The sequence below is a fragment of the Peribacillus kribbensis DSM 17871 genome (genome assembly GCF_000430765.1).
Taxonomy (GTDB): Bacteria; Bacillota; Bacilli; order Bacillales; family DSM-1321; genus Paraperibacillus; species Paraperibacillus kribbensis.
Genome location: NZ_KE387245.1, coordinates 1 through 114,906 on the forward strand (window position 1 = coordinate 1; position 114,906 = coordinate 114,906).

Consider the following 114,906-nt stretch of genomic DNA (forward strand, 5'->3'; position numbering starts at 1 on the left):
ATCCTCCTGTGAATGTTTCTCGTGGTTGAAAACATTGTAACATGGAGGGCTGATGTGGCCCTTTTTCTTTTTACACAATTATATAGACTTAATCCAAATCAAGGCATCAATATAAAAGATTCGTCCATGATAAGCAATCTAATGGACAAAACAGGATTAAGGCAGCAAAGATCTGTCCGTGAATCGCCTTCTAAAGGACAAAACAGGATGAAGGCAGCAAAGATCTGTCCTTGATAGGCCTTCTAAAGGACAAATCACAGTCACGGTATCGACGATTCGTCCATGACCAGCGATTTAAAGGACAAAACAGGACCGAGGCGGCAAAGATAGGTCCATGATAGGCATCCTAAAGGACAAAATCCCAGTCGTGGTACCGACGATCTGTCCGTGACCAGCGATCTAAAGGACAAAACAGAACCAAGGCGGTAAGGATTTGTCCGTGAAACGCCTTCTAAAGGACAAAACAGGATGAAGGCAGCAAAGATCTGTCCTTGATAGGCCTTCTAAAGGACAAATCACAGTCACGGTATCGACGATTCGTCCATGACCAGCGATTTAAAGGACAAAACAGGACCGAGGCGGCAAAGATAGGTCCATGATAGGCATCCTAAAGGACAAAATCCCAGTCGTGGTACCGACGATTTGTCCGTGACAAGTGATCTAAAGGACAAAACAGAATCGAGGCGGTGAAGATATGTCCATGACAAAACCCCCTAAAGTACAAATCCTCTTTGTCTGCAAAAAAACAGATCCTGTCCTTCGACAAAATCTGTTTAAACTATAAAAAATTCACTTTCCTGCCGGCAGCCGAACTGTAAAGGTGCTTCCAGCGCCTGGAGTGCTTTCTACTTCTATACTGCCTTTATGCATTTCCACAATCCATTTTGCTATGGCCAGACCGAGTCCGTGGCTTCCCATTTCTCTTGATCTGGCTTTGTCTGCCCTGTAGAAACGGCTGAAGATCTGCTTTTGGTCCTCTGGGCTTATCCCGATTCCATTGTCCTGTACTTTGATCATCAGCTCGTTTGGAGTTTTCTCAAGCTTTAAGGCTGCTTCTCCGTGATGGTCTGTGTATTTAATGGCGTTATCAAGCAAGATATAAATCAGCTGCGTAATCCTGTCACGGTCGCCGTTTATTAGTATGGAAGGCGGAGATTCAAGCTTCAGGTTTATGTCTTTATCAGCAGCCAGCGAGGCCAGGGAATCGATGGCTTTCTCTGAAATCTCCCTTAGCTCCAGTGATTCATTCCTTAGCTGAAGGCCAACAGAATCAGACCGGGCAAGAGTAAGCAGGTCGCCAACCAGGCAGGTCATCCTTTTTACTTCATCTTTCATGCTGAATAAAAGTTTATAGGAAAAATCGTCCCTTTGAGTATCCATCGTCATTTCCATGGCATCCAGAGAGGACTGCATAACACTCAGGGGTGTCCGCAATTCATGGGAAGCATCCGCGACAAATTCCCGCTGTCTGCTGAAAGCCTTTGATATGGGGACCATCGCCTTTTTGGACATGATGTAGCTGATATAGTAAGCAACTCCTGAGAAAAGTACCGCCAGTGCTCCGAGAATAATCAGGATCCATGTTAAAAGCTGGTGGACAACCGTAATATCCCTTCCTACAAATAAAGTGCCGATATTCTGTCCTTCATATTGAATCGGTCTTGAGGCGATCATGAGATGGACCTTTTGTTTTTCGTGAGGCACTTTCAAGTCAGGACCGTCCATATTATAGTCATCCTGTACATTCCAATCATTTTCGTCTACCTGGATCGATTTCTTTTCAATATCTTTTTTTGCATCCCAATTATCCAGGAGCCGTAGAAATTTTGACCGAAGGCCAGGGAAGCTTTCGGCTCCCATTACTACCTCCCCGCTGGCATCAACCACATAGTAGAAGAACTGGTCCCGGCCTGTAAGCCCGGCATTTTCATGTCCTCCCCGTCCCATGCCGCCTACCCGTGTTTTATGCAGATAGGATTCAATCACCTTCCCTTCCTGCTCACGCAATTCACGTTCTTGATCTTCGTTGATGACAACATATAGAATGCCGTACACGATGAACACAAAAAGAAGCAAAAAAACCATCAGCATGCCGCTGTATGCCAAGGTCAATCTTCCCTGAGTACGGTTAAATAGGTCTGGCTTGCCCTTCTGCTTCCCCTTTTCTAAGAAGGGAAAAATTGTTTTACCCAATTTTATAACCTACTCCCCTAATGCTCTGCAGAATTTCGTGTTTGCCAAGACTGTCTAATTTTTTCCGCAGCAGCTTAACGGTTGCATCGATGGTCTTCATGGATACATCCGCGTCATATCCCCAAATGCGATCCATGATGAGATCCCGAGGCAAAACCTGTCCTTTATTCTGCATCAAAAGATCAATCAATTGGAATTCCCTCGGACTCAGGCTGATTTCCGTTCCACCTGAGCTGATCGTCTGGCTGGAGCGATTCAATACCAGATCATGCAAGTTCACTTCTTCCTCGACAATCGGTGCATAATTCCTTCGGGAAAGAGCTCTGATTCTTGCGAGAAGCTCATCGATTTCAAATGGCTTAACCAAATAATCATCTGCTCCTGAATCGAGGCCTGTGATACGGTCCTCTACCGAATCCCTCGCAGTGAGCATTAAAATGGCCCCGGAATATCTCTCCCTGCGCAATCTCTTGCAGACATCGACACCGCTTCCGTTCGGCATCATCCAATCCAGGATCAGCACATCATAATGAGAGGAAATGCTGTAATAGTACGCTTCCTCTCCCTCCTTCACCCATTCCACTTTATATCCGGATTTCTTTTTTAACATAAATTCAATCAATTCACCGAGCTTTATATCGTCCTCTGCCAATAAGATATTCATCGTTTATTGCTCCTTTTGGTATTGCTCTAATGAGATCTTGGATCGTTTAAGGTATTCGTACTGCGGAAAATAAATATCGTCATTCAGCTATTCTGAAATTATGGCTGCTACAATCGTTAAAATCTTTTTCATTATATCAATAATAAAACATGAAAGTGAAAAGTTGGTGAAGTATATCAGAGCAGGTCTGAAAGCTTTGCAGGTTGGAAAAAATGATGAAAAAAAGTAAAAAGGAATGATGGTATGATTTCGCAGAATGTAATACAAATTGCCTTGATGCAGATTCCTATTCCAGGCAGCGAAAGCCGTCCCATCTGGGACCTGGTGAAAAAATTGTCGATATCCGGACTGGATGCGGAACTTCAACTGATTCCCCCTTCCTCCGATCCAATGGTCCGCTCTGTTCTTCATGATTTGGTGACTAAGGCTCTCAAAGCAGAAGGCGCCGGGAATGTCAGGGTTATCTTTCATAATCCAAATGAGGGAGTCCCAGAGTTGTTAAGAGAACATTCAGGTACCACTTTTATTGCCATAACCAGCGGGAAAGGCGGCGTTGGAAAATCCACCGTAACCATTAATCTGGCTGCCGCACTTGCTAGGACTGGAAAAAAAGTAGGAGTCCTCGATGCAGATATCTATGGCTTCAGCGTACCTTCCATGATGGATATTGAAGAAAAGCCATTTATTACAGACCAGATGGCCTTTCCTGTTGAGCGGGATGGTGTAAAGATCATGTCCATGGGTCTTTTTGTCAAAGACAACAGTCCCGTAGTCTGGAGGGGGCCTATGCTCCAAAAGAGGATTGTCCAGTTTTTAGCGAATACAAATTGGGGTGAGTTGGATTATCTCCTGATTGATATGCCTCCAGGAACTGGAGATGCTGCTATGGATATTGCCGCAATACTGCCTCAGGCAAAGGAAATCATTGTCACGACTCCCCACAGTGTGGCATCCGCGGTTGCCTCCAGAGCCGGTTACATGGCGAGGCATACAGAGCATGAAATACTGGGTGTGATCGAAAACATGGCATATTTTGAGGAAAAGGACGGCACCAGAAGCTATCTGTTTGGCAGAGGGGGCGGAGAGCTCCTGGCATCAAAGCTTCAAACCAACGTGATTGCCCGGCTGCCTTTAACTAGTTTTGAAACCTATAATGGATCCTCTCTGTATGATGAGGATTCAGTGGTCGGTGAATTATTCAGTACCTTAGCTGAGGATCTTTTATTTTTGGATGCTTCCTCTTAAAAAAGATGAAAGGCTGCAGATCATGTCTGCAGCCTTTGTTTCTTCCTATACCAAAAAGGTGCCTCCTTTTTTCCGGGAGGCACCTTTTTTATATTCTACAACTCAAAATAGTTAACACTCTGATCCTGCTGGCAGGTTTCACAAACGTGAAGCATGCGGGACTGGATTCGATCCTCGGATTCAGTTTCTTCTTCTTTTCCGCAAAGCTCGCAGACAAGCATTTAGTCATCCTCCTTCATTTTGGCAGGTCATTGTTTGAGGTGGCGATATCATAGCCTGCATCTCGGATGGCCTGTTGAAAATCATGGCAGGAAGCGGCGTTTTTATCGTAGCCGATCCTGGCTTCACTGCTTAGGATATTAACATCTGCCCGTAAGACTCCCCACACATCGTTCAGGGCCAGGACAATTTTATTTTTGTCTTCATTGGTCAGTGTGCTGTTGATTTTAATGACACTCTGTTCTTCCATGCTTTCTCGATCCTCCTAAATTTAATGGAGTTCCTGTTCAGGATGCTGGGAAAAGGATTCCCCCATTCCATGAAGGAATCCCATCATGGTGGTCATAGCGGCACGGATTTCCGGGTCTCTGATGCTTTTGCCCAGCTGCCAGAGGCTGTGCTGCTCATGATTTTTAATGCTTTCGCCCATCCGCTCAAGGCCCTTTGTCACTCCCCCGAGCATTGATTGAAGCTGCTCGGGTTTCATGGTCCCCATAAAATTGAACAGGTAAATGGCGTTTCGTATAGTATTATGCATCCCTGGCTGGTTGACCTGCTGCATGGCGATCACTCCTACATCTGTCCTTTTTTCAAGGATTGCGTGCAGGGCATCTAATATGCCAATCTCCTGCAGATTCTTTAGGATGGCCATAAAGGACAGGATGCCTTCACGGTTATCGGCGAGCGTTTTTATAATATCTGCCAGCGCCTGACTCTGTTCCTCCAGCGGATTGGGTGCAGTCTTATTAATTTGCCGGATTGCTTTGGCCATATTCTTCTCCTCCACTTCCAAACAATTCTTGGATGGCAGTGAAATCTGGGCGCTGCCACTTGTCTTCTACTCTTACACTAATCTGTGGAACACGGTTTCCAAATCGGTGATTATGCTTCGGAAGCGGTGGTTCTCCATCGGTTTCGAGTACTTCCATTTTGACACTCATTTCCTTATAGGCAGGAGTATGTGTGACGGCATCATGGTAGCTGCTGGTAAGGTAGTTGACACCGCCGTCATCCTCCCTTGAGTTCATGGACAGATAAATTTCCTTTCCTTTTACCCTGTCGGTAACAATCGTCCGCACTTTAACCATGCCGTATGGAGAAGTCAGACGAACAAGCGACCCATCCTTAAGATTTCTTTCCTCGGCAAGCTCAAGGGAGACCTCCAACCAATGCTTAGGAACCTTATGCGTAAGTCCTTCTGACTTGTATGTCATATTGCCTTCATGAAAATGCTCCAGCAATCTTCCATTATTTAAATGCAGATCATATTCCTCGCTCGGTACATATGGCGGTGTCCAGTCAACCGGGAACAGTCTCGCCTTACCCTCTGGCAGGGCAAATTTATCCATATAAAGAAGTGGTGTATCAGTTCCGTCTTTATGAACAGGCCATACCAGACTGTTAAAGCCTTCCAGACGTTCATAGCTGACGCCTGCGAATAAAACTGCCAGGCTTGCTGCTTCATCCATAATTTCTCCTGGGTGCTTATAATCCCATTCTGCTCCCATCCGATTGGCAAGATCCACGAATATTTCCCAATCCGGCTTTGAATCACCCAGCGGATCGAACACTTTATAAAAGCGCTGAATTCTTCTTTCTGTGTTTACAAAAGTTCCATCCTTTTCAAGGCTTGGAGAAGCTGGAAGGACTACATCTGCAAATTGCGCGGTTTTAGAGAAAAAGATATCCTGGACCACGAAGAAATCCAAATCATCAAACGCATGCTGGACATAATTTGAATTGGCATCCACCAAGGCCATTTCCTCACCGAACAGGTACAAAGCCTTCAGTTTTCCCTTTTCGATTGCCTCTACCATATGGTGATTATCCATTCCAGGATCTGTGGGAAGAGATACTCCCCAAGCTTTTTCGTATCTTTCACGGACTTCCAAGTTTGCAACCGGTTCGTATCCCGGGAAGAAGGATGGCATGGTTCCGAAATCACAGGCTCCCTGTACATTATTATGTCCCCTGAGAGGATAGGCGCCTGTACCAGGGCGGCCGTAATTTCCAGTAATGAGCAGCAGATTGGATATCGCCGTACTTGAATCGGTTGCCCCTTTATGCTGAGTGATTCCCATAGCCCAGAGGATACATACCGAATTTGCCTCATGAATCATGGTCGCAGTCTTGATTAAGTCTTCCTGGGAAATCCCGGTCATCTCTTCGGCATAGCTTAATGTGAACTTATCCAAAGTTTTAATATAATCGTCGACTCCAGCCACTCTCTTATCGAGGAACTCCTGGTCGTGCCAGCCCTGGTCTATGATATATTTCGTGACCGCTGAGATCCAGATCAAGTCTGTGCTCGGTACTGGATGAAGGCGGAAATCTGCGCGCTGTGCCAGCTCGTGCTCACGGATATCGGCAACAATCAGTTTTTGTCCATGAAGCTTATGTGCCCTTTTAACCCGTGTAGCAAGGACAGGATGCGATTCGGCAGGGTTTGCGCCGATGACAAACACCAGGTCTGATATCTGGATATCCGCCATCGTTCCAGAGTCTCCCCCGAGCCCCACAGTCCTAAGCAGTCCGGCTGTGGCGGGTGATTGGCAGTAACGGGAACAGTTATCCACGTTATTTGTGCCGATTACAGCGCGGGCGAATTTTTGGGCGAGATAATTCTCTTCATTCGAGCATTTAGAGGAGGCAATCACGCCGATTGAATCTGCACCATGCTCTTCTTTTATGGAAGTCAGCTTGGTTGCAATCAGGTTCAATGCCTCATCCCAGGTCGCTTCTTCAAACACGCCGTTTCTCCTGATCAATGGTTTGGTCAGGCGCTCTTCACTGTTCACATAGTCCCAGCCCCATTTCCCCTTCACGCAGGTAGAGACACCGTTGACAGGTGCATCAGCTGTAGGCTGGATTTTTAATATCTGCCTGTCCTTAGTCCAGACCTCGAAGCTGCAGCCCACGCCGCAATAGGTGCATACTGTTTTCGTGCGTTCGATCCTTGCCGTTCTCATGGCAGCCTCTACTTCTGAAATCGCGAAGATTTCTTTATAGCCTGGCTCCACTTCTTTAATGAGGTCAATCATCGGCTCTAATATTGGAGCGGGAAGCTTGGTCAGGAATCCAGCTTCCCCAAGCATTGATTTTTCCATCAAGGCGTTACATGGACAAACATTAACACAGTGTCCGCAGGAAACACAGGAAGATTCATCGATCGGGACATCGTTATCCCAGATGACCCTCGGCCTCTCCCTGCTCCAGTCGATTGTCAAAGTTTCATTCACCTGAAGATCCTGGCAGGCTTCCACACAGCGGCCGCACAGAATACATTGATCAGGTTCATACCGGTAGAATGGATGGGAATGATCAGGAGGATAAGGCTTTGCCCTGAATTGATATTTCTGATGTTCAATCTCCAAATACTCTGCGGTATTATGTACGGTACAGTTCCCATTGTTGTTATCACAAACCGTACAGTAGAGCTCATGATTTTCAAGAATTCTGGACATAGCCTCGTATTGTGCATCCTTAACAGTCCCTGACAGGGTGTCGACTTCCATTCCTGGAGCAGCCTTTGTCGCACAGGCCCGGACTAATTCCCCGTTGCTTTGCACAAAACAGGTATCACAGGTTTGGATGGTTCCAAGATTAGGATGGTAACAGACACTTGGAATGTACAAATCATGGGACAGTGCAACCTGCAAGATGGTCTGGCCCGGCAGTGCTGTTAATTCTTTTTCATTGATTTTTATTGAAAAAGAAGATTCTGACATCGCATTCCCTCCATTTGAATTTCATTGGGTTTAAATTTCAAAGAATATTCCAGCCCAACTCATAGAATAAAATTTACCTACTAAGATTATTTACCAATTTTTATGTATCAATTCTTTTTTTTTCGGCAAAGTAATTATAAATGGCTATGAATGCGGCCGAGACAGCGGCTGCAGCCTTAAAATTAAGTAGATAAGAGGAGTGCAGCTTCCCATGGAAAAGGAATTACTCTATCAGCTCGTTCAATCAATGATTATGTCCTCATCAAAAAAACCAAAATACATGGCTATCTCAACTGTAAAAGTGGCGGATATCTTGGAATTGCCTGTAAGGGATATTGAGAAGTATCTCGAGGAGATTGTGGAGGAAGGACGACTTCAAAGATCCGTCCTTGAAGATCCGCCGCACAGCAATATTTATTTACTCCCATAATGGCTTGCAGATAAAAACACTGCCTCATAGGAATCTGACCACCCACTGAAGCAATTCGGAAAGTGGTATGACTCTTTGGAGGCAGTGTTTTTATTTATCTTGATTTAGGGATTTTCGTTCGTATACGCAAAAATAATAATCATAGGGATTTTTTTCATCCTTGGGGCCTTTTTCTCTGGAAACAAGGGTCCACCCCTTCTCATCCATTTCCGGAAAATAGGTATCCCCTCGGAATTCGTCCTCTATTTCTGTGATATACAGCCGGTCTGCTTCTGGAAACAGAAGTGAAAAAATTTCTGCCCCGCCAATCACGAAATGCTCCTCGGGCACATTCCTTAACTTCTTTACATCTGCCGCATCGTGAATGATTCTACATCCCTCTGCCTGATAATCTCTCTGTCTGGTAAGGACGATATTCTCTCTCCCCGGCAGAGGCTTCCCGATCGAATCATGAGTTTTTCTTCCCATAATAATGGCATGTCCCATCGTCACTTCCTTAAAGTACTTCAAATCGGCTGGAAGATGCCACGGAAGCTGATTTTCTGCACCTATTACCCTGTTTTTATCCATTGCAACTAAAAATGAAATCATTATCATCCAGTCCTTTCCAGGTTTACGAAACTCATAATTACTACAATGATACACTGAGTTTCTTTTTATAGCTACCAGGGATAGGGACCAGCGCCAAATCCAAAACCAGGAATAACTGTCCTATGATTGGGTAAAGAATCCTATATACAGGAAGGGAGAGACACTGAGTGAAGAGACTGCCAATCCTTCTTTTGATCATTTTTGCGCTGGCGATCCCGGACATGGCCGGAGCGAAGAGCTTCAGTGGAGGAAAATCATCCAGCCGGAGCTATTCAGGGCACAGCCCGTCAGTAACGTATCCATCCAGAAGCCGTACTCCATATAACGGAAATTACAACTCGGGTTATAAAAGTCCATCGAATCACATAACCCGAGGAAATACTTCCAGGTCTCAGACCCAGCAGTCATCTAGGACCGGAGGGTTATTTTCACATGCTGCCGCTTTTGGAGCAGGAGCATTATTTGGACATATGCTGCATCCTTTCGGAGGAAGCTATTATGGAATGAATGGATTCGGATCCTATGGGTTTTCTTTCTGGGGACTCATAATTGATTTCGTACTTATTTTTGTGGTTATTCGATTAATCAGGGGAATTTTCTCAAGAAACAGAAGGTACTAAGGAGAATGGTATGATACTGCTATTAAGTGAACAAGACATCGCAGACAGTATATGTGTATATGTTTCCATGCAGGAGGCAATTGGCCCGGAGAGCGTTCGGGTCAATCTGCAATATCAGGAGGGGTTTGGTTTTTCAGCGATGGTGACAACTCCTGGCGGGAGCCGTTCAATCTCCGAACAGGAAATGATTGATTCCATTGCTGTCTATCTCCAGGAATATCATAGTTTTATTCCGGAACGACTTTTCATCGATCTGTCCTTTACAGAAAAGGATGGAATCGGAGCATCCGTGCAGGTAACCGGATAGTATGCTTAAGGGGCTGCCTATATGAAGGAACCAGTCAACCACTATACAGCGCGGTTAGCGGGGGCCCAATTTTAGAGGCAGCCTTTTCTTCTTTATTCGCTTTCGGACCAGTCAGAAAATAGTCCTGTGCCGTTACAGCCGGGGCATTCGTACATATTTGCATAGTAAAACTCGTGGGCACCATACGGGTTAAAGCCTCTGCCCCTGCAGTCCGGGCAGGTACCGTTTTCTTCCATCGAAGAGAGAAATTTTGCCTGCCTTGCTGTTGTCCATGCGGATATCGCGCTGAATAGACCCATCGCACTCACCTCTTTTTACTTATTATTGGTAAAAGAACGAGGATTTATTACTGACATTTTATTTCTCAGGCAGTATTTTAGTGCAAATCGATTTTCATCGATCATGGAGACAGAGGAAAAGCGGTTTTATTTTTTCTTTTTTAGCTCTTTTCGATTAAAGGCAAAATAAATGAGAAATGGACTGCTTAGGATCAATAGGATTTCTATAGCAGTTAAAAGTTCTTCTAGAATGCCTTTGATTAATTCGTTCATGGTTTTTCACCTGTGTGTTGTGACATTTTATAGGAAGTAAACTCTTTATATTTTTATACTTCTCTTTTTTAATGTGAAGCAAATAGGGCAGGATGTAAAGAATTTACTTGCTGGCAAAAACGGGAAGTGGGCTGTTCTTTCTGTGCGCCGCTCATTTAAAAGCCGCCTGGATACCAGACATGTTATGGAACATACTTTTTTTCACATTAGAGAGGTGCTTCCTATTTTAAACGATCCAGCCTTTTTGTAACTGCAGCTCCCTGCACATACTTCTTATCGCTTCTATTATATTCTGATTTTAAGGAAAGTAGGTAATTTTATTATCAGGGGAAGTATGTTTTATTTCTGAGTAGTCATTTAAGAAGAGAGAGACCCAATTCAGTGCCTTTCTCAAAAATGTTACGTTCTTTTGGCTGCCCGTCTTATTCTATAAATGACAAATCCACTTTCCGGTAGTGTCGGCATACGTTTCAGGCTGAAAGTTAAGTCCTGGTTCGGGGCAGGTGAGTACCCTCATACTCATTCACTCTCCCCCTCTTCGGCCAAATTCTCTTCTTATGCTATTTACCCAAACTTCGATACTCCTAGCACAAATTTAAAAGAATTCATAAGAGAGTATGAATACCTTTTTTTACAAAGCCCCTTCTCTAATATCGGCTACTGTGACGGTTCCACCGGTTTCAACTGATTGTGCGGCCTCCTTTATGATTTGCATGGCCGCAATGCCATCGTTTAAACCGGCTCCCCCTTGGAGGAACCCGCTCTTCCTTTGAAGAATCGGTACGTTCCAAAAAAGGCATTATGTAATTTAAAATTGAAACTCCTGACTCCTTCATCAGGGCTTTCGAATAATTTGTGAAATTTTTTAAATAAAAAAACTGTCTCATATAAAGGAATTCAGACCCTCCTGCAGATATATTCTGCAGGAAGAGTATGATTTCCTTGAGACAGCTTTTTTACCAATGTATTATACGAACTCAAGAACTCGAGCCTGCTGGGAGTGCAGGTCTTTTAATTCCCGGTCATCGAGGTTATATAAATCTTCTTCCATAAACCTATTAGAACTTTCAAGGATTTCCCTTTCCATGTTGAAGCGCTCTATATCCGACAAGAAATAATATTTTAAAACTAGCATTCCTTTATCCCCTTTTACATGTGATTCTATTATAATATCGTCCAATGGCCCGAAATATTTAGCATAAAAGCCAATTTTATATTAAAATACCTTTTGATGTCAAATCATTCAGGGGTATTTTTTTGAGGAAAAGGTGTGTGGTTAGGTGTTTGCGATATTCCCTGACTGCTGGAAGGGCTTTTAGGAAGGAACCTGAATCGAATGGAGGAATCTGATGGAAAATGCTAAACCTTTAGGACAAAATATATCTAAAAAATGTAAAGGCGTACAGAAAAAAATCTGAACGCCTTTCTTCCATAACGTATTATCTTGTGATAATGATCGGACCGTTTTTTGAGACAATGATGGTATGTTCACATTGTGCGACATAACTGCGTTTCGTAACAAAGGTCCAGTCGTCTCCTTCAGGATTGAACACTTCTTCCTCTTCGGATGAGATGAAAGGTTCAAATGCAATGACCATTCCTTCTTTTAAAAGCTCATCATCCACAAGTTCATTATAATTATAGATGTGGGAAGGCTCTTCATGAATGGTTCTGCCAATTCCATGACCTGTTAAATTCATGATGACGGTAAGCCCATTTTTTCTGGCAGTCTGATATACAGCCTTGCCAAGCCGGCTTTTTTTTGAGCCAGGCTTTATATTCTTCAGGCCAGCTTCAAAAGCTTCTACCGCGGTTTGGCAGACTTTTTTCTTTAATTCTTCCCCCTCTCCAACGACAATGGATATGCCTGTGTCAGCAAAGTAGCCGTTTTTAGAGCCGGATACATCAATATTGACAAGGTCGCCCTCCTGGATCACCCTGCTGCCAGGAATCCCGTGAGCCACCTCTTCATTCACACTGATGCAGGAATAACCTGGGAAATCATATTCTCCCATCGGGGCTGAAACCGCACCTTCTTCGCTGAACATTTTTCCGGCTATCTCATCGAGTTCCTTGGTTGTAATTCCAGGGACTGTTCTGTTGACAAGTTCCTCCCTGATAGAAGCGACAATCCGGCCTATTTCTTTTAATGCATTAATATCTGCCTCTGTTTTTGCGATCATCTTATATCACCTGCATGCTGTAAATTTTCTTCTTTTAGAAGTATATACTAACTCTTGTAAAAACACTCATCTCCTGTCTGGATGCCAGCAGGAGATGAGGTTTTATTTATTATTCACCTAAATCGACATTGTGATAAACCTGGCGGACATCCTCCAGATCTTCAATCGCATCAATCATTTTTTCGAATTGTGCCTGTGCATCCTCTGGAAGTGTAATATCGTTCTGGGCAAGCATGGTTAATTCCGCAACTGTAAATTCAGTCACACCTGCATTTTTAAAAGCTTCCTGTACTGCGTGGAACTGATCAGGTTCAGCGTAGACGATCACTGAATCATCTTCATCTATAATATCTCTGACATCTACATCTGCTTCCATAAGAAGTTCTAATGCTTCTTCAGCATTTTTATCGGCCACACCGATAACAGCTGTAGCATCAAACATATAAGAAACAGAACCTGAGACACCCATGTTCCCGCCATTTTTACCGAATGCCGCACGTACATCGGATGCTGTGCGGTTTACATTGTTGGTCAGGGCATCGACAATCACCATTGATCCATTTGGACCGAAGCCTTCATAGCGAAGTTCATCATAACTTTCCTCGGATCCGCCCTTTGCTTTTTCGATGGCACGGTCAATGATGGTTTTAGGCACACTGTACGTTTTAGCGCGTTCCAGCACGATCCTTAAAGCCTGATTTGATTCAGGATTTGGCTCGCCCTGCTTGGCAGCCACATAGATTTCCCGGCCAAACTTCGCATAAACCCTGCTTGTATTTGCATCTTTGGATGCTTTTTTTTCTTTGATATTATTCCATTTGCGGCCCATATTTTTTCCACTCTCTTTCAATCTTTAAATAAACATAATGTATAAAAAGAATACACCGTTCTCTGGTCTGTCCCCATAAAAGCGACAGTTTTACAGATAATATTATACCTCAATTGAACGATTTGTTAAGTATTTATGCTGAATCACAAAAAAACTTACAAAGTTCTCCTCTGTAAGTTTTTTTATTTAAACGATACTTTTTCCCATTTGGCCTAGTGCATAGTAGATTCCATGCTGGAGGGTCTGGAAGCATTCGAATTTGGAGAGCTGTATATCGGTCTGTGAAATGATCATTCCCAGCTCTGCGGAGATGCCAACAAGGATGGTTTCCGTTCCAATCAATCTTGCGGCTGATCCCAGCTTTTCAATAAGGCTTGCGGTATGATGGGTGATATCTCTATCAAGACCTGTTAGATCCAGTACAAGGTATTTCGCTTGATAAGGCGGGAGATTATTCAGTGTTTTAACAATCAGTTCCTCTGATCGCTCCTCATCATATTGTCCAAGAAGAGGTACGACTACAACTCCATCGAGTACAGGTATAATTGGAGAGGATAATTTTTTGACCAGATCATTCAGTTCCCTTGTCTTCTCATCCACAAGAATTTCGAGCTGTCTGATGTGTTCCGATTCTCTTTTTCTTGACAGTTCATGAATGTTTTGCGATACGGTAACTTCTGAAGGAAAATACTCTACAATTGTGCAGTCATGGCCCTCAATCTGATGCTGGATGACTTTATACCAAATGTTCGTGTCAAATAGTCCGGTAAAGATTCCGGCGTAATGGGCTGGGAGAAAGTTTCCCCCAAGTTTTTTATTTTGAGCCAGGTTAATTTTATGCTCCCAGCTGTCAGTCAGCTCAACAAGCAGTGTTTTAGCTTCCGTATTCAACTCTTTAACGATTGTTTTTCCCCATCCGGCAGAAGCATATGTGTTCGTGATTAAATCGGCCGCTTGGGATATATTTACGTTTTTTATCCCTCTGAAGTATTCACCCACTACCAGTCCTTGACGGAAACCAGTTGCTTCAAAAACTAATGTCGAAGCTTCCTCGCCTGAAATTTCTTCAATCGTATCAAAAAAGGTTTTCATGGCCGTATCGATCCAAAAAAGCACGGCATCCTGCCCTTCAAATAAAAACTGTCCCTTCTTGGTATTCCATTCAAATTGAAGTCCATCTACATTGATTTTTGGTTTTTGATCCATGTAATTGTTCCTTTCGTTCTGTCCAATAATTTTCCCACCCCATTATATAAAAATTAAATAAGGGAAGTCCAATAAAGAACATTAGTACTACACTTACAGTCCGTGATATCATTCGGAAAATCCCTGATCAGTACTGGAAGATCATACGCTTCTCCTGATCACTGAGCTAATTCAAAACCTCAGATGAAGGATTTCAAGGTTTGAACGGCCTGCTCGATATCCTGCTGGTCCATGGTTCTCACATCCATCAGCAGCTTATCCTGTTTTATCCTGGCAATAATAGGAGGATCGCTCAGCCTTAACTTTAAATGGAGTTCATCGGCAGAATGCGATGGGTGTCTTATCGCAGCTGCAAATGTCTCGATTTCAACTCCCGGCATTGTCCCTCCTCCAATAGCACTGGCTTCCTTGAGGATCACACAGCTATACCCGGCTTCTTGTAAACGGCTTGTCAGATTATCTGCTCTTTTCCTTAATTCTTCCCCTTCTGTCAATAAATCCGTCAGCAGAGGATTTTTTTTATCTGCGTTTCCCTTTAAGTAATCCACCAGGGTCGCTTCCAATGCGGCAAGAGTCATTTTATCCAGTCTCAATACCCGCGCCAGCTGATGCTTTTTTAACTGATCAATATACATTTTTTTGCCTGCAATGATTCCTGCCTGCGGTCCTCCCAGAAGCTTATCTCCGCTGAAGGAAACCAGATCGGCTCCATCTTCCAGCACTTTTGTGACAAGAGGCTCATCCCCTATTCCCTGCTGTTCAAGATCAAAAAGGACTCCGCTTCCCAGATCTTCGTAGAAAATGATCTCTTTCTTTCTGGCAAGACCAGCCAGCTCTTTGGTGGACACAGACTCTGTGAATCCGATGATTTTAAAATTTGATGTATGTACCTTCATGATGAGAGCTGTTTGTTCGGAAACAGCATGTTCATAATCGGACAGCCGGGTCTTATTTGTAGTCCCAACCTCGACAAGGTCCGCCCCGCTTTCCTCCATAATCGAAGATACCCGGAAGGACCCTCCTATTTCAACAAGCTGGCCCCTTGAGACAATAACCTCTTGTTCCCTCCCGAGTGCTCTCAGGATCAAAAATACGGCTGCAGCATTATTATTGACAGCCATCGCGGCCTCTGCCCCTGTAAGGTCACAGATCCACTTTTCAATATGTTCATGGCGCGAACCTCTCTTTCCGGTTTCCAGATTATACTCCAGATTCGAATAAGAGCCGGCGATTCTGATCATGTGGTCCAATGCAGCAGAGCTTAATCTGGCCCTTCCCAAATTGGTGTGCAGAAGGGTTCCTGTTGCATTTATCACACGTTTTAAACGGTAGTCATATTGTTTTGTTATCCTTTGTTCTGTTCTCCTGAAAATTTCCTGAATAAAAGCCGGTGATTCAGGTGCATGCCCGGTCCAGCTTCCGCTTATAAGCTGTCCTCGGATTTCCTGCAGTACTTCTTTTATGTATGCTGTGAGAGTTGCGGTACTTAGTCCACTCTCACTCATCAGTCTTGTAAATTTCCCATGCTTCTGCAGTTCATGCACAGGCGGGATGGATCGTACGTGCGAATTCACGAGATGCCTCCGTTTCATAAAATTTTATTCATTATAGCATAGATGCTTTAAATGGAATAACGTGTATAAATTCATGAAAAAGGAGTGATCGTATGAAAGTTGACCGTTCCTTTGAATCCTGGCTTGAAATGAGAACTTTCGATCCCTTTACGAATTACCTGGATTTCTCGGCTTTCCGCATAGATCTTTACAAGACCACAGATGGATATTTAGTGGAAGCGGTACTGGAAGAAGCGGATATCAAAGAATATAAGCTGACGGTAAAAGATGCGGAACTTTCTATTCAGTTTCTTAGGGAGGATGAAATTCTCGAACGAAAAGTATACTTCCCTGAATCGATCTTATTCAAACCTATTCAGGCATCTTTAAAAAATAGTATTATTGAAGTGAGGATATTCACTTAGGAAGGGAAGTACTAAAGAATGCTCCATCATATCGAATTGAATGTTTCCAGTTTATCAGCTTCCAAGCAGTTCTGGGGCTGGCTTTTGGAGGAGCTGGGGTATGAATGGTATCAGGAATGGGATGCAGGAGTAAGTTTACGATATGGGTCTACGTATATTGTATTTGTTCAAACGAGACAGGAACATCTTGATCCTTCTTTCCACAGAGCCAAAACCGGGCTGAATCATCTGGCATTCTCTGCAAAGTCCCGGGAACAAATTGACTTCATAACCAATCAGCTTAAGCAAAAAGGATATACCATTTTGTACGAAGACAGACATCCACATGCCGGCGGTCCGGGTCACTATGCAGTCTTTTGTGAGGATCCCGACAGGATAAAAGTTGAGGTAGTCGCCCCTGTTGGATCTTGAAGGCTGCTTGTCTTGTATAGACTGCACGGTAAGACTTTTTCTATAATGAAGGACAGGATGAAACGATCACCCGTCCTTTATTATCATGATTATCAAAATCAGCTCTTTAGTTCTTCTAACACGCTGATCATTTCATCAGAGCTTGGAAAGCGGCCTGTTTCTTTTTTGGAATAAAGAAGCTGTCCGTTGACCGTGACTTCAAAGATTCCTCCTGAACTTGGCACTAACTCTAACTTTGTAATATTACCCCTGAAATGGCTAAAAAGGTCTTCTGCGAGACTCGCAGCTTTTGGTGAGTAATTTCACATCATGCAGAATTCTACTTTTACCTCAAATGCCATCTGCTTGCACCCCCGTTTTTACTTCTGTATTTCACTATCATACCCAATTTCACGATAAGTTGACAATTAAAAAACAAGGCAGCACGATCGGTACGGTTTGCAGCTAGAATTTTTAAAAAGAAAGAAATAGATAACCAGGCGATTATAAAAATATGGCCTTCATTCTAAGTATGGAGGCCTATAATTTGAGATAGAAAGAAGACATGCTATTTTTTTGGTATTTGTCTTCGTACATAGTATAATCTATAAGAAATGTTTGAATTGGAGGTGCAATGGATGTCAGAGCATGAAAAAATCAGGCTTACAGCCCTTTCTACAAAAGCTGGCTGAGGCTGCAAAATTGGTCCAGAGGACCTGGCGCAAGTTTTGCGCCGTTTACCAAAGCAGGAACGTATTCCGGAAGTGCTTGTCGGCCATGAGACATCAGATGATGCCGGCGTTTACAAGATAACAGATGAAATTGCGCTGATCCAGACGGTGGATTATTTTACACCGATCGTGGATGACCCATACATGTTTGGCCAGATTGCCGCTGCCAATTCATTGAGTGATGTATACGCAATGGGCGGTGTGCCGAAGACGGTCATGAATATCGTCGGCTACCCGATCAAAAAGCTTGGCGGTGATATGCTGTCAGATATATTGCGCGGAGCTGCCGATAAAGTGAAAGAAGCGGGAGCTACCACGATTGGCGGGCATTCCATTGATGACCAGGAGCCGAAATTCGGGCTTTCTGTGACAGGATTTGTCCATCCCGAAAAATTCTGGAAGAACGTTGGGGCGAAGGCTGGTGATGTTCTTGTACTCACCAAGCCTATCGGTGTCGGGATCATGACCACTGGTATTAAGAGAAATGCCGTATCCCGGGAACAGGAAAAGACAGTCACAGAAATCATGGCTGAGCTGAATAAAACGGCTGCTGAACTCCTCATGAATTATGAGCCCCATGCAGTTACAGATGTAACAGGATTCGGGCTGATGGGACATGCCAGTGAAATTGCGAGAGGCAGCGGAGTCAGCTTTGAAATCAGCCTTAGCCAGGTGCCCGTGCTGCAAGGTACAGAAGAGCTTGCAGAGGCAGGGGTTGTTCCTGGAGGATCAAAATCCAATCACAGCTGGCTTCAGAATGATGTCGAATACGGAAATGAACTTTCCGGCACGGATCAGCTGATCCTTTGTGATGCTGTCACTTCAGGAGGCCTTCTTATCAGTATGAGTGAAGATGAAGCTGTCAGGTATGTGGATGACATGCAAGAGGCAGGCAATTCTTTTGCCGCCATCATCGGAAAAGTCGTGGAACAGAAAGAAAAACTGATCTACGCTCGCAAATAAAAGGGGCTGTCCAATAAGCCCCTAAAATAAGCAGGCGGAGAAAACAATATGTTTATCTCCGCCTGCTTTATTTTGCCCTATTGCTCTGGTCAGTTTACAACCAGCGCCTTTTGAATTTTCGGGGTCTTGTCTTATTCAGGAACCAAAATAAGGGGAGATTTTCCCGTTATATCAAAAATGGATCTCGTTTCGAGAAGAATAAAGGGAGTTTTTACCGTTAAGGGAATAAAATTAGCCTATTTTTGGATTTTTTAATTCACTAAAGGGAATTTCTCCCTCTATCTAAGCCCTTTTTCCCCATCTTGATGAATTAAGGGGAATTTTTCCCTCTATATCCGATCGGATGCATCCTGCATGAAAAAGTCAGCCGAACCAGAACATGGAAGAATTTGTTTGCTTAACCGGAAAACTTCCCAAAAGACCTCGATTTATATCTGTCCGGAAAATCACCTCTTATTTTATTTTTGCTGATTACTCCATTAAGGACCATTCTCTTATTTAAAAGGAGCTATACAGAAAGCCGGTTTCCTGTCTTTCTGTATAGTTCCCTTTTTATTATTTCGTTTTTTGCAGCTGCATAAACCGGCTGCCAGAATCTAAATCAACAAACCCAAATCGCGAATACAAGGTCTGGGCATCTTTCGTTGCCAGCAGGATCCTTCTGACACTGCTGAAATCCTTATGAGTGACAATGGTTTTTACAAGAAATTTTGAAAGCCCATTACCGCGGTCTTCAGGGAGCACAAAAAGATCACAAAGATAGGCAAAAGTTGCAGAATCGGTGATGACCCTGGCGAATCCGGCCAATCTGTCTGTTCCCTTCTCATAGACTCCAAAGCATATAGAGTTCTCAATGGAGACTGCCACTCTTTCCCTTGTCACATCCGCGGCCCAATACGATTCATTCTTTAGGAATTTGTAGACCTTATCAAAATCAATAAGCTTTTTGTCTGTAGATATATAATAATGACTTACAGGTTTAGTAAACATGAAGGATCCTCCTTTTCAGCCTGTCCCTTTCTTTCTATGTATGAATATAGATTTTTAACACATTTTCTTGATTGTCAGATATAAATTATCAATATCTTATCATACTAGTTTTTTTGAAGCCTGCTTTTTATACTGAGCGGCTCAGGCATTCCCCCTTCTATCAAAGTGAGAAAACATCACGCAAAATGGGAATGCTCAAATGAACAATAGCAACAGCCTATATCCGGAAGAAATGTTGTTCTTTTCCGAGATGAAGGACAAAACAAAGCCGGGTTCCAGAAGAGAAGTCCTTCATCCCCTTCATGAAGGACAAAATAAAGCCTGGATCCAGAAGAAATGTCCTTCATCCCCTATATGAAGGACAAATCAAGGCATCGCTCCAGAAAAATTGTCGTTCACCGAATCCCAGCCAGCCCATAGCAGCCTGCACCATCTACTATTAAGAAAACCATTCTCCCCCGTTCACATGGATGGTCTGGCCTGTGATATAGCGCGAGTCATCGGAAGCTAAAAAAACGAATGCGGGCGCCAGCTCGAAAGGCTGTGCCTGCCTCTCCATAAGATTGTCTACTAGCGGGACGGTATCAGCTGAAAAGCTGGAAGGAATGAGAGGCGTCCACACCCTTCCAGGGGCAATGGCGTTGACCCGGATTCCTTTGTCAGCAAGATTTCTGGCAAGGGCTCTTGTGAAGCCTATATTGGCGCCTTTGGTTGCTGTATAGTCGATCAGTTCTTTGTTCCCTGCGAAGGTAACGACAGACGCTGTATTGATGATGGAACTGCCGGCCTTCAAGTGCGGCAGTGCGGCCCTTGTTGTATAAAAATGGGAATAGATATTTACTTTAAAGGTATTATCGAATTGTTCATCACTGATATCCAGTAAGCTTAGCTGCTGAAACTGAATGCCGACATGATTGCAAAGGACATCCAGGGCTCCAAAGGTTTCAATGGTTTTTTCGACAATGAGGATGCATTGTTGTTTTTCTCTTAAATCACCAGGCAATAACAAGCAGCGCCGGCCAAGTTCTTCAATCCTTTTTTTGGTCCGTTCTGCATCTTCATGTTCATCCAGATATGCGATCGCAGTATCCGCTCCCTCTTTAGCGAAGGCTATGGCTGCTGCGGCGCCCATTCCACTGTCCCCACCGGTGATTAAGACTGTTTTTCCTTTTAGCTTACCAGTCCCTTGGTAGTTTGGATTTTCGATGATTGGCTGGGGCACCATCAGCTTTTCTTGGCCTGGCTGACGGAACTGCCTCTGCTCGGGAACTGTAAGCGGCACATCCTTGAATTCTGTGATTTTTCCGTAATTTGGGTAGCGGGGATATCCCTGCTGATCATTATTCTGCACCATTTATGCATACCTCCTGAATAGATGTATAAGGTACCATATGAGAATTGGGCTTAGAGGTGCCTAGTTTAAGGATAAAGATTGGGCACATGCTCCTGAATGCAGGAATAAAATATATAAGTTTTAAGATTGGAGGCTGACTATGAAGGAGCTTTATTTTTCACAGGATGTGAAATATCTGCTGTTAAACTCTTCCAGCGAAAAGGTGGATGTAATATACGATAAAAACCCGCAGCCATTCCGGCTTCCCCTAATCGGTACCCGGCCGCCTTTTTACAGCAATCCCCGTTACCAGGCGTATTATCCTCCCATTTAGAATGGTACTGGGGTATAAGAATGAAGAGAAAGGCTGTCCGTTTTGGACAGCCTTTCATATGGCCTCTTAGAACTGTTGAAGTCCTCCGTTTTAAAAGGTTTGCAGATATGTTAATGGTACGGGAACTATTTGCTTAAAGCGGTACATACTTGTCTGAGAAGATATAACGGGGAACAAAATAACCCTCCAAGTCAAAATGGAGGGTTACTTGTGGGCCTATAAAAAAGGCTATTATCTTTTCATAAAGGCTTCTATTTCCTCGATGGAGCGGAAGATATCCTTAGACAGGATCTCATGCCCGTTTTCAGTGACCAGAACATCATCTTCAATTCGAATGCCGATATTTTCTTCTTCAATGTATAGACCAGGCTCAACTGTGATGACCATCCCAGGCTCCAGGACTAAATCTGTATAATCTCCCACATCGTGGGTGTCAAGTCCGAGGAAATGGCTGACGCTGTGATAATAATACCGGCTTATTTCACTTTCGTCCTCAATCAATCCTTCTCTTTTGCATCCTTCAGCCAGTACTTTCTTCGTATGTTCATTGAGTCTGGCAAAAGGAACACCAGGTTTTATCAGCTCTGTGGTTTCCTTTAAAGCTTTCAGGACAATATTGTAAAAGGTTTTCTGTTTCTCTGAGAACGTTCCGCTGACCGGGAAAGTATAGCTGATGTCTCCGTTGTAATATTGATATTGTGCGCCAAGGTCTAAAAGGACCAGAGAGCCATCTTCGACTTCCGAGTTGTTTAGGTCATAATGCAGGATCGTCCCATTTTTTCCGCTTGCCGCAATGGTGCGGAAGGCGTGATGCCTGACTCCGGAGGATTTTAGGACAAAATCGAAGTGAGCTTCCAGCTGATATTCTTTCATGCCAGCCTTCGCATTCGTCATCACCTGCTGAATTCCTTCCCAGGTAATCCGGATTGCTTCTTTAATTTTTTCCACTTCTTCAGGCTTTTTATAAACCCTCAGCCTGCTGATCTCCGGATACACATTCTTAATAGCGATATGCGGATAATTCGATTGCATTTTTGCAGCAAAGCTTTGAGCCTTTGTTGTAATGGTATCCAATTCTCTTCTTTCCATGTCCAGATAGAAAGTTGAAATATTGGCGGCAAACAATGTCCGGGAAAGGAAGGCTTCAAATTGCTCCAGATATTGGACGCTTTCTACACCTGATACTTGTTCTGCTTCTTCTCTTGAAATGGTTTTGCCTACCCACTTCTCTAAAACAGGATCTGATTTTTCAATGAAAAGGGACTCTACTACTTTGTCTTTCGTTTTTCTGGCTGTAAAGATTATGCCCGGCTCATCAATCCCGGTGAGATAATAGAAATGCCGGTTCGGTACAAATAAATAATCCTCATCCGCCGATTTCTGGGGAGCTTTGCCTGCAAATAGAATCAGTAAAGAATCTGCCTGCAGATTTTTGTATAGTTCCTGTCTATTATGTATGAAAAACTCTTTATGCATCTAATCTCTCCTTCTTCCTTCATCTAATAAATTATACTATATTCTTAATATGTTCGAAATATGAAGAAGGGAAATTCATAGGATCATAGATGTTCAGGCTTCTTAAATAAAGCAGCCCAGAGGGAGGAAGAACCAAATTGGCCGGTTCCCTGGCAGTCTTTCATTTTTCTAATCTCTATACATTTGAAATCATGGAAGATTTCAAGAATCCTTTCAGAAGAAAATCCAAGGCCTCCTTGTAAGCTGCGGTTCCGGTATACGTCCCAATCAGACTGCGGCGATCCTCCCAGCTCTCCGCCTGTGACAAAGCAGGTTAAGGCAAAATATCCTCCAGGCTTCACTGCCCTATTAACAAGCTGGAGATAATCCAATCTCCTGTGAGGCGGAATATGGTGAAAACAGCCTGAATCATAGACAAGATCAAATGAATGAGGGTCCACTTCCACATGGAAAATATTCTGGTTAACAAAGTTGACCGCAAGTCCGCGCTCCTGCGCCCTTTCCCTTCCCCACTCCAGAGCTTTCACCGAAGTATCCGCCGCTGTAACCTGCCACCCTGCTTCAGCGAGGAACACAGCGTTTCTGCCTGGTCCGCAGCCAAGATCAAGCGCATGGCCAGGGCTGAGCTTAAAATCATTACAATAAGATACCAGATTTTCATCAGGATGGTTCAGGAAAAAGGGGACATTCCTGTTCCGGTCAGAATAGAAATCCTCCCAGTTAAACTTTTTTTCTTCCAATATCAGCTGATCCAGCATCAGCAAAATATCGTTCATATCAGCAATGGTTTCCTTCATAATTACCCTCTTTCCACCGTGTTGATGTGATGTATTGCAACTATAATTTTACCGGTTTCTTCCACTTCTGTTGTTACAATCCTTTTAAGAAAGCGTTAAATGTCCCTGATTGCAAACCCTCCGCACAGGGTTCTATTCATATGTCCAGGGTGTAAGAAAGACTGACTCATGGCTGGAATTTCATTTTAAATAGTAAGATATGACAAGGACCCCGGCAAGCAGGAATAGCCTTCTGGAAGTGTTATACAATGTGGTCTGTAATCAGCAAACAACTCTTTTGTAATATTAGTAACCATTTTGTAATATAACTCTTCCTTTATCTCTCCTTATCTAAAAATAGAAAAAGCCCACGAGGTGGACTTAATCATTCAATAATCTGAAGACAAGATCTTTAGCCTCCTGTCTTTCATATCCATTATAAATTCCGGTCGATATCCTGACAGGATCGCCGAAAAAGAATCGCTCATAGACGGTCTGTCTTCCGCCGAATGCACTTGTACTGATGTCCCAGGCTAAACGGAATAGCCCGATTTTTGTCTTGGCGTCACAGTCCGTTCCCTTCAGATAATGATTTAAATCTGGGCCTACTTCTGAATCGAAGTCCTCTTCAGCTGGAATGGTGATCAAACCGCTGGCTCCGAGAAGCTGAAGGATTTCCATCAGTCTTGCATGCAGCTTTGGATAAGTGGAAATCGCTGCATAAAGTGAATTGGAAGAAGGAATCATCCTTCCCCTTGAATCCGGTGCTGCTTCCATCTCTGATGCGAGAAGAAGAGATTTCATGATTTCATAGCCGACAATGATTTCGCTTACTTTTTCTTTAACATGCTGATAGGAGTCGATTTGGATGGTATCAACGAGCAGCTGGGCAATTCCCAGAATAAATTCGGTTTTCACCGCCTGCCTTGCGACCGTTTGATGCAGGAGGAAGGAATAAAAACTTGAGTCATTATACATGTTAAAGAGCACTTCCATATCCTTATGCAAAAAGACTCGTTCCCATGGGACTTCCACTGAATCGAATACAACAATCGTATCCATTTCCTCAAATCGCGAGCCAAGCGGATGATTATAATGGGAGGAGCTGTAGCTGAAGGACTCCCTGCAGATAAATTTCAGATTTTTGGTGCTGCTGGGAATCGAAAAGGCATATACAGAGGAATCTTCAATGAAATTTCCCATAACAGGCAGTACAACCAATTCATCTGTCAGCCCTCCCTGTGTCGCCAAAAGCCTTGCTCCTTTAATAATGAGGCCATCACTGGTTGTTTTGATGACTTTAGCAGCCAAAGGTTCTTCCCCATTATTCTCAAAATAACCCAGTGAACGATTCACTTGAGGAGTAACAAAGGTATGGGAAAACGATAGATCATTCTCCCTTCCGCGCTCATAAAGAGATTTGATGGCAGAGCCCCAGCTTTCGTTGCCATCAAAGATATCCCACGCAGTGCCAAGAGCCATGATCCCTGTATTCATATAATCCGGCGACCGGCCCATCAGCCCCCCTGAAGCTTTTGCCCACTCTTGTGCGGCCTTTCGCCTTTTTTCTAAATCCTCCTTAGATCTCGGCTCCAGATAAGAAGTCCCTACCCTTCGGCCTGAAAGCGGCGAGACATAAGTCATCAGCTCCCTGAATTCAGGAGCAAGCTGCAGATCATACAGAGCCGCTTTACTCGTTAAAATCCCTTTGAATGCTTGATGCTCACAGATGTTTCCTGTAATTCTCTGTCCATTTATCCATATTTCCGGCTGGCGTTCTCTAAGCCTGCCAAGATAAGCAGAACCGTCTATTGCTCCCATCAAAACCCCACCTTGTGACAGCTCCTTTTTAGAATGTTTTCCTAACGAGGGCTGATGTTACCACTACTATATTCACGGACGAGCATGACAGACACATACAGAAAAGGAAATGGGCCACTCTATAGAAAGCAGCCCGGACATGGGAAAAATTTAAATACCTGCATAGAACACGCTGATTAGCAAAAAATAGGAATATGATTTTTAAAGTGCGGGTTTGAGAGGAAGGCAGGACAAATTCCATGTTTAACTGGTTTAAGGCAAGGAATACCGGAGCGGAAACGAATCAAAGAGATCAGATGTCCCTGATAGATCTGCATGAGCTTTGTAAAAAATCAGGAGACTTCGTCAGTTTTCAGCCGATTAATTCAGAGATATGTGTTTCGTATTATAATACGCTGGTTAATAAAAAGGTCATCAACAAGGATATCCTTGCCTATCTGGATTTGCACAAAGGACTTACTCTTGAACAGCTGATAGAAAAGATACCGATTGAAAGACCTGTCCTTACAGAGGACGTCCAAAGCATGAAAGAAAAGCTGCTGATCGGCTATGTTATGATTTTCTACCCGGAGCAGCCTTCTAAAGCAATTCTGCTGCCAGCCTCAGAAAAGAAACAGCGCCAGATTTCATTCCCGGAAGCTGAATACACGGTTGTCGGGCCTAAGGAAGGCTTTGTGGAATCTATTGAAACGAATATTAATTTAATTCGGAAGCGCCTGCCGATACCAGAGTTAATCATAGAGGAGACCACTGCCGGGACTTTCACCAAAACAAAAATAGCGGTTGTTTATATTGATGGAGTGGCGAATGAGGAAAATGTGAATACCGTTACCCAGCGTATTAAAGGAATCAGCTATGACCAGATCATAGATATTTCTTATATAGCGCAGATGATCGAGGATAATAATAATTCCGTTTTTCCGCAAATGATTGATACGGAACGGCCTGACAGGGTGGCTGCCATTCTCTCGGAAGGGAAAATCGCTATCCTGTGTGACGGCTCCCCCTATGCGCTGACGGGACCCACCACTTTGATTGAGTTCTTTGCTTCCTTTGAGGATTACTTTCTCTCCTGGCATATCGCGTCTGTATTTCGACTAATCCGGTTATTCGCAGTTACGTTTTCCGTTTTTTCCACGCCCTTATACGTCGCTGTGCTTACCTTTCATTATGAGATGATACCTGAGAATCTGCTGTATACCTTGATTTCCTCAAGAAGCGGAATACCTTTTCCTCCCATTATGGAAGCAATCATTTTGGAATTGACGATCGAGCTTCTGCGGGAAGCAGGATCCAGGCTTCCGTCAAAGGTTGGCCAGACGATCGGTATTGTTGGCGGTATCGTAATCGGGACTGCGGCTGTTGATGCAGGGCTCACCAGCAATGTTCTCCTGATCATTGTTGCACTTGCAGCACTTTCTTCATTTACTACTCCCGTCTATAAGATGAGTAATACCATCAGGCTGCTCCGTTTTCCTTTTTTGTTAATGGCACAGCTGCTTGGGATGCTGGGGATCGCTGTTTGCTTCTGCTTTATTTTGATCCATCTTCTTAAGCTAACATCGCTTGGCAGGCCGTATATAGGGCCGATTTATCCCCTGAGGGTAAGGGATCTAAAGGATGCATTATTCAGGCTTCCCTTTGATACTCAAAATTTAAGGCCGTTCGAAGTAAGATCGCCCCATCCTTCACGGCCGCCTATTAAAAAAGAAAAAGATATCGACGAGTAATACTAGGAAAGGATGATGAACTTGTTAACCCAGCCAGATGAATCGAAACAGGTTTCCCCTTTCTTTGTTGCTTATATTGTGCACAGCATGCAGATTGGTATTGGGATATTGGGGTTTGAACGGTATATCGCCAAGGATGCAGGCTATGATGCCTGGATCGGTATTATTCTCTCTGGGTTCACGATTCACATTTTGATCTGGATGGTTTATAAAATTCTGGGGAATGGCCAGAATGACATCGTAGGCGTCCATAGCAGCTTGTTTGGAAAGTGGATCGGAGGATTATTCAGCATTTGTTTTATTGTCTATTTTTGTTTATTTTCCATTACGATTGTTCGAAGTTATACCGAAGTCATACAAGTGTGGATGTTTCCCGGTTTGAATACCTGGTACCTGAGCTTCATCCTCCTCCTCCTTGTTTATTTTGCGGTTACCGGCGGTTTCCGGGTCATAGTGGGTCTTTGTTTTTTAGGAATCGTCTATACCATCCCGCTCCTGCTTCTTAAGTGGTTTCCTTTAAAGGAAGCTGACTTTACCAATCTGCTTCCTATCATGAATCATCGGCTGATGGATCTATTCAAGTCATCAAAAATTATGACCTTGAACTACCTTGGATTTGAAGTTTTGCTTTTCTGCTATCCATTTATCAAACGCGGAAAGAGTTCTCAAAAGTGGGCACATGCCGGTTTAATTCTAAGTATTTTAGTCTATTTGTTCACGGCTGTAGTTTCATTTGCGTACTTTACTCAGCGGCATCTCAATCATATTATCTGGCCGACATTAAGCTTGTGGCAGACCGTGGACCTGCCCTTTATCCAGCGTTTTGAATATGTGGGCATTACCCTTTGGCTGTTCCAGATTCTTCCGAACATCTGTATGTTTGTATGGGCCGGCAGCCGTGGATTGAAACGACTGTTCGGCGGTAAGCAGAAGCACATGCTGATGTTTATCCTCTTGTTGATATTTTTAGCGTCCATCCGGATGACAAACCGGGGGGAGATCGACTTTTTTACAACGATTGTTGGACGTGTTGGCTTTTATACATTGTATTTTTATATTCCTTGTCTGTTTGCTGCCCAAATTGTCATGAAACGTGTGAGGAAAAAAGCATGAAAAAAATAATGATCTGGATTGTCATTCTCGGAATAGTGGTTGGAGGGGCTACGGTCAAGACGAAAGTTTTGGAGGATCTTCAGCTTGTCACGATTTATGGGTACGATTATGCAGGGAAAAATAAAATCCGGGGTATCGTCAGCACACCAGTTATTCCTACAACTGAAAATACCCCTCCAGGCAGCAAGATTTTGGGTGTTGATGCACACACAAGTAAAAATTCCCGCCAGCTGCTTCAGTCGGTATCTCCGAAACCCCTTGTCATCGGAAGGCTGAATACGGCTTTGTACAGTGATAAAATAGCCAAAAAAGGGTTATTCCGGCTGCTTGACACCCTGATCAGGGACCCCTCCCTTGGCCGAAGCTTAATGCTTGCCGTAGTAAAAGGCAGTGTTGAAGATTTACTATCAGAAAAGTATACGATGACAGAAACTTCTTCTATGTATGTTTCGGAGTTAATGAAAAATAATAATCAAAGCGTGATCCCTAAGACAAGCCTGCATTCTTTTTTAAACGATTATTTTGAGAAAGGGAGAGATCCCTTCCTCCCGCTGCTGGAAAAAGGGACGGATTTAATCCGGATGAAGGGCATCGCTTTTTTTAAGCAGGACAGGTATATCTGGGAGCTTCCATATGCCGAATGCTTTGTCTTTAAAATGCTTTACGAGAATTTTAAAAATGGTATGTACGAATATAAGGCGGATGGAGACTACGTAACCCTAGAAAATCTTCAGTCAAAGGTCCATTATCATATAAGTGCCGACAACAAACAAGTAACCATCCATGTAAGTCTGAAAGGAAAACTTCTGGATGCATCAGGCCACCAGCTGGCAAGCTCAAAAAGTATTCCAGACTTGGAAAAAACATTGAGCAGGGTACTTATCAAAAAAGCTGCCCGATTGGAAAATAAATTCAAAAAACTGAATATAGATCCACTTGGGATAGGTGATAAAGCCAGAAGCAAAGAGAGGCACTTTAATTTTGAAGAATGGAACAAACAATATAAGAACATAACTTTCAAAAATGATGTGAAAGTGGAAATTACTCAATCAGGTGCAGTGGACTGAAGGTACTAATCTGATTCCCAGGGTGAAAAGCATGGATAATATAACTTACAATGATGTCAAAGAAGCAAGGGAAACCTATATGCATCTGAACAAAGAGTACTGGCAAACCCATGAAGTTTGGCATGGTCATTGGTGGTTCTTGGTTTTGTCATCCCTTGCCACCCTTGTTATCTGGTGGATTTTTGCGGATAAGGATAAAAGCCGGTTTCCCCATATATTCTGTTATGGGCTGTTATGCAGCCTGGCTTCTTTCTCTCTGGATACAACGGGAGTCCTTATGAACTTTTGGGCATATCCTCACAAGGTATTGTTTATGATTCCCTCATCCGTTCCGGCAGATCTGGTCGTCATTCCAGTCTCAGGAATGCTGATTTTTCAATACTTTCCCCGCTGGAAAGCCTTTATCCCAGCCGCAATAGCTCTTTCTGCGATCTTTTCATTCATCATAGAACCTTCTTTCATTAAATTTGATTTATTCATGCTGATCAAGTGGCGCCATACATACTCCTTCATAGGATTTATCCTTCTATTCACAGCATTAAAAGGGATCCTTCAGCTCATATGGCGCCAATTGCGAAATGGGGACAGTAAAAAAAGCGATGTGCCGAGATTATAAAACACGGTAAATGGGGACTGTCCCTTTATTTCTTTTCCATGCATAGTTTTTTGTATTCTTCTTCCAGTTCTGTAAGGGTTCTGATAGTGGAGAGATATTCTCTGTCTGTGTAGTTTCCATTCTTTATTAAGTAGGAAATGAGATATTCTTTCCTTCTTTTTAGGGCTCTTCTCAGTAAATAACTCATAGGCTTCAAACTCGGCTTTCTATAGGACTGGATGCAGCGGTAAGCTCCCCTTTGGTATGGAATAGGTCTGTTGATGAAGTGTTCTTGAAGGGAAGAAGCGGAGAAAGCAGCTCCGCGGTCCGGTAGGCTTCCTCTAAATGCGGATAGCCTGATAGAATAAAGGTTTCAATCCCTATTTCAGCGTATTCCTTGATTCTTTCTGCAACCTGTTCAGGACTGCCAACAAGGGCTGTTCCTGCCCCCGTCCTCACTAACCCGATCCCTGCCCATAAATTCGGGCTGATTTCCAATGCCTCCCTGCCCTTCTGAAGCCCAGCCATTCTGGACTGCCCGATCGAATCCATCTGAGAAAATGCTTTTTTGGCTCTTTCTATGGTTTGATGATCAACATACTGGATGAGCTGGTCAGCCGCTGCCCAGGCTTCATTTTCGGTTTCCCTCACAATGATATGAAGGCGTATGCCGAATCGGACGCTTCTCCCTTCAAAGGCTGCCAGCCGTCTCACCTCTTCTATTTTTTTGGCCGCTTGAGGAAGGGGTTCTCCCCATGTTAAGTAAACATCGGAATGCTTTGCTGCCACTCTCTGACCAGCAGGTGAAGAACCGCCAAAATAGATTGGCGGATAGGGCTTCTGATAGGAAGGAAATAGGAGTTTGCCCCCTTTTATCTGGACATACTCCCCATGGAAGTCCACTTCTTTTCCTTCTAACAGAGATTTCCAAACGGACAGAAACTCATCTGCTGCTCCATATCTATCGTCATGCTTTAAAAATAGGCCGTCTCCCGCTAATTCTGCTGGATTTCCTCCTGCCACAAGATTCACAAGAAGCCTGCCTTCAGATATCCGGTCTGCGGTCGCTGCCATTCTCGCCGCTACACTTGGACTCATCAACCCTGGACGGACTGCCACCAGAAACTTCAGCCTTTGGGTTAAAGGCATGAGAGCGGAGGCAAGCATCCAGGGATCCTCGCAAGTCCTCCCTGTCGGAATCAAGACACCGGTATATCCCAGTGTATCTGCAGCCTGTGCGATTTGCTTGAAATAAGAAAAGTCTGCCTTTCTTCCTCCGCGGTACGTACCCAGATATCTTCCGTCCCCATGTGACGGGATAAACCAAAAAAACTCCATTTAGATCTCTCCTTTTTCTCCTTTAAAATGATCACGCCATTTTAACAGCTTTGCCTCTAACAGCCTGACAAGGGAATCGGTAATTTTTCCTGCGGCCGCAAAAATGATGATTCCTGCAAAAACGACTTCTGTATTGGAAAACTGTCTTGCATCCATGATCATGTACCCTATGCCTTCGCTCGATCCCATCATTTCCGCCACGACTAAACCGAGCCAGGCTATGCCAAGCGACAGCCGGATTCCCAATAAAATATTTGGCATGGCAGCAGGCAGAATCAGTTTTGTGAATAATTTTCTTTTATTGAACTCCAATACCCGCGCTACATCAAAAAGCTTGGAATCTACTCCCCTGATTCCTAAGAAGGTGTTCACATAGACTGGGAAAAAGGCTCCTTTTGCTATCAAAAGGATTTTGGAAAGCTCACCAAACCCAAACCAAAGGATGAACAATGGTGCTACTGCGAGATGAGGAATGGTCCTCAGCATCTGGAAGGAGGGGTCCATCAGTTCTTCGCTTTTATTTGAAAATCCAACAACTCCCCCCAGCAGCAAGCCAAGCCCCGCTCCTAAGATAAAGCCAGCTCCTGCTCTTATTGAGCTGATTTGGAGGTTATTCCATAGTTCACCGGTTGATGCCAGTTCTTTAAAGGCTTGGAAAATGGATGTCGGTACCGGCAGTAGATTCTCTGAAATTATTCCAAGACTCCCTGCTGCCTGCCAAACAGCCAGTATAATAAGTGGAAGGATCAATCCTTTGAGGATCCTTGATAATCCTACATTTAAACGCTGGAAGGCCTCTTTTTCAGCTGAATGATGGATGCTGTCAGGCAAAATCCCGGCCGTTATTTCTGCTTTTGTTTTACTCATATCTGCTGCCTCACCCCTTAACCATTTTTTCGGAAAATAGTCCTGCAGATTCTAGTTCAATCATTACCTTCTGCCGGATCTGCTGAAAAGGAAGCTCTGATTTCTTTCGCGGATAAGGCAGGTCCACAGGAATACTGCGGCTGATCGTCCCCGGCCTCTGAGTCATGATTAAAATCCGGTTTCCTAAATAAATTGATTCATCAATATCATGGGTGACAAGGATCATGGTCGTCCGTTTCTTTTCCCAGATCGTTAACAATACATCCTGAAGATGGGTCCGTGTAAAAGCATCCAATGCACCGAATGGCTCATCGAGAAGAAGGACGTCCGGCTCTCTGAGGAGTGCCCTTGCTATGGCTGTACGCTGGGCCATGCCGCCTGAAAGCTCACTCGGATAAGCTTTTTCAAATCCCTTAAGCCTGACGGTTTCCAGCAGATCATCGACCTTCTTTCTGACTTCCCTATCACTAAGCGGGAGGTCGGCTGCTATATTTTTTTCGACATTCAGCCAGGGAAACAAACGGTGCTCCTGGAAGATGAACCCTTGTTTTATGCCCGGACCATGTAATGGCCGGCCCCCTATTTGAACAGAACCTTCATATTGCCGGTCCAGCCCGGCCAGTATTTTAAGGAGTGTGCTCTTCCCGCAGCCGCTGGGTCCGATGATGGTTACAAAATCTCCCTGTTTTATTTCTAGATTAATATTCTCAAGCGCTTTAACTTCTTCTTGCCTGCCCTTGATAAAAGTTTTGCTGACGGATCTAATTGAAACACTCATCCTTTTTCCTCTTTTCTAAACAAATCATTTATATTTTCTTGCGGGTTCTTAGAAATGAAAATTCCATGGATAATCAAAAAAGACTGCTATTCCTTAATAAAAGAGGAAAGCAGCCTTCAGTTGTCTGATAAGCCGGGTTTTGGTTGGTTTTTGTTTTTTCGTACAAAAATATAATTGTTTCGCTGCCCGCTTGTGAAGTGCATCAGCCCATTTCTTTAATTACCGGGCTTGTAGTCCTTTAATGCCTTCTCTATGTATGAATTGTCGACTACTTTAGAAACGTCGATCTGGCTTTTTAAACCTTTTTGATCTACAAGAAGGTCGGCTGTTTTTTGCTGCCCGCTGATTAAATCCTTGGTGATCGGTTTGTTTTCTGGTGTCGAATTTTTTAGTACCGACTGGATAATGGCTTTATCTGTCTTCTTTAATTTTGAATACAGCTCGGCAGCCTCCTCTGGATGCTCATTCTGCCACCTTGTCGCTTTTTCCGTAACCTTTAAGTAAAGGACTACGAGTTCAGGATGTTCTTTAGCAAACTTTGTCCGCACAAGCTGAAAACCAGGGCTTGATGATTCTGTTGTCTTTCCATTAGCAATTACTCTGGCTCCATTTTTTATCACTTCTGTTGATTGAAACGGCTCCCAGATGGCCCATGCATCCACCGATCCATTTTCAAATGCAGGCTGTGCGGCGTCAGGCTGTAATTGGATAATTTGGATGTCAGAGGGCTTTATATTTTCTTTTTTTAACGCATTATACAATAGGCCGTATGAACTGCTTCCTTTCGCTACAGCTACCTTTTTCCCTTTTAAATCTTTTATGGAGTTTATGGAACTTCCTTTTTTAACTAAAATGGCATCACCCATTTCTCCAGCACTTCCAGAGGCAATTTCCTTGAATGGAATATCGGCAGCCTGGCCGACAAGGACAGGAATGTTGCCTACCCGGCCAAAATCAAGCCTGTCTGAAGCAATAGCCTCAAAATATTCCGGCCCGCTTTGAAATTCCACCCACTTGACTTTAGCTCCCTCTTTTTTGAATTCTTCCTCAAACCAGCCTTTCTCTTTTGCGGCCAGTATTGGCCATATGCTTTGCTGGATTCCTATACTCACAGGAACTGCCTGTTTATCTGTTTTTGCGGATGCAGAATCTTTAAGCTTAGAGTCTTCCTTTGAACAAGAGCATAATAATACAACTGCTGCGAAAAGCACGAAAACCCGCATCAAAGCCGTTCGTTTCATTCGTTTCCCCCCATTTTTTTAAATGCCAGGGGCCTTCAGTTGACTGATAAGCCATCGTTTACTTACGGTTTGTATTTGCAAATCGTATCTTTTCTGTGTAATCAATTTGTGTGATTGCACCGTTATGCACAGTAATGACAATAGATCCAAAGTTGATGGTTTTAATGATTTTTTCGATATAAAGCTGTTTTTCCAAATCCAAATCCGATTCTGCCATAATCCTAATCCTCCTTTTTTAAATTTTATTTAGTTTGCCTTTAGTTGCCTAATCAGCAGAACAAACAGCTGGAAACCTTAATTTGCCGATTATTCCAATTAATTTAGTGGGTTTTAGATAAAATAAAAAACCAAAGCCCCCAATTGTTTGAATCAGAGCCTTTGGTTATCCAATCAGCAGTATTTTTTTAATACTATAAAACACTCTTTCTCTCATTGTCAATTCGTTTTTGTAAAATTCTAATAACTAAGTTATTCATGCCTTCAAAGTCATATTCCTTATTTGGAGGGAGAGCTCCTCGAACTGGGAGATCACCAAGTCCGGCCTGTCAAGATGGATGGAGTGTCCGGCATTTTGGGCAAATACAAGCCTGCTTGAGGAGGTTAATTTGCTTTGCTCTTTAATCATTATCCATATTTTCTCATTTTTCATCTGAGAAGGGAAGAAAAAAAGATGCTGGCCATTGTGCCTTTCCCTGATTAAATCCAGTCAATGCAGCGAGGGCTATGGGTTGTCAGCATCCTTTTTCATACAATATGTATCAATATTCTTATCTGGTTCGTTTTAAAATGGTATGTATATCAACAGTTGCTGCATGTTTGGCTTGAGTAAAGGTATAAACCTGATTTTTTGCCCAGTGATCATAAACTCTCGCCAGGTCGTTGCGATCATAAACTTTATTGGAAAACGTAGTAAAAAAGTATACCAATAAAACATTTACGACTGCCAAAGGCAGTTGTTTTCTCTGTGATAAAGATCGCATAGCCAATCTATCCAGACCTCTTATGTTCCCTCCTGTTAAATTCAGCATTAAATCTTCTGGATCTGCCTTTTCACAGTATTTGGAAAAATCCGGATCATTCAAATCATTCGTCATTCGTCTTCTCCTAAACAGTTTCGTTATTATTCGGCTGCACGTTTATATATACACCATTTCCCCTTGCCTTTAAACCAGTTCAACAAAAATTTTGCTATAGGATGATACTATTTCAAAAAAGAGATCAAGCTTTTTTACAAAGAGAAGATTATAAAAAACCATCCGGGGTAAAAGATAAAAGTTAAATATATTTAGGATTCGGTGGTTTGTATGGAAAAAACTATTATCGACATACTGCAACGTAACCGTGAAAATTTATATGCTGCGTGGCAGCAGGAACTTGGAGAAGCACAGGAAAAAGAATCTCTGGTTCTTGAGAGTTCAGATAAGAAATATCCTGTCGCAAGAGAATTGTTCACCATTATCTTTGAGAGTCTAAAGAAAATGGATACAGAAGCGGAAGCAGATCTCAGGCAGATTTATTCAAAAATCCTTCAATTCAATGAATCTATCAATCTTCTTACAAAAGGATTCCAAAGTTTTCGCAGAATCGCTCTAAAAATATTATTAGAGGAAGAACTGACGAAAGATCAGATTCTGCAAATTTACAATCAGATAGACCGATGGTTTGATCCAGTCATCTCCCAGGTGGTCAGTCACTGTTCTGAAGAATGGGAGAGTACGTTTATGCAGCAGGAAGAAACATTAAGAGAGCTGTCAGCTCCTGTTATTCAGCTATTTGAAAATATCACGGTCATGCCCCTTATCGGAACCATCAGCGAAAGGCGTGCCATCACCATTATGGAAAATCTGCTTAATGGCATACAGCGGCAACAGGCAGCCATTGTATTCCTGGATATCCGCGGTGTTCCGGTAGTTGATACGTTTGTTGCCCAATCCATAATTCATTCTTCCAGGGCAGCCAATCTCCTTGGAGCGGAATGCATAATAGTCGGAATCAGGCCAGAAATAGCACAAACGATTATCAATCTTGGAATTGATTTATCAGAGATCCGCACCTACAGTTCCCTGAATCAAGGATTACTATATGCAGTCCGCAGGCTTAATATTTCTGTATCTGTTTAACCCTGCGGACTTATCATTTTCACTTAACAATCAGGACTGGGCATGCTGCACGTTTGGCAACTTTATGGCTCACACTTCCAAGGACAAATTCTTGAAATCTGTTCAAGCCGCGGCTCCCGATGACCACCAGGTCCACTTTATTTTTATGGGCAAAATCAACAAGGCATGGGCCTGGGCTGCCATGGAGAATGTTTATGGTTACCGGTACCCCGGCATCTGCGGCAAGCTGTTCAATCTCACTGATTCGTTCTTTTCGTGCATCTTGAATGTCTTTTGTATTCCAGTTATTAAGCACATCCGTCCTAACCTGGTCAGGTTCAATCACATAGACGATTTCAATAGCAGAGCCGGCACTTCCATTTGCAAGGTGGATGGCATGCTCTGCTGCCCTTTTGGAATTTTTTGAGCCGTCGGCAGCAAGGAGAATCCTTTGATACATGATATAACCCTCCCTATATTTACGTTTGTCTTGATACTTTTATCATAATCCTGTTGAAAGCGCTCTACAATACATAAATCTTGATTTTGGTCCGCAATCTCTAATTTATCAAGTTTGTAATCGAATTGTTAAAGAGCTGACATTCTAGATAAAAACACTCGTGCTATCATATTGAGGTTGAGGGTTTTAGATTGAATGCTGCTTGCCAAGGGAGTTAAGTCCAAGATGTCGAATGAAAAAGAGCTTATCCAGGAAATAGAATTATTGAAAACTGCTTTACAGATTGAGCGGACAAAAGTTTATTCGTTGAAAAAGATGCTGAAAGCTGAATATGAACTTAAGGATTCGAAGAAACTTAATCTTCACGATCTTCTTGGGTTAAAGAGCCATGAAGATATTTCTTCACTTAAAAGGGAATTTAAGAAGCTATTAAAAGCCCTTCATCCTGATAAAGGCGGGGATGAACGTTTATTTAAGGTATTTAGTGACCACTATAGCACCCTTAAATACAGAGATAAGGACTTTAGTTAGCGGAATTCATCATTCCCCCCTCCTGACTATGAACACAGAAAAACCTTCCGATCCCTTAAGGGACGAAAGGTTTTCTTCCACTGTTCCACACAAATTACCGATAAGACTCTAAGATTCACTGATTACAGCAAGCAGATTTATCCAGTTCCTGCATTCAAATGATTTCGCCTGAGAAGCTCTCTATTCTCCTCAGGAACCTCCCCATTAGCATCCAATTATATTCTGACTCGGGCGGTGTCCATATGCTGTGTTTCAAATTGGTCGACAGGGATCGGAGGAGAAAAATAATATCCCTGGACCTCATCACAACCGAAACCTTCAGGAGCTCAATCTGATCACTCGTCTCTACTCCTTCTGCAATAACCTTTAAATTCAGGCTTTTTGCCAAGAAGATAATCGCTGAAACAACTTCCTTCCGGTTATGTAGATTGTTCACAAAAGTCCGGTCAATCTTCAGAATATCTACATGAAGCTTATCTAAATACCGCAGTGAACTGTACCCTGTGCCAAAATCATCGATGCTGACAGACAGCCCATATTCCCTTAACTTTTGCAATGTGGCATTGACTTCTTCCTCATTTTCCATAACAATCCGCTCTGTTATTTCTAATTCCAGCATGCTGCCGTTGAGCCCGAATTTTGATATGTTCTCAAGGATAAAATCAGCAAACCCTTCCTGTAAGATGGTTATGAGCGAAATATTAATGGAAACTCTTTGGATTTCCCGTTTCTCCTTTTTCCATTCATTAAGCTTAATACAAACCTCTGAGACTACGAAGCGCTCAAGCCTTACGATCAATCCGCTTTCCTCAGCAATAGGAATAAAAACATCAGGAGGAATAAAGCCCTTTTCTTTATGCTTCCACCTGAGGAGTACTTCTGAACCTACAAGTGAATTCGAAATAATATTATATTTCGGCTGGAAATACAGCATCAATTTATTTTCTTCGATAGCTTTTATTAAGTCATTCTCAATTTTCAGCTTGTCGATTTCAATATCAGCCATTTTTTTATTGTAAACAGAATATCCATTTGCCCCATTTTCCTTGGACTGGTACATGGCAATGTCTGCGTATTTATATAAGTCATCCATATTCCTGGTATCATCCGGGAAAGAAGCAATCCCCATGCTTGCTGTCATGATTACCTCATAGCCGTTGATCATCATGGGCTTGCGGAATTCCTCGATAATTTTCTCGGCAAGGGTGAAAGAGAAATTAGAGGTAATGATTAAAAACTCATCCCCGCCAAGCCTTGCGACCGTCCCATCTTGCTGCACAACAGCGGTAAGTCTTTTTCCGATCTCAATCAAAAGTTTATCCCCGAAGGAATGTCCAAAAGTATCATTGATTCTTTTAAAGCGGTCAAAATCCATCAGCATTATACGGAATGGATGATTTTCTTCTGCTGTCCTGCTCATTACTTTCTTCATCATCCTGCGATTAGGCAGTGTGGTCAATTCATCATGATAGGCCATGAATTCAACCTGCTTTTCGGCCTTCCTTTTATCGGTGATATCCTCTGCGATTCCGAAAGCCCCAACGACCTTCTGATCAATGACAGTGCGGACGGCTGTTATACGGATGGATTTTTTCTTCCCGTTAAAGTCTGTGATTTCCGTTTCTATATTTGTCTGATTGCCGTGCTCCAGATAATCTTTTACCTCTTTGCTCATTCCATTGGCAAAAAAGCTGCTGATATACATCCCTGGCAGCTGCTCTTTCGGAACCCCTGTTATCTTGGCTCCTTCATCATTCACATTTAAGATTATACCGTTTAAACCCACAGAAAATACTGCACTGGGATTATGATTGAATAGAGATTTATAAGACTCGACATTCTTTAGAAGAAGCTTATCGCCAAACAAATCAGGAACAAGATTCAGCACGACATTCGCCAGCATGACAAAGGCAAAGGGAATTAATTCTTCTGAAAAGGAAGGATGAATGGGATCAAGATTGATCATGGATACAATGACAATATAAGGAATACCTGAAAGGGCCGCTCCCGCTGTTATACATCCGATATATTTCCACTTTTGGATGAATGGGTAATGCTCCTCATTCGTAAATTGATTCAAAAAACGAAAAATGGAAAAAGAAGTACCAAGTACAAGAATGACGGTAATCATAGAAAAAACGGGCTTCCATTCCAATGAATGCTTAAACAGTACAAGAAACCCCAGAGTATCCGCCCCAAGAATACTTACAGCCACAGCGATGCTGCCAAGGATAAAATACTTCTCATTGATGACCTTGAATTGGGCCATTTTGAGAGCAATGACGCAGCCCGTAAAGCTAAATAGAAAATTAAACAAAGAATAAAGTTTATAATTATTCGTTGAGAAGGAGATATCAAACGAATAGGATACAAAAAAGTGTGTCAGCCAAAAGGTCACCGCAAGGTAAAAGGCGCCTTTTAACAAGAATCCTGACCCAACAGCCTGCAGTTTGACTCTACGGCTGATTTCAATTCCAATGATACAGCTGATGATGGATAAAACGATCGTCATTAATACATATCGGTAATCAAATAAATTAAAATTACTAAAAAAAGAAGAATTCATTCTTCCTCCTACTCTCTATTTCATTTACGTCCTTCATAAGCATAAAAATAGTTCTATATACTTATCGGTGTTTTTTTTCATTTCTTTAATTCGCGGGTAGAACATAGAAATCAGAAGAATGATGGGTCTTTATTCCTAAAAAGACTATATCAAGGAAAAACATGGTAAAGGAAGAAAAAATATTTAACTGGCATACTATTATATCAGGATTTGAGATAGGGATGAAGAGACGGGATGGGGCCGTAACAATGCGGATTTTTTCCTGTTCTATTGCTCCAGCAGAATAATAGAATTCGTTAATATAAACTATTGATCATATGAAATACAAGAGGCCATTCTAGGTATGAAGCCGGGACTTTCAGAAAAAAAATGAAACATTAAAAGGAGTCTGCCATTATCATAATTTGGCGGCAGACTCCCCTTAACCTTCCCTGGATTTATTCAATTGTTTGATTCGAATGACCTCTTTCTCTATTAAAATAGAATTATATGGTATTCATATCACGGTCGGGCTCATTTAAATAATCTGGTTCCACCTGATCAAACATATGTGATAGGTAAGTATTCAGTTCAAAACGCTCCTCTTTGATGTAATCGGATAGACGCATACGGTTTTTTTCTGTCATATTCAATTCCTCCTTTATGATTTTCTTGTACTCTTATTATTCCCCCCCTTCATAAAAATAATCCTCTATTAGACTATTAATCAGTCCAATTATTGGGAATTCATACATCGCTGTGAGAACTTTTTACATATCCCTTTTAAAACAAGGTCTGGAACTGCTGTTCCAGACCTTGTTATTGAATCAATATGGTTTTATCGCTGTAAACGGACGTTTTCGATCTCCTCAAGAAGGATATCAAGGGCATGCCCCTCTTTAGAATGTTCCATCGCAGATGAGAACGTTTCTTTTTCATGAAGAAGTTTTTCGAGTCCTTCTGCAAGTGCATCCTTTGTAAGATCTTCTTCCTCAAGTGTGATAGAGAATCCTTTCTCTTCAAACGATTGAGCATTTAAGATTTGGTCACCCCGGCTCTGTGATTTGCTTAGAGGGATGATAAGCATAGGAATCTTTAAAGCCAGAAATTCAAAAATCGCATTAGATCCTCCCCTAGTCAGAATAAGGTCGGTAGCTGCGAGAACGTCGGGAAGCTCATCATGGAGATATTCATATTGTTGATATCCCTTTACCCCATTGAGATTTGGATCCAGATTTCCCTTCCCGCATAAATGAATGATCTGATATTGAGGCAATAACTCATCAAGTGACTGCCGTATCACTTCATTGATTTTTCTTGCCCCAAGGCTTCCGCCCATTACAGTTAACACTGGAAGGGTGTTGCTGAATCCTGCAAAGTCCCTCCCTTTGCGGCTGGAACCGGAGAGTACTGCCTTTCTAATGGGGGAGCCAATCGCCATGGTTTTATGTGCCGGAAAATATTTAACGGTTTCATCAAAGGATGTGAAAATTTTGGCGGCAAACTTCTGCGAAATTTTATTGGCCAGTCCCGGAGTCATGTCGCTCTCATGGATATAGACGGGAATACGCAGAGTCTTGGCGGCGATGATAACAGGTACAGAGACAAATCCTCCTTTTGAAAAGATCAAATCGGGTTTAATTTTCTTAAGAACTCTTCTTGCCTCAAAACAGCCTCTGCAGACCCTGAAAAAATCGATGAAATTTTCTGCATCTATATATCTTCGTAATTTCCCGCTTGAAATCGCATGGTATGGTATATTGATTTTTTGGACCAGGTCCTTCTCGATCCCTTTTTTTGACCCGATATATTGGATATCCCATGTTTCTTCTGACAGCTCATGAATGATCGCCAAATTGGGCGTTACGTGTCCAGCAGAGCCTCCGCCCGTGAACACAATCTTTGATTTTGTAGCAGCCATATTGCCTCCTGTTGTTTTTATCCGTATTAGGATTCCTCTTTGTCATTTTATATGAAACAGACTTAAGAAACAGCCCTTTTATTTATCGAAATATAAAAAAACCGTTGATGATTCCTTTTATTAAAGGATGAATCAACGATTTTAATAAAGATGCTATTTTGCCACACGTATCCGCGGGTCAATCAGCCCATACATAATATCCACTATGAAAATGATAAAAATAAACAGGACACTGAAAAAGAGGGTAGTTCCCATAATAACCGTATAATCATTCATATTTATAGACCGTACAAACTGTTCGCCGAGCCCCGGAATGGCAAATATGTTCTCGATGACAAGAGAGCCAGTCATAATGCCGACAGCAAGTGGTCCGAGAATGGTGATAACAGGAATTAGAGCATTTCGTACTCCATGCTTGAAAATGACACCCCATTGGCTGGTTCCTTTAGCTCGTGCCAGGAGAATATAATCTGAACTCAGAACCTCCAGCAGTTCGGTTCTCAAAAACCTGGAAACCTGTGCTGTGACTGATCCCGTTAAAGCAAGTGTAGGCAGGATCGTATAACTGAAGCCTTCCCAAAGGGCTACCGGAAATAAATCAAGCTTCACACCAAGGATATACTGCAGAAAGCCTGCCAAAACAAATGCAGGGATTGAAATTCCAAGAACCGCGATGGCATTGGACAAATAATCAAAAATAGTATTATGCTTGACAGCCGCTAAGATCCCAAGAATCATTCCAAGAAATGTTCCCAGTACCATAGCCTGGAAGCCCAGAAGAGCAGAAGCTCCTATTCTGTCGCCAATCAGCTGGGTGACAGGACGGTTATCATACTGGAAGGAAACGCCGAGATCCCCTTTCACTAAATTACCTAAATAATGAATATACTGGACTGGCAAAGGATCATTCAGCCCGTACTTTTCATTGATGATGGTCACCTGCTCGGCCGTTAATCTTTCCTGGTTTTTTAAAGGTGAGCCTGGCAGAAGCTTCATCATGAAAAAAGTGATCGTTGCGATGATAAATAAAGTGATGAGCATATAAGAAATCCGTGTTAAGGTATACCTGAGCATCTTATCCCCCTTAATTCTCTATTTTTCCCAATAATATCACATGAAGTTAAATTATGTAAATATTTAAAATATACACTCGAAAAAGGCAGTTTATCTCAACTGCCCTTCCAGGGAAACGTTTAAATGAAGGTATCGGTGCAGTTATTTTTCTTAATCAGATACAGGGGAAGAGAGGAATCTGAAATAGGTCCGGTTTTCTTTTTCCTTTATCCGTTAACCGCCACACCCGCTATTTCGAACTCATCAAAAGAGGTTAAAATAATCTTCATCCCTTCCCTGATAAATGAATTATCATCGGCAATCAATATGGTAATTTTCTTATTATTTCATCTTGCATGTACAGCTCTCCTTTACTAAGGAAGTCCTGCTAAATGAATTCGATTTTTCATTGGAAAATTCCTTTTAGGATCTTTGGAATTATAGTATGCTGCGTCTTTTGTTTTTTTCAGCATGATAAAGTACTTTACCGCAGTAAACGAAAAATGAAGATACAGCTCTAAAAAGCACAAAAGAGGCCCGGAACACTCCCGAGCCTCTGCTGCCGACCTTCCGAGCCAGCTAGTATATAAACTTAATCATGATAAACAGGATATCCTGTAAATTTATAATCTCTGCCAATTTGAATAATATCGGTCCTTGTTAATTCAATAGCATCTTTCATGAGTTCGATCCCATTTCCTCCAAGGAAGGAAGGCGCCATCTTTCCACCGACCAATTTGGGTGCAAAATAGATGACTGCTTTATCCACGAGACCTGCGTGTAAGAAAGAGGCATTCACTGTTCCACCGCCTTCAATCAGGACGGAGGAAATCAAGTTTTCACCAAGAGTAACTGCTACTTCTTCCGGATTTATCCTCCCAGCTGATTCAGACCTGAATATTTTGATCCCCATGGATTCCAACTGTTTCTGCTTTTCAGGGTCTGCATCACTTGAAGTGAAAATCCAGGTTTCAGCAAGCTTGTCTGTCACGACTTTGGAATCCTCTGGAGTCCTCAGGCTGGAATCCAGGATGATCCGGACCGGGCTGCGTCCATTGGGAATACGGGAGGTAAGTTCAGGATCATCCTCTATGACGGTATTCACACCGACGAGGATTCCCATATGCTCGCTCCTGAGCTGGTGGACGTCCTTCCTTGCCTCCTCAGACGTAATCCATTTGCTGTCATAGGTGCGGGTGGCAATTTTCCCATCAAGAGTGCTGCCGGCCTTCATCGTAAAAAACGGCTTTTTCTGGACGATGAACTTATTAAAAACCTCATTCATTTCCATTGATTCCTGCTCTCTTATCCCTGTAATGACTTCGATGCCTGCATCCTTCAGGATCTTCACTCCATTACCCGAAACAAGCGGATTTGGGTCCAGGGCAGCAATCACCACTTTCTTAATGCCTGCTTCCACAATGGCCACGGCACATGGACCGGTACGTCCATGATGAGAACAGGGTTCAAGCGTTACATATATCGTCCCGCCTCTGGCCTTGTCCCCTGCCATTCTGAGCGCATGGATTTCTGCATGAGGCTCTCCTGCCTTGAGATGAGTTCCCACTCCGACAATCCGATTGTCATTCACTATGACCGAACCCACCAAAGGATTCGGGTCTGTCTGTCCTTTCATGGCGCGGGCATTATTCAATGCAAGGTCCATATAAAACTCATGATTCGTCATGTAAATCATCCTCGATATCATTAAGATGGCCGGAACGCTGTACTTTTGTCTGGAGGTACTTCTCATTGTATTCGGACTTGTCTCCCCATAGAGGCTGCCGGCCGGTTACTCCAAGCCCGGATGCCCTCAAGGCTTCAAGCTTCTTCGGATTATTGGTGATCAGAGTTACAGGTTTGCTTCTTAGTGCTTTCAATACAGCAATGGCATCGCTATAATCTCTTGAGTCATCTACAAATCCGAGGGCCTCATTGGCTTCTACCGTATCCAGGCCATTTTCCTGAAGGATATAAGCCATTGCCTTACTGAATAAGCCGATACCCCTGCCTTCATGATTGGCCAGATAAAACAATGCTCCTGTTCCCTGTTCGACAATCATTTTCATGGATTGCTTTAACTGGAACCCGCAGTCACATCTCTTGCTTCCAAATATATCGCCAGTATGGCAGATCGAATGCATCCGGATCAGTGCTTCGTCAGAGCTTTCAAAATCTCCATATACCAAGACGCTGGATTGCTGCAGCTCGGCAAGATTATAAGCCGACAGCTTGTCGATAATTCTGCCGTAATCCTCTTCTGCTTCTTTTGTCTTCAGCCAGCAGTACCAATTAAAAGAGACTGTCTCACCGTATAAATTGACTGGAAGTTTTATGGGTCCAACCAAATATATAAATTCCTGCTTATTCTGTATGATTTGTATTTTATCAGCCAAAACTGAAAGAATTTTTGGATCCATCTGTGTTTGTATCATAGTAATTCCCCTTTAATCCCTGTTTAATGAGATATCTTTATTGCATGATCTAGTGCTTAATCATTGGAAACGGATAATACAAGGGAGTTTCCTGATGGGTCATCGGTCTTAAGAAGTCCGTTTTCCTTCATATATTCATATCCGTTTTTTTGCAGCCGACTTTCAATGGCTTCCAATGTGTTCTGGTCAGGAATTGAGAGAACAAATGCTTCCATCCCGATACTCCGGCTTGATGGTTTTGGTGCCCCAACGCCATTCCAGGTATTCAGGCCAATATGATGGTGATACCCTTCTGTGGAAATGAACAGGGCATGGCCTCCGTATGTGCTGACAATTTTGAATCCAAGCATATCGCAATAAAATTTCCTGGCTTCCTCAAGATCCGCAACATGTAAATGAATATGTCCCATAATCGTATCCGGAGAAATACCGTTCCATTCAAGATCCTTTCCTGCCAAAAGGACGCCTTCTGCATCCATAGGCTCCGTAACCATCATAACTTCTCCACTGTCCCACTTCCACTCTTGAGACTTCCGGTCTGTATATATCTCAATCCCATTTCCGTCGGGATCTGCCAGATAGACGGCTTCACTGACAGAATGATCAGAAGCACCCTGCAGCGGATAGCCGGTTTGAAGGAGATTCCTAAGCATTTTACCAAGCTCTGCCCTGCTTGGCACCAGTAAGGCAAAATGATAAAGTCCGGTGGTACGGGCCATTTTCGGCTCTGCATCCTTTACTTCAATTAACGAAAGAAGAGGTACCCGGCCATCCGCCGTCAATTCTGCTCTTCCTTTTTCTTCTCTTAAAACCCGCAAGCCAAGCTTCTCTTGATAAAATGTTAAAGAACGCGGTAATTCCTTTACTCTTAATTGGATATGCTTTACATATATATTTTTATCATGGAAACTCATGTCTTTACTCCTCAATTAATTTTATTTTTATAGTTACTTACTTTATGTAAGTAATTATATTTTTGTTACTCACTTGCGTCAAGTATGCATTTTACAAAAAATAATTTAGTTATATAATAGAGAAAGGGAGTGATGAATCATGGATACGCCGCAGTTATGTCCGAGATTTGAAAAAGCCATGAGCATAATGAGCCAGCGCTGGACAGGTTTAGTGATTTACCAGCTGCTAAACGGTCCACAGAGATTTTGCAATATAGAATCAGCCATCGGGATCAGCGGCAGAGTTTTATCAGACCGTCTCAAGGATCTCGAAACTGAGGGGATCATTAAAAGGGATGTTTTTCCTGAAACCCCCGTCCGGATTGAATATTCGTTAACAGACAAAGGCCTTGCTCTTCAGCCTTTAATGAAAGAAATAGAGAAATGGTCGCAGGATTGGCTCCAAATATAAGTTAAGCGAATATTAAGGTAAGATTGGCATAATCCTCTGTAGACCATTTATTTTATGTAAGATTGGAAGGAACTTCAGTGAGAACCTCTCGCATTTTCTTTTATATATTATGCTGTATACTAATAGCTCTTATTTCATTTTGGTTTGAATTTAATATCATCTTTTCCGTTTCATTTTTTATAGCCATTTTTCTGCTCGCCGTTCTATTGTATAAAATGTTTTTCTTTATTTTACGGCGCTGATTTTATTATGAAAAAGGAGGGTGCTTCAAAGGATTAAGACTTTGGGGTACCCTTTTTTTGTAATAAAACTATTGCAGACACTGACATATAAAAGTATGATAGTAGAACAAATGTTCTTAACGGAGTGATCTAATGAAGAAAAAAGCTTTGTTGATTATTGATGTCCAAAAAGGAATGTTCCAGGCTGATGAGCCCGTATGTAATGGAAATGGACTTTTGCTCGTGCTCAAAAACTTAATTGAAAAAGCCCATGCGGCAGATGTACCCATCTTTTATATCCAGCACAATGCATCCAATGGGCTCGTACCTGGTACGGAATGTTGGGAAATACATAATGAAATTTTTCCTCAGGAATACGATTATATCATTCAAAAACATTACCCGGATTCCTTCCTTAAAACGACTCTTCATGCCAAGCTCCAGGAACTGGGAATTGAACATCTGTTTTTAACAGGAATCCAGACGGAAGTATGTGTGGACACGACCAGCAGAAGTGCGTTTAGTCTCGGTTATGATGTGACACTAGTCAGTGATGCCCACAGCACATGGAATTCTGGAAATCTTTCTGCTCAGCAGATCATAAGCCATCATAATTCTGTGTTACGCTGGTTCTGCGATATCAAACCGTCCGAAGAGATAAGCTTTAAATGGATGAAACTCTTATGAAATATTGAATTATTTACTTCACACAAGCACATTCTAAAATCAGACTTTTAGGAAAGGAAAGGACATGGATATTTCTTCACTTGAGTTTACAGGTGTCCCGATACATCATATTTTCCCTCCCGAATATGAGAATTTGGGGCTGTATGAGTATACCTCTTATTTCGAACAACGCTTTATTGTCTGCATCAGGGTGGGTCAAAAGGAAATAAAAACAGACGGAATGATCCGTCTGCATATTCGTCCTGATTTATACAAAATAGAATTTCCTCAACCGGTTCAGGGAATTGGCCCTGTTAAGATGAAGAAGCTGAAAAACATGATTGAACAAAAGTTCTCCCGCAGCTTTTACGAAAATGTACAAAGAGCTGGTGTACACCCAGAGATTATTCATGGAAGATTTCCACGGGACCGATGAGAAAAAAGAACATCTTAGCCATCCTTTTGGTAGTATCATGTTAGAAGGTCATGCAGATCCTGCTCTGTAATCAGGAAATCAGACTTTTTGCCTGTGGAAATCACTTCATCAATCAATTCCCTTTTTTTATCCTGCAAATCATTAATTCTTTCTTCAATCGTTCCCTTTGCAATGAGCTTGATGATTTCAACTGATTTTGTCTGCCCCATCCTGTGAGCGCGGTCTGCAGCCTGCTCCTCTACCGCAGGATTCCACCATGTATCGTAAAGAATCACTGTGTCGGCACCTGTCAGGTTTAATCCAGTTCCCCCTGCTTTTAGAGAGATAAGAAACACATCACCTTCTCCATCGTTAAACCGCTGGCATAGCTGTAGGCGTTCCTGAGAGGGTGTTGCTCCATGAAGATAAAACCAATTCATGCTGCCCTTCACGGCCAATTCCCTGCTGATAATTTCAAGCATTTTCGTAAACTGAGAAAATACCAGCACCCGTCTCCCGGAAGACTTGGCTTCCGACAGGATCTGCATAAGCTGGCGGAGCTTGGAAGAGCCCTCCTTATAACCTTCCACAAATAAAGCTGGATGGCAGCAGATCTGCCTGAGCCTGGTAATACCAGCCAGAATTTTAATCCGATTCTTCCTAAGCGTCTCTTTATCCAGATGCTTTAGTGTATCGTGACGAAGCTTTGCCAGGTATGCACTGTACAGCTTTTTCTGCGGAGGCGATAATCCTACAAAGCTCAGAGATTCTATCTTCTTGGGCAGCTCCGCCAAAACGTCCTCCTTCACTCTTCTCAGCATAAATGGCTGGATTCTTTCGGATATTGCCTTTTTTGTAAGATTTCCGTATTCGTCTATGCTGTTAAAAAGCTCGGGAAAAATTACATGATAGATGGCCCAGAGCTCCTCAAGAGAGTTCTCGATAGGAGTCCCTGTCAGAGCGAACTTATGATCCCCCCTCAGCTTCTTCACTCCTCTGGCCGTCTGGGTAGATGGATTTTTAAAGGCCTGTGCCTCATCAAAGAAAATGGTATGGAAGGTTTGTTTTTCATACAAGTTTAAGTCTTTGATCAGCAGAGGATAGGAGGTGATGAGTGCATCCCATTCATCTATATTTTTCAGCAGCTCTTCCCGTTCTTTTTTCACCCCATCGATCACCGCTGCCCTGATATCAGGGGAAAAATGCAGCATTTCACTTACCCAGTTATAAGTTAAGGATGAAGGGCAGACAATTAAAACGGGCTGTTTTTTCTTGCGGATGGCCGGAAGCTCAGAAGATATATAAGCAATGCTTTGGATGGTCTTCCCAAGACCCATATCATCAGCAAGAACTCCCCCGAACCCGAAATGGGCCAGGTTCTTAAGCCATTTAAATCCATTTGCCTGATAATTCCTTAGAACAGCAGAAAACTCATGAGGTATTTCCCACTGTGTTTCTGCAGGATTTTTTAGCAGTTTCATCCATTCTTTAAAGGATTGGTCCTGTACAATGGTTTCTGCGCCATGAACCATCTTCAATCCTTGAAGAGGTTCGACCCGAAGAGGGAATTCTTCATGACCTTTTGGAAGAGCATGTATAAAACGGGCTGCTTCCTGGAATTCCTTGGTTTCCAAGGATAGGAGAGCTCCATTTCTTAAACGGTAATATTTCCGCTTTTCCTCCAGTGAAGCAAGGACCTCGCGGATTTCCTCATCTGAGATTCCTTTTAGCTCGAAGGTGAATTCCAGCCAGTTCATCCGCTCCTTGTAGGTTTTCACCCTGATTCGAGGCTTAGCTTTATCTTTGAAGATTCGGTTCCTTACTGCTGTTGTAGCATAGACCTGTCCCAGCTTTTCAAAGTGAGGAAGCATATGGTATAGAAATGTGTATTCCAGCTCCTCGTTCTGCATAAAAAAACCTTCATCTGTCTCAGTAAAGCCGCTCTCTTCCATCATTTGCAGAATTTCTTCTTCCACGGCCGTGTTTCGATATACAAGGGTTTTGATATCCATTCGATCCATTGGATTGATGATAATAGGCCCATAATGAAACTCAAGCCCTGCCAGGAGGCGATTCCCTACCCTGTCCAAGAATAGCTTTGCAGAAAGCCCCGGGACTTCGCCTGCAGCAGATAAGCCATTTGGCAGACGCACTTCACCAAGCTGTCTCAGTCCTGGAACCACTTGTTTAAGGAATACATCCATCTGGTTTTTCGATACCGGTATTTTATCCTTTTCAGCATGCGACACTAACTCCGTCAGATTTTTAAGAACCTTATAGTTTTTTTCGTCTAATACTGATATCCTTCCATTGGACAGTACCTGGCTGTATTCATCCAGCATCCTGATATTCTTGAGGCCGTGAATATCTAAATGGAATCCCCCGCTGGGATCCGTTGTTACCTCAAATGTAAGAGGAAGGCTTTCCATGTTCTTGATAGATTGAAAAGTATGTCCTTCATACCTAAGCTCTGCTGAGCCGGAACATTCAAGAGCGATTGAAAGCTCCTTCCAATCGGAAGAAGGGGCAAAAATCAAATGAGATTTGTCTTCTCCTTGCCTGTTTTCCCCGTTTTTATAAAATCTTCTATTACTGGAGATAGAGATAAGCTGTCTGATGACTGTATCCGCTTCTTCAGGAAAAAAATGATGCTGCGGGTCATACTGGATGTCCGAACTCCAGGCATATGGCCTGCCTTCACTGACAGCGGCAAGAAAATCCTCTATCTTTTTCACTCTTGTTTGATTGATTTCTATGGAAATGCCAAAAACATTCCTTCCGTCTCCCAGGGAAACGAGTTCACAAATGAAAACCGGCTCGAGTCTGACCCTGGATTCAAAGTGGACCATTGACCCGCTCGGAGGTGCGGATTCCTTTTTGAACAAAGAAATCAAATCCTCAAAGGGCTGAACTGCTTCAGCTTCTTTATTGAGAAGATATTCGGGAAACGTACTTTTACGCTGATGTTCCATAATGGAGAGCAGAACAGCGGCTGTATGCTGGCAGTCTTTCTGGAAGGAAGCAAGGGATGGACATGAACAGGATGTATGATAGTCTCCCCTCTTTAATACTACTGACACTTCAAAATCCTCTGTCCCTATTACTTTTGCTTTCCAGCTGTCCTCACTAAAGGATTGGAAGATGACCTTTCCCGCCCGGAAAAAAGTCTCTCCCCTTTTATATGAAATTCTGCCGCAGCGTTCGATTATCCATTTTTGTGTAATTTTTTTATCCAATCTATTTCTCCTAGCCTTTATAAACATGATAAGTCCAAAACTAGATATTATTATAGCATTTATTCCAGCTCTCATCCCAAGCTGCCAATACATAAATTTGATCTTTTACTTGTTCAAATAAATATTCCATATGCAGGTTGTCCCTTCTTAACACTAACCTTATCAAGGATAAGGCAGAACATACGTTTTTTAACTACTCTAACACATCTTTATGGAATAAACTATTTGAACTTTTTTTATATTCTCTTTTCAAGTAAAACAGCGGATTAACCACATACTGCCTTAAAAGGAGGCTGAAGAATGAATAACGATAAACAGGGCCGCAGCGGATCAGGTTCTGCAGAGATTGCCGGAAGGATTTTTCATTCATCCGATTATGATGAAACCACCCAGCTTGAGAAAGGCTTGGCAGAAACACATGAACAAATCGGAGATGATTACTTCGAGGGTACTGCTGATAAGCTATTGGGTGCTGAAAAAGAATAGTTTTATATGTGGTTTTGCAGTCAAACCCTGCTTCATCAACATACACTTTTCACTACATCGTACAGACTCAGGTGATTCTGCCTGGGTCTGTTTTTTGATTACGTTTTGTTTACACTTTCGGGTGGTAAAGCTATAAATCACAAATCATTTTAAAAGGAAGCTGGTTTTATGGAAACAGGTCTTGCCCTTGCTGGCGGAGGTATTCCTGGCTGCGCCGCAGTTGGTGTGATCAAAGCATTTGAAGAAGAGGGAATTACGATTACCCATATTACCGGCACAAGTTCCGGCGCAATGGTGGCTGCCCTTTATGCCTACGGGTACCGGGGGGCTGAACTTGCCTCCATCATCCCGCAGCTGAGCAGAAGATATTTGGATATTGATTGGAAGTCTCTTTTGCTGCGTGCCTTATTCCTTCAGCCTTCCTTCGAAGGATGGCTGAAAGGAAGCAGACTGCGCACTCTGATCGCCAGTCTTACAAAAAATGAAGACATCTCATCGATCCATCTTCCCTGCGGAATCGTAGCTTCTGACTTGAATACTGGCACTAAGGTGGTCTTTACCCAGTCAAAAGGGATCGAAAATAGTATAACAGAAAACGTCACCATTGCTGATGCGGTACGGGCTAGTTTTGCCATTCCTGTCGTGTTTCAGCCCTTGCGCCTTTCAGATAAGATTTTGATTGATGGCGGCGTACAGGAAAATTGCCCTGTATCTCTCTGCAAGCGTTTAGGAGCTAAGCATGTGGTGGCAGTAGACCCGATCAGCCCTATAGCAGATATTCCCCTTCCTGCCCTTGGTACATACAAGCTCCTTCATAAAATTGTTTATATGAATTTAAAGCAGCAGATGCAGACTGAATTGAATCGTGCAGATTACCTGCTGCAGCCGGAAACGGGGTTTATAGGGGCCTTTCAATTCAGAAAGGCTGCTCATTGTATGGAGGCGGGCTACCAGGCTGCAAAAGGGCAATTACCCAGGATAAAAGAAATGCTTGCTTAAAAAAACTAGAGCCCGCTGAGATGGGCTCTAGTTTGCTTTTATTTTAAAGCCCAGACTGATACCGAACCAGCTTTGACCGGGAATACGGCGAAGCCTTCTTCATCGATTTTTATGGTACCTTCACAATTATAGGTAAGATCTGACCATTCTTCTCCGCTGCGGTGAGTACCTACATACATCTTCTTTTCTCCATCGTCACCGTTAGAGACGACAACCGCACAACCTGATTTTTCAATCTCCTCTGTTCCCCTTCTGACCCATCCGATTGTATTGGGATGGTCAAAATAATCATCCTGCTGTCCGTAGGCTTTGTGGTATCGAGCGGATAATAGCATTTCAATCTCTTCTTTTTTTCCAGGGATCGGCTCCTCTCCCCCAATTCCATAGTAATCCCCGTAGAAGACGCATGGATATCCTCCCTCACGGAGAAGGATCAAGGAATACGCGATGGGTTTAAACCAATCCTCCACCCAGGATTCCAGTGCTTCCCTGGGCTGGGTATCATGGTTGTCCACGAATGTAACAGCATTAAGAGGATGGGAATGGACGATCGTATCGTCGAAAATCGAGGCCATATTAAAGTCCCTTCCCGCTTTAGAAGCTTCATGAAGTTTATAATGAAGTGGAACATCAAATAAATCGATTTGGTAATCAATTTCATCGAGATACTTTCTGCATTCATTTAAATCCGGATTCCAAAACTCCCCTACAAAGTAAAAGTCATCTCCTTTATGATTCCTGACTTCTTTTACAAATGTGCTGATAAACTTCTGGTTAATATGCTTGATCGCATCAAGTCTGTACCCGTTACAGCCTACCTCTGTACTTAACCATCTGCCCCAATGAAACATTTCTTTGATAACATCGGGATGATCATAATCAATGTTTGCGAACATTAAATAGTCATAATTGCCAAATTCATTGTCAACATGTTCATTCCAGTCTTTATTTTCCCCTAAAATCTTGAATACCCCGGTTTTCCCTGTCTTTGCATCATAATCTGTCCCATTGAAATGAACGAAACTCCACTGAAACTCTGAATATCGTCCATTCCGTCCGGGAAAGGTGAATTTTGTCCAGCCCTCAATTTCAAAGGGCTCGGACAGATCTTCATTCCGATTCAGAGGATTGACTTCGACTACCTGGAATAGCTCTGTCTCATCAGCCCCTGCTTTATGATTCATGACGACATCCACATAGACATTGAGCCCCAAGTCCCTGCAAGTAAATACAGCATCAATCAGTTCATCCTTAGTCCCGTATTTCGTTCTGACAGTTCCTTTTTGGTCAAATTCCCCGAGGTCATAGCCGTCATAGATCCCATAGCCGTTATCATCTGCAGAAAGCCCCTTTGTAACGGGCGGCACCCATATAGAATCTATGCCGATCTTTTTTAATTCGGGCACTTGTTCCTTGAGTCTTTTCCAGTGGTTTCCGTCGGCATTCACATGCCATTCAAAAAATTGCATTAGTGTTGAATTTCTTTTCATTCCTTTTCCCCCGACCCTTTAGCATTTTAAAATATAAAAATTAAAAAGAATAAATTCAAAATACCCGCCCTGAGAATGGAATAAACCCTTTAAACAAAATAAAAACCGCGTAGAACACGCGGCTTTGGATGAAGCTTCTCTGTAATTATGTTAAATCGGCAGAACTGATCGCACTTGAAAGTGTCGATTTAACGGAAATATGATCAAAAGACAGACCAAGCTGGACGGCAGTCTGGGCGATTTCCGGCCTCACTCCTGAGAGGGTCGTTTTGACTCCGAGAAGATTCAAGGCTTCAATGAGCTGGAACAGCTGGTGTGCCACCATTGTATCGATCATAACCACCCCGGAAAGATCCAGGAATAATTGATTGACGCCAAGCTTCGCACATTGCTTCAGAGTATTTTCAATCATGAATTTAGCACGGGCGGTATCGATATCCCCCACTAAAGGAAGCAGCGCAATTTCCCGGCTTAAAGAGATGACAGGCGAACTCAGCTCAACAATCAGTTCCTGCTGTGCATTCAGTCTTTTTTGTGAATGATTGTTATGTTCTTCCGTAAACCAGATCATGATTCTGCCAAATGTCTTGATGGTGATTCTATACCAGGACTCTATTTGGCTTTTTGAATACTTATTTACATTAAGACGGATAAATTCCGTAAGCAAGTCCAAATACTGATCCTGTGTCCTGAAGAATTCCCGTAAGATATCCTGGATGGGAGTTACAAGATGTTCTTTATCCTGTGCGACAGCAAGAACCCATTTTTCAAATTCCTTGAAGAAACTGGCTTCATCTTTTTGGAAAACCTCGATAAATCTCTTATGAAATTCATGGTTTTGCTGCTTGAGCCCCTCCACTACGGATGGATCTTGTGAAGCATAAACACCGGATACACTGTTCCTATCAAGGTCTGCATACCAATTCTCCGTCAGCTCCCAGGTTTTTTTATGCAGGAACTCATATAGCTCTTTATTTATATGCATAAGTAAATTCCACCTTAGTTTATGTAATTAAAAATCCCTAAAAATATAGGGATGATTCAAGTATTTCTTAATAATCACTTACATTCTAACGTATTTGGCTGGTCTGTGTCGATTCTGAGGCCCGTATTCTCGAGATTCAGTAAATAAGAAACGCCTGTGTAGTTTAGGAAGTGGTGATGACTTATATTTTATTGGTATAATGGCAGTGTGCCCGCGAATCATGTTGATGGGGCTGAAGAGTATTTCTTGTTTTCGTTGGGTGATCATTCATCCTTACATCGTATAAATCAATTTACGAACCTAGGAGCTTTCAAATGGCTGAAACCAGATCAAATATCAAAGCTTTTCGTCTAGTATTCATCTTTTATCTCACGACCATTCTATTATTTACCCTTATTTATCTGCTCCCGATTTCGCATCTCAGCCGGATTGGGGTGATTGATTCTGTTTTTGTGTCTACCAGTGCTTTAAGTGTAACCGGGCTTTCCACCATTGATATTTCACGATCATTATCGGTTTTTGGGCAGATCATTCTGATGATAGAAATGCAGCTTGGCGGCATAGGCATACTAGTTGTCATGAGCTATCTATTTTTAATGCTTGGAAAAAGGCTGACCATGTCGAATCTGCTCTTACTTTCAAAGGACCAAAACCAAAGCAACCTAAGAAACATACGTTCATTGGCATTCTCTGTCTTATTGATCGCTTTATTATTTGAATTCGTTTGTTTTCTTGTTTCTTTGTTCGTTCTACTTCCACATTATACAAATGTATCTCATGCGGTTTTTCTTGCTTTGTTCCATAGTGTGGCGAGCTTTACGAATTCGGGTTTTGACCTATTTGGGAACGGGCTCCTTTCCTACCAGAAATCAAAATGGTTCGTTTTGACGACTGCCTTTACCATCTTTTTTGGAAGTCTGGGATATCCCACCATTATGGAGTATGTCTTTTCGTTTAAAAAAAAGAAAAGCTTATTCACAAGGATCAATATCAGGATGCACTTCGGCCTCTTGGCTGCAGGGGCTCTTTTGTTCTTCCTGCTTGAATATGGGCATGCACTGCAGAGGCTGAATCTGATGGATAAATTCACAAATTCCATATTCCTTTCTGCTACCGCACGGAATGGAGGCTTAAGTACCCTTCCCCTGTCATCTGTCACAATGACATCGCTTATGATCTTAATGTTTTTGATGTTTATTGGAGGAGCGTCTTCAAGTGCAGGCGGCGGTATCCGGCTTACAACCTTCCGCGTGCTTATCGCGAAGACAGCTTCCGTTGCAAAATCACAGGAACATACAGTGATCAAGAAAAAAAACATAGCGGAAGAAACAATAAACAAATCCTTTTTGATATTTTTTAGCTTTTCCATGCTGCTATTCATTGCGGCTGTGATATTATCTATGTTGGAAAAACAGCCAATGGAAGCCATTATTTTTGAAGTGTTATCCGCGTTGACCAACACAGGGCTGTCACTGGGAATCACCTCTGAACTATCATCGGTTTCAAAAATTGTCCTCATTTTATTAATGATCATCGGGAGAATCGGTATTTTCAGCATGATTTATTCAGTTTTAAAATTAAAGGCATCAAGAACAAGATATTTAAAAGAAGACCTTGCTGTAGGATAAAGGAGGAAAGAAAGAATGAAGCAATTTTTAGTTGTCGGTGCCGGCCGGTTTGGCGGAGGAATCATTAAGGAGTTATCCCGCCATGACTGCCAGATCGTCGTTTGTGATTTAAACGAAAAATATCTGGATGATTATGATGAATATACCAGCTACTCGCTTGTTGGGGATATGAAGGAAAATGAAGTTCTGGATGAATTCAATATCCCTGACTTTGATACTGTATTTGTAGCCATTGGCAACGATGAATATTCAGCCATCTTAATAACGAAAAAGCTAAAAGAGCGCGGAGCCAAAAAGGTCATTGCGAAGGCTTCCGGCAAAGAAGCCGGTGAAATTCTTGAAGGAGTTGGAGCGGATTTCGTCATCTATCCAGAAGAAGAAGCCGGTGCAAAGGCTGCACGCCGTGAATTGATGGCAGGTGTGATTGAGTATTTCGAAATCACTAAGGAAGTATCGGCTATTGAAATGGAGGTCCCTGAGGCATTCTGGGGAAAAACACTTGCCGAATTAAATTTCTCAAATAACTACAACCTTACTGTCTCTTTATTACTGCGGGACGGTAAGCCCCTTCTGAGCCAGATTTCATCAGAGCGGATGCAGGAAGCCGATCAGTTTTTGTTGATCGGGCCGAATCAAAGTATAAGCAATTTTAGAAAGAAATTTTCATGAAATCTTGAGATACAGTTCCAAAAAAAAGCAGAGAGAAATCTCTGTTTTATTTTTTTTGGAAAAATCCTTTGATTCACGAAAAATTTCCCTCCAAAATACTCAGTTACTTGTTATAATGTTGAAGGTATGTAAGGAGGCATGATCATAACTCATGGAACAAGTCAAAAACAAACATGAAAAAGAGCTTAAGCTATTCCACCTCACCTGGCCGATTTTCCTGGAAGTTACTTTATTTATGCTGATGGGAATCGCAGATACTTTCATGCTGAGCGCCATATCGGACGATGCCGTATCCGGCGTTGGAGCAGCCAACCAGTATTTGATCATTGCCATTTTAGTCCTCGAAGTAATCGGAAATGGTGCCTCCATTGTTGTGTCTCAATATCTGGGATCAAAAAAAATTAAAGAAGCTGCAAAAATATCAGCACTTGCAGTCACGATGAATCTCTTCATCGGCTTGATCATCAGCGGGTTCTTCCTTCTATTTTGCAGGAATTTGCTGCACACCCTCCATTTACAGGGTGAGATATATGAGTACGCGCAGAATTATTTGTCCATCGTCGGCGGAGCTATCTTCCTTCAGGCCATCATTAACTCACTGTCCGCCATCATCCGTGTGCATGGATTTACCAAGCAGACCATGTTTGTGTCACTTGGAATGAACATTATCCATATTGCAGGCAACTACCTCTTGATCTTTGGACATTTCGGCTTTCCGGAGATGGGGGTCAGAGGTGCAGCCCTTTCAACAGTAATCAGCCGTTTCCTCGCCCTGCTTGTCTTTTTTTGGATGCTGTATAAGATCATGGAAGTCAGGATTGAATTCAAGTTTTACTTCTCTCTTGCGAAGGAATATATCGGAAAGATCCTGCAGGTTGGCATCCCTTCTGCTTTCGAACAGGTCATGTATCAGTTCTGCCAGATGGTATTTTTATATTATGCCACCTATCTGGGAGCCGAATCCCTGGCTGCAAGACAGTATGCAAACAATATTTCTATGTTTATTTACTTGTTTGCCATTTCTATAGGAGTCGGTACTTCCATTATTGTCGGGAGGCTGGTAGGTGCGAAAAAACAGGAAGAAGCTTATTTCAGGGTCTGGAAAAGCGTAAAATCCGCACTTACAGCAACCTTGGTTATGGTCCTTCTTGTGATTTTATTCCGCTGGAGGCTAATGGGTCTATTTACCGATAATGATGCCATCATTTCCATTGGTGCCAAGGTTCTGCTCTTAAGCATTGTTCTGGAGACAGGAAGGACGGTCAATATCGTATTGATCAATTCACTAAGAGCAGCCGGAGATGCAAAATATCCCCTTTTCATCGGGGTATTCACTATGGTTATGATGAGCCTTTCACTCGGCTATTTATTTGTATTCAAATTAAATATGGGCCTTGCCGGGGTATGGCTTGCCATTGCCTCAGACGAGTGGGCACGAGCCATTATCATGTTTTTCCGCTGGAGAAGCAGAATCTGGGAAAAACATGCCCTTGTCAAGCACGATAAAAAAGAAGAAGCTATTCATGCTTCTTAACCATAATTATTGTATAAAAAAGTAATACTCACCAAGGCTGGTGAGTTTTTTTGTTAGGTTTACAAAAACCTTATATATCGTTGTCCAGCAAGCTAAAATTCACTCTCTCATAATAAGAGGCTCATTTTTATGTTCAATAAGAAAGAAATTGAAAACCGCAATCCTTTAGTCCAAAAACTATGCTTTTCATTTGCTGCCATTGAATAATCCATTTAAATACTTTGTATTTTCCTCAAGAAACGCCCTATTCTTATGTATCCCTCTTCTAACACACCAGCCTATTGAATTAAAGGCATCTGTAAAACGGTAAAATGGCAGGATGACATGAAGATCTATAAGAGGACGGATGGTTTCATATCCTTTCTGATAAGCTTCCATCGTTCCGGGGTTTTTCACAAAAATATCCCGGTGAATCTTTATAAAATCCCCCTCAACTGCCCCGATCCGGGCACTTTCAAAATCAATCAGCCCCCTGACCCTGTTATCCTGCACCAATAGATTCCCAGGCCGAAAATCCATATGAATAAAGCAAGTTCCATCTGGATCAGGCAGTGTCTCCACATGCTCCCTAAAATAATTTGTGGACCACTGGAATAGTTCAGGGTCCATCACTTCTTTGGCATCTTCCGCGAAGGAAAAAAATTTCTCTTCAATAAACTCATGCCAGTTCGTAAATTCATTGGAAACCGGACTGCTAAGATCCTTTTCCTCAAGGGAGGCTGCATGCAGCTTTGCATGAAGAACTCCGATATCGAAGGCTAAATCTGTATTTACCTTTCCAGAGATAGGTGACCCGGGAATGGCGGAGAGTAATAATGCACCAGTATCTTCTTCATTGCCTTCCCAATAATCCAGTACCTTGGGCAGCGGAAGCTGATCTTGCAGTCTCTCTAATACATAACGCTCCCTTTCAAGCTTTAGCTTGGAATAAGGAATTTTCACATAGACGGTACTCCGATCAGTCAGGTTCAGCTTAAACACTTGTGAACTGAAAGACTCCGGAACATCATGAATGGATGCGACTTTCAGGTTAAACCTGTCGATAAGGTTATGAATATCACTCATAGGGGAGAATCTCCTTTCCATTAGCCTATAAAGAATAAATTCTGGCATGTAAAGAAGCCATAGAATTTCTATGGCTTGGAAATGTAGTTGGCACCTATCTATGATCCCTTGACTGGATTGGATAATCGATTGCTTCCCCTATCAGCTGGATATCCTGAAGTATTTCATTTCTAATATGTTTGTCCTTACATTTTTTATAATCATTAAATAAACGATTAAGTTCCTTAAGGAATAATGAGTATTCTTTATTATCCTTCATAAAAAACCCTCTTCTTCTACGACGTTATCCCTGTTACTTTATACCCATATTATACATAAAGAATCAAAATCTGTTAAGAAATTTTATCGAAAGTTGCAGATTTGTCGTAGAAATGGAGTTTTACTCATATAACGATAAAGTGATATGAATAGATTACCTGATAAAGATAATGGCCGTCAGCTAAGCCGACAGCCATTATCATCTCATCATTTTATCTTTCAGCCTTCTTTTTCTGCTGTTAAAATATTTTCAATTTGATCAAGCTCATCCTGAGATAAGGAAACATCGACTGCTTTTACATTTTCCTGGATCTGTTCTGGTTTGCTTGCTCCAATCAAGGCACTGGCTATGTTTTGCTGGCGCAGGATCCAGGCAATTGCCAGCTGTGAGATTGTGATTTCTTTTTCCTTAGCCAGCTTTTCCAGCTGTTCCACTTTAATCAGCACCTCTTCCTTCAGAAGGCGGTCCATAAACATATTTGATTTTTCATCGGCTGCACGGCTTCCAGCAGGTATTTGTGCTCCTCGCTTGTATTTTCCTGTCAAAACTCCCTGTGCTAAAGGAGAAAAGACGATCTGGCTGATGCCGTTTCTCTCGCTTAGCGGAATGATTTCCTTCTCGATATTCCGGTGCAGCATGCTGTAGTTCGGCTGATTCACAACAATTTTGTCTAATAAATATTGATCCGCTGTACCCAGTCCTTCCTGGATCTGCTGGGCTGTCCACTCACTCACGCCCACATACAGAACCTTACCCTGCCGAACCAGATCATCAAGAGCCCTCAGCGTTTCCTCAATCGGAGTTTCTGTATCAAATCGGTGACAATAATAAATATCGACATAGTCCAATCCCAGGCGGCTAAGGCTTGCATGCAGCTGCTCCATAATATGCTTGCGGGATAAGCCGCTGTCATTGGGACCATCCCCCATTTTTCCAAATACCTTCGTAGCAAGTACATACGATTCCCGCGGATACTTCCTTAAAGCTTCCCCCACAATCTTTTCTGCTTCTCCCCTGGCATAAACATTGGCTGTATCAAATGAATTAATCCCCAGATTATATGCAGTATCAATTGTAGAAACGGCCGTATCCCTTTCTGTTGAGTTTCCATATGTAAGCCAGCTGCCGAGACTGATTTCACTAACCTTTAATCCTGTTCTTCCCACTCTCCGGTATTTCATCGTCCGTTTCCCTCCAACAAACAAATTGCGCTCAAGCGCTTACATAGAATTCTAGCGGGAAACTCATGATTTTGTCTAATGATTGGACTTTTATTATGATTCTGATAGCTTGGTTTGCTTAGGGATATCCTGCTATTTTGCCGGGCAATCAGGTTTTTGCTCACGCTCTTTGTTTTTTTGCTCCATCCTTAGATTTTTGCTCAGGGACCCTATTATTTTGCTCAACGTACCCTTTTTTTGCTAGGGATTTGATAGTTTTTGCTCCTCTCTCCAGATAATTTGCTCAATCCTCAGATTTTGCTAAGAAACCCTATTATTTGCTCAACGTCCCCTCCTTTCTGCTCGGGTCATCAGGGTTTTTGCTCACGCTCCTTGGTTCTTTGCTCCGCTCTCCTGAGGTTTTGCTCCGTCCTCAGCTTTTGCTCAAAGACCCTACTATTTTGCTCGGACCATCCAGGTTTTTACTCCGCTCAGGCTTGGTTTTTTGCTCAATCCTCATATTTTGCTCAAAGACCCGATTATTTTGCTCAGCGTCCCCTCCTTTTTGCCCGGGGCATCAGGGTTTTTGCTCATTGTCCTCCTGAATTCTCTATAAAAAAAGAAGCCGCCCAATGGCAGCTTCTTTTTTTAAACCCACTTCTTTTGGAAATCGGCAATCCTCTTATATTCACTCTCAAATAATCTAGAAAGGCGGATATAGATTGGGGTCAGGTCATTATAGATCGCTACATGCTCCTGGTTAGGAGTATGATGGTAGGTTGCCCCGATCATTTCGGAAACTACGTTCAGGCTCTCCACTTCACCAAGGCCGTATAGTCCGAGGATAGCTGCCCCCAGGCAGGAGCTTTCAAAGCTTTCTGGGATGTATACTTCATGATTGAAGATGTCAGTCATCATCTGCCTCCACAGCTCGGAGCGGGCGAAACCTCCTGTCGCATGGATTTTCACCGGTTCTCCGATTAATTCCTTAAGTGCAAGGAGGACGGTATACAGATTGAAGATAACGCCTTCTAGGACAGCACGAATCATGTGTTCTTTTTTATGATGCATGCCGAGTCCGAAGAAGGAGCCTCTTGCATTGGAATCCCATAATGGCGCCCTTTCTCCGGCCAGATAAGGATGGAACAGGAGTCCGTCTGCACCCGGTGTTACACGGTCGGCAATTTCGGTCAATACCTCATAAGGATCCTTGCCAAGTCTCTTTGCGGCAGATACCTCTGAATCACCCAGCTGGTCGCGTACCCATCTGAATATCATGCCTCCATTGTTAACCGGCCCGCCGATAACCCAGTGATCCTCGGTAAGTGCATAACAGAAAATCCTTCCTTTTGGATCCGTAACCGGGCGGTCTGTTACAGCCCTGATTGCGCCGCTTGTGCCGATTGTGACAGCAACTACACCCTTATCGATGGCGTTTACTCCCAGATTGGAAAGAACCCCATCTCCTGCGCCGACTACAAAAGGAATGTCCTCTCTTAAATTCATTTCCTGTGCGAATACCTTATCAAGTCCAGTCAGACTGTAAGTGGTAGGAACCGGTCGAGACAGTCTCTCTGGAGTTATCCCGCTGATCTGCAGGGCCTCTTCATCCCATTTAAGCGTATGGATGTTGAATAGACCTGTTGATGACGCAATAGAATAATCCACAACATACTCCTTAAATAATTTAAAGAATATATATTCTTTAATAGAGATGAATTTAAATGTATTAGCAAATATCTCTGCATAATCATTTTTAAGCCAAACCAATTTGGCAAGCGGCGACATTGGATGGATCGGTGTCCCCGTACGGCGGTAAATTTCATGGCCGTTCATTTCAGCCTTTATTTTTTCCACCCATTCAGAGCTTCGGTTATCTGCCCAGGTAATACATTCAGTCAATGGTCTTCCTACTGCATCTACAGCGATTAAACTGTGCATGGCTGAACTGAACGATACACAAACAATATCCTTACTCTGTACTGAGCTGGACTGAATGGCCAGTTTTACGGATTCGACAACAGCGCGGAAAATTTCTTCAGGATCTTGCACCGCAGTTTCCGGTGTTGGTGAATATAATGGGTATTCAACCCCATATTTTGAAATTACTGTACCATCTGTAGAAAATAAGACGGATTTTGTGCTGGTAGTTCCTATATCCACTCCGATTACATATTTTTTGTTCATAAAAAGGCCCTCCTGTTTAACAATCATTCACTTCTTTATATAGTATGAGACTCTATTAAGGTCTCATTTTAAAAGGTGAAAATTTTTTTCATACGAGACTTATTATACTCTATTATTTTAGTATAGCAAACGATTGCAAGAAATTTTTTTTCGCGAGATAAATATGCTATACTGAAGATATACCCATACGAAAGGGAAATAACATATGAATGAGAATTGCCTGGGGAGAATCCGCTCTTCGTATTCAAAATTCAGCGAGAAAGAAAAGAAAGTTGCCGATTATATTCTTAGCAATCCCGAAGTAATCGTTCACCGGACGATCAATGATGTAGCAGACGATCTCGGCCTTGCGGATGCAACAGTTTTCAGATTTTCTAAGAGAATAGGCTATAAAGGCTTTCAGGCAATGAAAATAGCGCTTGCTTCTGAATATACCACTCCTGCTGCTCCGGATGATGAGGATGAAATAAAAGAATCCAGTCTGTCCGTTACGGACGAATACTTTCAGGTACAAACCAAGATCCTTCAGTCCATGAAACGAGATATGAATCTGGAAACAATCAGTCAGGCTGTTGATTTAGTGCGTTTCGCTGAAAACGTTGTCATATTTGCCGGCTCTAAATGGACGGCAATTGCCAATGAAGCATCGCAGCGATTCACATTGGCAGGCATTAAGGCACATGCAGTAACAAACCCTTTGCTACAGCCTATTTCAGCAAGCCTGATGAATCAGAAAGAAGCTGCCATAGTTCTTACAGATGCATTCAATGATGAAGAAACCTCTGCTCTTCTAAATAGTATAAAAAAGACGGGGGCAAAGGCAATTATTATGACCCTTAAACCAATAACTAATGTTAGTTTGAGTGAACAAATCATTCTTTATACAGGAATAGAAGAAACCGATCCCCTCTTAAAAGACCTGGGAATAAGACTTTCGTTTACCTGCTACACGGATATATTATGTTTAAAGGTACAGGAACAAATGAAACAGGTAAACCAGCAATAGCTCTAAGTGAAAAACCCCCTCTCTTCCTTGACAGAGAGGGGGTTTTTTAAGCTTATAAAGGATGACGGGCCTTGCTGAAGTTTTGCAGAAACGGCCAAAAATAAAGAAAGAGTCCGGATGAATTCATCCGGACAGCTTTTATGGTTAATCGATTTAGAAGAAAATATCCAATATTAACGCACCTGCGAAGGCAGTGAATGAAAGAATGGTTTCGAGTACCGTCCAGGTTCTGAACGTTTCTTTTACAGACAATCCAAGATATTCCTTAACCATCCAGAAGCCTGCATCATTGACGTGAGAAAGCATCAGTGAACCGGCTCCAGTCGCAATAACCAATAGCTCAACATTTACACCGGTCATATTCTGAATGATCGGGGATACAATACCTGCAGCTGTGGTCAAGGCAACAGTCGCTGATCCTGTAGCAATCCTGATTAAACCAGCAATTAAGAATGCCAGTACTAATGGGGACAGTGACATGTTCTTAGACATCTCAGCGATTGTATTACCAACCCCGCTGTCGATTAGAATCTGTTTGAATCCTCCGCCCGCTCCAATAATCAGAAGGATGGATCCCACAGGAAGCAGACATTCTTCAGTGAACTTTTTAATTCCATTTTTGTCGATGCCCTGGCGGATGCCAAGGAAATAAAATGCAGCAAAACATGCGATTAATAAGGCAATTAACGGACTTCCGATAAAGATAAAGAATTTCTCTAGTCCAGAATTCATGTGCATATAAGGAGCAGCTGCAGATAATATCATCAATACAACAGGAAGAAGAATAATTAAGAAAGATATTCCAGTTCCCGGAAGATTTTTCATGGCTGTATTAACACGGATTAGTTGTGCTTCTCCTTGAGGTACTACCCGCTTATGAACCCATTTTGCAAATACCGGGCCGCCAAGGATCGCAGCTGGAATCGCAATGATTAATGAATAAAGTAGGACTTTACCAAGGTTAGCTTCGTAAATGCCGATTGCTGCAATGGCACCTGGGTGCGGAGGAACCAATCCATGGACGATGGACAATCCCGCAATGGCCGGAAGTGCGATCAGCAAGATATTTTGTTTAGATGTTTTTTGAATAGAGATTACCAGAGGAAGCAGAATTAAAATGCCAACCTCAAAAAATACAGGAATTCCGATAATAAAACCGGCAGCCAGCATGGCCCATGGCAGTTTCTTGACGCCGAATTTTTTTACAAAGAAATCAGCAATTTGAAGACCAGCGCCTGATTCAGACATCATTTTACCAAGTATGGTTCCCAGAGCAAGAATCCCGATAAGGTGGCCTAAGACACCCCCGACCCCCGTTTCGAACCCGCTTACAATCTTGTCCATGGATAATCCAGTAAAGATTGCAAGGAATAAGCTGGCAACTGTTAAACTTATAAATGCATGCCACTTAAATACTGAGACACCAATGATAACAATTGCAATTGCTAATAATGCGATTAATAAATGATACATGATTTTCACCCTTTCCCTTTTACGTAAACCCTTACAAATTCTGTAATAAGAACATCTATTAATAGTCTTTCCTAATTAACACTGGTTCCTGTCATATGTAGGGTTTTTGTCTGTAAGCACTTTCACTTTATGTTCATATTATATGAAAAAATATTTCTTTAATCAAGAGTATTTTGAAAAAATATTTTTCCATTATAACTTTTTTTTTGAAAATGAGGGAAATTCGAAAACAAATAACCCTTTAAATGTAAAATTATTTCTTTTTGGCCTTAAATTTGATTTCGGATAGTGTATTGCCTGAAGCCTGCCTCCGTGATTTCCAGACAGTTCAGCTGCCCTCCGTAGGCGCATGAACCATCTATCCCGATTTTTTTATTACCGAAAAAAATATCATTTCTTTTGTGCAAAAGCCTGGCTGGTGTATGGCCGTGAATCACTGTGAATGCATAATGATGATCCGTATGCAGGAAGCCGTCCCTGATCCAGATATAATCATAGATATCCGTATACCGCCAATCCTCTATTAAAGGGTTAATGCCGGCGTGAACAAAGATATATTCTTTCGTTTCATAAAAATAATCCAGTTCAGAAAGAAACTCAATATGCTCCTGATAATGCGACCGTATATATTCCTTCGCTTTTTGTACCAGCTCCTCATCATAGCCGTTTTCCTTAAACCAGCCGTATCCGAGATAGCTGGAAATGGTGGCAAAACCCCCATTCATAAAGAAATGAAGATCATTGGAAGAATGATTCCCTGACAGCCAGTCCAAAAACATCTGATCATGATTGCCCCTCAGGGCAACCGCTCCATCTTTAGCCAGCTCAATGACCAAGGATAAAGTTTCCCTGCTTTGCGGCCCACGGTCCATATAGTCACCCATAAGAATCAATAAATCCTTTTTGGGGTCATATTCCGTCTTACCCAGCATCTCTTTAAAAGGAATCAAACACCCGTGTATATCGCTGATTGCGAGGATCCTTCTAATGCTGCTCTACCCCCGTTCCTTTCTCTTTTTAACCATTTTATGGAATTAGTATAAACAATACTCTCCTGAAAGCAAAGTTTAAAAAGGAGAAAAATTTATCGTAATGGAGTTTGATAATCGAACGTATGTTTGATATAATGAGATCATTAAAAGAAGAGCAGGAGGATAAGAAATGGAACGCTGCGGCTGGGTAAATGATGATCCATTATATATAGAGTATCACGATACGGAATGGGGAGTTCCTGTTTATGATGACAGACTCCTATTTGAATATTTGAATCTAGAAGGAGCTCAAGCCGGTTTAAGCTGGTATACCATTCTTAAGAAAAGAGAAAATTATCGCAGGGCCTTCAATCGGTTTGATCCTGATAAGATTGCTCAATATGATGAGGAAAAAATAAAGGAACTAATGAAAAACGAGGGAATTGTCCGGAATTCATTGAAAATTCACGCGGTGATTGCTAATGCACATGCCTATGGGAAGGTTGTTCAGGAGTTCGGCTCCTTCAGTCGATTTATCTGGTCTTTTGTAGACGAAAAGCCGATTCAGAATCATTTTGATTCATTAGAACAAGTTCCTGCTTCTACCGAGATCAGCACCCGAATGAGCAAGGAATTAAAAAAAAGAGGCTTTAAATTTGTCGGTCCAACCATCTGTTATGCATTCATGCAGGCTGTCGGAATGGTAAACGACCATGTAACAGCCTGCAGATGCCATAAGGGTGCCTGACAGCCTATCCATACTTAGAGACAGGGTTTATTGCAGCCAATGCCGCTTATTCTCTTCTCTTGTTGTTATATGTTCACTATCCATTTTTTCAAGAAAAGGAATAAGGTGCTTTCTAGATAGCTGAAGGAGCTCCTTAGCCTCGCCCGTTTCAAAGCCTGCAGGAAAGTGATTTTTCAGCAAGCTGACAGCTTGATTAAAGGTGTCTTTCCCAAGCACCAGCTGATCATTCAGTTCTGTAAGAATCTGCCTGTCAACCCAGTATCTAAGAAGGTCTGTCTTTAGCTGCTGAGGAATCCCGCTAGCGGCGAATTGCTCTTGAAAGTCAATCGGGATATACCTTTGGCCTACGATTTCCTTCAGCAGTGAATCTGCTCTTTTATTCCAGCCTCCAGGGATGTGCGGATGGAATTCACTCCATGCAAGGGTGGTCCCTTTCCTTCTTAAAATTCCAGCCTCTTGATACTTTTGGATAAAGTATTCCTGAAGATCCCTGGGATAGAGAGATAGGAACCCGGTGTATAGTTCTGCAATATTCAACCCACTTCTAAGGCTGTATGTTTCATGATACTCGGAGAGCTTTCTTTTCACCTGTTCCAGATATTCTCTCTCAATGGACTCATGTGTGATATAGCCTGATTTGTAGGATTCAAATCCGTTACCGGCTGCAATGTCGAGTACAGTTTCTACTGAGAGAGAAGTTTCATTGGCAATGGATTTTATTACAGCGCCCTTTTCCTTTTTTAGATATGAAAGGATACGGTCCAGCGGGGTCCCTTCCCTTTTTTTTCTCAGCATTTCGATGGTCTTTGATCCGAATTTGTACTTTTCGGCTGCAGGGTCCAATATCCAGCCGCCGCCTACGGTTTCTGCTGGGGAAGGCCTTCGGAGGATAAAACGATCTCCGCGTTTTACAGCGATTTCTTGATCCAGCCTGATCTGGCAGAGAATATCATGTGAGTCTGAACCAACATCATTCCGATCAAAGAAAACAAGTCTGCCCATTACCTCTGAGGTGCCCGTATAGCATTTCACTTCCATCCGCTGCTTTAAATCCTTGCTAAGAACTCTGGCACTGGAAAAAACAACATCGATGATTTTCGTGCTCCTGATTTCTGGATCTGCTATCAGAATGTCCCCGCGCTTAATTTCAGTGTGTGCTATGCCGGCAAGATTGACCGCAGCACGCTGCCCGGCATTTATTTCTCTCACTTCATGATTATGTACCTGCAGCTGCCTTGCTTTGGTCTCAAGTCCGGTAGGATAGACGAACAAAGAATGGCCTTCTGATAGTCTGCCGTTATAGACAGTCCCTCTTACAACTGTCCCATGCCCTTTTACAGTGAATACCTGATCAACCGGCATGCGGAAAGTCCCCGCTGAATCAAGCGGCTCAAGTGACTCAAGCTCAGAAAGGATTTCGTTTCTCAGTTCTTCTATCCCCTTTTTTGTTAGACTGTCCACAAAAATCAACGGAGAATCTTCAAAGAATGTGCCTTCCAGCTCAAGGGCAATCTCTTCCCGCACAAGAGCAGAGAAATCTGCATCCACTTTGTCAATCTTCGTAATGGCAACAATGCCCTTTGTAACCCCGAGAAACTCCAGGATTTCAAGATGTTCCTTTGTCTGCGGCATGACTCCTTCATCTGCAGCGACTACCAGGATCACAAGGCTTATGCCTGCGGAACCAGCAATCATCTGACGGATAAAACGCTCATGTCCGGGAACATCTATGACCGATACGTGCAGCTCCTCATTTTGAATGAGCGGTGCAAAGCCCAATTCAATGGAAATCTGGCGTTCTTTTTCTTCCTTTAGCCGGTCAGTATCCACATTGGTCAATGCCTTGGTCAGCGATGTCTTGCCATGATCGATATGGCCAGCCATGCCGATTGTAAAATGTTTTGTCATTCTAAAATTCCAATCTCTCTATATAGTTTCATGCTCCTTGCCAAAGCATCTCTTTGTTTAAATGAAAAATAAAGTAATGCAGATTTTTGGTGAGATAGCGGTAATTAATGAATACGATTAATACTAGTATAGCATTGCCGATGAATAGCAGCAGAGTTCCTGTGGACCAGGAATTCAAATAAAATAAGATGATAAGTGTAAGGCTTGAAAGTACAGCGCTTCCTGTCAACGACCTTGCTGCCGCTACCTCCGACATCCTCCCTGTGTAGATGTCCAAGATTTCCTTCCCGCCGGGATGAGCCATAATCATGGATTCTACATTGAACTCATTGTGATAGGCAGTCTGCCATTTCGTCCAGATCACATGTCCAAGGAGAAGACTGATTTGATGAATGATATATCCTATCACAAGACCTGCGGAAAATAAAATAAGAAATGTCCCGGAGACAGATGGAGACAATCCATGAAAAAATGCTATAAAAACAGATTTGTCCTCGATGATAAAATACGATGAGACAATCAATACATATACCCAGCCAGGGAAGCCCCACTTAAAAAGATACCTAAACAGATATTCCATAAAATCTCCCTTCAGTCAGCTAAATAGATTTGGGAGATGCCTTCCCATACATAGTGCCTGATATGTTACTGCTATAGCAGAATAACAATAATTAAGAAAGCAAGGCACCGACAGCGCCACTGTATTCCCCTTTTTCTAACCCATGATATCGGAATCCAAACGCTTCTGTTACCTGGCGCAGCTCCTCCTGCAATCTTCTGCTGGCAGCGACCGTGTTACCAATATACATAATATCCTTGACTTCCCGGAGCTTGGCATTATGAATGGAAAGAAGGGCGACCGTTTCGCTGATCATCCCGTAAACCCCTGCCAAGAGGTCTTCTTTTGTACTATTTCCTGCCTCCAGCCCCTTTCCAAAGTTGCTCGCTGTAAAATGACCGGGAACCGGAGGCTCAAGAGGTTCATAGATGTCTTTAACCTGAAGGTCGATTTTGCTTCTATCCCCTTTGTCGGCGAGATCAGCGATTTAATTAAAATCCTGTTCCCCGGTCATTAGGGCAGCAAGGCCGGAAAGAGTGCCTCCTCCTATCCCTGTTCCTGCCATCCTCTCGGATTCAGTATTGGAAATATAATGAATGGAGGTCCCTGTCCCTATATTGACTAAGATAAAGCCTTCCCGTAAGAGATGGCGGTCCTGCTTTAATAGATGCCTGACTCCTTCCGGCACTGCTTCAAATTCTCCGACTATACGGCAGGAATCAAGGCTGAGCCTGCTTTGGAGCTGGGCCGCCCTCCCGCCGGTCATGATAAATTGAGGGCGGGCGCTTATGAATTGCAGCCAGCTAAAAAAGGAGTCGCTTTCCTTGTAGGTATATTTTTTCACATGCAATCGATCATTTTCAAAATATGCAGCTTTGATCAGAGTTCCCCCGGCATCGATGCCAATCGTACTTAGAGCCATAGAATCCCCTTCTTTCATCCATCTTACCTGTCTGGTTATGACCAGGTCAATGGCCAGCAGGCGGGTCTAATTCATAAATCTAAATTGAGTATAGCTGCCATTCTGGGTTGCATTTACTTCAAGCCGTGCATCAATTCGTTCCTTTAACTCAGGAACATGGGAAATGATCCCGACGAGTCTTCCGCTATTCTGAATGTCGATCAAAGCTTCCACTGCATTATCCAGGGATTCAGGATCAAGCGTGCCAAATCCTTCATCAATAAACATCGTTTCGAGGGAAACGCCGCCGGAATATTGCTGGACAACATCTGCGAGTCCCAGCGCAAGGGCAAGAGCAGCTTTAAAGCTTTCTCCGCCAGACAGTGTTTTAACATGGCGTTCCTGCCCAGTATATTGATCATAGACTGAGAGTTCAAGCCCGCTCTGGACATTTCGTCTGGTCGGATCGGCTTTTCGTATCATTTGATAGCGTCCGCCGGTCATTTTCGTAAGCCGGAGATTGGCTTCTACGAGAATATCATCCAGGAAGGATGCAAGAACATATCTTTCGAAGGTGATCCTGAATGGATTTTGTCCTCTGGCAATTTCATAAAGATGGCCCAGAACTTTGTACCTTTCGTCCAGTTCCTTCTGCATGGCAAGCATCTGCCCGAGCTTATCATATATCTCTTGATTTTTTTGAAGCTTGATGTGCAGGCCGCGCATGTCGAGGCGGAGCTGCTCCAGCTCCTTCCCTACTTCTACAAAGGATGCCTTCAATCCTTCTAAATCCGGCTTTTCTTTTCCGTTTAACTTGCTTTCGAGGCTAAGGTAAAGCTCTTCCACGGTATTAACACTTTGTTCGTATTCACGGATGCTGTTCTCAAGCCTTTTTCTTTCCTCTTCAGGTATCACCGCATTGCGGTAATCGGAGTATTTTTCAAAGCCCTGGCTCCGCATATCTTCGACAAACCTGGCTTTTTCTTTCTCCAAGCCTGCTCTCAGTTCATCCAGCCGGTTTTGTGAAGATTGCAGGAGTGCAGATGCGGTGGATTCCTGCTGTTTCTTTGTCTGAAGATCTTTTTGACATTTCTCCAGGTCTTCCTGCAGTTTTTGAAGCTTCAATTCGGCTTTTTTCAAAGATTCCTCAAAAGCGGTTTGCGATCTTAATTCTTCCGGAAGAGTGGATTCAATGCCTTGAAGCCTGGATAAGGATTCCATATAGCTGCCCTTAGCAGCCTCCTCTTCTGCCGCAAAGGTTCTAATGGTTTCCCTGGCTTGAAGTTTATCTTCCTTCACTTTATTCAGTCTGGTTAAAACCTCTTCCTGCCGGCCTTTTTTCGCTTCTAATTCTTTTTGTCTCTGCAGGAGTGCGATATGCTCTGCTTTATACTGTTTCTGCCAGTTATCCAGATTTTCAAGCGCGAAATCAGAAAGCAGTTCCGTGATGGACTCTAATCTTTCCTGTAAAAGCCTTTCCGTACCTTCATAAGCGGATTGAGCAGAATAATAGGAAGCATCTGCCTCATATTTGGATCTTTCAGCATCAGCCAGTCTTTCTCTTACTTTCTTTAATTCTTCCTCTCCTGGCACTTCCATTGCTTCGGCAGCAGGTGAAGGATGATGTACGGAACCGCAGACAGAACAGGGTTCTCCTTCAACAAGGAGAGCAGCAAGGATTCCTGCCTGAGAAGAACGCCATTTTTCTTCCAGATTTGAGAGTGTATCTTTTAAAGAAAGATAGTGATTGGATGCATTCTTCGCATCTCTTTCTTTGATAAGTAAGATGTTCTGCTTCTGTTTTGCTTCTGTTTGGATATCCCTGACTTTTGAGAATGCATTCAGGAGCCTTTGCTTAATTTCCAGCTCCCGGTTTGTCTCGGAGAACTTCAGGCTTGCTGCATCCGTTTCCTCTTTCAGCCCATAAAGCTTTTCTTCCTCTCCCTCTAAAAGAAGGGCATGGCGCTCCGCTTTGTTTTTATTTTGAGCGGACACATTGACTTTTTGATGAAGCAGTTTGGTCTCCTCCTGCAGGGCAGCCAAATCTGTGACAGCGCCATGCAGTCCCTTTAGACGATGAAGCTCTGCAGAGGCCTGCTCACGCAAAGGATCTTTGCTGAGTTCGGCCTGATAGCTTTCCTCTGCTTCCTTGACTGCTGCCTGGGCCAGATTCTGCTTCTTGCTTAGATTTTCTGCTTCTTCCTCCGTGCTCTTAAGCTGCCTGCCTGCTTTTAAGTAATATTCTTCCTGGATTTTTAGAGCCTCGGCTTTTAGGGCAAGCTGGATTGAAGCTTTGGCTTCGTCCATTTCTCCCTTTTTTGCGGCAAGGATGTTCCGCTTTTCTTTAAGGACCGTCAGTTCATCGAGGCTTTTAATCAGATCTTCGCCCTGATAGATGTGCTGCTGGATTGAATCTCTTTTCGCTTGTTTCTCTTTTTCCTGTTCGTCCAGTACAGAAACACGTTTCTTACGCGCTGAAAGATCTTCTTCTAAAAGTGAGAGAATCCTGGTTTCGTTAGGAGAGTCAGCTTCTTTTTCCAGCAGTAAGCCATCATGGCTGTCTGCGTGAATATCCTTAATAATGGCGCTGCGTTCAGTTTTATTGGCCTCTGCCTGTTTTTTAAGTGAATTTGCATCCTCTTTAAGCTTTTCTTCGATTCTTTTATAGATTTCGGTATGGAACAGCTTTTGAAGGATTGCTTCTTTATCCTTGCTCTCAGAAATAAGGAGCTTGCGGAATTCTCCCTGGGGGATCATCAGGATCTGTCTGAATTGATTGGCATCAAGCCCGATGATTTCTTTGATTTTCTCATCTACATCCCGGACATTTGCCCCTAAGAGGAGACTTTCCCCGTCTTCTTTCATTTCATACAGTTCGGCCTTGGCGGTGACAGTCGTCGTGCCCTCACCGTTCTTTTTTTTGCGTTCCTGCTGGGGAGAGCGCTGGATTTTATATATCCGGTCCCTTAAGGAAAATTCAAGGGAGACCTCTGTCGCAACATGATCCTCTGCAAACTGGCTCCTGAGCTCCTGGCCGCTTCTGTCTTCCCCGCTTGCCTTTCCATAGATGGCAAAGCTCAGGCCGTCAAATATGGTCGTTTTTCCAGATCCTGTTTTTCCAGATATAACAAACATCGTCCTGGCGCCAAGGCTTGTAAAGTCGATTTCTTCCCGACCGCCATACGGACCGAATGCCTGCATCGTAATTTTAAGCGGCCTCACTAGAATTCACCCTCCCTCTTCGTTTTTTCGATAACAGCAGTCATGATAGAAGCCTTTGATTCATCAAACACTCTGTCGGTCATGCTTGAATAAAAAGTCTGAAAAAGATCCAGTTCAGATTTCTTTTCATCTCTTTTAAGTGAATAGCTGTCTTTTCTCCTGATATCGGTTATGTTCCATTTTCTCTCCAGATGCAGGATGTTTGGGTAAACCTGACGCAATTTCCCCATCGGGTCGAGAATTTCAAGTTCATCAAGAAGTGTTACCTTGATATAATCTTCCTGACTCTGGCTGCTGTAAAAGGCTGGATCCAGCAGTTCCTCCAGATATCCTTCAAGCTCTCTCATGTCTTTCTTTGGCTGAAGGGAGCGGGACATAGTGGTAAACGTACCATCCTCTTTCATTTCAATGATCGAGACGGCCTTCTTCTGCTTAGCCTCAGAAAAGGAATACTTCATCAGCGAACCGGAATAGAAGACTTTAGGATGCTTAATCGCATCCGGGCTGTGAAGATGTCCGAGGGCTGTATAATCAAAACAGTCAAACAGCTCGGCACCAACACAACCGGATCCTCCTACAGACAAGATCCGTTCTGAATCGGAAGTTTTGCCGCCAAGTACAAAGGCATGTCCGACCAAAACATTGGGTTCGTTCGGGTTAAGAGTTTCTTCTATTTTTCCAACAAGGGATTTCATGGCATCCTGATGAGTATGAATGCTGTCATCATTCAGCAGGTGACGGACAGTCCCTGGCTCCGCATACGGAATGCTGTAAAAATTCACTCCTCCAATATGTACGGGAGCTAAATCCAGCGTCAGTTTTCCCTTAATGAAAAGCCGGCTCTGTTTATACCAGTTTGTGCCGAAGCTCAGCCTTTCCGCACTATCATGATTGCCTGCAATGGCAACAATCGGAATCTTAAAATCTACATTTAATTTAAACAGCATTTCATCCAGCAGCTCCACAGCTTCTGTAGGAGGAACGGAACGGTCATATAAATCCCCCGCTATGATGATTGCATCCGGTTTCTCTTCCTCTACCAGGTCGACAAATTTCAGCAGCATATGTCTCTGTTCCTCAGTCATATGTATACCATGAACAATCTTCCCTAAATGCCAGTCTGCAGTATGGATAAATTTCATATATTCACCTCATAAGGGGTCTATTAATCTGATTTACGCTTCTTTTATTATAGCAAACTGAAACAAGTTTAAAAACTCCCATAACGAACGCGCGTTCCGAACATTTCGACAACTCCATGAAAAACGGACCCTTATAGAAGGCCTCTTATTCCCGTCAGTCATTTCATTTTTCAGGAGGCAGCAGATGGCTGCATCGCAAAATCCTCCTTTTCCATAGGAAGCCTGCCTCATGACTCCTTCATAGTCAAAGCCCTGCTTTTCATTGCGGCTTTGGAAGCGATATTTTCGGGATCATACATGGCTTCACTCAGGTTTTCCTGAAAAAAGATGGAAAATCATCCAAAATACCTCTTGAAATTATCACCGCCCATACTTTTGATATGCTATGATAGAAGCAAAAATTTATATAAGGGGCTGACCATGGGCTTCAGGGGACAAATCCTATTAATACTTATTTCAATTACTTTTACAGCCTATCAAACTGTGTTTGATCACAAACCATTTTTCACGCTGGATTTTTTAATTTTTACGTTAATTGCCTGGCTTGTCGGCGGGCAGTATGATCTTGCCCGCTATTATGCAAAAAAGGCCCGCAAAAACCTTGAGAGCTATAAACAGCTGATAGAATCGTTCCCGGAAGCGGTCTTTATTCACAGCGAAAAAGAAATCATTTACATCAACAATGCCGCCCTTGAGATCATGGGAGCATCTGATAAAAAACAAATCATAGGCAGACCGCTTTTCGACTTCGTTCATATTGAATATATTAACCGTATGATGGAGCGGGTCAAGCAGGCTAAAAAAATCAAACAGCCCTTGAATAATACTGAAATAAGGGTTAAGCGTCCGGATGGAACGTCCTTCTTTTTTGAAGTGTCTTCCCTCGCCATTGTGTTTGATGAGAAAAAGGCGATTCTATCTATCGGCAGGGATGTTACCGAAAGAAAGGAACAAACGGACCGGCTTCTGCAAAAATCCGAAAAATTGGCCCTGCTCGGGCAGATGGCTGCCGGCATTGCACACGAAATCCGCAATCCACTTACATCGATCAAAGGATTTATCCAGCTTTTTAAGGCGGACAATCTTAAAGAGGAGTATGTCGATATTGTCCTGTCCGAGCTTGAGCGGATCAATTCGATCGTTGGCGAATTTCTCGTTCTGGCCAAACCTTCTGCGGCGGTTTTTAAGGAACAGGATATTCGCTCTCTGATCAAGGATGTGGTCACCTTAATCAATACACAGTCGATCTTGAACAATGTCCAGATTTTCGTGGAATTTGACAGCGGGCTGCCAATGGTCAGCTGTGAGGAGAAGCAGCTGAAGCAGGTTTTCCTAAACCTGCTGAAGAACTCTATTGAAGCGATGCCCAATGGCGGAAGAATCGATGTATCTGTTAAGCAGAGTGACCCAGGTAAAATATCCATTAAAGTGAAGGATCAAGGAGTCGGTATCCCTAAAGAACGGATTCCATCACTTGGTGAGCCCTTTTATACTACAAAAGAAAAAGGAACGGGGCTTGGACTGATGACCTGCTTTAAAATTATTGAGAGCCACCATGGGGAATTACGTATCGACAGCCAGATGAATATAGGAACAACCATTGAAGTGATCCTTCCTACCATCAATCAGCCTTATTTAAAATCTTCATACAGCTATAACTGAGAAAAGGAAGCCGTTCTATGGCTTCCTTTTTCTATGCTCAGTGAGGCATCTACCCTAGAACAGATGCTGGTAAGGGGTTACATCCACCTGTCTCTGATTTAATTTTTTTAACAGGAATTTATGGTCGCGCTTCGGAGTGGCCATAATGTAGCCGCGTATAATCAAATCTTCAGAAATTCGGCTTGCCTTTTCCTTCAGCGCCAATTCACCGATTTTGCCGGCAATCTTCTGGCGGGCCACATCCCGGAAAAGCTCAGGTACCGGACTCACCAAATCCTCCAATAAGTCCTTTTCCCTCTGCTTCCAAAGATTGTTCGTTTCTTTTACATAATGCTCTTCCCAGTCCATGTCAGACAGACCGTCCTCCTTGGGAAGTTTTTTCAAAAATTTCCGGAACATAAAAAATCCGCCGATGGCAAACATCCCTACTAAAAAAACCACCCAGAACAGGATAAACCATAAGAACCAGCCGCTCAGCATATTGTTCATCCTATTTCCTCCTAAATAATACTATTCTTATTATATCTGCTCCCTCCTTGTTATTACAAGGAACTATTTTACGAGAAGAATCAGCTCTAATAATGAAGATAATTGATATTAAATGTAGAATATATGAAGAAAATTCATATAAAAATTGTAAGATTTTAGCACCATTCATACTCTGGAAAAGTTTGCTGGCATGATAAAATGTATATATTAACTCGTCAAGGAGAAATTCATATGAACTTTTATATTGCATCCAGCTTTATGAATATAGGAAATGTTAGAATGGTGGCGGAGCGGCTAAAATCAGAAGGCTGGTTTCACACCTATGATTGGACACAAAACGGAAGAGCAGATACCTTTGAACTCCTCTCCTCCATTGGCGAAAAAGGTAAAGAAGCAGTCAAACAATCTGACATTCTTGTCATTCTGCTTCCAGCAGGAAAAGGCAGCCACATTGAACTGGGAATAGCTCTTGGACGTGGAAAAAGGATTTACCTCTATTCCCCTAACGGTGAAATCTATGAATTTGATAAAACAAGCACTTTTTATCACGTAGAAGGCGTAGAGAAGTTTGTTGGGAGTTTTAATTCCTTTATGGATGATTTAATTGATAAGGAAAAGCGAATCCATAAGGTATATCTCAACGATTAAATGATGAAAATGAAGCAATAATAAAGCCCATTCCTCAAGAATGGGCTTTGTTCAAACGTTTTCAGAAAGTTCCTAATATCCTCAATTAGGAGAAGGTCTTACGGCCTCCTTATTCTTCTTCATCTTCAGGTTCATTCATTACTAAGAGTACCTTAGAAGAAATATCAATATTAAACTTAGAATCCCACGATGCTTTAAGAATGTTTATGGAATGATCAGCTACAGTAAATTTCAGTACCACATCGTCTTCCCAATCTAATAAAATGTACGTATTTGTTTCATCAATGAATACCTTAATGTCTTTATGTCTAATAACGGACCATCCGTGTATTAGATCTTTTTTCACCTGTTCTTTAGGAATATTCATTAAGCACCTCAATATTGGATTTACCACTAATTGTAATAGATACGTAATAGATGGACAATAGTTTAATAAAAATCTACCTTGCTTTTTCTATCGTTCCTAAAGACTGAATGCCTATCCCTTTTTCTTTGTAAGATTCCCACACTTCCAGAAGGAGTGGTTCCAATTTATCATTACGTTTAATTTAACTACCTTTTGTATTGAACTATTTATGACTTAAACTTGATAAGACCTATCATTTCAGATATTATAATACGTGCGCTGCTAAATGAGATACACTTAGGATGAGTTTAGATTACATTGTAGTATGCGTATAAAACGTTGAAATAACGGTGTATAAATGGGGTCGGAAGGGCAGCTGGTGCGCTCCTCGGTCTTCAAAACCGCATGAGAGGCGCGTGTCGTCTCTGGTGGGTTCGATTCCCACACGGTCCCGCCATTCCGTTCTTACTCTCGTAAGGGTTACCGATGATTTGACCGGTGATTTTTGACGGTGATTTGAGCGCTGATTTTATCGAAATACTTGCTCGGTTTCCGGGCGGTCTGAGAGAAGACCGTTTGAGACCTCGATATAAAACCGAATTAGACTTAACGCGAAAACCGTTCGTTCGGACTTATTCGAAAGGCGGTTTTTTATTATGTGTAAAACAGTACGAAAATTAAAGCGGGAAGGTGTTATGCCCCTCCCTTCCGAAAGTCTTGTAATGAGCGAAATGTTCAAGCAGTTCATGTTTTGAAGAAGGGGACGGCTTATCACGAAGAACGATCAAGGAGTATTACGTTCATCACGAATATCTAATGTGGTACCTAGGGCGCGATCTAAGTGCCGTGGAAATGACTACGGAATTATTCTGCGGCTGGATTAGGTTTATGCTTGAGGAGCTCGAGCTGGCGCCGGCCACTGTTAATATCCTCTTCAGGACAGTTCGTGCCTTCCTCCGGTATGCTTTCGAAGATAAGAGCTGGATTTCGGAATCGGTTCATAAACGCTTTAAGCCCGTTAAGGCTCCGATTGACAATGTTGAGGCGTTCTCTCCCGAAGAAGTAAAACAACTATTTGCCGCGATTAATGACGAGTCTATACCGGCTTCAGAACGAAAGTAATCGCTTTTGTTCTCCTAGATACGATGCTCCGGCGTGCCGAGCTAGTCGAAATGAAGCGCTCAAACCTCGATCTAAAAAACGAAACTATTACACTTGAAGCAAAGGTGTCTTTTTAATTACTTAAAACTGTCTTAATATAATGAAGAGTGGTAGGATTAAACCTGCATAGTAGTATTGCTATGCGAAGGAGCGCTGCCTATGGATAGAGATTTGGAGCGCTTGGTAATTACTAAAGAACTTGAACGCTTATTAATTGATTATAATTACTTTAGCGATAATCAAGTCAGGAATAGCATCTACGAAGATATACTCTTACTTCGCAAAGCGTTGGTCATTCTTTCTGACTAGCGCTCTTTTTTAAGCCCGCCGTTAGGCATTCGGCTCCGTAATAAAATAGGAGCAACAAATCGCTTCCTTATGATGGAAAGTCTAACGGTGGCCTCGTTCCGACTGGCCGGCCGGCTCTACTTCTTCTCATTCGAATTGCTCCTTCCGCAAATTAAAAACGCCAGCCCGAGAGCTGACGTTAACAGAATTTAAAGTTTCTTGTCAATTTGCTGGATAATTAAATTGTTGTAGTGTTTTTGCTGTTTACTTGCTTTCTCTTCTGTCTGGTCTCTGTTCTCTAATGCATTGAGCCTAGAAACCATTCCGTTATATCCGGTTCTCAGTTTAAAAGACTCAATAGTATCCTCAGAAGAATTAGTGTAAAAAATGACTTCGTCTATTACTTCCTTCTTTAGTCGCAATTCTGTAATTTGGTTTTGTATCGCTTCAAGGTCATTAGTAATTTTCGTATTTTCGCTCTCTAACTGCTCTTTCCAGCTGGCGAGAAAAGCGTTTGTATCCATATTTTAACACCACCTCCTTACCTAACTTAGTTCGACAAGAGAGACTAATATCCTTCTGGATTTTTTACAATAATTCGAATCCTCTTTACCGTCTACTTCTTCTCATTCCGATCCTCTCCTTTGCGATAACAAGCGTTCAACTGCCCCCTCTCAGGTAAGGAGCAGTTGTTTTTTTGTTTTCATGATTCTTTTATATAACATACTTTCAGCTGCATGCTTCTATTGATCTTGTAACCTCACCCTGGAATGATTGGCAGGATTATTTGAGTGGGGTGCTTCTCATCGTGATATATTTTTTGATTAGCCAGCCTGCTATCTGCATATGTTCCGTCTTTATCAATCCTAAACGAATTTAGATTTACGTCGAATGCAGGAAAATTACTGCTTGATAGTTCAATACGGATTCTATGACCTTGTTTAAATAAATTACTCGTATTACCTAGATGGAATCGGTATTCATATATTTCTCCCGGAGTAATTGGCTTCGGATCTTCATTTGAATCCTTATAACTGGCTCTTTGAATCCCTTCCAATAGATTGATGGCTTTTCCATCTGGGTGGACATCCACCAGTTTGACAGTAAAATCGGTATCGTTTGCAGAGGAAGAAGCATAAATGATCGCCTCAACTGGTCCAGTAACCTCTAGATCTTCCGTGAGGACTTCAGATGTGTAAACCAGTACATCGTTGCGGCCTTCCACGATTCTCTGGTCCTTAGGGCCCATCGGGGTCAGTGCCGCATTACAGCAGCTATGTCCTCCCACACTTGGTACTGGGTCAAGCGGATTATAGACATAGATATCCGGAATCTCCCGGGTTGGTTGGTGGACATCCAGGTGTCCATCCCCACTAAGTGAGTTCGCCCTTCCTTTACTATGAATATAAAAAGGCGTATAATGTGTTCTGGCTAATGGCCATTCCTTTTCCTGCCGCCACTTATTTTCACCCATGACAAAGATTGATACCGGCGGTTCATCCATAATGCCGTTCTCGTTCCCTTTTAACCAGTAGTCATACCAGCGAACCTGAATTTCATCAATTACATTATTGGCTTCTTCCCCAAAATAAATGTCTCCGACAAAGTTCGTCCACGGCATATGATACCAAGGGCCGATAACTAGTTTTTGATTCTTATTTAATTTAGACGTGCCGATGTAATTCCGGACTGTCCCTTCTATGAAAATATCATACCATCCGCCAATGTGCAGGGAGGGAACCTTTAATTCGCTATATTTATTCCCCAAGTGCCATTTTTTCCAGTAGTCGTCGAATGTCGGGTGAGAGAGCCATTCATAATAAAAAGCAGTAATATCTGAGTCTATTAACGGGTGGTCGGTAAGCGGCAGGTGATCGTATTCTTCAGTTATAGTGGTATTTATCTTCATTAATTGACGAGCAGCTTCTGGCTTCCCTTTTCTCATAGCCTGATCCAATGACAGAAAAGCAGACCATGATTGCAAAAAGGCAAGATTGGTGGCACCATGTTTATAAGACCAGTCCTCGTAATAACCGTCATTGGTAAAAGCCGGGGCAATGGCCGTTAGTCCCTCGGGATTTTCAACAGCTGGATGTAATTGAGTGGCCCCCACATAGGAAAATCCATACATGCCTACTTTCCCGTTAGATCTAGGTAAATTTTTCACAAATTCAATGGTATCTAATCCATCTTCGCGCTCATAATGAAAAGGATTGAATTCTCCTTCCGATGCATATTTCCCTCTGGAATCCTGTGTAACCACAATGTATCCCTGTCTGGCATACCACTCTGGATGCAGATAACTCATAAACTCGGAATGCGATTTATCATAAGGGGAACGCATAAGCAAAACAGGAAATTTTTCATCCCCTTTTGGATAATAGATATCTGCAAGTAAAGTGACGCCATCTCTCATAGCAATCGGTACATTGACTTCAGTCTCTACTTCATAGATTTGATTAAGATCAGCCATCTTTCATTCCTCCCGAATATAACAAATTCTAATAGATTGCAGCGGACTTTCTTTCTCCCACCCCATTGGTTAGGGTACCAAGATTTTCGACTTCTACAACAATCTCGTCCCCCGGTTTTACCCAAGGTTTTGATTCCATCCCTAGAGCCACTCCCTCTGGTGTTCCTGTTAAAATCAAGTCACCAGGGTCCAAGGTTATATACTTGGATATATATGAAATCAATACATCACATGAAAAAATCATGTCTGCGGTAGTAGAATTTTGTCGCATTTCCCCATTAACAAAACAGCGAATCGATAGATTATTTGGATCTTCAATCTCATCGGCAGTTACCAGATATGGGCCAACAGGGCACCAGGTATCATAACTTTTGCCTAACAACCATTGTCCAGACCGCATCTGGAGATCCCGGCACGAGAAGTCATTAGCGTTTGAATACCCGAAGACATGGGATAGGGCGGCTTCCCTGGTGACATTTTGTGCTTTCTTGCCAATGACGATTGCCAATTCGGCTTCGTAATCGAATTGGGATCCGTCTTCTGGAAGGGAAATTGTTTGTTCGTTACCCGATAATGAATTATTAAATTTACTGAATAAGACCGGAAACTCAGGTATCGTCATGCCTGATTCCTCTGCATGACGCCTGTAATTGAGCCCTACACAGATTATTTTTCCAGGGGCCGTTACACTAGGACCAAATGTTAGCGAGGATTCCTTACGGAGCCACGGGACGTCCGTTTTCTCTTCCTGAATAACTTTCATAACAAAGTGATCCAGTTTGGATTTAGCAGCGTCATCTCCTCGTATTAACTCATCCATCGTAACCGGTATGTCCGGTTCTCCCCCATTGTTGGTTTTGGCAAGGGCCACATCAATGATTCCGCTCTCTGTTTTAACCCCTAAAGTTAAACCCTTGGGGGAATGAAATGTAAGTAAGCGCATACAAAAAAACTCCCTTTCAAAGAGGTGGGAGCTTACCTTTCTTAAAAGTAAGCTCCACTCAAATAATAAACATTAGATAATTCTATCGCCATACTTTTCTTCTACTTCATAATCGTGGGAAGCAAGTAGGAAATCAGCATCGTTGCATGCCCGGGCTACTGCAGCCATTTCATCCCGTTTCGTCCAGTAATGGTTTCCGCTTGGCCAGTAGTTCCCATAAATTTCCCTGTAATGGCGGGTCTGCAATCCAATATTATAAATGGCGTCACTACAAATCACCGCTGTCCCTTTTGATGTTTCTACATATACGAATTGCATCCCCGGTGAGTGGCTTTTCGCGAAAGCACACTTCACTCCAGGAACTACGCTGATCGGACCGGATTCCTGCCCATCCAAAAGCCATAATGAGCCAGGTTTGTAGAGACGCTGAAACATATGTTCCATATCTTCATAGACATATTGCCCTCCCATTACTCCGCTGAATCCCGCTTCCATTTCTTTACGTTGAATTACCGCTACAGCCTCCGGAAACTTATAGACGAGGCCTGCATGATCTAGATGTAGGTGGGTAAGAATGACATGACCAATATCTTCCGGCTTTACACCATGTTTTGCGAGCTGATTTTCAAGCTTTTGCTCTTCCGTTTGCGTAGCCTTCATCCCCAAACGGCCCATAATTTCGGTGGTACGGAATCCCGCATCGACCAAGATTGGCTTTTCCGCCCCTAAAATCAGGAAGGCATAGGTAGGTACCTTTACTGTTGTGCCTGGTGCATGCCCTAACACTGTAAAACTGGCTTCCGCTTCAATATCTCCAAGATTCATGATTCGGATTTCTAATGACATCACCGTTTCTCCCCTTTTTTATAAAATGTTTTTTTATTCTTCATTTATGATGGCCATACACTCCGTTTCAACGGAAATACCATCCCAGAGTCCTGCTACCCCGACGACAGCCCGTGTTGGTGCCGTTTTTACATCGGGAAAGAACTCTGAATAAACCTTATTAAACGCCTCAAAATCACCGATGTTAGCAAGATACACAGTAACCTTCAATACACTGCTTAAAGACGAACCTCCAGCCTCAATGACCGTTTGCATATTTTTTAAAGTCAAACGTGCTTCTTCCTCAAAATTGCCGCGTAAAACTTCTCCGGTTTTATGATCAATAGGTCCGTTGCCACCTACGATTAATAGGTTCTCGAATCTAGTAGCCGGAGAATACTGGCCAACCGGTTTTGGTGCATCATTTGTCCAAACCACTTCTTTCGTCATCATGCCTTCAGCTCCTTGATCTTTAGTATGCCTAGCATATCATTTATAATTTTCTGAATCATCGAACAAAAATCCAAACTAATAAAAGATTATTTGGACATATGTACAAAAAAGACTTGAATGCTATTCTATTGAATGGTGTCTCGGTATTTTTTTTCTGCGTAATTAACAGGACCAATCTACCATATTTTACATAAAACCCCTCTTTAAAACAGTGAATTGCAACAGATATGGGTATATAGAAGGGATTATTAAAACATAAATAGAATAATTATTTTAATTGATTAATTTATAGATTGGAGGTGCATTCGATGATCACACTTCGTGAGATATTGAAGATGCCTTGTCTTACCAGGGCACAAGTTATTGCTGGAGCTTCCGGTTTAGATCGCCAGGTTTCATCGGTAACCGTGACGGATGTACCTGACTTCTTTCAATGGCTCCGCGGGAATGAGTTTATTTTAACTACTGGTTTTGCTTTTCAAGGTAATGCTGAAAGTTTAGTCCAAAGCATACCCTTTCTTAAAGAAGCTAATGTAAGCGGTTTAGGTATTAAGTTTAACCGCTATTTGACTCAATTACCGGATTCAGTTGGCAAGTTAGCTGATGAACTAGGAGTGCCAATCATTTCCATCCCCTATGAGTGCTCCTGGACAGATATTATTAATCCAATTATGACGGAAATCATCAATATGCAAGCGGCTCAGCTCGAACGTTCAGATTATATACGAAAACAGTTGATTGAACAGGTACTCGGCCATGGAGGGCTTCGGGAAATAGCCCGTTTATTGGGGGAATATGTTGAGAATCCGGTGGCGATCATCGATTTGGCCTCCAACCATTTGTTTTCACATTCTAAAATGCCAACTTTACCGGATAGCAACCTCGTTTCTGGACTTTGTCTCCCTGGGAAAGATGAGACATCTACAGTGATTCAGGACATTCCACGAATTTCACACATACAGGGTACTAACCCCCGGGTGGTCATCCCGATTGAAGCCCGCCAAACAAAGAACGGTTATATTGTCATGTTGGAGCAAAACAGGCCATTTTGTCCTGAAGATGTCATCCCCCTTGAACAAGCAACAATTGTTGCTGCTTTAGAAATTGAGAAAATGGAAGCGCATCGAAAAGCCAAACGAAATCTGAGACATAATCTGCTTCGTCAAATTTTTGAAGATGATTCATTCTCTTACTTAGTGGCCAAGATGTCATTCCAGGAAGTGGGTTGGGAATTAGGAGAACATTATGTTGTCTCAGCCGTCGATATCACAATGAAAGAGAGCAATTCACCTCAACAATCGATAAGCGCGATTTGGGAGGTAAAAGAGTATATTTTACGGAATTGTACGCGTTTATTTTCTTCAAATGTAATTGGTGGCCTGGATGGAAGACAGCGATTCATTTTTCTTCAACCAGTAAATCCCGAAACATGTACCAAGGCTGAAATAGAAAAGGGAACGAAAGAATTGAAAACCGGGCTTGCCCGCCTACTAGAAGATATGGCACAAGAAACCATACTAGACATCGGAACAGGTCGGTTCCATAAAGGATATAAGGGGATTCAAACAGCCTACAAAGAAGCGGTTCAAGCTTTACAGATAGGCTCACAGATATTTGGCCAAAATCGTATCACACATTTCTCCGACCTTGGGTTATATAGGATTTTTCATCACGAAGCAATACGGAACGAGCTGGAATTATTCTTCCTTGAAATGCTCGATCCTCTTATTTCAAACAAGAACGATCATAAAGATCTTCTCGAAACTTTGCGGGTCTTCCTAGAAACGGGAGGGAATTACCGTTTAACGGCAAAGAAACTATTCCTGCATCACAATACCGTACGTTACCGAATTGAGTCCGTGGAAAAGCTTTGCAAAGTGGATTTAAAAAATGAAAATGATCGGCTGCATCTGGCCATCAGTTTAAAACTAATCCCATTGTTTAGGTACATATAGCTCCTTGTCTACCAGCTTTAAATACTGGCAAGCCGGTAAAATCAGAAAACATTGAAAACCTACTAAAAAGGTTTGTTGCGGTAACGTATCAAACGAATCTGAATTAATTATCTTATTTAAACAAACAAAACCCCCTCTGCCTTCTCTAGTAGCAAAGGGGATTTTCCTGTATAGCAATCTTTTAGGAATGAGAAACAATAATCTCCATATTTCCTTCCATGCTAAACTCTCCGTTGTCAGACGGCAAAATAAAATGGTCTCCTTTTTAATCGTATAGCTTTCTTCACCAGAAAAATACTCGGCTTCCACAAAAGTGCTAACCGTAACACCTGATTTCTCTTCCACTTTCATCTCGTGAATCTAATTTTATGAAGCATCGGCATCCCTTAACATTTCCAAAAGTTATTAATAATTAATCAATAAAAAATGCAAACCCTTTTTACTGGATTTGCATGACTTGTCGGTAACTATAAAAGTGAATACTAGAAGACTTTTTTCCTTTTTAAAAGTATTGATATTGGTCACATTTTGGTAACATACTTCAAATAATCATTAATTACAATAAAAGACTCAAAATCATCCGTTCAAATGAAATTCCTCATTATAAGAATAATAAGGCCGCCGCAAAATATTAATTAATGCTTTTGCAAGGGTCTGGTCCGATTCATTCAGCAGATCCGCTTTTAATTTTAGTGTTTTATAATATTGAACTCTGTCCTTCATAGCTTGTCCCCTTCTTCACCACATTCTTCCCGTAAGCATGGTTACCCTTAGAAAAGTAATTACATTCTCATCCTCAAGCTGTATGGGCGTATTTAAGTCCTCTATTTCTTCTTCCCCTATGAAGACCTTGTACAATCCGTCTTCAAAGGCAGTAATGGAGATATTGATAGATTGCTGTAATTCCTGCTTTTTATTTTCATATTTGTGTGAAAAGCCGACTTTACCGCTCGATGCTTTCGATTGAATATCGCTGGCTGACAGAAAACCCAAAATCTGTTTGGGACCTTCTCCAGCATTATAGTCATCAACATTCTTTATAACAATTGCTGTGATAAGTTCCCTAAGAGAAGAGGGTCTTGTCGAAAATTTAAATAAAACTTGCTCTATATATCTGTTTCTTTTTGCGAGGCTTTTCACCTTTATATAAATTTTCATCTTTATCCTCTTTTAGCAATTCTTTCTTTTTATCCATCATATAGCAGAGCATGCGGCTGCGGCAATCATGGAAAAATTTCCATTTATCATACTAGCAGTGTTCATTGAATCGAATAATATAATAAGCTGCTCATCCACTGAGCAGCTTAATTTTGTTATTATATTATTCCGATAGCATGCTAGTTATTTATATTCCACCGGCCCCATCGTTTCTTCCCACTTTATCCGATCCATTCTGTCTGGATCCTCAACCATTTGACTTGTTACGTTAAAAATTATCGTAGACCGATTGTCTGCATCATACCTTGGCCAATCTGGAAGGGCTCCTGTATTTGGTTTCCCCTCGCGTGCAAAGCTGATCCAGGCCTGATGCATTTGATTAGCCAGAAGCTGCCTTTCTGGTGAGGAGCCTGTAAAGTTTTCTGTATTTGCCTTATCCAGTGTATTCCATACAAAAGGAATTTCCAGTGCATGCGTTGCTTTTAACGCGCCTCCTAAAACGGGCGTTTCCCAGTCAAAGCGATACATCCAGACTGAAGCCCCTTGCTTCACCTGCAGCTCTGCCAGCTGCCGGGCCGGATATGTAAAAATCTTCATGGTAAGCAGTTTATTGAAAAGATCTTGGTCGAGCGGACGGTCTTCCATAAATTGAATGGCAATCAATGGGGCCTGCGGTCCGAATGCCTTTTCAAAAAAAACGGCAGTCATCTTTTCATCAGCGTTCTTCCACTGAGGATCAAATACACTGAAAATCTGCCACTCATCTTTATTTGTACCAATTAAAATAGAAATATCCCTTGCAGACCCTTCTGCTATAGCTTCTTCGGGGTGTTTTGGTAGTGACACACCATCAACAACAGGTCCTAGGCTCATGGCAGGGACGAGATTAGAGACTTCCACCAGCTGTTCAACCGGCAATTTATCTAAAACAGAAAGATTGGCTGGTTCAACTTGCAAAGCCGATAATAGATGCTTTGCAATTTTTGCAGCTTTTTCGGAGGAATGGACATTTGCTGCAGCACCGCTTTGCAGGATCGCTTTATGGAAAAGACCTTTTGCTGCCGGGAAGCCGAGCAATACTCCAATGCTCATGGCACCTGCAGATTCACCGAATATAGTTACATTCTCCGGATCTCCGCCAAATTCGGCAATATTGTCCTGCACCCATTGCAGGGCTGCCACCTGATCCAGGATTCCGCAATTCCCTGAAGACGCATATTCTTTTCCACCGAATTCCGCCAGGTGAAGGAAGCCTAATATCCCCAGCCGGTAGTTAATCGTTACGACTACAACATCTCCCAAGGAAGAAAATGAAGCACCGTCATACCAGCTGCTTGAGCCAGAACCGGAAACAAATGCACCGCCATGGATCCAGACCATTACTGGCCGTTTCTTATCATCCGCTCCAGGTGACCAAACATTTAGATATAGACAATCCTCATTCATATTCGATAAGTCATTCCCTAAAAACTCCATAATATCCCGCTTGGATTGCGGGGCTGCAGGAGAGAATGAAGATGCATCCCGAATCCCTTCCCATGAATCCGGCGGTTCCGGGCTCCGGAAGCGCAGCGGGCCGACTGGAGGCTTTGCATACGGAATTCCTCTCCATACCAATACTTCATCTAAATGTTCCCCTTTAACCCTGCCGTAACTGGTTCTGACAATCGTCATTTATTAATCTCCTTTCTATTTCCTTTCATTCATGGAACTATCTATGATGCTATTATTTGTATTCTATACACCAGAGCATTTTCCTGTTATTTCCACCTTATTCGGGAACGAAAAAAGCTGTAAAATGAAGGGATCTGTCGATTGTTTTTCTTTTCTATTACAATTGAAAAAGATTTAGCAGTTTCTGTTTCAATCCACAGAGGATACTGTTATCATTGAAAGAAAGAATCAAAATTATCTAGGGTTTTTTTGACTTTTCTTAGTCACTTCCCTCCTTAATTTGGAATGGAGGAAATAATGATGACCTTAGAATTAGCTAAAAAGACGTTAAACACCTTGGCTGAATATCATAAAACAGAAATCACTTTAACCTTTGGTCGTGATGGAACCCCTATTCTATCTGTTTGTTTCTGGGATGATCTCTACCATGTAACGAAATTAGAAAGCATGGAGACTGTGTCTTATTATTATGCCAATACTACTTTATCTGCCATTCAGGATGGTCTTAATGAAGTTTGCCTGCGTGTCTTAAATTAAAGAACAGACTTTGTTTATACAACATATAGAGAACAGAAGGTATTTAGCAAAAAAAGGACCCATCTAATAAGATGGGTCCTTACGTTTTTAACTTTATTTCTTCGTAACTAGCTTCAGCGGTGCTGCGATATTCTTCTTCACTTTTTTGCCCTGCAGGACATCCCTTCCTGCATCAACAGCGAGCCTGCCGATTAATAGAGGCTGCTGGGCGACAGTTGCATCCAGTTTTCCTTCTTTGATCGCTTTAAGAGCGTCATCGTTGCCGTCAAAGCCCACCACCATGATGTTTCTTCCTGAACTGTTTATGGCTTCGATCGCACCGAGGGCCATTTCATCATTGTGAGCAAAAACAGCTTTAATGTCTGGCTTTGCCTGAATGATATTTTCCATGACATTCAATCCTTTTGACCGGTCGAAGTCTGCAGATTGTTTTGCGGTCACCTTCAGGCTGTGATCGGCAATGTTATGAAATCCTTTTCCTCTTTCCCGGGTTGCCGATGCACCTGGAACTCCCTCCAGTTCAGCCACTTGTGCATCCTTGCCAGCCTTTTTCACAATATAATCGGCAGCCATTTCTCCACCCTTAACATTATCAGAAGCTACTAAAGCTTCCACTTTTCCCTTGTCTGCAGATCGGTCAAGAGTCACGACCGGGATGCCGATGTGGTTGGCAGATTGCACTGCAGAAGATACGGCAGCTGAATCTGCAGGATTGATTAACAGGACATCCACTCCCTGTTGAATCAAATCTTCGACATCATTTGCTTGTTTTGCCGAGTCATTTTGGGCGTCCACTACTTTTACAGACATCCCCAGTTTTTTTGCTTCTGCTGTCACGCCATCTTTCAATGAAACGAAGAATGGGTTGTTCAGCGTTGAAACAGATAAACCAATTTTAATATCTTTTAAGTTTTCTTTTTTAGCTGGCTTAGCCCAGCCTGGCGGTTCCATGGAACACGCGCTCAAAAGCAAGAGTATCAGTGACATGAATAAAACAGATAATTTTTTCATAATTGCTCCTCCTGGCTTATGCTGATTTCTTGCGGTCCAGCAATACAGCGATGATAATGACGATCCCTTTTACAACCATTTGATAGAAAGAAGATACTCCAAGGAGATTTAACCCATTGTTTAAGGTTCCGATAATCAAGGCCCCGATCAATGTGCCAAAGATCCTTCCTTTTCCACCGGACAGGCTTGTTCCTCCTAACACGACGGCTGCGATCGCATCCAGTTCATAGGATGTTCCCGCTGTAGGCTGTGCGGAGTTTAAGCGGGAAGTCAGGATAGCTCCAGCCAAGGCTGCCAGCAAGCCAGAAAGGCCATAAATCATCACTTTTACCTTTGGAACTTTAATGCCTGAAATCAATGACGCTTTTTCGTTTCCTCCAATCGCATAGGTATTTCGTCCGAAGGGGGTTTTTTGGAGTACAATGAACAAAACCACGAAAGTAATAATCATCGTAACTGCCGGAACTGGTATTCCAAGGAAATATCCCCGGCCGAACAATTGGAATAAGCGGTTTTCCCCTAGACCCGTGATGGGGTTCCCGTCGGTATAAACCATTGTCAGTCCCCTGAACAGGGTCATGGTAGCCAGAGTGGCGATAAACGGCGCCATTTTCCCTTTTGTTATTAATAATCCATTGATGATACCCATCACACCGCCGAGAATACAGCCAACAAGGATGGCGATCATCGGATCCAGCCCGGAAACAATCATGCCTGCTGTTAATGCACTTGATAGTGCAAGAATGGCCCCGACAGATAAATCAATGCCGCCAGTCAGGATCACAAACGTCATTCCAAATGCAATCAATGCATTTATGGATACCTGCCTAAGCAGATTTAAAATGTTTAAAGGTTCAAGAAAGCTGGGATTCAAGATGGAAACGATAATAAATAAAATGATCAACCCAAGCAATGGGCCAAGTTTCTGCGTCACCGAACCAAAAATATTGGACTTTGCGGCTGGTGTACCTTCATTGATTGCTGCTTTCATGTTACTGACCTCCTGTTGCTAATGTCATAATTTTTTCCTGTGTTGCTTGACCCATTGGCAATTCCCCGGTGATCTTTCCTTCATGGATCACAAGGATCCGATCGCTCATTCCCAGTACTTCCGGAAGCTCAGAAGATACCATGATAATGGCAACCCCGCGGCTGGTAAGCTCATTCATGAGTTCATAAATCTCCCTCTTTGCGCCTACGTCCACTCCCCGGGTGGGTTCATCCAAAATCAATACCTTGGGGCCTATGCCTACCCATTTGGCAATCACCACTTTTTGTTGATTTCCGCCTGAAAGGTTTCCTACTGCCGTTTCGGCTGATTCTGTCTTAACTGTCAGACGCTTGATCAGCATATCGACAAAATCAGACTGGTTTTTTTCATTGATAATTCCTTTAGGGGCAAAGCTTGCAAGCGTAGGCAGCACCATATTTTCTTTTATCGAGAAATCCAGGATCAGTCCCTCTTCCTTCCGGTTTTCCGTGATGAATCCGATACCGGATTCAACAGCCTTGGAAGGTGCTTTAATGGTCACTTTGCTTCCATTCAGCCAGATTTCCCCGCTGTCGAGAGAATCCAGCCCAAAGATGGCGCGCATGATTTCTGTTCGTCCGGCTCCCATTAATCCAGAAATCCCGACGATTTCACCCGCTCTAACTGAGAAGCTGACGTCCCGGAATACTCCTGATTTTGTAAGGCCCTTAACTTCAAAGATGGTTTCGCCGGTCTGCGGATTGCGCTTAGGATACCGGTCGGTCAATTCTCTGCCGACCATTTTTTTCACCACTTCATCGAAATTGGTTTCAGGTATCGGCTTTGTATCAACCGTTTTTCCATCCCGCATCACGGTAATCCGGTCACAGATCGCAAATATTTCTTCCATCCGGTGAGAAATATACACGATGGATACGCCTTCCTTTTTAAGGGAAGAAATCACCTCGAAAAGCTTCGCTATTTCTCTTTCCGTCAAGGCGGCAGTCGGTTCATCCATGATGATGACTTTTGCATCGGTCATTAAGGCCTTGGCTATTTCAATCATCTGCTGTTCACCAACGGAACAGCTCCCCGCCTCTTTATCAAGCGGAATGCTGACTGCCAATCTATCAAACTGGCTTTTTGCCAACGCTTTCATTTTATTTGTGTTTAATAAACCGATTGATGTTTTTATTTCCTTGCCGATAAACAGATTTTCCAAAACGGTCATATCCGGCCAGATATTCAGTTCCTGGTGAATGAACGTGATTCCATTCTGTTCCGCTTCTTTTGGATTTGAAAAGGAAGTTTCCGTTCCATCAATAAAGATGGAGCCCTGATCCTTTGGATGCAGCCCGGTCAGGACATTCATCATGGTTGATTTTCCAGCGCCGTTTTCTCCCATCAGGGCATGCACTTCCCCAGAAGCTAGATCAAAGTCCACTCCGGCTAATACTTGGTTGGTTCCAAATGCTTTATAGATGTTACGCATCTCAATATGCATGTTCATCACCTCGATTTTTTAGAAAAATACTCCCGATTGTACGATACAATTGGCATACGGCCTGATTTCGCCGGTACGGATCACCGCTTTAGCCTGCTTGGTCAGTTTCTTAAACTCTTCATGCGGAACCTTTTCCTGCAGGCTGTCAGCAAATTTTGTTTTCAAATATTCGCTTGCCTCCTGGTTAACCTCCTCAATTTCAGAGGCCATTACCACTTTTTCCACCACCATGTCTTCAAAAATAGCTTCAACAACCTCTTTGAAGGAAGGAGTTCCGGGTTTGATGGCTAAATCGATCTTTAAAACGCCATCAGGCACCGGCAGTCCTGCATCTGCTATTACGATCGTATCTGTATGGCCAAGGTCGGCCAGGACCTTGGAGATATGGCTGTTCAATATACCATGCTTTTTCATGATCAATAGCTCCCTTCGATTTCACTTCTCATCGGCATGCCGCCCTGCGCCCCGAATTTTGCTACTGAAAGGGATGCGGCTTTATTGGCAAAACGCATGCTTTCCTGAAGATCCCTTCCCTCAGCAAGTGCCACTGCAAAGGCTGCGTTAAAAGTATCTCCTGCACCTGTTGTATCCACTGCATCCACTGGATAAGAAGGAACAAGTACTTCTCTTTCACCGTCGAAATATCTGACCCCATTTTTCCCTTCGGTAATAAATACCTTGTTTGGGTACTGCTTCAGCGCCGCATGGATATCGTCCTGCCCGAACAGAATCGCTGCCTCCAATTCATTAGGCGTAATATAGGCAGCATTCTCGATCACCTTTTGTCCAATCGGCCGTGCAGGAGCAGGATTCAGTAAGAGAGGAACATCATGTTCCCTGCAGATTTCGCTGACATATTCAACTGTATCTTCAGGGATTTCCTGCTGGATAAGGACGATATCGGATTCCCTTATTCTCTGCAGAGCTTTTTCTACAAACTCAGGAGTCACCTTTTTGTTGGCTGCCTCCACAACAATTATGCTGTTATCTCCTTCGGCGAGTGTAATATGAGCGGTGCCGCTTTCCATACCTGTAACCGGTTCCACATAAGACGTATTGACATGATTTTTCGTGAAATTATCCAAAATTTCTTTTCCGAAGGAATCATCGCCGACACAGCCTATCATATATACTTCTGCTCCCAAGCGCGCTGCTGCCACTGCCTGGTTTGCCCCTTTGCCGCCCGGTACTGTTTTGAAGGATTCCCCCATGATCGTTTCCCCGGCACTTGGACGTTTGGAAGCGGTGACAACTAAATCTATGGAAGAACTTCCGATCACCGTTATTTTAGCCATTATTCCCATCCTTTCTTGTGGTCTGCCTCTCTATAAATGTAACTGGCAGTTTTATATTTTTTTGTTCTACAGCCTTCCCTTGTATCATCTTGATCAATAATCCTGCTGCCTCTCTCCCCATTTCGTATGCAGGCTGTCTGATCGTGGATAAAGAGGGATAGAGCAATTTACTCAATGGAATATCATCGAACCCAATAATTTGCAGGTCTTCAGGAATGCCTTTCCCTGTCCGGAGTGCTTCATGAAGGATGGCCGCTGCCACAATATCATTGCTGGCAATAATGCCATCTGTATCCGGATATCGCTCAAATAATTCCCTGGCACTTTCTTCTGCATCCTCAAAAGCAAAAGAACTGGTATTCATAACATTAAATTCAACGTTTAATGTGCAAATTTCATCAATTGCCCCCTTGAAGCGGTCCTGAGCTGTCTTTAATTCTACGGGGCCTCTCAAAAGCGTGATCCTTTTGCTTCCCCTTCTTACAAGCTCCCTGACAGCCATTTTTCCTCCATCTACACCATCTGCATATACGGAGGGGTGCTGATCTGTAGTCCTGTCGAGAAAAACAACAGGAAAGGAAAGTTCATCATAAAAGCTGATATCTTTATTGCTTGTTGCTGATATGATACCGGTTACATGATTTTGTTTAAAGGTATGTACATATTCCGATTCCTTTTCAGGTTTTTCATCAGCGTTCCCAATCATAAGCCGAAAGTCATGCGCCTGTATTTCATCTTCAACGCCGCGGGCCAGTTCAGGAAAAAACGGATTGCGGATATCAGGAAGAAGCAGCCCGATCAATCTGGACTTTTTATTGTATAAGGAACGTGCGACCTCATTGGGCCGATAATTCAGCTGCTGAATCGCATCATGAATCAACTTTCTGGTATCTTCATGAACATATCCCTTATCATTTAAAGCCCTTGAGACCGTTGCTACCGAAACCCCCGCTCTCTTCGCTACATCACGTATGGTCGCCAATTGTGTCACCTCTCTAATTGTGGAACCGTTTACACATAAAACAATAGCATACGATTTTTAATTGTGCAAGAAATATATTTTAATAGATTGTTGAATAAAAAATTTTCCTGAAAAAGTATTAGGTGCTTGTTTTTCAAAAACAGACATGGTATATTATTTTCAACAGCAAGTTCATAAGCGGATGTGGCGGAATCGGCAGACGCGCTAGATTCAGGTTCTAGTGGTAGCAATACCGTGGGGGTTCAAGTCCCTTCATCCGCATCAAAAAAGAGGTACAGATATTATATCTGTATCTTTTTTTTATAATTCTTTTGCACATACGCTTTTTCAAACCATTATGACGATAGCCGTTATTCTTACAATGATTTTCCTTTTCTTCGATAAAGTAAATACAGTGATAAGAAAAATGACTGGAAAGTTTGGGCTGCAGGAAATGCATCCAGAATCTTTTTTATTTTTCATGCAATCGTGAGTACTTTTGGATACATTCTTATTCTTTAACCCTAAAATCCTAATTTTACTCCATCCCCCCTTTTCGATAGTAACTAAAAAGAACCTTTAATCTCGTCAAGCGATCAAAGGTTCTTTTTGGTTAATCCATTAAATTCCTAACTTCATACAAGGAATTAACTATACACACGCACTTTCTTTTCATTGAGACCCAGTGATTGAGTGGTTGACTCGAAAATTTCTTTGAAAAGTGCTGGATTTTCAGACAATGATTTTCCATACGATGGAATCATTTCTTTTATTTTTGGTTCCCATTCTTTCATATTTTGCGGGAAGCATTTTTGTAATACATCAAGCATAACCTGAACCGCAGTTGAAGCACCAGGAGAAGCTCCAAGCAGCGCAGCAATCGAGCCGTCGGAAGCACTGACCACTTCTGTTCCAAATTGAAGTGTTCCTTTGCCCGCCTCTGTGTCTTTGATCACCTGAACACGCTGGCCGGCTACGACTACATCCCAGTCCTCCGTTTTAGCGTTAGGAATAAATTCCCTAAGCTCTTCCATACGCTTTTCATTGGATAATAGAACCTGCTGGATCAGATACTTGGTTAATGCCATCTCTTTTACGCCGGCAGCAAGCATCGTAAGAACATTATTTGGTTTGACGGAACCGATCAGATCAAGATTGGAACCGGTCTTCAGGAACTTAGGCGAGAAGCCTGCGAACGGTCCAAACAGCAATGTCTTTTTATTATCTATATATCTGGTATCAAGATGCGGCACAGACATTGGCGGAGCACCGAGCTTTGCTTTGCCGTATACTTTTGCATGATGCTGCTCAGCCACTTCCGGATTATGACAGACCATAAAGAGGCCGCTGACGGGGAATCCTCCTATATGCCTTGACTCAGGAATGCCTGTTTTTTGCAGCAATGGAAGACTTCCGCCCCCTGCCCCAATAAACACAAATTTTGCAGTATGTCTTTCTGTAGTGCCGTTTGCAAGGTTTTTCACTTTGACTTCCCATAAACCATCACTGGTTCGCTTTATATCTTCGATGCTGTGTCTGTAGTTAATTTCCACGTTTTCCTTCGTTAAGTGGTCAAACAGCAGGCGTGTTAAAGCGCCAAAATTGACATCGGTTCCAGTATCAATCTTTGTGGCTGCAATCGGGTCATTAGATGACCGGCCCTCCATAACCAGCGGAATCCATTCCTTGAGCTTTTCAGGGTCCTCAGAGTATTCCATTCCCTGGAATAAAGGATTATCTGACAGCGCTTTAAATCGTTTTTTCAAAAATGATACATTGTCTTCCCCGAGTACTAAACTCATATGAGGAATGGGCATGATAAATTTCTCTGGATTTTGGATCAAATTAGCATTTACGAGAAAAGACCAAAACTGACGGGAAAGCTGAAATTGTTCGTTGATACTGATGGCTTTTGAGATATCTATAGATCCATCCGCCTTTTCGGACGTATAGTTAAGCTCGCATAGTGCAGAATGGCCGGTCCCTGCATTATTCCATTCATTCGAGCTCTCTTCTCCAGCCTTTGAAAGTTTTTCGAACACTTTGATTTCCCATTGAGGTGCTAATTGTTTAAGCAACGCTCCCAGAGTAGCGCTCATCACTCCGGCACCTATTAAGATAACGTCTGTTTTCTTCTGTATGCTGCTCATTATATCCTTCCTTATCGCCTGTATTTGCAAAAAGCAGGCGCTCCTGCTAAGGTCCTACAAAAAGCAAGGCACCGCCTATGAACACACCTTTGTGGATTTTATAACCATTTCATATACTATTATAATGATTTCTGTTTGAAATATCTATTATTTACTGATAATTATAAACTATTTATCTAGCAAAAACATTTAGCTAATTACATACTTACCTCTTAGGATCAGCTGACTCTGTAGATTATGAGCTTGGCTATATGTTTTTTCTGTATAATTTATTTTAGACCTAATTCTCATCAAATTGCAAACGCTTTATAGACGTTAAGCATAAATTTTCTGGTTTATGGCCGCAGCATTACGGTACCCTTTATTCCATAATCATATTTCAAAAGAATATTTTTAAAAGTTCGCTCAGTTTCTGATCGACCTAATCTTCTTTAGTTAACTTGTCTGTTATTCTTTAAATACCCATTCTTTAGGTGATAAATCATTTCTAATTTATTCAAAAAATCCAACGAGGTTCATGTAGAAGGACAAACCAGGCTGTTTTCCTGGGCAGAATCAGTATGGAGAGAGCTACTTTGCATTTTTTGCTATGTTTAGAATCTTATTCCGTTTTCCTCCAAAAAACTAAAGGTTAATGAAACAGTCCATTAAATGCCTGCAGCAGTTATCAAGCTCAACAAAAGTGGTTTTTTTTTCTTACCCTACGCTTTACTCAAAAGGTTCTTTTCTCTTTTATTTTATTTTTACTCCGTACGAAAAGCAAAGTGAATAGCTCCCGTCCCAAAAGAAAGGCCAAGGACCCGATTGGGACTGCAAACAAATCCAGCCATAATCCATTCTGGTATTGTTCCGGATGCTTTATTAATGAAAAAGACATTAAAAATCCTATAAATAACGAAGGAATAAGATAGAAAGACCATGGATTTGTGAGCCACTTCTTTTTAAACTCTGCTCTTACCGCTTCAAATAACAATTCCCATAATCCTGCCAGAGCCGCAAACATGCTGACAACTGCTGCCACAGAGCCGGTATCAAGTGAAAAATCGTTATGTGGCGTGTAATATTTCGTGGCCGAATAGGAAATAAGGCATATCAGGGCAGTTGCAAAAACCGCGCTCCATAGAAAACGGATCACTTTATAATAAGGTAACATGGTCTTTTTCAGCTCCTTATTTAGTTTTCTTTCATTGCCAAATGACTCAATAGCGCATTCCACAGCCTCTTCCACTGTACATCCTTTAATCAGCAGTTCATTGATATGTTCATTGAGATGGAAGGCGAGTTCTTCCCTGACTTCTGTTCTTTCCTCCTTAGTAATGGGGAGTCCCGAAACGATAGCATCGAGATATTCCTCTATTTTAGTCTTCATGATAAACCCTCCGCAGCCCTGCCGATCAATTGTCCGATTTCTTTCCAGCTTTTCAATTTTTCCTCGAGTGTCTTCCTCCCCGTATCTGTAATGGAATAATATTTCCTCCTATTTCCATCAGTTTCCTGACTCCAGTAAGCCGAAACGCTCCCTTTTGATTCCAGCCTCTTGAGCGCTGGATAAAGAGTCCCTTCATTCATATGGTAGGTTTCGTTGCTTAATTGACGAAGCTTTTTAGTCATTTCATAGCCATAACAATCCTTTACCCTCAGCAGGGAAAGCAGCAAGATATCAATACTTCCCTTCATTAACTCCCGATCCATTCCATAACTTACAATATTTTCTAGTTGCATTGTATAACAATGTATATCGTATAACAATGATATTTTTCATTTTCTTACTTACACGGTAAAAAAACACATAAAAAAAACCCTTAGCTGTGTCTGCTAAAGGGTCTGCTTATTGTCATTATTTTGTTATTCCTCTTTTATACTTCCACATCATATAACGATATCTAATGAAGCATCCGATGCAAAATCCCATTAAAGCTACCCCGGCAGCGATGAGAACCATGATTGAAAAGGCGTAGGCTAAAATAGTAAAGCCCAGACCGAAGGAAATCAGCGATAAGCCTAGGCAGACAGTCGCGATCCATTGATTAAACAGCTGCTGCTCCCTGTCTTCCATTATATATTCGGACACTGGTTTTTTTAGGAATCGTTTTCCTGTTAAGATTACGGGATTCTTTTTTGTAAACAATGTGTATAAACCGATGGCAAACGGAAGTATGAGTATGAGTTTATAAGAAAGCAGTGCGGCTAGAACACTTACGACAATAAATGATTGATTAAGCTGGACCAATGGTTTTGGGATGCCCATTTAATACCCTCCTGATGAAATCTATATTAGTTTCCTATTTATCATAGCGATTTACTATGATTTATGTAATGAAGATACCACATTCTTATCCAGCTGTATACTTTTTTATACGATTGATCACTCACTTCTCCTTATGGCATGGAAAATAGTGGAGTGGAAAATTGATTGGTGCTGGAGGATTCCAATTGTATGATGGTACAATTCAGCACAAAATCTTGCGGATTCATCAGATCCGTTATACCGGCCATCTCATTATGTACGATCTAATGGAATATATCCGCTGCCTTCATCATCATCCTGGGCGTTTTTCTTCTTATTTTTACCCGGAATCAGGCCCGGCATTGAAGAAGGAAAGGTGTCATGAACCATACTATGCACATAATACCGCCGTCAGTTCCACTTATTCGGTGGTACCTCAGCTATTCTTGATCCTGCCCTTTATTTTAGTACTATTAATATATATTCATGCAGTATGCATTTCAAACCGTCATCAGAAAAAATGGCCTTTCTATCGCAGTCTCTTATGGTTTTTGGGGGTTTTTCTTGCCATGACTGCAGTTGCTGGCCCATTAGGCAGTCGTGCTCATATGGACTTTTCCTTCCACATGATCAGCCGTCTATTACTTGGAATGCTCGCTCCTTTGCTTATGGCTGCAGCTGCACCCATCGCTCTTTTGCTGTGTACATTAAATACAGCCTTGGCCAGACGTCTTTCGCTGATTCTTAGGAGCTGGCCATTAAGAATCATTACACATCCTATTGTCACCTCCCTGCTGAATGTTGGAGGACTTTGGGTATTGTACAAAACCAGGCTTTATAGTCTCACAAATGAGAGTATGCTGATCCATATCTTCGAATGGGACTTGTTCCTGAGCAATAAATGCCCGCAACATATAAAACCCACAAAATATACCTTTTGTGGGTTTTTCCTATGATATATCTTACATTCATCCTAATACCACCCGATCCTTCTGCAGGTCAACAGGTATTACAGCATCTTTTAATTCTTTTTCAAGTTCTTCCTGATAGGCTGCAGCATCCTTCGTGCTCCATCCAAGCCTTGCCGCCATGAATTCCTGTACTTCTCTTTTCCATCTGCGCACCCAGTCGATATTAAAATATAGGGCACCTGTCCGCCGGATAAAGAAATCCACCGGCTTTGCTGTCATTTCATGTTCAATGGCATAAAGGAGACGGGCGTATACCATTCGATTAAGCTTGAGTCCTGCTTCTTGATCAAATTGTTTTCCGTATTGGAAAAGCAAATCGATATTAGAGCCGTATGTTTTGGCAAGAATTCTTCCTTCTTCTTCTGTGAAGCCATAAGAGACCGCTTCGTTCTCTTTTCGGGAAACAAAGGCTGGGAATTCCTTTGAGCCTCCCACATTCCCACCTGATATTTTATACGTTTTAGTATTGGACATCTTGAAGACCTTTCCATCCGGATCCAGCCGCTTAGAAATCAAGTTAACGACCGATTCAGCCATTTTCCTGTATCCTGTAAGCTTTCCGCCGGCAATAGTGATCAAACCGCTGTCTGCTTCCCATATCTCATCCTTCCTAGAAATTTCAGATGGATCTTTTCCTTCTTCATAAATTAAGGGCCGTACACCTGCCCAGCTCGATTCCACATCTGTTTCCTGGATCCTGACCTGTGGAAACATATAATGGATGGCGTTTATAATATAGGCACAGTCTTCTGCGAGCACTTTTGGGTGTGCGGTCTCTTGATTATAGAAGGTGTCTGTTGTTCCTACATAGGTCTTTCCATCTCTCGGAATGGCAAATACCATACGTCCATCCGGTGTATCAAAGTAGACTGCCTGCCGAAGCGGGAAAACGGATTGGTCCAATACAATGTGTACTCCCTTTGTCAGCCTTAGGCGCTTGTTGTTTTTGGAATAATCCTTATCACGGATCTGATCGACCCATGGACCTCCTGCATTGACTACTTTTTTGGCTGAGATCTCAAACACATGCTTAGACAGCATATCTTTGGCTTTGATTCCTTTAATGATTTTATCTTGGTAAATAAAATCCTCTGCTTTTACATAGTTCACGATATGTGCCCCATTTTCAAAAGCTGCCTTCATCACTTCAATCGTTAAGCGGGCATCATCTGTGCGGTATTCCACATAATATCCTCCGCCACGGAGGCCATCCTTTTTCACAAGAGGTTCTTTTCTCAATGTTTCTTCAGCTGATAGCATGGAACGCCGTTCAGATCTTTTTACGCCTGCCAAAAAGTCATAAACCTTCAAGCCGATGGAAGTGCTCAGAGGACCAAATGTACCGCCTTTATGCATAGGCAGCAGCATCCACTCAGGCGTGGTTACATGAGGACCGTTTTCATAGACGATGGCACGCTCCTTCCCTACTTCGGCCACCATTCCTACCTGAAACTGCTTTAAATAACGTAGTCCGCCGTGAACCAGCTTGGTGGAGCGGCTGGAGGTTCCTGCCGCAAAATCCTGCATTTCGACTAAAGCCACTTTCATGCCTCTTAATGATGCATCAAGGGCAATACCTGCTCCCGTGATTCCTCCGCCGATCACCAAAAGATCATAAGTATCCTTCGACATCGTTTCCATCAGGTTTTTTCTTGATAAGGTTGAGAACATGTAAATTCCTCCCAAAGCTTTTATTAGTTTAAATACCCAAAAATATGAAAAAAAAAGAGACCAAAACTAGGTTATAGCGAAATCTATAACTAAGCCTTGGTCTCTCCGAATCTCGAACCGAAATATTAACTTAATTGAAGTATACCATATTTTTCAATCTTGTAAAGGTTAAGCTTGAACTTCTGAAGCATAATGCGCCCATATCTCTTTTTTAGAAGTAGAAATGAATTCGGCACCTGCATCCAGAATACTCTGGGCTTCCGTTACAGTACGGATTAATCCTCCAGCGATGATTTTTGTATGGGTCCGTTCTTTGATCTCCTTGATCATCCAGGGCATCAGTCCTGGAAGGACCTCCACATAATCCGGCTTCGTCCTGTCGATGATCCTGAAGGTTTTTTCAAGCGCATGGGAATCCAATAAAAACATCCGCTGAATGGCCAGGACTCCCTTTTGCTTTGCTTTTAAAATGACGCTGGATTTTGTTGAAATAACCCCATAGGGCTTGAATTCCTGGCAAATGAATTCTGTCCCAAATTCATCATTTTTCAAGCCTTGGATTAAATCCACATGATAAATCATTTTTTTATCATGCTCTTTTGCCATTTTAGCCACATGCTTCAACTGGGCAATATGGAGATCTAAAAAAATCCCAATTTCATAAGGACTTTCCAAAAACTTCTCAAAATCTTTATATGAAGTGGATGCGGGTAATATTTTTTGCATACAAGCCGCCTCGCTTTCTATTAGCCTGATTAATAATTCCTATTTTACTATTTTACCTGACTCTTCGAAAGCTTTGTGAAGCGGCGGAGCGATCTCCCGTTATTTGAATGCCATGGCGGCTTTGACTGCTTTCTGCCATCCGCCGTACAGTTCATTTCTGTTTTCTTCAGCCATCTTCGGCTCAAAGGAGCGGTCAATCGCCCATTGTTTGGCGATTTCCTCCTGGCTTTCCCAATACCCGATTGCAAGGCCGGCCAGATAAGCGGCTCCCAGCGCGGTTGTTTCATTAATGACCGGGCGCTCAACAGGAACATTCAATAAATCACTTTGGAAGTCCATCAATAAATTATTCATAACGGCGCCGCCGTCAACACGGAGTGTCTTCAGCTGGATGCCGGAATCCGCTTCCATGGCAGACAGAACATCCTTTGTCTGGTAAGCCAGCGATTCAAGGGTAGCACGGATAAAATGCTCCTTGTTTGTTCCTCTGGTAAGGCCGAATACAGCTCCCCTTACATCACTGTCCCAGTATGGGGTGCCAAGGCCTACAAAAGCCGGAACGACATACACTCCGTCCGTTGATTCCACTCTTGAAGCATAGGTTTCTGAATCCTTTGCATTCTGAAGCATCCTGAGGCCATCCCTCAGCCACTGAATGGCAGAGCCTGCCACAAAAATACTTCCTTCCAGTGCATATTCAACCTTGCCGTTCAGTCCCCACGCTAAGGTAGTGAGCAGTCCGTGCTCGGATTTTACCGCTTTATCTCCTGTATTCATCAGCATGAAACAGCCGGTGCCATATGTATTCTTAGCCATTCCCTCTTCAAAGCACGCCTGGCCGAATAAAGCAGCCTGCTGATCACCCGCCACCCCGGCAATTGGGACTTCCCTGCCAAAGAAATGATAATCCACTGTATTGGCATAAATTTCTGAAGAAGGCCTTACCTCTGGCAGCATAGATTCAGGCACCCCTAATATCTCAAGCAGCTCCTGATCCCATTTCAAATCATAAATGTTGTACATGAGGGTGCGTGAAGCATTGCTGTAATCCGTCACATGGGCTTTGCCTCCGGAGAGCTTCCAGATCAACCATGTATCGATGGTGCCGAACAATAGCTTCCCCTGCTCCGCTTTTTCTCTTGCGCCTTCTACGTTATCGAGGATCCACTTTACTTTCGTGCCGGAAAAATAAGCATCGATCAGGAGTCCGGTTTTCTCCCTGAACAAATCATTGTAACCCTTTTCTTTTAATTCGTCGCAAATTCCACTTGTCTGTCTGGACTGCCATACAATCGCATTATAAACGGGCTTACCTGTTTCACGGTCCCATACAACCGCTGTTTCCCTCTGATTGGTAATTCCAATTCCGGCAACCTGCTCAGGCTGAATCCCTGATTCCGCAAGGGCGCTCGCGATGACCGCTAAAATGGAGCCCCAGATTTCATTTGCATTATGCTCGACCCAGCCCGGCTTAGGAAAGATCTGCGTGAATTCCTTCTGTGCAGTATGAACGATTTCTCCTTTTTTGTTGAAAAGAATGGCCCTTGAACTTGTAGTTCCTTGATCCAAAGATAAAATATACGTTTCCATACAAATTCTCCCCTAACCATAAATTTTTTTATGCGCTGATCTTTGATGCATCCATTTCTCCACTTTGTCTTTTCCCACCAAAGTAAGCAATAAGCAGGACGGCGATAAGTCCGATGGTGACTGTCCAGAATGACCCGGAAACCTTGCCTGTAAATACAGCCTTATAAAAGACAGCGCCGAAAGCTCCGCCTAAAAGCGGTCCAACAACAGGTATCCACGAATAGCCCCAATTTGAGCTTCCTTTTCCCGGGATGGGAAGAAGAAAATGTGCGATTCGCGGTCCAAGGTCACGCGCCGGATTAATGGCATATCCGGTTGTACCCCCCAGCGACATACCGATTACGACAATCAGGAGGCCGACTGCTATTGGGTTAAGTCCTTGTGTGAATTTATTTGCCCCGATAAACAAGAGCCCCAACACCAAAATGAAGGTACCGAAAATTTCACTGAACAAGTTCGAAAAAGTGTGCGGGATCGCCGGGCCCGTTGCGAATACACCAAGCTTTGCACCTGGATCGTTCGTTGCTTTCCAATGTGGAAGATAATGCAGGAAAACAAGTGCTGATCCCAGTATAGCACCAATCATCTGGGCAAGTATGTAGCCTGGCACATCCTTCCATGGAAATGAGCCGTCGATGGCAAGTGCGAGTGTGACAGCCGGATTCAAATGGGCCCCGCTCACCGATCCTACCGCAAATACCCCCATCGTAACCGCAAGGCCCCAGGCAATCGTTATAACGATCCAGCCAGGATTGTTCGCATAGGATTTATTCAGCGACCCGCCAGCTCCTATACCGGCTCCAAATACAATCAGAATCATCGTACCAATGACTTCCCCTAAAAATGGTGACAAGAAAAACCCTCCCTTTATTATTTTTGATTTTTGGAAAAACTTTGGACAAAAAATAAGGAGACTCATACAGAAATAAAACCGCCTAAAGGTTCAATCTGTGTGAATCTCCTCATCTCCGTCACAATTCTTAACTTGTAATTATAGTTTAGGACATAATGAAAACGCTGTCAATCAAAAGTGTGAGGATTTTTTGATATATTTTGTTACTGAGGATTTCGATGGTTTACACTTTATTTTTAAGATCTATAGCATGCTGGATCTTTTATTCGTCAGCATACCTAACTTCATGCATCGGAGAAACCATGAGTCCATGCACATTGTTTTAATAGGTTATCTTTAAATCCAATTTGAAAACCAAACCACATAATAAGCTCCAGGTATAAAAATTACCTGAGCCAGCAGTGTCCCGAAAAATTTGGAACCGACCATGGCGACCGAATGACTTTTTAGCAGGACATAAGGGCTTTGTTTCTTCACCACACGATCTGCTAGGACGGATGCCTTGGGGTCAACAAATATCGTCAGCAGGTTCGTATCTAGTTTATAATACCTGAGGACATGATGGCCGCTGCTTTATTTTCGGGATTCAAAATAGAAGCATAAAGAGAGGCAAGCACTCCTGCCGTATAAACTCCGGTTCTTTCAAAAATTAACGGGTTACATGTAAAAAGCTGAATCCATAGACCGAGCCAATTGCAAATATAACCGTCCATATTCCAAGACTGATAGTCATCCAAACTACGACTCTCAGTTTGGAGGAGCCGAAGCTCAATGCCAAAATGGCTGCAATATCAGTTCCTATGATGACAGGCGCCAATAGGGCAAGTCCTGGTATTCCGTATTTTTCCCATATCTTCCTGGACCGGGTTTCCTGCTTGAACATCTTGGAGCTTCCTTTGAGCTCCATCCTGCTTTTTCTCCAGGCAGAAATTCTCTTAAAAAATATGCCTAACAATATAATCAAAAGGAAATTCCCCAGAAAGACCACAATACTTACGGGTATAGGTGGAAGTCCCCATAAAATCCCCAACGGCACCATAAGCGAAACATCCACCCAGGGAGCCGCAGAAAAGATAAACAAAACAACGTACTGCCATGCTGAACCAGCATGCTGAGCCCAATCAAGCATTCTGACCAATCCTTTAATTCTTTTACTTCCTCTTTTTAGAATGTGATGTTTTTTCCATTACTTTCCTTAATTTCATTATTATAGATGATATATAGAAATTTATAAAGGGAATTTCTGTAAGTGGTTTCGAATAGGAAAATACGAGGACCCGGGAGCATGGTCCTCATGCATTCTCCTTAGAATATCCTTTCCGGGCTAGATTCTATTCTTCTCTTAGGGCGTTTTACCAGCTCCCCTCCGCAATTCGGACAGACAAGCTCCATTTCTTCGGAGCATCCTGGGCAGTATGTGCATTCATATGTACAAATATAAGCACCCGAAGCCACATGGAGCTCTTTACTGATTTCTCGCATGCCTTTTACATTTCCAAGGCCATCCTTATTTCCTCTCATACTGTGATTCTTCCGTTTTTCAATGAAAATCCCAGGCTAGTCTTCTACACGGCTTCCTTTCATGTCTTTTCGGAAGGCCGTCAAGTCAATCTCTGGGAGAGCAGTATCCACGATTCCGATTGTTTCCAGCAGCAGATTTTCCAACTCTATGACACTGCCGCTGTTTCCAGGTGTAAGGATACTCCGGATCCGGTTTTCCATTCCATCGGGTTTGACCGTCATTTTGCTAAGGGTATAGCTAAGCCATTTAAAGCCGGGATGTACAATAAACATGGAGTTCACCCCATGAAGGATGGTTAGGATCTTTTCAATGACCTCAGAGACTGTTTTTTGGTAAATGAAGAAATCCTGACGATCCAGGAAAGCTTGGCGTGCTGCCCACCTGCTGCTGAAAAACAGCTGACTTTCCACCATATTTTTTTGTAATTCTCTTGGAAAATCTGCACATCGGGATTTAAAAGATGCAATTACATCCTTTCCCTCCAATGGTATGCCATCCTGGATGGAGGCAGCGATCGCCTGATGGTCGATGTTCCAGACTTTTTCCTGAAATACCTTTGTGATTACTCGGTCAATGGTCGAAGTTAAAAAACTGCTTACCTCTATTTTGATTCCCTTCACCCGGTAAGCCTCCGACCACTCTTCATCCTCATAATCAAAGAACGATAGGATTTCTCCATCCAGCAGTTCAATAACCTGTTTGCGATCCGAATCAGATGGCGCATCTTTCCATAATATGTATAACTCGATATCAGAATGTGTATCACAAAGTCCCCTTGCGACAGAGCCGGCAAGCATAACCCCCTCTACTTTTGGCTGCAGAATATATATTTCAGCTAAGTCTCTTGCTAATTGTTCGAAATGATTCATAAGGCTTCCCCTTTTATTTTTTATATTAATATGATATTCCCAATTGAACGATATCATCTAGATTGCTGTGTTGAGTAGTATTCCCTACGCCTGTGAAGTGATCGGATGTTTAAATGCTTCAGGAAGTATAACGCCGCTTTGGTTCTTAATAAATAAAACATTGGTATCCTGATATGGCGATTTCAAGAAAGGCAAATGCTCTTGCTCAGGAGTGTAATGAAAATAGATGTATGCAGATTCTTTGTCAGCAAGTGTACAAATAATGTTTTCCAGACTGAAGGACTTAGGGGAAATGATGTCAAATATATGAAGGATATTCCCGTCCTGCTGACATATCACAATGGCATCCTCATGTGGGATATAGTAAATATTTTCCGGAAAGACATTCATACAGTAAAACAAATTCAGATTTACTGTATGAATGGCCGTTAAGCTGCCAGATCCCGGCCTCCGGTTAACAGCCAGCTTTGTTATAAACTGAAGATCTTTCGTGGAATTTCCATCCAATTTCTGAAAGGTCAGTCTATTTCCTTTTATTTGGTTGAAGTATAAAGAAAAAAGCGTTTCTTCTACTCTCTCAAAACCAAATTTGGGATAATAGTCAAGGACAGATTGATTGGCGAAAAGGTAGACAAGATCATACATAGAAACATCCTTTAACACCATTTCCATCAGCTGCCGCGAATATCCTCTGCCTTGGAAATCCCGATGGGTCATGACTGTGCCAAGTTGAACGGCCTTTACTTGTTTTCCTTTTATCAATAAATCTACAAGATTCACGGATACATTTGCCACAATTTTTCCGTTATGTGCAAAAGAATAAGGCACATAAGCCTGACTCCAGCAGCCGGCTTGATACCACTCTTCAAAATGAATTCCGAACGTTTCCACCGCCAAGGTGTTAAAGCTTTTTCTTAGCCTTTCATTGTTTTCATAATCCTTTACAAACATTAATTCATCCAAGTTTTCACCTTCTAATTAAAGATCAACATGTCTCTATAAAGATATTTTAAGCATTTTTCCCTTTAAATGGTCAAATATTTGTGATTAGGTTCATTTCTTAAAAAACGCCTGCTATAAGACTGTCAATTACTCAAGCAGCAGCTTTCAAGGTATAATTAGGAAATAAGGAGGCAATAATCATGACCATACTGAATGAAAGCTTCAGAAAAAGGATTGGATTTCCCCTAAGAGAGACTTTAACATTTGATAAATTAAAACTAGTGCTTAAAAAAACTGCACAGACCATACCTTTTGAGAATACTTGCATTATGTCCCAGATGACAGCCCCCATTACTAAGGAATCCCTGACAAAGAAAATCATAGATCAAAAAGAAGGCGGATTATGTTACGAGCTGAATGCTATTCTATATTTCTTTTTAATGGAAAATGAGTTTCATGTATCCATGATCCGAGGCATCATTTTCGATCCGCGGCAGGAAACGTGGAGTTCGACCGGCAAAACTCACGCTGCCATTCTTTTGAATCATAAAGGCACAAAATATCTAGTGGATACAGGATTTGGAGGAAACCTTCCCCTCGTGCCAATTCCATTGACAGGCGAAGTTATGAAGACCCCAACCGGAGAATTTAAAGCAGTAAAAAAGGAGACGGAATATGGAGATTATCAGCTGAAGATGAAATTGAAGTATAAGCACACTGAATTTCAGACAGGCTATGCATTTAATTCACAGGAGACCTTCACAGAAATGATTCCTCTAACGGAGATTCAGGAGATCATCCTTAAGAATCCAGAGTCCCCTTTCAATAAACAATATCTCATCACCCTCCTTACACCGGGGGGAATCGATATCTTAACTCCTGCAGCCTTTATCCGGAGGCAGGATGGAAAGGAGACGAAGGAGGAAATTAATGAGGCACAATTTAAATATCTGGCAAAACTCCATTTCCAATTAAGCAATCTGCAGTAACCAGAATCTCTCAGTCAAAGGCTGTTTCTTCACAGGAATCAGCCTGTTCTCTATTTAAAAAGGGAACGCATGTATTACTGAAACAAATATTTCTGTTTCTTCTAAGTCAGGGAATTGGGCAATTGTAAAATAATATCCAGCATCGGTTCTTAGTGTAAGAGAATCAATGCCTATATCCATTAAACCATTTAATTATGCTTATGATTGTGCCATTCGAATCTGATTCGATTTGGAATTCATCCATCAATTTTTTTACCCCTCCAAGCCCTGCCCCAAGCCCTCCGGATGTTGAAAATCCTGTTTGCATGGCCTCTCGGATATCCTTGATTCCGGGACCTTTATCAATCGCGGTAATCTTTAGGCCGAATTTTGTATTTCTTATCACCTCTTCAAAGGTAAATAAACCTGTTCCTGCATAGCGGTATATATTTCTTGCCAGTTCGGAAATGGCAGTAACGATCCTGGCTTGATCGACTGCATTATAATGATAGGACGCTGAAAGCTCTCTTCCCGTTTTTCTCACAAGCACGATGTCTCTTTCATTATTGATTTCTACTGTGATTTTTTTATTCATACGCTATCCTATCTCCAAAAACAAAAGGCTAAAAGCATAAACTATTGATCCGCATTCCATTTTATCCTTTTTCATAATTTCCTCCCGGGCAAGAATATTGGGGTCTGCCAATAAAAAAAGCCAAAAAGAAGATACATGTCCTTCTTTTGGCTTATGCCTAGTTCTGTCGCCTAGTTCATTCCTGCCTTAAGTTATTCGGTTTCAAGATAAAGATTGTACTGCTCTGGTCTAATTCAAAATCCCATGTAACGAATGCATTTTCGATCTTTGCCTTAAGATAGTTCTCAAACGCTGGTTTATGCTTTAAAAGCAGTCTTTTTTCCAACTTTCTTTTAGCTACAATCAATGTTTCCTGGAAATTAAGAGATATTAATTCCTTTTCGATGCTGACTAAAATTTTATCTCTTATGATAAGCAGGGTCCTCGGATTGATCAGGAACGAAGATACCTTTTCTGGTGACTTTTCCGCTTCCATGCTCACTTTCGATATTACAGAGTGAACCGAATCTTGATCTGTATATGAATAGTCGGAATCGTTCGGTGTATTTTCTTCACCTATTCCGATAAACATACCCGATTGAGTGGAAAGGTTCCAATCATAATAAAATTCCTTTAACTTTAACCCAAAATGTTCAGAAATATAAGCCTTAATATCTTCTATCAACGTTTCCATCAGCATATCCCTGATTTTCTGAACGTATGTATCTTGGTCTCTATTCATAAGCCTGCTTTCAACCGGAGTTAAAAAGTCCTTGATATATATGGTTATATAAGGTTTGGCGATAGTAGCATAAACTGATCCGGGCCCTTTTCCGAAGTTCTCCCTGAGCAGCCTTCCGATATAGCTCCCCAGTTCTTTTTCTCTGCTTCTGATTATCATTGACGCCATCCTTTAAGAACATAGCTTTATTGTCTAGTTCTCTTAAAATAAAAATTCAGTAGAAATTTCCCGGAATGATGATGTTCCAATTTACTCATACATTCTACAATTTCCTTCTTAATTCCTTCTATTATTAGAAATAAAAAAATATATTCCTGTCAGCTTGCCTGTTTGTTAAAAATGACTGTACAAAAAAAGAAAAAGACCTTGAAATACGTTTTTTAATGAAAGAACCTGGGAATTTAATCAGTAAGATCCTGGAATCATACAAATATACATTTGTTTAGAACAAGACCAGTTCTCACATCCAATTAAGTGGTCCGTTTTTTTTCGATTGCAAACTATCTTCAAAAGATTCTAAAAAATAGAAGCAAAGGACCTTTTCAACTTGGATAGTTAAATGTTAAAATTTAGCTGGGGAAGAGGAAATATTGCTTCTTTCTCTCTAGAGGGTGAAGAAATGGATTATAAAGTACAGCAGACCAAACTTGCCAATAATTTAGGGAAGCTATTGCGGGACAACTTTGGAAAAGGACCGCAAAGCATAAATGTGATTATTTCCCTTCCTTATGTCATGGTATATGTGCGAGGATTTATTTCTCCTATGGAACAGGTCCTTCTTGACCAGAATCAGGAATTGACTGTTAAAACAACCAGAGAATTTTTAATGAAAACCATTGATCCTGAAATCAGGGGGCAAATTCAGGGAATTACCGATATGGAAGTACAGCATATCTATTATGATTGGAATCTGGAAAAACAATCGGGCATTTTTGTAGGAGTTTGTAAAAATACCTCTCCTGATCTGCTTTCGCAATATGATTATAAAGCCAAGGATCGCATACACGAAGAAATCGTACAAATCAGCGAGCAAGCAGAAAAGGCGCCCCGATTTGTATCTTCTTATCTAATAAGCCCACGGGCCTTAATTGTCTTCAGGGAAGGAATCCTGGTACCGATCGAACGGCAGTTGATTTCACTCGGATTTAATGAAACCCTTCGTGTCGCAAAAAGACATCTTGAGGGAGAAATGCTCCAAAATAACACTCACTTCCCCACAATTTTACAGTCAAAGATTATCGATACTTTTGTAGATTGGGATTTTGATCTTGACAATAGCGTGATTACGTTGATTTTAAAGCCTGAAGAATAAAACGGCAGTAATGAATTGGACAAAGTACTGTGCCAATCATAAGCCGGAAGAACAGGGACTCCTCTTCTTTCGGTTTTTTTGTTTTTCCGAAAGCTGAGGTACCGCAGATTTCTCATATACTGCATTAGAAAGGATTTATTCGATGAGAAATGAACTAGAGATTTTCTTAAAGGAACTCCGTCTCTTGCTTCATGATTATGCAGCTTGTGCCAACCCCTCAGCAAGAAATGAAATCTTGAAAGATATTCGATTATTAATTCAATGTCTCGATCAATTAGCCGAAACAGCTGAAAGGAAAGCATCGGATTCTGCGATGCAGATTTAAAAGCAAGATAGGCTGTTTTTAAAATCATCAAATCGGCTGCAGATCATTCAATCTGCAGCCTTTGTTTTCTGTTTAGGGATAGCTGCCCTGCTTCATACATTTTTTTATTTCCCTATTGAAAATAAAAGGCTATTTTCGCAATCTTTATGGCTTAGGAGCAACGAGGCTGGTTTCCGCTGAAGGATGCCCGCTTTCCGCGGGGCTGGCGGTGTGTCGTACTAGAAAGCCACAATCTCTTAGAAAAGATCCAAATAAAAAAAGGCTCCGAAAAGAAGCCCAAAGATCGCCGCATAAAAATCGTATAATAGTGCGGAAGGTATTCTTTTTTAGAGTTTTGTCATTCGTCCGAAGAAATGTGTTCCAAATCCGGGCCAGAAGAGCTGGAATCCTGAGGTTTTCGCTCTGTGAAAAATGTCCCGAGCTCCTGCTTCAGCTTCTCTTCTGACTTTTCCTCGTACATAGCAGCACCTCCCTGTATGAAAACAGCAATTGCGAAATCGAAGCCAATGTCCTGCATGCTTCAATCTGCAAAGCTTATTACACCTTATACCTAAACTCCCTTTGTATGAAACAAAAATTTGGTGTTTCACCTGAAAAAAGATAGGAATTACTTAGTTTTCACATGCAGCAAGCGAGTCTTTGTTACCATTCCTGCACTGGTCAAGAATAGAAGAATTGCCCGGACTATACTTTCAAGCTGGAGTTCTGCCAGAAAAGTATATGGAACCCACCTCTTGGGAAAAGTACCAAAATACGCTGATTTAATATGAGGAGGTTTCTTGATGCATCAAAAGTATGTTTGGAAAGATGTGCTTAAGACATTAAAACAGCTTGATTCAAAAACCCTTGAAATCGTAAAAGCTACGCTCCCGGTCGTAAGGGAGCATGGAGAAGCCATCACAACCCGCTTTTATGAGCGTCTGTTTGAGAAGCATCCAGAGCTGAAAAATGTCTTTAATATGACCCACCAAAAAACTGGGCACCAGCCGCGCGCCCTCGCAAATGCGGTATACGGGGCTGCAGCGAATATTGAGGATATGAGCTCGATCATGCCGGTATTGGAGAGAATCGGACAAAAGCATAGAAGCTTGCAGATTAAGCCGGAACATTATCCCATTGTCGGTGAAAATCTGCTCATGGCAATCAAGGATATACTTGGGGATGCTGCCACAGATGAAATCATCGGTGCCTGGGCGGATGCTTATGAAGTGATTTCTGATGTGTTTATCAGGATGGAGGACATATTGTATAAGACATCTGAAACACAGAAAGGCGGTTGGGCAGGCTTCAAACCTTTTATCATTGAGAAAAAAGTGAAGGAAAGCGAAGTCATTACTTCCTTCTATCTTAAACCCGAAGATGGAGGGGAACTTCCCGGCTTTATTCCTGGTCAATATATTACAGTCAAAATTGAAATTCCCGAAGAGGAATATACCCATCTCCGGCAATACAGCTTATCCGACCGCCCCGGGACAGGCTACTTCA

Annotated in this window: 116 protein-coding genes, 2 tRNA genes and 5 pseudogenes (1 of these 123 only partly in view); 37 read left to right on the forward strand and 86 right to left on the reverse strand. The window is 42.4% G+C overall.

Translation table 11 applies throughout. The features are described from left to right. Positions 1-789: 789 nt before the first annotated feature. Together H539_RS0126445 and H539_RS0126450 are read right to left on the reverse strand one after the other, a co-directional pair. The gene (locus H539_RS0126445) at positions 790-2,193 is read right to left on the reverse strand and encodes a sensor histidine kinase (protein ID WP_051348822.1); all 1,404 of its coding nucleotides are present in this window, start codon (positions 2,191-2,193) and stop codon (positions 790-792) included. Next, positions 2,186-2,857: a response regulator transcription factor gene (locus H539_RS0126450; RefSeq protein WP_026696036.1), complete on the reverse strand. Its 672-nt coding sequence runs from the start codon at positions 2,855-2,857 to the stop codon at positions 2,186-2,188. The genes H539_RS0126445 and H539_RS0126450 overlap by 8 nt, the downstream gene beginning before the upstream one ends. A gap of 243 nt (positions 2,858-3,100) precedes the next feature. Here H539_RS0126450 and H539_RS29835 point away from each other — a divergent pair, with 243 nt between their 5' ends. Then, positions 3,101-4,102: an Mrp/NBP35 family ATP-binding protein gene (locus H539_RS29835; RefSeq protein ID WP_026696037.1), complete on the forward strand. Its 1,002-nt coding sequence runs from the start codon at positions 3,101-3,103 to the stop codon at positions 4,100-4,102. Between the two features lie 95 nt (positions 4,103-4,197). Here the strand turns inward: H539_RS29835 and H539_RS33230 are convergent, their stop codons facing one another. The 4 genes from H539_RS33230 to fdhF are packed head-to-tail and all read right to left on the reverse strand — an operon-like array spanning position 4,198 to position 8,049. After that, positions 4,198-4,323 (reverse strand): hypothetical protein, encoded by a 126-nt coding sequence (locus H539_RS33230; protein ID WP_281171484.1) that lies wholly within the window; start codon positions 4,321-4,323, stop codon positions 4,198-4,200. A 14-nt stretch (positions 4,324-4,337) separates the two neighbouring features. After that, complete coding sequence (locus tag H539_RS0126475; RefSeq protein ID WP_035324301.1) at positions 4,338-4,571, reverse strand: heavy-metal-associated domain-containing protein; 234 nt, start codon at positions 4,569-4,571, stop codon at positions 4,338-4,340. A gap of 21 nt (positions 4,572-4,592) precedes the next feature. Next, complete coding sequence (locus tag H539_RS0126480; RefSeq protein ID WP_026696039.1) at positions 4,593-5,093, reverse strand: helical membrane plugin domain-containing protein; 501 nt, start codon at positions 5,091-5,093, stop codon at positions 4,593-4,595. Beyond that, on the reverse strand, positions 5,068-8,049 hold the full coding sequence (fdhF, locus tag H539_RS0126485) for a formate dehydrogenase subunit alpha (protein WP_026696040.1): 2,982 nt from the start codon (positions 8,047-8,049) through the stop codon (positions 5,068-5,070). The genes H539_RS0126480 and fdhF overlap by 26 nt, the downstream gene beginning before the upstream one ends. 211 nt (positions 8,050-8,260) lie before the next feature. Here fdhF and H539_RS0126490 point away from each other — a divergent pair, with 211 nt between their 5' ends. Continuing rightward, a complete protein-coding gene (locus H539_RS0126490; RefSeq protein ID WP_026696041.1) occupies positions 8,261-8,479 on the forward strand; it encodes a hypothetical protein in 219 nt (72 codons plus the stop codon). Between the two features lie 90 nt (positions 8,480-8,569). On the opposite strand, the gene H539_RS0126495 is transcribed toward H539_RS0126490, so the two are convergent. After that, on the reverse strand, positions 8,570-9,073 hold the full coding sequence (locus tag H539_RS0126495) for a dihydrofolate reductase (protein ID WP_180321076.1): 504 nt from the start codon (positions 9,071-9,073) through the stop codon (positions 8,570-8,572). Between the two features lie 164 nt (positions 9,074-9,237). On the opposite strand from H539_RS0126495, the gene H539_RS0126500 reads away from it, so the two are divergent. Both H539_RS0126500 and H539_RS0126505 read left to right on the forward strand, forming a co-directional pair. Continuing rightward, positions 9,238-9,690 (forward strand): hypothetical protein, encoded by a 453-nt coding sequence (locus H539_RS0126500; protein ID WP_026696043.1) that lies wholly within the window; start codon positions 9,238-9,240, stop codon positions 9,688-9,690. A gap of 10 nt (positions 9,691-9,700) precedes the next feature. Beyond that, on the forward strand, positions 9,701-9,997 hold the full coding sequence (locus H539_RS0126505; protein WP_026696044.1) for a DUF2653 family protein: 297 nt from the start codon (positions 9,701-9,703) through the stop codon (positions 9,995-9,997). 92 nt (positions 9,998-10,089) lie between these two features. Here H539_RS0126505 and H539_RS0126510 read toward each other — a convergent pair whose 3' ends face one another. The 7 genes from H539_RS0126510 to selA form a co-directional block, all read right to left on the reverse strand. Continuing rightward, the gene (locus H539_RS0126510) at positions 10,090-10,296 is read right to left on the reverse strand and encodes a hypothetical protein (RefSeq protein WP_026696045.1); all 207 of its coding nucleotides are present in this window, start codon (positions 10,294-10,296) and stop codon (positions 10,090-10,092) included. Positions 10,297-10,422: 126 nt separating this feature from the next. After that, complete coding sequence (locus H539_RS33235) at positions 10,423-10,548, reverse strand: hypothetical protein (protein WP_281171485.1); 126 nt, start codon at positions 10,546-10,548, stop codon at positions 10,423-10,425. 967 nt (positions 10,549-11,515) lie between these two features. After that, positions 11,516-11,683 carry a hypothetical protein gene (locus H539_RS32495; protein ID WP_169816048.1) on the reverse strand — a complete coding sequence of 56 codons (168 nt, stop codon included), beginning with the start codon at positions 11,681-11,683 and terminating at the stop codon, positions 11,516-11,518. Between the two features lie 304 nt (positions 11,684-11,987). Next, positions 11,988-12,731, reverse strand: coding sequence for a type I methionyl aminopeptidase (gene map / locus H539_RS0126530; protein ID WP_026696047.1), 744 nt, complete (start codon positions 12,729-12,731; stop codon positions 11,988-11,990). A 109-nt stretch (positions 12,732-12,840) separates the two neighbouring features. Then, positions 12,841-13,560: a YebC/PmpR family DNA-binding transcriptional regulator gene (locus tag H539_RS0126535; RefSeq protein WP_026696048.1), complete on the reverse strand. Its 720-nt coding sequence runs from the start codon at positions 13,558-13,560 to the stop codon at positions 12,841-12,843. A 186-nt stretch (positions 13,561-13,746) separates the two neighbouring features. After that, positions 13,747-14,766, reverse strand: a complete 1,020-nt coding sequence (locus H539_RS0126540; RefSeq protein ID WP_026696049.1) for an STAS domain-containing protein — start codon at positions 14,764-14,766, stop codon at positions 13,747-13,749. 179 nt (positions 14,767-14,945) lie between these two features. Continuing rightward, positions 14,946-16,340: an L-seryl-tRNA(Sec) selenium transferase gene (gene selA / locus H539_RS0126545; protein ID WP_026696050.1), complete on the reverse strand. Its 1,395-nt coding sequence runs from the start codon at positions 16,338-16,340 to the stop codon at positions 14,946-14,948. Between the two features lie 92 nt (positions 16,341-16,432). Between selA and H539_RS0126550 the strand changes: the two genes are divergently transcribed. After that, a complete protein-coding gene (locus H539_RS0126550) occupies positions 16,433-16,744 on the forward strand; it encodes an Hsp20/alpha crystallin family protein (protein WP_026696051.1) in 312 nt (103 codons plus the stop codon). 18 nt (positions 16,745-16,762) lie between these two features. Then, the gene (locus tag H539_RS0126555; protein WP_026696052.1) at positions 16,763-17,155 is read left to right on the forward strand and encodes a VOC family protein; all 393 of its coding nucleotides are present in this window, start codon (positions 16,763-16,765) and stop codon (positions 17,153-17,155) included. A gap of 98 nt (positions 17,156-17,253) precedes the next feature. On the opposite strand, the gene H539_RS33240 is transcribed toward H539_RS0126555, so the two are convergent. After that, entirely contained in the window at positions 17,254-17,496 is a 243-nt protein-coding gene (locus tag H539_RS33240; protein WP_483823622.1) for an Rdx family protein, read from the reverse strand. Between the two features lie 276 nt (positions 17,497-17,772). Between H539_RS33240 and selD the strand changes: the two genes are divergently transcribed. Next, positions 17,773-18,828 carry a selenide, water dikinase SelD gene (selD, locus tag H539_RS0126565; RefSeq protein ID WP_081416057.1) on the forward strand — a complete coding sequence of 352 codons (1,056 nt, stop codon included), beginning with the start codon at positions 17,773-17,775 and terminating at the stop codon, positions 18,826-18,828. Between the two features lie 555 nt (positions 18,829-19,383). Here selD and H539_RS0126570 read toward each other — a convergent pair. Together H539_RS0126570 and H539_RS0126580 are read right to left on the reverse strand one after the other, a co-directional pair. Beyond that, entirely contained in the window at positions 19,384-19,818 is a 435-nt protein-coding gene (locus H539_RS0126570) for a GNAT family N-acetyltransferase (protein WP_026696054.1), read from the reverse strand. Between the two features lie 439 nt (positions 19,819-20,257). Next, positions 20,258-21,172 carry an SDR family oxidoreductase gene (locus H539_RS0126580; RefSeq protein WP_026696055.1) on the reverse strand — a complete coding sequence of 305 codons (915 nt, stop codon included), beginning with the start codon at positions 21,170-21,172 and terminating at the stop codon, positions 20,258-20,260. A 139-nt stretch (positions 21,173-21,311) separates the two neighbouring features. On the opposite strand from H539_RS0126580, the gene H539_RS32500 reads away from it, so the two are divergent. Continuing rightward, the gene (locus H539_RS32500; RefSeq protein WP_169816049.1) at positions 21,312-21,485 is read left to right on the forward strand and encodes a hypothetical protein; all 174 of its coding nucleotides are present in this window, start codon (positions 21,312-21,314) and stop codon (positions 21,483-21,485) included. 231 nt (positions 21,486-21,716) lie between these two features. Here H539_RS32500 and H539_RS0126595 read toward each other — a convergent pair whose 3' ends face one another. The 3 genes from H539_RS0126595 to hpaB all read right to left on the reverse strand — a co-directional run bounded on the left by H539_RS0126595 (position 21,717) and on the right by hpaB (position 25,558). Beyond that, entirely contained in the window at positions 21,717-22,961 is a 1,245-nt protein-coding gene (locus H539_RS0126595) for an aminopeptidase P family protein (RefSeq protein WP_026696056.1), read from the reverse strand. Positions 22,962-23,044: 83 nt separating this feature from the next. After that, positions 23,045-23,758 (reverse strand): class I SAM-dependent methyltransferase, encoded by a 714-nt coding sequence (locus tag H539_RS0126600; protein ID WP_026696057.1) that lies wholly within the window; start codon positions 23,756-23,758, stop codon positions 23,045-23,047. Positions 23,759-24,118: 360 nt separating this feature from the next. Next, positions 24,119-25,558, reverse strand: coding sequence for a 4-hydroxyphenylacetate 3-monooxygenase, oxygenase component (hpaB, locus tag H539_RS0126605; protein WP_026696058.1), 1,440 nt, complete (start codon positions 25,556-25,558; stop codon positions 24,119-24,121). 239 nt (positions 25,559-25,797) lie between these two features. Here hpaB and H539_RS0126610 point away from each other — a divergent pair, with 239 nt between their 5' ends. The 4 genes from H539_RS0126610 to H539_RS29840 are packed head-to-tail and all read left to right on the forward strand — an operon-like array spanning position 25,798 to position 30,084. Then, entirely contained in the window at positions 25,798-27,288 is a 1,491-nt protein-coding gene (locus H539_RS0126610) for a spore germination protein (RefSeq protein WP_026696059.1), read from the forward strand. A 21-nt stretch (positions 27,289-27,309) separates the two neighbouring features. Next, positions 27,310-28,401: a GerAB/ArcD/ProY family transporter gene (locus tag H539_RS0126615; protein ID WP_026696060.1), complete on the forward strand. Its 1,092-nt coding sequence runs from the start codon at positions 27,310-27,312 to the stop codon at positions 28,399-28,401. After that, positions 28,398-29,468 carry a Ger(x)C family spore germination protein gene (locus H539_RS0126620; RefSeq protein WP_026696061.1) on the forward strand — a complete coding sequence of 357 codons (1,071 nt, stop codon included), beginning with the start codon at positions 28,398-28,400 and terminating at the stop codon, positions 29,466-29,468. Before H539_RS0126615 ends, H539_RS0126620 begins: the two co-directional genes overlap by 4 nt. A 31-nt stretch (positions 29,469-29,499) precedes the next feature. Then, positions 29,500-30,084 (forward strand): CBO0543 family protein, encoded by a 585-nt coding sequence (locus H539_RS29840; protein ID WP_051348824.1) that lies wholly within the window; start codon positions 29,500-29,502, stop codon positions 30,082-30,084. 25 nt (positions 30,085-30,109) lie between these two features. Here the strand turns inward: H539_RS29840 and fbpA are convergent, their stop codons facing one another. From fbpA to H539_RS0126665, 8 genes and pseudogenes are all read right to left on the reverse strand, one after another. After that, positions 30,110-30,271, reverse strand: coding sequence for a Fur-regulated basic protein FbpA (fbpA, locus tag H539_RS33495; protein ID WP_155890289.1), 162 nt, complete (start codon positions 30,269-30,271; stop codon positions 30,110-30,112). A gap of 5 nt (positions 30,272-30,276) precedes the next feature. After that, positions 30,277-31,401 carry an FMNH2-dependent alkanesulfonate monooxygenase gene (ssuD, locus tag H539_RS0126635; protein ID WP_026696062.1) on the reverse strand — a complete coding sequence of 375 codons (1,125 nt, stop codon included), beginning with the start codon at positions 31,399-31,401 and terminating at the stop codon, positions 30,277-30,279. Continuing rightward, positions 31,402-32,142, reverse strand: a pseudogene (locus H539_RS0126640) (ABC transporter permease); the annotation flags it as partial. A 136-nt stretch (positions 32,143-32,278) separates the two neighbouring features. Further along, positions 32,279-33,046 (reverse strand): ABC transporter ATP-binding protein, encoded by a 768-nt coding sequence (locus tag H539_RS0126645; RefSeq protein WP_026696064.1) that lies wholly within the window; start codon positions 33,044-33,046, stop codon positions 32,279-32,281. A 215-nt stretch (positions 33,047-33,261) separates the two neighbouring features. Then, a complete protein-coding gene (locus tag H539_RS0126650) occupies positions 33,262-34,287 on the reverse strand; it encodes an aliphatic sulfonate ABC transporter substrate-binding protein (protein ID WP_026696065.1) in 1,026 nt (341 codons plus the stop codon). Positions 34,288-34,345: 58 nt separating this feature from the next. Beyond that, positions 34,346-34,504: a YezD family protein gene (locus tag H539_RS31210; protein ID WP_081416058.1), complete on the reverse strand. Its 159-nt coding sequence runs from the start codon at positions 34,502-34,504 to the stop codon at positions 34,346-34,348. Between the two features lie 255 nt (positions 34,505-34,759). Continuing rightward, positions 34,760-34,912: a hypothetical protein gene (locus H539_RS31855; RefSeq protein ID WP_155890291.1), complete on the reverse strand. Its 153-nt coding sequence runs from the start codon at positions 34,910-34,912 to the stop codon at positions 34,760-34,762. A 142-nt stretch (positions 34,913-35,054) separates the two neighbouring features. Beyond that, on the reverse strand, positions 35,055-35,381 hold the full coding sequence (locus H539_RS0126665) for a hypothetical protein (RefSeq protein WP_026696066.1): 327 nt from the start codon (positions 35,379-35,381) through the stop codon (positions 35,055-35,057). A 210-nt stretch (positions 35,382-35,591) separates the two neighbouring features. Here H539_RS0126665 and H539_RS0126670 point away from each other — a divergent pair, with 210 nt between their 5' ends. Continuing rightward, positions 35,592-36,407, forward strand: a complete 816-nt coding sequence (locus tag H539_RS0126670; RefSeq protein WP_026696067.1) for an STAS domain-containing protein — start codon at positions 35,592-35,594, stop codon at positions 36,405-36,407. Between the two features lie 19 nt (positions 36,408-36,426). Here the strand turns inward: H539_RS0126670 and H539_RS0126675 are convergent, their stop codons facing one another. Further along, entirely contained in the window at positions 36,427-36,846 is a 420-nt protein-coding gene (locus tag H539_RS0126675; RefSeq protein WP_026696068.1) for a universal stress protein, read from the reverse strand. A 225-nt stretch (positions 36,847-37,071) separates the two neighbouring features. Here H539_RS0126675 and H539_RS0126680 point away from each other — a divergent pair, with 225 nt between their 5' ends. Further along, complete coding sequence (locus H539_RS0126680) at positions 37,072-37,377, forward strand: DnaJ domain-containing protein (protein WP_155890293.1); 306 nt, start codon at positions 37,072-37,074, stop codon at positions 37,375-37,377. A 154-nt stretch (positions 37,378-37,531) separates the two neighbouring features. Here H539_RS0126680 and H539_RS0126685 read toward each other — a convergent pair whose 3' ends face one another. The 8 genes and pseudogenes from H539_RS0126685 to H539_RS0126730 all read right to left on the reverse strand — a co-directional run bounded on the left by H539_RS0126685 (position 37,532) and on the right by H539_RS0126730 (position 46,245). Beyond that, positions 37,532-39,943, reverse strand: coding sequence for a putative bifunctional diguanylate cyclase/phosphodiesterase (locus H539_RS0126685; protein ID WP_026696070.1), 2,412 nt, complete (start codon positions 39,941-39,943; stop codon positions 37,532-37,534). Positions 39,944-40,428: 485 nt separating this feature from the next. Then, positions 40,429-40,569, reverse strand: a complete 141-nt coding sequence (locus tag H539_RS31860) for a hypothetical protein (protein WP_155890295.1) — start codon at positions 40,567-40,569, stop codon at positions 40,429-40,431. A gap of 191 nt (positions 40,570-40,760) precedes the next feature. Then, positions 40,761-41,843, reverse strand: coding sequence for an undecaprenyldiphospho-muramoylpentapeptide beta-N-acetylglucosaminyltransferase (locus H539_RS0126700; RefSeq protein WP_026696071.1), 1,083 nt, complete (start codon positions 41,841-41,843; stop codon positions 40,761-40,763). Positions 41,844-41,996: 153 nt separating this feature from the next. Further along, complete coding sequence (gene opp3b / locus H539_RS0126705) at positions 41,997-42,917, reverse strand: oligopeptide ABC transporter permease (RefSeq protein ID WP_026696072.1); 921 nt, start codon at positions 42,915-42,917, stop codon at positions 41,997-41,999. A gap of 209 nt (positions 42,918-43,126) precedes the next feature. Then, positions 43,127-43,225 (reverse strand): annotated as a pseudogene (locus tag H539_RS33005) (DNA-binding response regulator); the annotation flags it as partial. Positions 43,226-43,488: 263 nt separating this feature from the next. Beyond that, complete coding sequence (gene ribD / locus H539_RS0126720; RefSeq protein WP_026696074.1) at positions 43,489-44,583, reverse strand: bifunctional diaminohydroxyphosphoribosylaminopyrimidine deaminase/5-amino-6-(5-phosphoribosylamino)uracil reductase RibD; 1,095 nt, start codon at positions 44,581-44,583, stop codon at positions 43,489-43,491. After that, entirely contained in the window at positions 44,570-45,331 is a 762-nt protein-coding gene (locus tag H539_RS0126725) for a GTP cyclohydrolase II (protein ID WP_026696075.1), read from the reverse strand. The genes ribD and H539_RS0126725 overlap by 14 nt, the downstream gene beginning before the upstream one ends. Before the next feature lie 56 nt (positions 45,332-45,387). Next, positions 45,388-46,245, reverse strand: coding sequence for a VOC family protein (locus H539_RS0126730; RefSeq protein ID WP_026696076.1), 858 nt, complete (start codon positions 46,243-46,245; stop codon positions 45,388-45,390). A gap of 139 nt (positions 46,246-46,384) precedes the next feature. Here H539_RS0126730 and H539_RS0126735 point away from each other — a divergent pair, with 139 nt between their 5' ends. From H539_RS0126735 to H539_RS0126745, 3 genes are all read left to right on the forward strand, one after another. After that, on the forward strand, positions 46,385-46,696 hold the full coding sequence (locus tag H539_RS0126735) for a winged helix-turn-helix transcriptional regulator (protein ID WP_026696077.1): 312 nt from the start codon (positions 46,385-46,387) through the stop codon (positions 46,694-46,696). A gap of 374 nt (positions 46,697-47,070) precedes the next feature. Continuing rightward, entirely contained in the window at positions 47,071-47,604 is a 534-nt protein-coding gene (locus tag H539_RS0126740) for a cysteine hydrolase family protein (protein ID WP_026696078.1), read from the forward strand. 64 nt (positions 47,605-47,668) lie between these two features. Beyond that, a complete protein-coding gene (locus H539_RS0126745) occupies positions 47,669-48,019 on the forward strand; it encodes a hypothetical protein (protein WP_026696079.1) in 351 nt (116 codons plus the stop codon). Between the two features lie 35 nt (positions 48,020-48,054). Here the strand turns inward: H539_RS0126745 and H539_RS0126750 are convergent, their stop codons facing one another. Continuing rightward, a complete protein-coding gene (locus tag H539_RS0126750; RefSeq protein ID WP_026696080.1) occupies positions 48,055-51,234 on the reverse strand; it encodes a DEAD/DEAH box helicase in 3,180 nt (1,059 codons plus the stop codon). Between the two features lie 348 nt (positions 51,235-51,582). Between H539_RS0126750 and H539_RS0126760 the strand changes: the two are divergent. Together H539_RS0126760 and H539_RS29845 are read left to right on the forward strand one after the other, a co-directional pair. After that, positions 51,583-51,720, forward strand: a pseudogene (locus tag H539_RS0126760) (YozQ family protein); the annotation flags it as partial. 168 nt (positions 51,721-51,888) lie between these two features. Next, on the forward strand, positions 51,889-52,719 hold the full coding sequence (locus tag H539_RS29845) for a patatin-like phospholipase family protein (RefSeq protein WP_051348825.1): 831 nt from the start codon (positions 51,889-51,891) through the stop codon (positions 52,717-52,719). Between the two features lie 38 nt (positions 52,720-52,757). Here the strand turns inward: H539_RS29845 and H539_RS0126770 are convergent, their stop codons facing one another. Both H539_RS0126770 and H539_RS0126775 read right to left on the reverse strand, forming a co-directional pair. Beyond that, a complete protein-coding gene (locus H539_RS0126770) occupies positions 52,758-54,209 on the reverse strand; it encodes an alpha-amylase (RefSeq protein WP_026696082.1) in 1,452 nt (483 codons plus the stop codon). A gap of 145 nt (positions 54,210-54,354) precedes the next feature. After that, a complete protein-coding gene (locus H539_RS0126775; protein WP_026696083.1) occupies positions 54,355-55,194 on the reverse strand; it encodes an STAS domain-containing protein in 840 nt (279 codons plus the stop codon). Between the two features lie 314 nt (positions 55,195-55,508). Between H539_RS0126775 and H539_RS0126780 the strand changes: the two genes are divergently transcribed. From H539_RS0126780 to H539_RS0126790, 3 genes are all read left to right on the forward strand, one after another. After that, positions 55,509-56,822 (forward strand): TrkH family potassium uptake protein, encoded by a 1,314-nt coding sequence (locus H539_RS0126780; RefSeq protein ID WP_026696084.1) that lies wholly within the window; start codon positions 55,509-55,511, stop codon positions 56,820-56,822. A 15-nt stretch (positions 56,823-56,837) separates the two neighbouring features. Next, positions 56,838-57,491 carry a potassium channel family protein gene (locus tag H539_RS0126785; RefSeq protein ID WP_026696085.1) on the forward strand — a complete coding sequence of 218 codons (654 nt, stop codon included), beginning with the start codon at positions 56,838-56,840 and terminating at the stop codon, positions 57,489-57,491. A gap of 151 nt (positions 57,492-57,642) precedes the next feature. Then, the gene (locus tag H539_RS0126790) at positions 57,643-59,025 is read left to right on the forward strand and encodes an MATE family efflux transporter (RefSeq protein WP_026696086.1); all 1,383 of its coding nucleotides are present in this window, start codon (positions 57,643-57,645) and stop codon (positions 59,023-59,025) included. 186 nt (positions 59,026-59,211) lie between these two features. Here the strand turns inward: H539_RS0126790 and H539_RS0126795 are convergent, their stop codons facing one another. The 4 genes from H539_RS0126795 to gntK all read right to left on the reverse strand — a co-directional run bounded on the left by H539_RS0126795 (position 59,212) and on the right by gntK (position 63,696). Further along, the gene (locus tag H539_RS0126795) at positions 59,212-60,090 is read right to left on the reverse strand and encodes a phosphotransferase family protein (protein WP_026696087.1); all 879 of its coding nucleotides are present in this window, start codon (positions 60,088-60,090) and stop codon (positions 59,212-59,214) included. 94 nt (positions 60,091-60,184) lie between these two features. After that, the gene (locus H539_RS31870; protein ID WP_155890296.1) at positions 60,185-60,349 is read right to left on the reverse strand and encodes a hypothetical protein; all 165 of its coding nucleotides are present in this window, start codon (positions 60,347-60,349) and stop codon (positions 60,185-60,187) included. 218 nt (positions 60,350-60,567) lie between these two features. Continuing rightward, on the reverse strand, positions 60,568-61,530 hold the full coding sequence (locus H539_RS0126805) for an aldo/keto reductase family protein (protein WP_026696088.1): 963 nt from the start codon (positions 61,528-61,530) through the stop codon (positions 60,568-60,570). A 627-nt stretch (positions 61,531-62,157) separates the two neighbouring features. Continuing rightward, a complete protein-coding gene (gene gntK, locus H539_RS0126810) occupies positions 62,158-63,696 on the reverse strand; it encodes a gluconokinase (protein ID WP_026696089.1) in 1,539 nt (512 codons plus the stop codon). Positions 63,697-63,901: 205 nt separating this feature from the next. On the opposite strand from gntK, the gene H539_RS29850 reads away from it, so the two are divergent. Beyond that, positions 63,902-64,702, forward strand: coding sequence for a MurR/RpiR family transcriptional regulator (locus H539_RS29850; protein ID WP_051348826.1), 801 nt, complete (start codon positions 63,902-63,904; stop codon positions 64,700-64,702). Between the two features lie 153 nt (positions 64,703-64,855). Here H539_RS29850 and H539_RS0126820 read toward each other — a convergent pair whose 3' ends face one another. Together H539_RS0126820 and H539_RS0126830 are read right to left on the reverse strand one after the other, a co-directional pair. Next, positions 64,856-66,175: a GntT/GntP/DsdX family permease gene (locus H539_RS0126820; RefSeq protein ID WP_035324305.1), complete on the reverse strand. Its 1,320-nt coding sequence runs from the start codon at positions 66,173-66,175 to the stop codon at positions 64,856-64,858. Between the two features lie 269 nt (positions 66,176-66,444). Beyond that, positions 66,445-67,164, reverse strand: coding sequence for a metallophosphoesterase family protein (locus H539_RS0126830; RefSeq protein WP_026696091.1), 720 nt, complete (start codon positions 67,162-67,164; stop codon positions 66,445-66,447). A 172-nt stretch (positions 67,165-67,336) separates the two neighbouring features. Between H539_RS0126830 and H539_RS0126835 the strand changes: the two genes are divergently transcribed. Then, positions 67,337-67,894 carry a DNA-3-methyladenine glycosylase I gene (locus H539_RS0126835; protein ID WP_026696092.1) on the forward strand — a complete coding sequence of 186 codons (558 nt, stop codon included), beginning with the start codon at positions 67,337-67,339 and terminating at the stop codon, positions 67,892-67,894. A gap of 27 nt (positions 67,895-67,921) precedes the next feature. Here the strand turns inward: H539_RS0126835 and selB are convergent, their stop codons facing one another. The 5 genes and pseudogenes from selB to H539_RS0126860 form a co-directional block, all read right to left on the reverse strand. After that, complete coding sequence (selB, locus tag H539_RS0126840; RefSeq protein WP_035324307.1) at positions 67,922-69,802, reverse strand: selenocysteine-specific translation elongation factor; 1,881 nt, start codon at positions 69,800-69,802, stop codon at positions 67,922-67,924. 28 nt (positions 69,803-69,830) lie between these two features. Then, entirely contained in the window at positions 69,831-70,382 is a 552-nt protein-coding gene (locus H539_RS0126845) for a BA5345 family protein (RefSeq protein WP_026696094.1), read from the reverse strand. Positions 70,383-70,473: 91 nt separating this feature from the next. Continuing rightward, positions 70,474-71,301, reverse strand: a pseudogene (coaW, locus tag H539_RS33010) (type II pantothenate kinase). A 48-nt stretch (positions 71,302-71,349) separates the two neighbouring features. After that, positions 71,350-74,484: an SbcC/MukB-like Walker B domain-containing protein gene (locus H539_RS0126855; RefSeq protein ID WP_026696095.1), complete on the reverse strand. Its 3,135-nt coding sequence runs from the start codon at positions 74,482-74,484 to the stop codon at positions 71,350-71,352. Further along, a complete protein-coding gene (locus H539_RS0126860) occupies positions 74,484-75,626 on the reverse strand; it encodes an exonuclease SbcCD subunit D (protein WP_026696096.1) in 1,143 nt (380 codons plus the stop codon). The genes H539_RS0126855 and H539_RS0126860 overlap by 1 nt, the downstream gene beginning before the upstream one ends. Before the next feature lie 420 nt (positions 75,627-76,046). Here H539_RS0126860 and H539_RS29860 point away from each other — a divergent pair, with 420 nt between their 5' ends. Beyond that, positions 76,047-77,288, forward strand: coding sequence for an ATP-binding protein (locus H539_RS29860; RefSeq protein WP_035324309.1), 1,242 nt, complete (start codon positions 76,047-76,049; stop codon positions 77,286-77,288). Between the two features lie 54 nt (positions 77,289-77,342). Here the strand turns inward: H539_RS29860 and H539_RS0126870 are convergent, their stop codons facing one another. Continuing rightward, positions 77,343-77,768 carry a DUF2621 domain-containing protein gene (locus H539_RS0126870; RefSeq protein ID WP_026696097.1) on the reverse strand — a complete coding sequence of 142 codons (426 nt, stop codon included), beginning with the start codon at positions 77,766-77,768 and terminating at the stop codon, positions 77,343-77,345. Between the two features lie 240 nt (positions 77,769-78,008). Here H539_RS0126870 and H539_RS0126875 point away from each other — a divergent pair, with 240 nt between their 5' ends. After that, positions 78,009-78,425: a TIR domain-containing protein gene (locus H539_RS0126875; protein WP_026696098.1), complete on the forward strand. Its 417-nt coding sequence runs from the start codon at positions 78,009-78,011 to the stop codon at positions 78,423-78,425. Positions 78,426-78,534: 109 nt separating this feature from the next. Here H539_RS0126875 and H539_RS0126880 read toward each other — a convergent pair whose 3' ends face one another. Further along, the gene (locus tag H539_RS0126880; RefSeq protein WP_026696099.1) at positions 78,535-78,792 is read right to left on the reverse strand and encodes a hypothetical protein; all 258 of its coding nucleotides are present in this window, start codon (positions 78,790-78,792) and stop codon (positions 78,535-78,537) included. Positions 78,793-79,131: 339 nt separating this feature from the next. On the opposite strand from H539_RS0126880, the gene H539_RS0126885 reads away from it, so the two are divergent. From H539_RS0126885 to H539_RS32505, 3 genes are all read left to right on the forward strand, one after another. Beyond that, a tRNA-Sec gene (locus tag H539_RS0126885) sits at positions 79,132-79,228 on the forward strand. 389 nt (positions 79,229-79,617) lie between these two features. Continuing rightward, complete coding sequence (locus H539_RS30440) at positions 79,618-79,893, forward strand: hypothetical protein (RefSeq protein ID WP_155890298.1); 276 nt, start codon at positions 79,618-79,620, stop codon at positions 79,891-79,893. 198 nt (positions 79,894-80,091) lie between these two features. Beyond that, positions 80,092-80,241 (forward strand): hypothetical protein, encoded by a 150-nt coding sequence (locus tag H539_RS32505; RefSeq protein ID WP_169816050.1) that lies wholly within the window; start codon positions 80,092-80,094, stop codon positions 80,239-80,241. Between the two features lie 188 nt (positions 80,242-80,429). On the opposite strand, the gene H539_RS0126900 is transcribed toward H539_RS32505, so the two are convergent. The 5 genes from H539_RS0126900 to H539_RS0126920 form a co-directional block, all read right to left on the reverse strand. Continuing rightward, the gene (locus H539_RS0126900) at positions 80,430-80,744 is read right to left on the reverse strand and encodes a hypothetical protein (RefSeq protein WP_026696101.1); all 315 of its coding nucleotides are present in this window, start codon (positions 80,742-80,744) and stop codon (positions 80,430-80,432) included. A gap of 236 nt (positions 80,745-80,980) precedes the next feature. Next, positions 80,981-82,693, reverse strand: coding sequence for a CocE/NonD family hydrolase (locus H539_RS0126905; RefSeq protein ID WP_035324311.1), 1,713 nt, complete (start codon positions 82,691-82,693; stop codon positions 80,981-80,983). Positions 82,694-82,721: 28 nt separating this feature from the next. Further along, positions 82,722-83,636 (reverse strand): fumarylacetoacetate hydrolase family protein, encoded by a 915-nt coding sequence (locus tag H539_RS0126910; RefSeq protein WP_026696103.1) that lies wholly within the window; start codon positions 83,634-83,636, stop codon positions 82,722-82,724. Positions 83,637-83,708: 72 nt separating this feature from the next. Further along, complete coding sequence (locus H539_RS29870) at positions 83,709-84,482, reverse strand: N-acyl homoserine lactonase family protein (RefSeq protein WP_051348829.1); 774 nt, start codon at positions 84,480-84,482, stop codon at positions 83,709-83,711. 33 nt (positions 84,483-84,515) lie between these two features. Next, complete coding sequence (locus tag H539_RS0126920) at positions 84,516-84,914, reverse strand: RidA family protein (protein ID WP_051348830.1); 399 nt, start codon at positions 84,912-84,914, stop codon at positions 84,516-84,518. Between the two features lie 308 nt (positions 84,915-85,222). Between H539_RS0126920 and H539_RS0126925 the strand changes: the two genes are divergently transcribed. After that, complete coding sequence (locus H539_RS0126925; RefSeq protein ID WP_026696105.1) at positions 85,223-86,869, forward strand: PucR family transcriptional regulator; 1,647 nt, start codon at positions 85,223-85,225, stop codon at positions 86,867-86,869. Here the strand turns inward: H539_RS0126925 and H539_RS33500 are convergent. The 4 genes from H539_RS33500 to H539_RS0126945 all read right to left on the reverse strand — a co-directional run bounded on the left by H539_RS33500 (position 86,843) and on the right by H539_RS0126945 (position 89,701). Further along, entirely contained in the window at positions 86,843-87,214 is a 372-nt protein-coding gene (locus tag H539_RS33500) for a hypothetical protein (RefSeq protein ID WP_155890300.1), read from the reverse strand. The two genes, H539_RS0126925 and H539_RS33500, sit on opposite strands and share 27 nt — an antisense overlap. A 231-nt stretch (positions 87,215-87,445) precedes the next feature. Next, positions 87,446-87,592 carry a hypothetical protein gene (locus tag H539_RS31880; protein WP_155890302.1) on the reverse strand — a complete coding sequence of 49 codons (147 nt, stop codon included), beginning with the start codon at positions 87,590-87,592 and terminating at the stop codon, positions 87,446-87,448. A 15-nt stretch (positions 87,593-87,607) separates the two neighbouring features. Continuing rightward, positions 87,608-88,027: a hypothetical protein gene (locus H539_RS0126940; RefSeq protein WP_026696107.1), complete on the reverse strand. Its 420-nt coding sequence runs from the start codon at positions 88,025-88,027 to the stop codon at positions 87,608-87,610. A 183-nt stretch (positions 88,028-88,210) separates the two neighbouring features. After that, entirely contained in the window at positions 88,211-89,701 is a 1,491-nt protein-coding gene (locus tag H539_RS0126945) for a carboxylesterase/lipase family protein (RefSeq protein ID WP_026696108.1), read from the reverse strand. A 297-nt stretch (positions 89,702-89,998) separates the two neighbouring features. On the opposite strand from H539_RS0126945, the gene H539_RS0126950 reads away from it, so the two are divergent. Next, positions 89,999-90,238, forward strand: coding sequence for a hypothetical protein (locus H539_RS0126950; RefSeq protein WP_155890304.1), 240 nt, complete (start codon positions 89,999-90,001; stop codon positions 90,236-90,238). A 93-nt stretch (positions 90,239-90,331) separates the two neighbouring features. Here H539_RS0126950 and rbsB read toward each other — a convergent pair whose 3' ends face one another. The 6 genes from rbsB to H539_RS0126980 are packed head-to-tail and all read right to left on the reverse strand — an operon-like array spanning position 90,332 to position 96,000. Then, entirely contained in the window at positions 90,332-91,249 is a 918-nt protein-coding gene (gene rbsB / locus H539_RS0126955; protein WP_026696110.1) for a ribose ABC transporter substrate-binding protein RbsB, read from the reverse strand. 16 nt (positions 91,250-91,265) lie between these two features. Then, positions 91,266-92,240 (reverse strand): ribose ABC transporter permease RbsC, encoded by a 975-nt coding sequence (rbsC, locus tag H539_RS0126960; protein WP_051348831.1) that lies wholly within the window; start codon positions 92,238-92,240, stop codon positions 91,266-91,268. Between the two features lies 1 nt (position 92,241). After that, positions 92,242-93,723 carry a sugar ABC transporter ATP-binding protein gene (locus H539_RS0126965; protein ID WP_026696112.1) on the reverse strand — a complete coding sequence of 494 codons (1,482 nt, stop codon included), beginning with the start codon at positions 93,721-93,723 and terminating at the stop codon, positions 92,242-92,244. Between the two features lie 18 nt (positions 93,724-93,741). Then, on the reverse strand, positions 93,742-94,137 hold the full coding sequence (gene rbsD, locus H539_RS0126970; protein ID WP_026696113.1) for a D-ribose pyranase: 396 nt from the start codon (positions 94,135-94,137) through the stop codon (positions 93,742-93,744). A 2-nt stretch (positions 94,138-94,139) separates the two neighbouring features. Then, positions 94,140-95,018 carry a ribokinase gene (gene rbsK, locus H539_RS0126975; RefSeq protein WP_026696114.1) on the reverse strand — a complete coding sequence of 293 codons (879 nt, stop codon included), beginning with the start codon at positions 95,016-95,018 and terminating at the stop codon, positions 94,140-94,142. Further along, positions 95,011-96,000 (reverse strand): LacI family DNA-binding transcriptional regulator, encoded by a 990-nt coding sequence (locus H539_RS0126980; protein ID WP_026696115.1) that lies wholly within the window; start codon positions 95,998-96,000, stop codon positions 95,011-95,013. The genes rbsK and H539_RS0126980 overlap by 8 nt, the downstream gene beginning before the upstream one ends. A gap of 177 nt (positions 96,001-96,177) precedes the next feature. Between H539_RS0126980 and H539_RS0126985 the strand changes: the two genes are divergently transcribed. Beyond that, positions 96,178-96,261 (forward strand) — tRNA-Leu (locus H539_RS0126985). Positions 96,262-96,626: 365 nt separating this feature from the next. Here H539_RS0126985 and H539_RS0126990 read toward each other — a convergent pair. From H539_RS0126990 to H539_RS33245, 5 genes are all read right to left on the reverse strand, one after another. Beyond that, positions 96,627-98,129, reverse strand: a complete 1,503-nt coding sequence (locus H539_RS0126990) for a malate:quinone oxidoreductase (RefSeq protein WP_026696116.1) — start codon at positions 98,127-98,129, stop codon at positions 96,627-96,629. A gap of 712 nt (positions 98,130-98,841) precedes the next feature. Then, positions 98,842-99,498, reverse strand: coding sequence for a permease prefix domain 1-containing protein (locus H539_RS0126995; protein ID WP_026696117.1), 657 nt, complete (start codon positions 99,496-99,498; stop codon positions 98,842-98,844). After that, the gene (locus H539_RS0127000; protein ID WP_026696118.1) at positions 99,495-99,821 is read right to left on the reverse strand and encodes a PadR family transcriptional regulator; all 327 of its coding nucleotides are present in this window, start codon (positions 99,819-99,821) and stop codon (positions 99,495-99,497) included. Before H539_RS0127000 ends, H539_RS0126995 begins: the two co-directional genes overlap by 4 nt. Positions 99,822-99,966: 145 nt before the next feature. Continuing rightward, on the reverse strand, positions 99,967-100,377 hold the full coding sequence (locus H539_RS0127005) for a DUF4395 domain-containing protein (RefSeq protein ID WP_026696119.1): 411 nt from the start codon (positions 100,375-100,377) through the stop codon (positions 99,967-99,969). Between the two features lie 252 nt (positions 100,378-100,629). Then, on the reverse strand, positions 100,630-100,755 hold the full coding sequence (locus H539_RS33245; RefSeq protein ID WP_281171487.1) for a hypothetical protein: 126 nt from the start codon (positions 100,753-100,755) through the stop codon (positions 100,630-100,632). Here H539_RS33245 and H539_RS33505 point away from each other — a divergent pair. Continuing rightward, positions 100,719-101,312 (forward strand): cytochrome c oxidase assembly protein, encoded by a 594-nt coding sequence (locus H539_RS33505; protein WP_169816051.1) that lies wholly within the window; start codon positions 100,719-100,721, stop codon positions 101,310-101,312. The two genes, H539_RS33245 and H539_RS33505, sit on opposite strands and share 37 nt — an antisense overlap. Positions 101,313-101,324: 12 nt before the next feature. On the opposite strand, the gene H539_RS0127015 is transcribed toward H539_RS33505, so the two are convergent. The 10 genes from H539_RS0127015 to H539_RS0127055 form a co-directional block, all read right to left on the reverse strand. Beyond that, positions 101,325-102,998 carry a glycerol-3-phosphate dehydrogenase/oxidase gene (locus H539_RS0127015; RefSeq protein WP_026696120.1) on the reverse strand — a complete coding sequence of 558 codons (1,674 nt, stop codon included), beginning with the start codon at positions 102,996-102,998 and terminating at the stop codon, positions 101,325-101,327. A gap of 168 nt (positions 102,999-103,166) precedes the next feature. Beyond that, positions 103,167-103,724: a glycerol-3-phosphate responsive antiterminator gene (locus tag H539_RS0127020; RefSeq protein ID WP_026696121.1), complete on the reverse strand. Its 558-nt coding sequence runs from the start codon at positions 103,722-103,724 to the stop codon at positions 103,167-103,169. Between the two features lie 99 nt (positions 103,725-103,823). Beyond that, on the reverse strand, positions 103,824-105,314 hold the full coding sequence (glpK, locus tag H539_RS0127025) for a glycerol kinase GlpK (RefSeq protein WP_026696122.1): 1,491 nt from the start codon (positions 105,312-105,314) through the stop codon (positions 103,824-103,826). A gap of 28 nt (positions 105,315-105,342) precedes the next feature. Next, on the reverse strand, positions 105,343-106,167 hold the full coding sequence (locus H539_RS0127030; RefSeq protein ID WP_026696123.1) for an MIP/aquaporin family protein: 825 nt from the start codon (positions 106,165-106,167) through the stop codon (positions 105,343-105,345). Between the two features lie 336 nt (positions 106,168-106,503). Beyond that, the gene (locus H539_RS33250) at positions 106,504-106,647 is read right to left on the reverse strand and encodes a lipid II flippase family protein (protein WP_342664050.1); all 144 of its coding nucleotides are present in this window, start codon (positions 106,645-106,647) and stop codon (positions 106,504-106,506) included. Between the two features lie 56 nt (positions 106,648-106,703). Continuing rightward, the gene (locus tag H539_RS33255) at positions 106,704-106,880 is read right to left on the reverse strand and encodes a lipid II flippase family protein (protein ID WP_281171490.1); all 177 of its coding nucleotides are present in this window, start codon (positions 106,878-106,880) and stop codon (positions 106,704-106,706) included. Next, on the reverse strand, positions 106,817-107,296 hold the full coding sequence (locus H539_RS0127035; protein ID WP_026696124.1) for a small multi-drug export protein: 480 nt from the start codon (positions 107,294-107,296) through the stop codon (positions 106,817-106,819). The genes H539_RS33255 and H539_RS0127035 overlap by 64 nt, the downstream gene beginning before the upstream one ends. A 176-nt stretch (positions 107,297-107,472) precedes the next feature. After that, on the reverse strand, positions 107,473-107,649 hold the full coding sequence (locus tag H539_RS29890; protein ID WP_425414774.1) for a DUF1272 domain-containing protein: 177 nt from the start codon (positions 107,647-107,649) through the stop codon (positions 107,473-107,475). 75 nt (positions 107,650-107,724) lie between these two features. After that, complete coding sequence (locus tag H539_RS0127050) at positions 107,725-108,558, reverse strand: nucleotidyltransferase domain-containing protein (protein WP_026696125.1); 834 nt, start codon at positions 108,556-108,558, stop codon at positions 107,725-107,727. Positions 108,559-108,642: 84 nt separating this feature from the next. Further along, positions 108,643-109,521: a GNAT family N-acetyltransferase gene (locus H539_RS0127055; RefSeq protein ID WP_026696126.1), complete on the reverse strand. Its 879-nt coding sequence runs from the start codon at positions 109,519-109,521 to the stop codon at positions 108,643-108,645. A gap of 179 nt (positions 109,522-109,700) precedes the next feature. On the opposite strand from H539_RS0127055, the gene H539_RS0127060 reads away from it, so the two are divergent. Beyond that, a complete protein-coding gene (locus H539_RS0127060; RefSeq protein WP_026696127.1) occupies positions 109,701-110,489 on the forward strand; it encodes an arylamine N-acetyltransferase family protein in 789 nt (262 codons plus the stop codon). A 163-nt stretch (positions 110,490-110,652) separates the two neighbouring features. Here H539_RS0127060 and H539_RS0127065 read toward each other — a convergent pair whose 3' ends face one another. Both H539_RS0127065 and H539_RS0127070 read right to left on the reverse strand, forming a co-directional pair. Then, entirely contained in the window at positions 110,653-111,063 is a 411-nt protein-coding gene (locus H539_RS0127065; RefSeq protein WP_026696128.1) for an anti-sigma regulatory factor, read from the reverse strand. A 175-nt stretch (positions 111,064-111,238) separates the two neighbouring features. Beyond that, positions 111,239-111,943, reverse strand: coding sequence for a Na-translocating system protein MpsC family protein (locus tag H539_RS0127070; RefSeq protein ID WP_026696129.1), 705 nt, complete (start codon positions 111,941-111,943; stop codon positions 111,239-111,241). A 460-nt stretch (positions 111,944-112,403) separates the two neighbouring features. Between H539_RS0127070 and H539_RS0127075 the strand changes: the two genes are divergently transcribed. Beyond that, positions 112,404-113,096, forward strand: a complete 693-nt coding sequence (locus tag H539_RS0127075; RefSeq protein WP_026696130.1) for a Na-translocating system protein MpsC family protein — start codon at positions 112,404-112,406, stop codon at positions 113,094-113,096. A gap of 142 nt (positions 113,097-113,238) precedes the next feature. Then, complete coding sequence (locus H539_RS0127080) at positions 113,239-113,421, forward strand: hypothetical protein (RefSeq protein WP_026696131.1); 183 nt, start codon at positions 113,239-113,241, stop codon at positions 113,419-113,421. 337 nt (positions 113,422-113,758) lie between these two features. Here the strand turns inward: H539_RS0127080 and H539_RS33260 are convergent, their stop codons facing one another. Then, complete coding sequence (locus tag H539_RS33260; RefSeq protein ID WP_281171491.1) at positions 113,759-113,881, reverse strand: hypothetical protein; 123 nt, start codon at positions 113,879-113,881, stop codon at positions 113,759-113,761. Between the two features lie 322 nt (positions 113,882-114,203). Between H539_RS33260 and hmpA the strand changes: the two are divergent. Continuing rightward, positions 114,204-114,906 (forward strand): annotated as a pseudogene (gene hmpA, locus H539_RS29900) (NO-inducible flavohemoprotein) (it continues 565 nt past the right edge of the window).

What these genes read in the sequence shown, in the direction of transcription:
- H539_RS0126450 (WP_026696036.1), bottom strand. Translation starts at nt 2,857, where the DNA reads ATGAATATCTTATTGGCAGAGGACGATATAAAGCTCGGTGAATTGATT.
- H539_RS29835 (WP_026696037.1), top strand. Translation starts at nt 3,101, where the DNA reads ATGATTTCGCAGAATGTAATACAAATTGCCTTGATGCAGATTCCTATT.
- H539_RS33230 (WP_281171484.1), bottom strand. Translation starts at nt 4,323, where the DNA reads ATGCTTGTCTGCGAGCTTTGCGGAAAAGAAGAAGAAACTGAATCCGAG.
- H539_RS0126475 (WP_035324301.1), bottom strand. Translation starts at nt 4,571, where the DNA reads ATGGAAGAACAGAGTGTCATTAAAATCAACAGCACACTGACCAATGAA.
- H539_RS0126480 (WP_026696039.1), bottom strand. Translation starts at nt 5,093, where the DNA reads ATGGCCAAAGCAATCCGGCAAATTAATAAGACTGCACCCAATCCGCTG.
- fdhF (WP_026696040.1), bottom strand. Translation starts at nt 8,049, where the DNA reads ATGTCAGAATCTTCTTTTTCAATAAAAATCAATGAAAAAGAATTAACA.
- H539_RS0126490 (WP_026696041.1), top strand. Translation starts at nt 8,261, where the DNA reads ATGGAAAAGGAATTACTCTATCAGCTCGTTCAATCAATGATTATGTCC.
- H539_RS0126505 (WP_026696044.1), top strand. Translation starts at nt 9,701, where the DNA reads ATGATACTGCTATTAAGTGAACAAGACATCGCAGACAGTATATGTGTA.
- H539_RS0126510 (WP_026696045.1), bottom strand. Translation starts at nt 10,296, where the DNA reads ATGGGTCTATTCAGCGCGATATCCGCATGGACAACAGCAAGGCAGGCA.
- H539_RS33235 (WP_281171485.1), bottom strand. Translation starts at nt 10,548, where the DNA reads ATGAACGAATTAATCAAAGGCATTCTAGAAGAACTTTTAACTGCTATA.
- H539_RS32495 (WP_169816048.1), bottom strand. Translation starts at nt 11,683, where the DNA reads ATGCTAGTTTTAAAATATTATTTCTTGTCGGATATAGAGCGCTTCAAC.
- map (WP_026696047.1), bottom strand. Translation starts at nt 12,731, where the DNA reads ATGATCGCAAAAACAGAGGCAGATATTAATGCATTAAAAGAAATAGGC.
- H539_RS0126535 (WP_026696048.1), bottom strand. Translation starts at nt 13,560, where the DNA reads ATGGGCCGCAAATGGAATAATATCAAAGAAAAAAAAGCATCCAAAGAT.
- H539_RS0126540 (WP_026696049.1), bottom strand. Translation starts at nt 14,766, where the DNA reads ATGGATCAAAAACCAAAAATCAATGTAGATGGACTTCAATTTGAATGG.
- H539_RS0126550 (WP_026696051.1), top strand. Translation starts at nt 16,433, where the DNA reads ATGAAAGTTGACCGTTCCTTTGAATCCTGGCTTGAAATGAGAACTTTC.
- H539_RS0126555 (WP_026696052.1), top strand. Translation starts at nt 16,763, where the DNA reads ATGCTCCATCATATCGAATTGAATGTTTCCAGTTTATCAGCTTCCAAG.
- H539_RS0126570 (WP_026696054.1), bottom strand. Translation starts at nt 19,818, where the DNA reads ATGTTTACTAAACCTGTAAGTCATTATTATATATCTACAGACAAAAAG.
- H539_RS0126580 (WP_026696055.1), bottom strand. Translation starts at nt 21,172, where the DNA reads ATGGTGCAGAATAATGATCAGCAGGGATATCCCCGCTACCCAAATTAC.
- H539_RS32500 (WP_169816049.1), top strand. Translation starts at nt 21,312, where the DNA reads ATGAAGGAGCTTTATTTTTCACAGGATGTGAAATATCTGCTGTTAAAC.
- H539_RS0126595 (WP_026696056.1), bottom strand. Translation starts at nt 22,961, where the DNA reads ATGCATAAAGAGTTTTTCATACATAATAGACAGGAACTATACAAAAAT.
- H539_RS0126600 (WP_026696057.1), bottom strand. Translation starts at nt 23,758, where the DNA reads ATGAAGGAAACCATTGCTGATATGAACGATATTTTGCTGATGCTGGAT.
- hpaB (WP_026696058.1), bottom strand. Translation starts at nt 25,558, where the DNA reads ATGGGAGCAATAGACGGTTCTGCTTATCTTGGCAGGCTTAGAGAACGC.
- H539_RS0126610 (WP_026696059.1), top strand. Translation starts at nt 25,798, where the DNA reads ATGTTTAACTGGTTTAAGGCAAGGAATACCGGAGCGGAAACGAATCAA.
- H539_RS0126620 (WP_026696061.1), top strand. Translation starts at nt 28,398, where the DNA reads ATGAAAAAAATAATGATCTGGATTGTCATTCTCGGAATAGTGGTTGGA.
- H539_RS29840 (WP_051348824.1), top strand. Translation starts at nt 29,500, where the DNA reads ATGGATAATATAACTTACAATGATGTCAAAGAAGCAAGGGAAACCTAT.
- fbpA (WP_155890289.1), bottom strand. Translation starts at nt 30,271, where the DNA reads ATGAGTTATTTACTGAGAAGAGCCCTAAAAAGAAGGAAAGAATATCTC.
- ssuD (WP_026696062.1), bottom strand. Translation starts at nt 31,401, where the DNA reads ATGGAGTTTTTTTGGTTTATCCCGTCACATGGGGACGGAAGATATCTG.
- H539_RS0126645 (WP_026696064.1), bottom strand. Translation starts at nt 33,046, where the DNA reads ATGAGTGTTTCAATTAGATCCGTCAGCAAAACTTTTATCAAGGGCAGG.
- H539_RS0126650 (WP_026696065.1), bottom strand. Translation starts at nt 34,287, where the DNA reads ATGAAACGAACGGCTTTGATGCGGGTTTTCGTGCTTTTCGCAGCAGTT.
- H539_RS31210 (WP_081416058.1), bottom strand. Translation starts at nt 34,504, where the DNA reads ATGGCAGAATCGGATTTGGATTTGGAAAAACAGCTTTATATCGAAAAA.
- H539_RS31855 (WP_155890291.1), bottom strand. Translation starts at nt 34,912, where the DNA reads ATGATTAAAGAGCAAAGCAAATTAACCTCCTCAAGCAGGCTTGTATTT.
- H539_RS0126665 (WP_026696066.1), bottom strand. Translation starts at nt 35,381, where the DNA reads ATGACGAATGATTTGAATGATCCGGATTTTTCCAAATACTGTGAAAAG.
- H539_RS0126670 (WP_026696067.1), top strand. Translation starts at nt 35,592, where the DNA reads ATGGAAAAAACTATTATCGACATACTGCAACGTAACCGTGAAAATTTA.
- H539_RS0126675 (WP_026696068.1), bottom strand. Translation starts at nt 36,846, where the DNA reads ATGTATCAAAGGATTCTCCTTGCTGCCGACGGCTCAAAAAATTCCAAA.
- H539_RS0126680 (WP_155890293.1), top strand. Translation starts at nt 37,072, where the DNA reads ATGTCGAATGAAAAAGAGCTTATCCAGGAAATAGAATTATTGAAAACT.
- H539_RS0126685 (WP_026696070.1), bottom strand. Translation starts at nt 39,943, where the DNA reads ATGAATTCTTCTTTTTTTAGTAATTTTAATTTATTTGATTACCGATAT.
- H539_RS31860 (WP_155890295.1), bottom strand. Translation starts at nt 40,569, where the DNA reads ATGACAGAAAAAAACCGTATGCGTCTATCCGATTACATCAAAGAGGAG.
- H539_RS0126700 (WP_026696071.1), bottom strand. Translation starts at nt 41,843, where the DNA reads ATGGCTGCTACAAAATCAAAGATTGTGTTCACGGGCGGAGGCTCTGCT.
- opp3b (WP_026696072.1), bottom strand. Translation starts at nt 42,917, where the DNA reads ATGCTCAGGTATACCTTAACACGGATTTCTTATATGCTCATCACTTTA.
- ribD (WP_026696074.1), bottom strand. Translation starts at nt 44,583, where the DNA reads ATGACGAATCATGAGTTTTATATGGACCTTGCATTGAATAATGCCCGC.
- H539_RS0126725 (WP_026696075.1), bottom strand. Translation starts at nt 45,331, where the DNA reads ATGATACAAACACAGATGGATCCAAAAATTCTTTCAGTTTTGGCTGAT.
- H539_RS0126730 (WP_026696076.1), bottom strand. Translation starts at nt 46,245, where the DNA reads ATGAGTTTCCATGATAAAAATATATATGTAAAGCATATCCAATTAAGA.
- H539_RS0126735 (WP_026696077.1), top strand. Translation starts at nt 46,385, where the DNA reads ATGGATACGCCGCAGTTATGTCCGAGATTTGAAAAAGCCATGAGCATA.
- H539_RS0126740 (WP_026696078.1), top strand. Translation starts at nt 47,071, where the DNA reads ATGAAGAAAAAAGCTTTGTTGATTATTGATGTCCAAAAAGGAATGTTC.
- H539_RS0126745 (WP_026696079.1), top strand. Translation starts at nt 47,669, where the DNA reads ATGGATATTTCTTCACTTGAGTTTACAGGTGTCCCGATACATCATATT.
- H539_RS29845 (WP_051348825.1), top strand. Translation starts at nt 51,889, where the DNA reads ATGGAAACAGGTCTTGCCCTTGCTGGCGGAGGTATTCCTGGCTGCGCC.
- H539_RS0126770 (WP_026696082.1), bottom strand. Translation starts at nt 54,209, where the DNA reads ATGAAAAGAAATTCAACACTAATGCAATTTTTTGAATGGCATGTGAAT.
- H539_RS0126775 (WP_026696083.1), bottom strand. Translation starts at nt 55,194, where the DNA reads ATGCATATAAATAAAGAGCTATATGAGTTCCTGCATAAAAAAACCTGG.
- H539_RS0126780 (WP_026696084.1), top strand. Translation starts at nt 55,509, where the DNA reads ATGGCTGAAACCAGATCAAATATCAAAGCTTTTCGTCTAGTATTCATC.
- H539_RS0126785 (WP_026696085.1), top strand. Translation starts at nt 56,838, where the DNA reads ATGAAGCAATTTTTAGTTGTCGGTGCCGGCCGGTTTGGCGGAGGAATC.
- H539_RS0126790 (WP_026696086.1), top strand. Translation starts at nt 57,643, where the DNA reads ATGGAACAAGTCAAAAACAAACATGAAAAAGAGCTTAAGCTATTCCAC.
- H539_RS0126795 (WP_026696087.1), bottom strand. Translation starts at nt 60,090, where the DNA reads ATGAGTGATATTCATAACCTTATCGACAGGTTTAACCTGAAAGTCGCA.
- H539_RS31870 (WP_155890296.1), bottom strand. Translation starts at nt 60,349, where the DNA reads ATGAAGGATAATAAAGAATACTCATTATTCCTTAAGGAACTTAATCGT.
- H539_RS0126805 (WP_026696088.1), bottom strand. Translation starts at nt 61,530, where the DNA reads ATGAAATACCGGAGAGTGGGAAGAACAGGATTAAAGGTTAGTGAAATC.
- gntK (WP_026696089.1), bottom strand. Translation starts at nt 63,696, where the DNA reads ATGAACAAAAAATATGTAATCGGAGTGGATATAGGAACTACCAGCACA.
- H539_RS29850 (WP_051348826.1), top strand. Translation starts at nt 63,902, where the DNA reads ATGAATGAGAATTGCCTGGGGAGAATCCGCTCTTCGTATTCAAAATTC.
- H539_RS0126820 (WP_035324305.1), bottom strand. Translation starts at nt 66,175, where the DNA reads ATGTATCATTTATTAATCGCATTATTAGCAATTGCAATTGTTATCATT.
- H539_RS0126835 (WP_026696092.1), top strand. Translation starts at nt 67,337, where the DNA reads ATGGAACGCTGCGGCTGGGTAAATGATGATCCATTATATATAGAGTAT.
- selB (WP_035324307.1), bottom strand. Translation starts at nt 69,802, where the DNA reads ATGACAAAACATTTTACAATCGGCATGGCTGGCCATATCGATCATGGC.
- H539_RS0126845 (WP_026696094.1), bottom strand. Translation starts at nt 70,382, where the DNA reads ATGGAATATCTGTTTAGGTATCTTTTTAAGTGGGGCTTCCCTGGCTGG.
- H539_RS0126860 (WP_026696096.1), bottom strand. Translation starts at nt 75,626, where the DNA reads ATGAAATTTATCCATACTGCAGACTGGCATTTAGGGAAGATTGTTCAT.
- H539_RS29860 (WP_035324309.1), top strand. Translation starts at nt 76,047, where the DNA reads ATGGGCTTCAGGGGACAAATCCTATTAATACTTATTTCAATTACTTTT.
- H539_RS0126870 (WP_026696097.1), bottom strand. Translation starts at nt 77,768, where the DNA reads ATGCTGAGCGGCTGGTTCTTATGGTTTATCCTGTTCTGGGTGGTTTTT.
- H539_RS0126875 (WP_026696098.1), top strand. Translation starts at nt 78,009, where the DNA reads ATGAACTTTTATATTGCATCCAGCTTTATGAATATAGGAAATGTTAGA.
- H539_RS0126880 (WP_026696099.1), bottom strand. Translation starts at nt 78,792, where the DNA reads ATGAATATTCCTAAAGAACAGGTGAAAAAAGATCTAATACACGGATGG.
- H539_RS32505 (WP_169816050.1), top strand. Translation starts at nt 80,092, where the DNA reads ATGGATAGAGATTTGGAGCGCTTGGTAATTACTAAAGAACTTGAACGC.
- H539_RS0126900 (WP_026696101.1), bottom strand. Translation starts at nt 80,744, where the DNA reads ATGGATACAAACGCTTTTCTCGCCAGCTGGAAAGAGCAGTTAGAGAGC.
- H539_RS0126905 (WP_035324311.1), bottom strand. Translation starts at nt 82,693, where the DNA reads ATGGCTGATCTTAATCAAATCTATGAAGTAGAGACTGAAGTCAATGTA.
- H539_RS0126910 (WP_026696103.1), bottom strand. Translation starts at nt 83,636, where the DNA reads ATGCGCTTACTTACATTTCATTCCCCCAAGGGTTTAACTTTAGGGGTT.
- H539_RS29870 (WP_051348829.1), bottom strand. Translation starts at nt 84,482, where the DNA reads ATGTCATTAGAAATCCGAATCATGAATCTTGGAGATATTGAAGCGGAA.
- H539_RS0126920 (WP_051348830.1), bottom strand. Translation starts at nt 84,914, where the DNA reads ATGATGACGAAAGAAGTGGTTTGGACAAATGATGCACCAAAACCGGTT.
- H539_RS0126925 (WP_026696105.1), top strand. Translation starts at nt 85,223, where the DNA reads ATGATCACACTTCGTGAGATATTGAAGATGCCTTGTCTTACCAGGGCA.
- H539_RS31880 (WP_155890302.1), bottom strand. Translation starts at nt 87,592, where the DNA reads ATGAAGGACAGAGTTCAATATTATAAAACACTAAAATTAAAAGCGGAT.
- H539_RS0126940 (WP_026696107.1), bottom strand. Translation starts at nt 88,027, where the DNA reads ATGAAAATTTATATAAAGGTGAAAAGCCTCGCAAAAAGAAACAGATAT.
- H539_RS0126945 (WP_026696108.1), bottom strand. Translation starts at nt 89,701, where the DNA reads ATGACGATTGTCAGAACCAGTTACGGCAGGGTTAAAGGGGAACATTTA.
- H539_RS0126950 (WP_155890304.1), top strand. Translation starts at nt 89,999, where the DNA reads ATGATGACCTTAGAATTAGCTAAAAAGACGTTAAACACCTTGGCTGAA.
- rbsB (WP_026696110.1), bottom strand. Translation starts at nt 91,249, where the DNA reads ATGAAAAAATTATCTGTTTTATTCATGTCACTGATACTCTTGCTTTTG.
- rbsC (WP_051348831.1), bottom strand. Translation starts at nt 92,240, where the DNA reads ATGAAAGCAGCAATCAATGAAGGTACACCAGCCGCAAAGTCCAATATT.
- H539_RS0126965 (WP_026696112.1), bottom strand. Translation starts at nt 93,723, where the DNA reads ATGCATATTGAGATGCGTAACATCTATAAAGCATTTGGAACCAACCAA.
- rbsD (WP_026696113.1), bottom strand. Translation starts at nt 94,137, where the DNA reads ATGAAAAAGCATGGTATATTGAACAGCCATATCTCCAAGGTCCTGGCC.
- rbsK (WP_026696114.1), bottom strand. Translation starts at nt 95,018, where the DNA reads ATGGCTAAAATAACGGTGATCGGAAGTTCTTCCATAGATTTAGTTGTC.
- H539_RS0126990 (WP_026696116.1), bottom strand. Translation starts at nt 98,129, where the DNA reads ATGAGCAGCATACAGAAGAAAACAGACGTTATCTTAATAGGTGCCGGA.
- H539_RS0126995 (WP_026696117.1), bottom strand. Translation starts at nt 99,498, where the DNA reads ATGAAGACTAAAATAGAGGAATATCTCGATGCTATCGTTTCGGGACTC.
- H539_RS0127000 (WP_026696118.1), bottom strand. Translation starts at nt 99,821, where the DNA reads ATGGATCGGGAGTTAATGAAGGGAAGTATTGATATCTTGCTGCTTTCC.
- H539_RS0127005 (WP_026696119.1), bottom strand. Translation starts at nt 100,377, where the DNA reads ATGGGCATCCCAAAACCATTGGTCCAGCTTAATCAATCATTTATTGTC.
- H539_RS0127015 (WP_026696120.1), bottom strand. Translation starts at nt 102,998, where the DNA reads ATGTTCTCAACCTTATCAAGAAAAAACCTGATGGAAACGATGTCGAAG.
- H539_RS0127020 (WP_026696121.1), bottom strand. Translation starts at nt 103,724, where the DNA reads ATGCAAAAAATATTACCCGCATCCACTTCATATAAAGATTTTGAGAAG.
- glpK (WP_026696122.1), bottom strand. Translation starts at nt 105,314, where the DNA reads ATGGAAACGTATATTTTATCTTTGGATCAAGGAACTACAAGTTCAAGG.
- H539_RS33255 (WP_281171490.1), bottom strand. Translation starts at nt 106,880, where the DNA reads ATGGACGGTTATATTTGCAATTGGCTCGGTCTATGGATTCAGCTTTTT.
- H539_RS0127035 (WP_026696124.1), bottom strand. Translation starts at nt 107,296, where the DNA reads ATGCTTGATTGGGCTCAGCATGCTGGTTCAGCATGGCAGTACGTTGTT.
- H539_RS29890 (WP_425414774.1), bottom strand. Translation starts at nt 107,649, where the DNA reads ATGCGAGAAATCAGTAAAGAGCTCCATGTGGCTTCGGGTGCTTATATT.
- H539_RS0127050 (WP_026696125.1), bottom strand. Translation starts at nt 108,558, where the DNA reads ATGAATCATTTCGAACAATTAGCAAGAGACTTAGCTGAAATATATATT.
- H539_RS0127060 (WP_026696127.1), top strand. Translation starts at nt 109,701, where the DNA reads ATGACCATACTGAATGAAAGCTTCAGAAAAAGGATTGGATTTCCCCTA.
- H539_RS0127065 (WP_026696128.1), bottom strand. Translation starts at nt 111,063, where the DNA reads ATGAATAAAAAAATCACAGTAGAAATCAATAATGAAAGAGACATCGTG.
- H539_RS0127070 (WP_026696129.1), bottom strand. Translation starts at nt 111,943, where the DNA reads ATGATAATCAGAAGCAGAGAAAAAGAACTGGGGAGCTATATCGGAAGG.
- H539_RS0127075 (WP_026696130.1), top strand. Translation starts at nt 112,404, where the DNA reads ATGGATTATAAAGTACAGCAGACCAAACTTGCCAATAATTTAGGGAAG.
- H539_RS0127080 (WP_026696131.1), top strand. Translation starts at nt 113,239, where the DNA reads ATGAGAAATGAACTAGAGATTTTCTTAAAGGAACTCCGTCTCTTGCTT.
- H539_RS33260 (WP_281171491.1), bottom strand. Translation starts at nt 113,881, where the DNA reads ATGTACGAGGAAAAGTCAGAAGAGAAGCTGAAGCAGGAGCTCGGGACA.